The organism is Lacrimispora sp. YZC11 (assembly GCF_057543815.1).
Genome location: NZ_BAAJYQ010000014.1, coordinates 1 through 115,343, shown reverse-complemented (window position 1 = coordinate 115,343; position 115,343 = coordinate 1). Strand labels below are relative to the sequence as shown.

110 protein-coding genes and 1 riboswitch (1 of these 111 running past the window's edge) are annotated in these 115,343 nt (G+C 45.7%); of the genes, 85 read left to right on the top strand and 25 right to left on the bottom strand.

Features of this window, described 5'->3' with window-relative positions; all coding sequences use genetic code 11:
- Positions 1-514: the 3' portion of a bifunctional 5,10-methylenetetrahydrofolate dehydrogenase/5,10-methenyltetrahydrofolate cyclohydrolase gene (locus AC27IJ_RS14350; RefSeq protein WP_487149453.1), read on the top strand. Its footprint begins 323 nt before the window's first position; 514 of the gene's 837 nt are visible here — the last part of the coding sequence; its start codon lies off the left edge, out of view; the stop codon is at positions 512-514.
- Positions 515-689: 175 nt separating this feature from the next.
- On the opposite strand, the gene thiT is transcribed toward AC27IJ_RS14350, so the two are convergent.
- Positions 690-1,361: an energy-coupled thiamine transporter ThiT gene (thiT, locus tag AC27IJ_RS14345; protein WP_312445176.1), complete on the bottom strand. Its 672-nt coding sequence runs from the start codon at positions 1,359-1,361 to the stop codon at positions 690-692.
- Between the two features lie 26 nt (positions 1,362-1,387).
- Positions 1,388-1,485, bottom strand: a riboswitch (TPP riboswitch).
- A gap of 274 nt (positions 1,486-1,759) precedes the next feature.
- On the opposite strand from thiT, the gene AC27IJ_RS14340 reads away from it, so the two are divergent.
- The 10 genes from AC27IJ_RS14340 (at position 1,760) to AC27IJ_RS14295 (ending at position 10,120) form a co-directional block, all read left to right on the top strand.
- Positions 1,760-2,185 (top strand): DMT family transporter, encoded by a 426-nt coding sequence (locus tag AC27IJ_RS14340; protein ID WP_312445178.1) that lies wholly within the window; start codon positions 1,760-1,762, stop codon positions 2,183-2,185.
- 102 nt (positions 2,186-2,287) lie between these two features.
- Entirely contained in the window at positions 2,288-3,043 is a 756-nt protein-coding gene (locus tag AC27IJ_RS14335; RefSeq protein ID WP_312502206.1) for a helix-hairpin-helix domain-containing protein, read from the top strand.
- Positions 3,044-3,064: 21 nt separating this feature from the next.
- The gene (locus AC27IJ_RS14330; RefSeq protein ID WP_312445181.1) at positions 3,065-3,766 is read left to right on the top strand and encodes a response regulator transcription factor; all 702 of its coding nucleotides are present in this window, start codon (positions 3,065-3,067) and stop codon (positions 3,764-3,766) included.
- A 182-nt stretch (positions 3,767-3,948) separates the two neighbouring features.
- Positions 3,949-4,455, top strand: coding sequence for a GNAT family N-acetyltransferase (locus AC27IJ_RS14325; RefSeq protein WP_312445182.1), 507 nt, complete (start codon positions 3,949-3,951; stop codon positions 4,453-4,455).
- Positions 4,456-4,467: 12 nt separating this feature from the next.
- Positions 4,468-6,324 carry a DUF6320 domain-containing protein gene (locus tag AC27IJ_RS14320; RefSeq protein ID WP_487149449.1) on the top strand — a complete coding sequence of 619 codons (1,857 nt, stop codon included), beginning with the start codon at positions 4,468-4,470 and terminating at the stop codon, positions 6,322-6,324.
- 29 nt (positions 6,325-6,353) lie between these two features.
- Positions 6,354-7,382, top strand: coding sequence for an alpha/beta hydrolase (locus AC27IJ_RS14315; protein ID WP_312445184.1), 1,029 nt, complete (start codon positions 6,354-6,356; stop codon positions 7,380-7,382).
- A 10-nt stretch (positions 7,383-7,392) separates the two neighbouring features.
- The gene (gene rlmH / locus AC27IJ_RS14310; protein ID WP_312445186.1) at positions 7,393-7,872 is read left to right on the top strand and encodes a 23S rRNA (pseudouridine(1915)-N(3))-methyltransferase RlmH; all 480 of its coding nucleotides are present in this window, start codon (positions 7,393-7,395) and stop codon (positions 7,870-7,872) included.
- A gap of 214 nt (positions 7,873-8,086) precedes the next feature.
- Positions 8,087-8,338: a type II toxin-antitoxin system Phd/YefM family antitoxin gene (locus AC27IJ_RS14305; protein ID WP_487149446.1), complete on the top strand. Its 252-nt coding sequence runs from the start codon at positions 8,087-8,089 to the stop codon at positions 8,336-8,338.
- On the top strand, positions 8,335-8,712 hold the full coding sequence (locus AC27IJ_RS14300) for a type II toxin-antitoxin system death-on-curing family toxin (RefSeq protein ID WP_487149444.1): 378 nt from the start codon (positions 8,335-8,337) through the stop codon (positions 8,710-8,712). Before AC27IJ_RS14305 ends, AC27IJ_RS14300 begins: the two co-directional genes overlap by 4 nt.
- Positions 8,713-9,235: 523 nt before the next feature.
- The gene (locus tag AC27IJ_RS14295) at positions 9,236-10,120 is read left to right on the top strand and encodes a LysR family transcriptional regulator (RefSeq protein ID WP_312445190.1); all 885 of its coding nucleotides are present in this window, start codon (positions 9,236-9,238) and stop codon (positions 10,118-10,120) included.
- An 84-nt stretch (positions 10,121-10,204) separates the two neighbouring features.
- Here AC27IJ_RS14295 and AC27IJ_RS14290 read toward each other — a convergent pair whose 3' ends face one another.
- The 9 genes from AC27IJ_RS14290 to AC27IJ_RS14250 form a co-directional block, all read right to left on the bottom strand.
- Entirely contained in the window at positions 10,205-11,506 is a 1,302-nt protein-coding gene (locus AC27IJ_RS14290) for a GntP family permease (protein ID WP_312445192.1), read from the bottom strand.
- 51 nt (positions 11,507-11,557) lie between these two features.
- Positions 11,558-12,112 carry a hypothetical protein gene (locus AC27IJ_RS14285; protein ID WP_312502203.1) on the bottom strand — a complete coding sequence of 185 codons (555 nt, stop codon included), beginning with the start codon at positions 12,110-12,112 and terminating at the stop codon, positions 11,558-11,560.
- Between the two features lie 6 nt (positions 12,113-12,118).
- The gene (fadK, locus tag AC27IJ_RS14280; protein ID WP_312445196.1) at positions 12,119-13,753 is read right to left on the bottom strand and encodes a medium-chain fatty-acid--CoA ligase; all 1,635 of its coding nucleotides are present in this window, start codon (positions 13,751-13,753) and stop codon (positions 12,119-12,121) included.
- A gap of 40 nt (positions 13,754-13,793) precedes the next feature.
- Positions 13,794-14,804: an electron transfer flavoprotein subunit alpha/FixB family protein gene (locus AC27IJ_RS14275; protein WP_312502201.1), complete on the bottom strand. Its 1,011-nt coding sequence runs from the start codon at positions 14,802-14,804 to the stop codon at positions 13,794-13,796.
- Between the two features lie 16 nt (positions 14,805-14,820).
- Positions 14,821-15,609: an electron transfer flavoprotein subunit beta/FixA family protein gene (locus AC27IJ_RS14270; RefSeq protein WP_312502199.1), complete on the bottom strand. Its 789-nt coding sequence runs from the start codon at positions 15,607-15,609 to the stop codon at positions 14,821-14,823.
- 12 nt (positions 15,610-15,621) lie between these two features.
- The gene (locus AC27IJ_RS14265; RefSeq protein WP_487149440.1) at positions 15,622-16,764 is read right to left on the bottom strand and encodes an acyl-CoA dehydrogenase family protein; all 1,143 of its coding nucleotides are present in this window, start codon (positions 16,762-16,764) and stop codon (positions 15,622-15,624) included.
- 26 nt (positions 16,765-16,790) lie between these two features.
- Positions 16,791-18,017: a CaiB/BaiF CoA transferase family protein gene (locus tag AC27IJ_RS14260; protein WP_312502196.1), complete on the bottom strand. Its 1,227-nt coding sequence runs from the start codon at positions 18,015-18,017 to the stop codon at positions 16,791-16,793.
- A 71-nt stretch (positions 18,018-18,088) separates the two neighbouring features.
- Complete coding sequence (locus AC27IJ_RS14255) at positions 18,089-19,273, bottom strand: acyl-CoA dehydrogenase family protein (protein ID WP_312445205.1); 1,185 nt, start codon at positions 19,271-19,273, stop codon at positions 18,089-18,091.
- A gap of 251 nt (positions 19,274-19,524) precedes the next feature.
- Entirely contained in the window at positions 19,525-19,923 is a 399-nt protein-coding gene (locus tag AC27IJ_RS14250) for a PaaI family thioesterase (RefSeq protein ID WP_312445207.1), read from the bottom strand.
- A 273-nt stretch (positions 19,924-20,196) separates the two neighbouring features.
- Here AC27IJ_RS14250 and AC27IJ_RS14245 point away from each other — a divergent pair, with 273 nt between their 5' ends.
- Entirely contained in the window at positions 20,197-21,486 is a 1,290-nt protein-coding gene (locus AC27IJ_RS14245; RefSeq protein WP_487149437.1) for a hypothetical protein, read from the top strand.
- 418 nt (positions 21,487-21,904) lie between these two features.
- Here AC27IJ_RS14245 and AC27IJ_RS14240 read toward each other — a convergent pair whose 3' ends face one another.
- The 3 genes from AC27IJ_RS14240 to AC27IJ_RS14230 all read right to left on the bottom strand — a co-directional run bounded on the left by AC27IJ_RS14240 (position 21,905) and on the right by AC27IJ_RS14230 (position 25,891).
- On the bottom strand, positions 21,905-23,413 hold the full coding sequence (locus AC27IJ_RS14240) for a xylulokinase (protein ID WP_312502192.1): 1,509 nt from the start codon (positions 23,411-23,413) through the stop codon (positions 21,905-21,907).
- 206 nt (positions 23,414-23,619) lie between these two features.
- Positions 23,620-25,071 (bottom strand): ATP-binding cassette domain-containing protein, encoded by a 1,452-nt coding sequence (locus AC27IJ_RS14235; RefSeq protein WP_312445212.1) that lies wholly within the window; start codon positions 25,069-25,071, stop codon positions 23,620-23,622.
- Between the two features lie 22 nt (positions 25,072-25,093).
- Entirely contained in the window at positions 25,094-25,891 is a 798-nt protein-coding gene (locus AC27IJ_RS14230) for a DeoR/GlpR family DNA-binding transcription regulator (protein WP_312445213.1), read from the bottom strand.
- A 325-nt stretch (positions 25,892-26,216) separates the two neighbouring features.
- Between AC27IJ_RS14230 and AC27IJ_RS14225 the strand changes: the two genes are divergently transcribed.
- The 13 genes from AC27IJ_RS14225 to AC27IJ_RS14165 all read left to right on the top strand — a co-directional run bounded on the left by AC27IJ_RS14225 (position 26,217) and on the right by AC27IJ_RS14165 (position 39,443).
- A complete protein-coding gene (locus AC27IJ_RS14225) occupies positions 26,217-27,278 on the top strand; it encodes a substrate-binding domain-containing protein (protein WP_312445215.1) in 1,062 nt (353 codons plus the stop codon).
- Positions 27,279-27,347: 69 nt separating this feature from the next.
- Positions 27,348-28,328, top strand: a complete 981-nt coding sequence (locus AC27IJ_RS14220; RefSeq protein WP_312445217.1) for a sugar phosphate isomerase/epimerase family protein — start codon at positions 27,348-27,350, stop codon at positions 28,326-28,328.
- Between the two features lie 33 nt (positions 28,329-28,361).
- Positions 28,362-29,429, top strand: coding sequence for a zinc-dependent alcohol dehydrogenase (locus AC27IJ_RS14215; RefSeq protein WP_312445219.1), 1,068 nt, complete (start codon positions 28,362-28,364; stop codon positions 29,427-29,429).
- A 24-nt stretch (positions 29,430-29,453) separates the two neighbouring features.
- The gene (locus tag AC27IJ_RS14210; RefSeq protein ID WP_312445221.1) at positions 29,454-30,425 is read left to right on the top strand and encodes an ABC transporter permease; all 972 of its coding nucleotides are present in this window, start codon (positions 29,454-29,456) and stop codon (positions 30,423-30,425) included.
- A 34-nt stretch (positions 30,426-30,459) separates the two neighbouring features.
- On the top strand, positions 30,460-31,968 hold the full coding sequence (locus tag AC27IJ_RS14205; RefSeq protein WP_312502191.1) for a sugar ABC transporter ATP-binding protein: 1,509 nt from the start codon (positions 30,460-30,462) through the stop codon (positions 31,966-31,968).
- Between the two features lie 3 nt (positions 31,969-31,971).
- A complete protein-coding gene (locus AC27IJ_RS14200) occupies positions 31,972-33,216 on the top strand; it encodes an oxidoreductase (protein WP_312445223.1) in 1,245 nt (414 codons plus the stop codon).
- Positions 33,217-33,315: 99 nt separating this feature from the next.
- On the top strand, positions 33,316-34,038 hold the full coding sequence (gene deoC / locus AC27IJ_RS14195) for a deoxyribose-phosphate aldolase (protein ID WP_312445225.1): 723 nt from the start codon (positions 33,316-33,318) through the stop codon (positions 34,036-34,038).
- A gap of 177 nt (positions 34,039-34,215) precedes the next feature.
- Complete coding sequence (gene ucpA, locus AC27IJ_RS14190) at positions 34,216-35,007, top strand: SDR family oxidoreductase UcpA (RefSeq protein WP_312445227.1); 792 nt, start codon at positions 34,216-34,218, stop codon at positions 35,005-35,007.
- Positions 35,008-35,010: 3 nt separating this feature from the next.
- On the top strand, positions 35,011-36,114 hold the full coding sequence (locus tag AC27IJ_RS14185; RefSeq protein WP_312445229.1) for an ethanolamine utilization protein EutH: 1,104 nt from the start codon (positions 35,011-35,013) through the stop codon (positions 36,112-36,114).
- A 147-nt stretch (positions 36,115-36,261) separates the two neighbouring features.
- Complete coding sequence (locus tag AC27IJ_RS14180) at positions 36,262-37,185, top strand: DMT family transporter (protein ID WP_312445231.1); 924 nt, start codon at positions 36,262-36,264, stop codon at positions 37,183-37,185.
- A gap of 318 nt (positions 37,186-37,503) precedes the next feature.
- Positions 37,504-38,163: a pentapeptide repeat-containing protein gene (locus tag AC27IJ_RS14175; RefSeq protein WP_312502190.1), complete on the top strand. Its 660-nt coding sequence runs from the start codon at positions 37,504-37,506 to the stop codon at positions 38,161-38,163.
- A 229-nt stretch (positions 38,164-38,392) separates the two neighbouring features.
- Positions 38,393-38,677 (top strand): CD3324 family protein, encoded by a 285-nt coding sequence (locus AC27IJ_RS14170; protein WP_312445234.1) that lies wholly within the window; start codon positions 38,393-38,395, stop codon positions 38,675-38,677.
- A 127-nt stretch (positions 38,678-38,804) separates the two neighbouring features.
- Positions 38,805-39,443, top strand: a complete 639-nt coding sequence (locus AC27IJ_RS14165; RefSeq protein ID WP_313260443.1) for a DUF1062 domain-containing protein — start codon at positions 38,805-38,807, stop codon at positions 39,441-39,443.
- Here the strand turns inward: AC27IJ_RS14165 and AC27IJ_RS14160 are convergent.
- Positions 39,415-40,662, bottom strand: coding sequence for an MFS transporter (locus tag AC27IJ_RS14160; protein WP_312445238.1), 1,248 nt, complete (start codon positions 40,660-40,662; stop codon positions 39,415-39,417). The genes AC27IJ_RS14165 and AC27IJ_RS14160 overlap by 29 nt on opposite strands.
- A complete protein-coding gene (locus AC27IJ_RS14155) occupies positions 40,655-41,230 on the bottom strand; it encodes an ArsR/SmtB family transcription factor (protein WP_313153262.1) in 576 nt (191 codons plus the stop codon). Before AC27IJ_RS14155 ends, AC27IJ_RS14160 begins: the two co-directional genes overlap by 8 nt.
- A gap of 419 nt (positions 41,231-41,649) precedes the next feature.
- Here AC27IJ_RS14155 and ahpC point away from each other — a divergent pair, with 419 nt between their 5' ends.
- From ahpC to AC27IJ_RS14020, 27 genes are all read left to right on the top strand, one after another.
- Entirely contained in the window at positions 41,650-42,213 is a 564-nt protein-coding gene (gene ahpC, locus AC27IJ_RS14150) for an alkyl hydroperoxide reductase subunit C (RefSeq protein ID WP_312445241.1), read from the top strand.
- A 12-nt stretch (positions 42,214-42,225) separates the two neighbouring features.
- Positions 42,226-43,755: an alkyl hydroperoxide reductase subunit F gene (gene ahpF / locus AC27IJ_RS14145; protein ID WP_487149429.1), complete on the top strand. Its 1,530-nt coding sequence runs from the start codon at positions 42,226-42,228 to the stop codon at positions 43,753-43,755.
- A gap of 132 nt (positions 43,756-43,887) precedes the next feature.
- Entirely contained in the window at positions 43,888-44,427 is a 540-nt protein-coding gene (locus AC27IJ_RS14140; protein ID WP_312502185.1) for a DUF3877 family protein, read from the top strand.
- A gap of 26 nt (positions 44,428-44,453) precedes the next feature.
- Positions 44,454-44,999 (top strand): C40 family peptidase, encoded by a 546-nt coding sequence (locus AC27IJ_RS14135; protein ID WP_312445245.1) that lies wholly within the window; start codon positions 44,454-44,456, stop codon positions 44,997-44,999.
- Positions 45,000-45,166: 167 nt separating this feature from the next.
- Complete coding sequence (gene spoIIIAA / locus AC27IJ_RS14130; protein WP_312445246.1) at positions 45,167-46,174, top strand: stage III sporulation protein AA; 1,008 nt, start codon at positions 45,167-45,169, stop codon at positions 46,172-46,174.
- Complete coding sequence (locus AC27IJ_RS14125) at positions 46,167-46,697, top strand: stage III sporulation protein AB (RefSeq protein ID WP_312445247.1); 531 nt, start codon at positions 46,167-46,169, stop codon at positions 46,695-46,697. Before spoIIIAA ends, AC27IJ_RS14125 begins: the two co-directional genes overlap by 8 nt.
- A gap of 10 nt (positions 46,698-46,707) precedes the next feature.
- Complete coding sequence (gene spoIIIAC, locus AC27IJ_RS14120; protein ID WP_013273849.1) at positions 46,708-46,902, top strand: stage III sporulation protein AC; 195 nt, start codon at positions 46,708-46,710, stop codon at positions 46,900-46,902.
- Positions 46,903-46,910: 8 nt separating this feature from the next.
- Positions 46,911-47,297 carry a stage III sporulation protein AD gene (spoIIIAD, locus tag AC27IJ_RS14115; RefSeq protein ID WP_312445248.1) on the top strand — a complete coding sequence of 129 codons (387 nt, stop codon included), beginning with the start codon at positions 46,911-46,913 and terminating at the stop codon, positions 47,295-47,297.
- A gap of 17 nt (positions 47,298-47,314) precedes the next feature.
- The gene (locus AC27IJ_RS14110) at positions 47,315-48,490 is read left to right on the top strand and encodes a stage III sporulation protein AE (RefSeq protein ID WP_312445249.1); all 1,176 of its coding nucleotides are present in this window, start codon (positions 47,315-47,317) and stop codon (positions 48,488-48,490) included.
- A gap of 5 nt (positions 48,491-48,495) precedes the next feature.
- A complete protein-coding gene (locus AC27IJ_RS14105) occupies positions 48,496-49,179 on the top strand; it encodes a stage III sporulation protein AF (RefSeq protein ID WP_312445251.1) in 684 nt (227 codons plus the stop codon).
- Entirely contained in the window at positions 49,127-49,753 is a 627-nt protein-coding gene (locus tag AC27IJ_RS14100) for a stage III sporulation protein AG (protein ID WP_312445252.1), read from the top strand. The genes AC27IJ_RS14105 and AC27IJ_RS14100 overlap by 53 nt, the downstream gene beginning before the upstream one ends.
- Positions 49,754-49,768: 15 nt before the next feature.
- Complete coding sequence (locus AC27IJ_RS14095) at positions 49,769-50,557, top strand: SpoIIIAH-like family protein (protein ID WP_312445253.1); 789 nt, start codon at positions 49,769-49,771, stop codon at positions 50,555-50,557.
- Positions 50,558-50,717: 160 nt separating this feature from the next.
- Positions 50,718-51,104, top strand: coding sequence for an Asp23/Gls24 family envelope stress response protein (locus tag AC27IJ_RS14090; RefSeq protein WP_312445255.1), 387 nt, complete (start codon positions 50,718-50,720; stop codon positions 51,102-51,104).
- A gap of 136 nt (positions 51,105-51,240) precedes the next feature.
- Positions 51,241-52,668 carry a sensor domain-containing diguanylate cyclase gene (locus AC27IJ_RS14085; RefSeq protein ID WP_487149425.1) on the top strand — a complete coding sequence of 476 codons (1,428 nt, stop codon included), beginning with the start codon at positions 51,241-51,243 and terminating at the stop codon, positions 52,666-52,668.
- A 100-nt stretch (positions 52,669-52,768) separates the two neighbouring features.
- Entirely contained in the window at positions 52,769-53,554 is a 786-nt protein-coding gene (locus AC27IJ_RS14080) for an aspartate dehydrogenase domain-containing protein (protein ID WP_312502183.1), read from the top strand.
- A 55-nt stretch (positions 53,555-53,609) separates the two neighbouring features.
- Positions 53,610-54,518, top strand: a complete 909-nt coding sequence (locus AC27IJ_RS14075; protein WP_312445259.1) for a D-isomer specific 2-hydroxyacid dehydrogenase family protein — start codon at positions 53,610-53,612, stop codon at positions 54,516-54,518.
- Between the two features lie 65 nt (positions 54,519-54,583).
- The gene (nusB, locus tag AC27IJ_RS14070; protein WP_312445260.1) at positions 54,584-55,027 is read left to right on the top strand and encodes a transcription antitermination factor NusB; all 444 of its coding nucleotides are present in this window, start codon (positions 54,584-54,586) and stop codon (positions 55,025-55,027) included.
- A 3-nt stretch (positions 55,028-55,030) separates the two neighbouring features.
- A complete protein-coding gene (gene xseA / locus AC27IJ_RS14065) occupies positions 55,031-56,305 on the top strand; it encodes an exodeoxyribonuclease VII large subunit (protein ID WP_312445261.1) in 1,275 nt (424 codons plus the stop codon).
- 56 nt (positions 56,306-56,361) lie between these two features.
- Positions 56,362-56,574 (top strand): exodeoxyribonuclease VII small subunit, encoded by a 213-nt coding sequence (gene xseB, locus AC27IJ_RS14060; RefSeq protein WP_312445262.1) that lies wholly within the window; start codon positions 56,362-56,364, stop codon positions 56,572-56,574.
- Positions 56,564-57,451: a polyprenyl synthetase family protein gene (locus AC27IJ_RS14055; protein WP_312445263.1), complete on the top strand. Its 888-nt coding sequence runs from the start codon at positions 56,564-56,566 to the stop codon at positions 57,449-57,451. Before xseB ends, AC27IJ_RS14055 begins: the two co-directional genes overlap by 11 nt.
- 53 nt (positions 57,452-57,504) lie before the next feature.
- Positions 57,505-59,421, top strand: a complete 1,917-nt coding sequence (gene dxs, locus AC27IJ_RS14050; protein WP_312445264.1) for a 1-deoxy-D-xylulose-5-phosphate synthase — start codon at positions 57,505-57,507, stop codon at positions 59,419-59,421.
- Between the two features lie 87 nt (positions 59,422-59,508).
- Positions 59,509-60,321, top strand: a complete 813-nt coding sequence (locus AC27IJ_RS14045; RefSeq protein ID WP_312445266.1) for a TlyA family RNA methyltransferase — start codon at positions 59,509-59,511, stop codon at positions 60,319-60,321.
- 65 nt (positions 60,322-60,386) lie between these two features.
- Positions 60,387-61,244 (top strand): NAD(+)/NADH kinase, encoded by an 858-nt coding sequence (locus AC27IJ_RS14040; protein WP_312445268.1) that lies wholly within the window; start codon positions 60,387-60,389, stop codon positions 61,242-61,244.
- A gap of 11 nt (positions 61,245-61,255) precedes the next feature.
- Positions 61,256-61,705 carry an arginine repressor gene (argR, locus tag AC27IJ_RS14035; protein WP_312445270.1) on the top strand — a complete coding sequence of 150 codons (450 nt, stop codon included), beginning with the start codon at positions 61,256-61,258 and terminating at the stop codon, positions 61,703-61,705.
- Positions 61,706-61,716: 11 nt separating this feature from the next.
- Positions 61,717-63,375 carry a DNA repair protein RecN gene (gene recN / locus AC27IJ_RS14030; protein ID WP_487149423.1) on the top strand — a complete coding sequence of 553 codons (1,659 nt, stop codon included), beginning with the start codon at positions 61,717-61,719 and terminating at the stop codon, positions 63,373-63,375.
- Between the two features lie 47 nt (positions 63,376-63,422).
- Positions 63,423-64,139, top strand: coding sequence for a DUF554 domain-containing protein (locus AC27IJ_RS14025; protein WP_313155120.1), 717 nt, complete (start codon positions 63,423-63,425; stop codon positions 64,137-64,139).
- A 118-nt stretch (positions 64,140-64,257) separates the two neighbouring features.
- Positions 64,258-64,983 (top strand): YdcF family protein, encoded by a 726-nt coding sequence (locus AC27IJ_RS14020; RefSeq protein WP_487149421.1) that lies wholly within the window; start codon positions 64,258-64,260, stop codon positions 64,981-64,983.
- Positions 64,984-65,175: 192 nt separating this feature from the next.
- Here AC27IJ_RS14020 and AC27IJ_RS14015 read toward each other — a convergent pair whose 3' ends face one another.
- Complete coding sequence (locus AC27IJ_RS14015) at positions 65,176-66,012, bottom strand: prenyltransferase (RefSeq protein ID WP_312445275.1); 837 nt, start codon at positions 66,010-66,012, stop codon at positions 65,176-65,178.
- Between the two features lie 55 nt (positions 66,013-66,067).
- A complete protein-coding gene (locus AC27IJ_RS14010; RefSeq protein ID WP_312445277.1) occupies positions 66,068-66,508 on the bottom strand; it encodes an ASCH domain-containing protein in 441 nt (146 codons plus the stop codon).
- Between the two features lie 524 nt (positions 66,509-67,032).
- On the opposite strand from AC27IJ_RS14010, the gene spoIVB reads away from it, so the two are divergent.
- The 11 genes from spoIVB (at position 67,033) to AC27IJ_RS13955 (ending at position 76,437) form a co-directional block, all read left to right on the top strand.
- Complete coding sequence (spoIVB, locus tag AC27IJ_RS14005; RefSeq protein WP_312445279.1) at positions 67,033-68,307, top strand: SpoIVB peptidase; 1,275 nt, start codon at positions 67,033-67,035, stop codon at positions 68,305-68,307.
- Between the two features lie 532 nt (positions 68,308-68,839).
- The gene (gene spo0A, locus AC27IJ_RS14000; RefSeq protein ID WP_312445281.1) at positions 68,840-69,646 is read left to right on the top strand and encodes a sporulation transcription factor Spo0A; all 807 of its coding nucleotides are present in this window, start codon (positions 68,840-68,842) and stop codon (positions 69,644-69,646) included.
- Between the two features lie 96 nt (positions 69,647-69,742).
- Complete coding sequence (gene glgA, locus AC27IJ_RS13995) at positions 69,743-71,188, top strand: glycogen synthase GlgA (protein ID WP_312445282.1); 1,446 nt, start codon at positions 69,743-69,745, stop codon at positions 71,186-71,188.
- A gap of 37 nt (positions 71,189-71,225) precedes the next feature.
- Complete coding sequence (locus AC27IJ_RS13990; RefSeq protein WP_312502364.1) at positions 71,226-71,795, top strand: HD domain-containing protein; 570 nt, start codon at positions 71,226-71,228, stop codon at positions 71,793-71,795.
- Positions 71,796-71,808: 13 nt separating this feature from the next.
- Positions 71,809-72,267: a divergent PAP2 family protein gene (locus AC27IJ_RS13985; protein ID WP_312502176.1), complete on the top strand. Its 459-nt coding sequence runs from the start codon at positions 71,809-71,811 to the stop codon at positions 72,265-72,267.
- Positions 72,268-72,471: 204 nt separating this feature from the next.
- A complete protein-coding gene (locus AC27IJ_RS13980; RefSeq protein WP_312445346.1) occupies positions 72,472-73,029 on the top strand; it encodes a putative ABC transporter permease in 558 nt (185 codons plus the stop codon).
- 160 nt (positions 73,030-73,189) lie between these two features.
- A complete protein-coding gene (locus tag AC27IJ_RS13975) occupies positions 73,190-73,786 on the top strand; it encodes a Maf family protein (RefSeq protein WP_312445284.1) in 597 nt (198 codons plus the stop codon).
- The gene (locus tag AC27IJ_RS13970) at positions 73,783-74,565 is read left to right on the top strand and encodes an HAD family hydrolase (protein ID WP_312445286.1); all 783 of its coding nucleotides are present in this window, start codon (positions 73,783-73,785) and stop codon (positions 74,563-74,565) included. Before AC27IJ_RS13975 ends, AC27IJ_RS13970 begins: the two co-directional genes overlap by 4 nt.
- Positions 74,566-74,588: 23 nt before the next feature.
- Positions 74,589-75,560 carry a peptidylprolyl isomerase gene (locus AC27IJ_RS13965; protein ID WP_312445288.1) on the top strand — a complete coding sequence of 324 codons (972 nt, stop codon included), beginning with the start codon at positions 74,589-74,591 and terminating at the stop codon, positions 75,558-75,560.
- A 29-nt stretch (positions 75,561-75,589) separates the two neighbouring features.
- Positions 75,590-75,823 (top strand): hypothetical protein, encoded by a 234-nt coding sequence (locus AC27IJ_RS13960; protein WP_312445290.1) that lies wholly within the window; start codon positions 75,590-75,592, stop codon positions 75,821-75,823.
- Positions 75,824-75,867: 44 nt separating this feature from the next.
- The gene (locus tag AC27IJ_RS13955; protein ID WP_312445292.1) at positions 75,868-76,437 is read left to right on the top strand and encodes an AlkZ-related protein; all 570 of its coding nucleotides are present in this window, start codon (positions 75,868-75,870) and stop codon (positions 76,435-76,437) included.
- Between the two features lie 91 nt (positions 76,438-76,528).
- Here AC27IJ_RS13955 and AC27IJ_RS13950 read toward each other — a convergent pair whose 3' ends face one another.
- Positions 76,529-77,119, bottom strand: coding sequence for a hypothetical protein (locus AC27IJ_RS13950; protein ID WP_487149415.1), 591 nt, complete (start codon positions 77,117-77,119; stop codon positions 76,529-76,531).
- 511 nt (positions 77,120-77,630) lie between these two features.
- On the opposite strand from AC27IJ_RS13950, the gene AC27IJ_RS13945 reads away from it, so the two are divergent.
- From AC27IJ_RS13945 to AC27IJ_RS13920, 6 genes are all read left to right on the top strand, one after another.
- Positions 77,631-78,284 carry a molybdenum cofactor guanylyltransferase gene (locus tag AC27IJ_RS13945; RefSeq protein WP_487149413.1) on the top strand — a complete coding sequence of 218 codons (654 nt, stop codon included), beginning with the start codon at positions 77,631-77,633 and terminating at the stop codon, positions 78,282-78,284.
- Positions 78,285-78,303: 19 nt separating this feature from the next.
- On the top strand, positions 78,304-79,092 hold the full coding sequence (locus AC27IJ_RS13940; RefSeq protein ID WP_312445296.1) for a formate/nitrite transporter family protein: 789 nt from the start codon (positions 78,304-78,306) through the stop codon (positions 79,090-79,092).
- Positions 79,089-79,613, top strand: a complete 525-nt coding sequence (locus AC27IJ_RS13935; protein WP_312502172.1) for an NADH-quinone oxidoreductase subunit NuoE family protein — start codon at positions 79,089-79,091, stop codon at positions 79,611-79,613. Before AC27IJ_RS13940 ends, AC27IJ_RS13935 begins: the two co-directional genes overlap by 4 nt.
- A gap of 19 nt (positions 79,614-79,632) precedes the next feature.
- A complete protein-coding gene (locus AC27IJ_RS13930) occupies positions 79,633-80,895 on the top strand; it encodes a complex I 51 kDa subunit family protein (protein WP_487149410.1) in 1,263 nt (420 codons plus the stop codon).
- 20 nt (positions 80,896-80,915) lie between these two features.
- Positions 80,916-83,639 carry a formate dehydrogenase subunit alpha gene (gene fdhF, locus AC27IJ_RS13925; protein ID WP_487149408.1) on the top strand — a complete coding sequence of 908 codons (2,724 nt, stop codon included), beginning with the start codon at positions 80,916-80,918 and terminating at the stop codon, positions 83,637-83,639.
- A 91-nt stretch (positions 83,640-83,730) separates the two neighbouring features.
- Entirely contained in the window at positions 83,731-84,939 is a 1,209-nt protein-coding gene (locus AC27IJ_RS13920; RefSeq protein ID WP_487149406.1) for a molybdopterin molybdotransferase MoeA, read from the top strand.
- Positions 84,940-84,941: 2 nt separating this feature from the next.
- Here AC27IJ_RS13920 and AC27IJ_RS13915 read toward each other — a convergent pair whose 3' ends face one another.
- Positions 84,942-86,228 (bottom strand): M18 family aminopeptidase, encoded by a 1,287-nt coding sequence (locus AC27IJ_RS13915; protein WP_312445303.1) that lies wholly within the window; start codon positions 86,226-86,228, stop codon positions 84,942-84,944.
- 306 nt (positions 86,229-86,534) lie between these two features.
- Here AC27IJ_RS13915 and AC27IJ_RS13910 point away from each other — a divergent pair, with 306 nt between their 5' ends.
- From AC27IJ_RS13910 to AC27IJ_RS13855, 12 genes are all read left to right on the top strand, one after another.
- Complete coding sequence (locus tag AC27IJ_RS13910; RefSeq protein ID WP_312445304.1) at positions 86,535-87,032, top strand: DUF5721 family protein; 498 nt, start codon at positions 86,535-86,537, stop codon at positions 87,030-87,032.
- Positions 87,033-87,263: 231 nt separating this feature from the next.
- On the top strand, positions 87,264-89,267 hold the full coding sequence (htpG, locus tag AC27IJ_RS13905; RefSeq protein WP_312445305.1) for a molecular chaperone HtpG: 2,004 nt from the start codon (positions 87,264-87,266) through the stop codon (positions 89,265-89,267).
- 107 nt (positions 89,268-89,374) lie between these two features.
- Complete coding sequence (locus AC27IJ_RS13900; RefSeq protein ID WP_312445306.1) at positions 89,375-89,665, top strand: sulfate transporter; 291 nt, start codon at positions 89,375-89,377, stop codon at positions 89,663-89,665.
- 214 nt (positions 89,666-89,879) lie between these two features.
- Positions 89,880-90,722, top strand: a complete 843-nt coding sequence (locus AC27IJ_RS13895) for a DegV family protein (RefSeq protein ID WP_312502165.1) — start codon at positions 89,880-89,882, stop codon at positions 90,720-90,722.
- A gap of 245 nt (positions 90,723-90,967) precedes the next feature.
- Entirely contained in the window at positions 90,968-92,401 is a 1,434-nt protein-coding gene (locus AC27IJ_RS13890) for a 6-phospho-beta-glucosidase (RefSeq protein WP_312445310.1), read from the top strand.
- A 215-nt stretch (positions 92,402-92,616) separates the two neighbouring features.
- Positions 92,617-93,717, top strand: coding sequence for a GntR family transcriptional regulator (locus tag AC27IJ_RS13885; protein ID WP_487149402.1), 1,101 nt, complete (start codon positions 92,617-92,619; stop codon positions 93,715-93,717).
- 297 nt (positions 93,718-94,014) lie between these two features.
- On the top strand, positions 94,015-95,472 hold the full coding sequence (locus AC27IJ_RS13880; RefSeq protein WP_312445314.1) for an ABC transporter substrate-binding protein: 1,458 nt from the start codon (positions 94,015-94,017) through the stop codon (positions 95,470-95,472).
- A gap of 33 nt (positions 95,473-95,505) precedes the next feature.
- Complete coding sequence (locus AC27IJ_RS13875) at positions 95,506-96,405, top strand: ABC transporter permease subunit (RefSeq protein WP_312445316.1); 900 nt, start codon at positions 95,506-95,508, stop codon at positions 96,403-96,405.
- Between the two features lie 16 nt (positions 96,406-96,421).
- The gene (locus tag AC27IJ_RS13870; RefSeq protein ID WP_487149399.1) at positions 96,422-97,288 is read left to right on the top strand and encodes a carbohydrate ABC transporter permease; all 867 of its coding nucleotides are present in this window, start codon (positions 96,422-96,424) and stop codon (positions 97,286-97,288) included.
- 11 nt (positions 97,289-97,299) lie between these two features.
- Positions 97,300-98,571, top strand: a complete 1,272-nt coding sequence (locus AC27IJ_RS13865; protein WP_487149397.1) for a CehA/McbA family metallohydrolase — start codon at positions 97,300-97,302, stop codon at positions 98,569-98,571.
- The gene (locus tag AC27IJ_RS13860; RefSeq protein WP_487149395.1) at positions 98,558-100,633 is read left to right on the top strand and encodes a DUF5054 domain-containing protein; all 2,076 of its coding nucleotides are present in this window, start codon (positions 98,558-98,560) and stop codon (positions 100,631-100,633) included. Before AC27IJ_RS13865 ends, AC27IJ_RS13860 begins: the two co-directional genes overlap by 14 nt.
- Positions 100,634-100,796: 163 nt before the next feature.
- Complete coding sequence (locus AC27IJ_RS13855) at positions 100,797-101,999, top strand: CapA family protein (RefSeq protein ID WP_312445320.1); 1,203 nt, start codon at positions 100,797-100,799, stop codon at positions 101,997-101,999.
- Between the two features lie 2 nt (positions 102,000-102,001).
- Here AC27IJ_RS13855 and mnmL read toward each other — a convergent pair whose 3' ends face one another.
- A complete protein-coding gene (gene mnmL / locus AC27IJ_RS13850) occupies positions 102,002-102,946 on the bottom strand; it encodes a tRNA modification radical SAM protein MnmL/YtqA (RefSeq protein ID WP_312445322.1) in 945 nt (314 codons plus the stop codon).
- Positions 102,947-103,204: 258 nt separating this feature from the next.
- Between mnmL and AC27IJ_RS13845 the strand changes: the two genes are divergently transcribed.
- Both AC27IJ_RS13845 and AC27IJ_RS13840 read left to right on the top strand, forming a co-directional pair.
- Complete coding sequence (locus AC27IJ_RS13845; protein ID WP_312445324.1) at positions 103,205-104,500, top strand: galactokinase; 1,296 nt, start codon at positions 103,205-103,207, stop codon at positions 104,498-104,500.
- A 78-nt stretch (positions 104,501-104,578) separates the two neighbouring features.
- Positions 104,579-105,226: a cytidylate kinase-like family protein gene (locus AC27IJ_RS13840; RefSeq protein WP_312445326.1), complete on the top strand. Its 648-nt coding sequence runs from the start codon at positions 104,579-104,581 to the stop codon at positions 105,224-105,226.
- 82 nt (positions 105,227-105,308) lie between these two features.
- On the opposite strand, the gene AC27IJ_RS13835 is transcribed toward AC27IJ_RS13840, so the two are convergent.
- The 3 genes from AC27IJ_RS13835 to AC27IJ_RS13825 all read right to left on the bottom strand — a co-directional run bounded on the left by AC27IJ_RS13835 (position 105,309) and on the right by AC27IJ_RS13825 (position 109,232).
- Positions 105,309-105,680 carry a DUF4180 domain-containing protein gene (locus tag AC27IJ_RS13835; protein ID WP_312445328.1) on the bottom strand — a complete coding sequence of 124 codons (372 nt, stop codon included), beginning with the start codon at positions 105,678-105,680 and terminating at the stop codon, positions 105,309-105,311.
- Between the two features lie 193 nt (positions 105,681-105,873).
- The gene (locus AC27IJ_RS13830; protein ID WP_312445330.1) at positions 105,874-106,335 is read right to left on the bottom strand and encodes a helix-turn-helix domain-containing protein; all 462 of its coding nucleotides are present in this window, start codon (positions 106,333-106,335) and stop codon (positions 105,874-105,876) included.
- Between the two features lie 446 nt (positions 106,336-106,781).
- Positions 106,782-109,232 carry an FAD-dependent oxidoreductase gene (locus tag AC27IJ_RS13825; RefSeq protein WP_487149391.1) on the bottom strand — a complete coding sequence of 817 codons (2,451 nt, stop codon included), beginning with the start codon at positions 109,230-109,232 and terminating at the stop codon, positions 106,782-106,784.
- A 264-nt stretch (positions 109,233-109,496) separates the two neighbouring features.
- Between AC27IJ_RS13825 and AC27IJ_RS13820 the strand changes: the two genes are divergently transcribed.
- Together AC27IJ_RS13820 and AC27IJ_RS13815 are read left to right on the top strand one after the other, a co-directional pair.
- The gene (locus AC27IJ_RS13820; protein WP_312445334.1) at positions 109,497-110,042 is read left to right on the top strand and encodes a glutathione peroxidase; all 546 of its coding nucleotides are present in this window, start codon (positions 109,497-109,499) and stop codon (positions 110,040-110,042) included.
- 41 nt (positions 110,043-110,083) lie between these two features.
- Complete coding sequence (locus AC27IJ_RS13815) at positions 110,084-110,527, top strand: MarR family winged helix-turn-helix transcriptional regulator (RefSeq protein WP_312445335.1); 444 nt, start codon at positions 110,084-110,086, stop codon at positions 110,525-110,527.
- 86 nt (positions 110,528-110,613) lie between these two features.
- On the opposite strand, the gene AC27IJ_RS13810 is transcribed toward AC27IJ_RS13815, so the two are convergent.
- Together AC27IJ_RS13810 and AC27IJ_RS13805 are read right to left on the bottom strand one after the other, a co-directional pair.
- Positions 110,614-112,005 (bottom strand): FAD-binding oxidoreductase, encoded by a 1,392-nt coding sequence (locus AC27IJ_RS13810; protein ID WP_487149389.1) that lies wholly within the window; start codon positions 112,003-112,005, stop codon positions 110,614-110,616.
- Between the two features lie 92 nt (positions 112,006-112,097).
- Positions 112,098-114,644: an HD domain-containing phosphohydrolase gene (locus AC27IJ_RS13805; protein ID WP_487149387.1), complete on the bottom strand. Its 2,547-nt coding sequence runs from the start codon at positions 114,642-114,644 to the stop codon at positions 112,098-112,100.
- Positions 114,645-115,343 lie beyond the last annotated feature (699 nt).

Here is a 115,343-nt window from a genome sequence, read left to right as displayed (position 1 = left end):
GATTCATCCGGAAAAGGATTTAGATGGCATATCTCCTGAAAATATCGCAAAAGTATTTGCCGGAGATGATACGGGATTTGCACCATGTACGGCAGAGGCAGTTGTGGAGGTCTTAAAGGCCAATGATATCCCTCTGACCGGAAAGCGGGTGGCCATCGTGGGCAGAAGCATGGTAGTAGGGCGTCCCTTATCCATGCTGATGCTAAAAGAAAATGCAACGGTCACCATCTGCCACACCCGCACGGAAAACCTAAAGGAAACCTGTAAAAATGCACAGATCCTTGTGGCTGCTGCAGGGCGGGCCAGGATGGTGGATGCCTCATTTGTAGGAGCGGATGCCGTAGTGGTGGATGTGGGGATCAATGTGGATGAAAATGGGAAGCTTTGCGGTGATGTGGATTTTGATTCCTTGGAAGGGACCGCCTCCATGGCAACTCCTGTACCAGGAGGTGTAGGAGCGGTGACAACGGCTGTGCTTGCCAGGCATCTGGTGTTGGCGGCCCTTAAAAAATAAAATATGAAATAATGGGAGCCATTGCAAAATAGATCGACCATCTATGGAGCAATGGCTCCTTTAAAGGAAAATTAAAGAGACACCTGAAAGATAGTAAGACTGTATGGTAAAAATGAAACAAGCGGCATGGGAGTTTCCGACACCTTTCATGCCGCTTGTTTTTATGGAAGCATACTTACCCATTTACGGCCTGGCGCTTCACCTGTCCAATGGCTCCCAACACGGGAGGGAAATACAGAATTACAACGGTCAGGATCAGTTCCGGCAGGATATAGGTAGCATTATAGCCCAGAGTATAAACCATAGGGTTCATGCCTTCCGGTGCATAGGAAGCAAAAAAGATATAGCCTGAAACCACATGGCATAAGTAACGGCCCACGACACCCGCCACATACCCGGTCACAAGACCGTGTTTTTTGTTTCTGAACAGCCCGGAAAGCCCCAAAGCTCCAAAAGCTAAGGGATAGTCAAGAAGAACCTGGAGGGGAGCAAATATATAGGGCTCTGTTATAAACTGTAAAATCCCGTAGGCCACACCGGTCATGATCCCGGCCCTTACGCCGTAAACATAGCCGATCAGGCAGATGAACAGCATGGAAAACAAGGTGACGGAACCGCCGAAAGGAAGGGAGGCAATTTTAATAAAGGAAGTTACCATTGCCAGCGCCATGGCGCCTGCGCAGTAAACCAGCTGGCGGGTCTGCAGCTTTTGAGATTTGGAAGACGATCTGCCCAGAAGATGCAGGATGAAAATCATTGCAGCAAGCAGAATGATCACCAGCAAGTATCCGGCCGGCTTTAATAGGTACTCTTCGTTTTCCGCAGAGTAAGTTAGAAAAAATGACATAAAAAATCCTCCTTTGTGTGCGCAGGAGGGGACTACTGTTGCTTCCTTACGCCGGCATTATCCGGTTCAAGTAGTGAGGGTTCGGTTTCTCCGATCTCAGCCAAAGGCTCCCCTAGCGTGTGTAATTTATATAATTTTGTTGTGAGTATAGCGCAAAACAGAAGGCTTGTCAAGCCATATCAAGTGATGCTGCAGTTCGGATATGGCATTCAGCATTTGCATAATTTGTGCTTAGTGACCAGGCTAAAAGGCGCAAATCATACAACTGTTTCTGCATCGCTGATTGGTAACCAAATTGTAAATTCAGTATAAAAATGCAAATAAAGCACATTCTAGTGAAAGACGGACATATCCGTTTGATTCATTCTATACAAATTGGAGATACGGAGGTTGTTTTAATGACAGGCTTTATTATAGCTCTTATATCCGGGGCGCTTATGAGCATACAGGGAGTTTTTAATACGGGAGTGACAAAGCAGACCAGTATGTGGGTATCTACAGGCTGGGTACAGCTTACCGCATTTTTGACCTGCATTATTCTGTGGTATTTCTCCGGCAAGGAAAACATTTCCGGCCTATTTGATGTACAGCCCAAGTACCTGTTGATTGGCGGCGTTATGGGTGCATTTATTACCTATACGGTAGTAAGGAGTATGGGGACCCTGGGTCCGGCCAAGGCAGCTTTGATAATTGTAATTTCCCAGATCATTGTGGCTTACGCCATAGAGCTGTTTGGCTTATTCGGCGTTGAAAAGGTAGGATTTGAATGGAAAAAGCTGATCGGTGCAGTTGTTGCCATCATCGGAATCATGATATTTAATTAATTTGGAAATAGTGCTTGTATTTACCTATTTCTTTAGGTAGAATAATAACATAGGCTGAAGATGGTATCCTTTTTTGAGAAATTTTGTAAAAGGAGGGATATCATGAAGTACCAGAAAGTTAAAATCATCCTTATAGCCCTGTGTGTTTTAGGGGCGGGTGTATGTTACGGCTTGAGCAAAAGCCAGGAGGCCCGCAGGCCAGGAATTTCCTTGTCAGAGGAATCGGCTTTTCATTCCGGAGAAAATATTACCGGAATTGGGGCAGCAGGTGATGGCAGGTCAGGGGATGGCGGGTCGACAGGAACCGGCGCTTTGGAAGCAGACGGTGTTAAGTCAGTTACCGGCGGGACCGGTCCGGCTGCTTTAGAGGCGGCAGAGGGCAGCTTAGGAAGTGCAGGAGAGGAAACGGTCCTGCCTTTCTATGTACATATCTGTGGAGAAGTTGTTTCTCCCGGTGTTTATGAGCTTAAAGAAGGAAGCCGGGTTTTTCAGGCAATCGAGAAAGCAGGCGGAGTCACAGACCAGGCTGCGGCAGAATATTTAAATATGGCGGAGCAGGTCAAGGACGGCATGAAGATCGTGGTCCCTGGCAAGGAAGAGGTGGAAGCGGCGAAAGCCCGGGGAGAATTTTCCTTACAGGCAGAAGCTTCATCCAACGTACAAAAAACCAAGGTGAATTTAAATACAGCCACAAAAGAGGAGCTGATGACCCTTCGGGGAGTCGGAGAAGCCAAGGCAAACGATATCCTTAAGTATCGGGAGAGCCACGGCGGATTTCAGAAGATCGAGGATATCATGAAGATATCCGGCATCAAAGATGCGGCGTTCCAAAAAATAAAAGAAGATATCACAGTTTGAAATAGAGGACAGAGGTGTAGTATGGCAAGCGTTTTAGTAGTTGATGATGAAAAACTCATCGTAAAAGGAATGAGATTCAGTCTGGAACAGGACGGTATGGAAGTGGACTGTGCCTATGATGGAGAGGAAGCCATTAATTTCGCAAAGCAGAAAGAGTATGATGTGGTCCTTTTGGATGTCATGCTTCCCAAATATGACGGATATGAGGTGTGTCAGGCCATTCGGGAATTTTCCGAGATGCCCATTATTATGCTGACGGCAAAGGGCAATGATATGGATAAAATCCTGGGTCTGGAATACGGCGCCGACGATTATATTACAAAGCCCTTTAACATTCTTGAGGTAAAGGCCAGGATCAAAGCAATCTTGCGCCGGAATTCAAAGAAGAACAAGCGGGATAACCAGGAAGACAGCCAGGTGATAAAAGAAGGCGATTTAAAGCTGGACCGGGACAGCAGGAGAGTGTTTATTGCTGAGAAAGAGATCAATTTAACGGCAAAGGAGTTTGACCTTTTAGAACTTCTTACCTGCAATCCGGGCAAGGTTTACAGCAGGGAACAGCTGCTTACTTACGTATGGGGAAATAAGGCTATGGATACGGGGGATGTCCGCACGGTAGACGTTCATGTAAGGCGTCTTCGGGAGAAGATCGAACCAAGTCCAAGTGATCCTAAATATGTGCATACCAAGTGGGGCGTAGGATATTATTTCTGCAAGCAATGAGCAAGGCGCGGGAATGCAAGCATTCCTGCATCAGTAATGCTGCGGGGTATTTGATCTCTGCGTTCAGAAAAAGAAAGAGGAGGATTTCCAACGGGAGACCGGGGAAGTCCGCCTTTTCTTTAAATTTTGGGAAAGAAAAAACCATGGATCAGGATTAAATTTGGAAGTGGGGATACAACAGGATGGATTACAGCATCAGAAAAGTGAGAAATGAAGATTTGGACCGGGTGGTGGAAGTGGAGGCTCTCTGTTTTCCTCCGGAAGAGGCGGCAGGACGGGAAGCCCTTGAGCAGAGGATCAATCTTTTTCCTGAAAGTTTCCTAGTGGCAGAGCGTTCCGACGGGAAGATCATCGGTTTTATTAATGGCTGCGCTACAGATGGGAATACTATCTGTGATGAAATGTTTGAGAAAGTGGATTTTCATGATCCGGATGGCGCTTACCAAAGCGTGTTTGGACTTGATGTTATAAAAGAGTGGAGGGGACAAGGAGTTGCCGCCGCTCTTATGAACCGTTTTATAGAAGAAGCAGCCAAAAGAGGCAGGAAAGGAATGATCCTGACCTGCAAGGACAGGCTGATTCATTATTACGAAAAATTCGGATACCGGAACATGGGAGTATCCGGGTCTGTGCACGGAGGAGCTATCTGGTATGATATGCGGCTCGATTTTATGGATACAGGGAAGTGAGGCACCTTCAGTATGAAAAAAAGCCCCCAGGGAGAGCGGTGGAGACGGCTTGACAATACGGCAAAGATATTTCCGGTCATAGCCAGTGAGAATTTAAGCAATGTATTCCGGATTTCAGCAATTTTAAAGGAAGAGGTGGATCCGGGAACCCTGCAGCGGGCACTGGAAGAAATTCTTCCTCAGTTTGAGGGATTTTCAGTGAGGCTGCGGAGGGGATTTTTCTGGTATTATTTTGAAAACAACAAGAGGATGCCAGTCATTGAACGGGAAACGACGTATCCTTGCAAATATATTGATCCTCACAGCAACCAGCTTTTTTTGTTCAGGGTCACTTATTTTAACAGGCGGATCAATCTGGAGGTATTCCATGCAGTCACAGACGGTCTGGGAGCGGTGAATTTTTTAAAGGCCCTGGTTTACCGGTATCTGGATATTAACCAAGATTCCAGGACCGGCCACCATTCACCTCAGAAAATATCGTCGGATGTTTCCATGAATGTAGAGGACAGCTACGTCCGCCATTATAAAAAGACCGAAAAGCGCAAATACAGCTCCAGAAAGGCCTATCATCTGACAGGGGAAGCCCTTACTCTTGATGAGGAAAATGTTCTCCATGGTTACGTAGACTTAAAGATGCTGAAAACGGCTGCCAAAAGCTATGGGGTCAGCATCACCAGATTTTTAACGGCCGCCCTGATCTGGGCTATTTATCAGGAATATCTTGGGGGAAAACCCTGTGAGAAATCCATCGGTATCAGCATACCCATTAATTTGAGGACTTTTTTCGGTTCCGAGACAACCGCTAATTTTTTTGCTGTGACGCTCATTGACTTTTTATCCACCAGTGAGGAACACACCTTTTCAGAGGTACTGGAAGCGGTGAGCAGGCAGATGGATATAAAGATCACAAAGGAAAAGATGGAGCAGATCATTTCCTACAATGTTTCCAATGAAAAGAAATGGTATTTGCGGGCTGCCCCCCTTTTTGTAAAATGGTGTGTTTTAAATCTGATCTTCCGGAAAAATGATAAAGCCTACACCATGACTCTTTCCAATATCGGTCCCATAGAAATAGAAGAGGATTATAGAAAAGAGATTGAGAGATTTTCTTTAATGATCGGCGTTTCAAGGAGACAGCCTATGAAGTGTGCGGTCTGTTCCTATGGGGAAGAGGTGATTGTGACTTTTACTTCTGTGTTTCAGGACACCAGACTTCAGGACCGTTTTTTTAGTTTTCTAAAAGAAATGGAAATCCCGGTGAGCCTTGAGAGCAACGGCGTTCCGGATAGCCGGGACAATCTAGGCACGTATCCCCAGATCCGGTATGACCGGGAACGGCTTAAGAAGCTGTCAGTCGTTTTCTATGGATTGATAATTTTTGTGGGGGCGGTTCTTGGGCTTATTAATTATGCTACCTATTCCGGCTCCTTGTGGTCCATCATTGCCATCGGTCTTATGGCTTATACGGCTCTAACGGTTGAATACTCCATTTTACGCCATGCGAATCTGGCATCAAAGATCCTTTTGCAGACGGTGGCGGCGCAGGTGCTTTTAGTGGCCCTGGACCATTCCAGGGGCTATAATGGCTGGTCCGTGAATTACGGGATTCCAAGCACCATTCTGTTCGCGGATCTGTCGGTGGTCTTTCTGATACTGGTGAACCGTATGAACTGGCAGAGCTATTTTATGTATCAGATTGCTGTTACGGTGTTCAGCTTTATTCCTTTGATTTTATGGGCGACCGGTCTTCTAACCAGACCGCTTCTGGCCCTGATTACTGTGACGGTAACAGTGATCATTCTGGCCGTTACCATAGTGCTTGGAGATAGAAGTGTGAAAACAGAACTGAAAAGACGGTTTCATGTGTAGAAAGGTGCTGGAAAAGGAGGGGGTCGTTGATGAGTCGAAGAAAAGTAAGCGTACGAGGAAATCTGGTGAGGGATATGATGCAGAATGTAATGGAAACTTCGCTGAAACAGCCTATCCGGACCGGAGAGCTGAGGAAAAATCCGGTGGAGCCAGCCTGGGTCCGACCGGCGGGATATGAATACGAAATCATAGAGCTTGGGCATTTGAAAATGGAGTATCTGCGCCCCGTGGGAGTGGTGACGGAGCGGGTGATCCTACAGCTTCACGGCGGCGGTTACATCGGGCCGATGAAGAACATCTACCGGAGATTTGCCGTCCGTTATTCCAAGCTAAGCTACGGCGGGGACGTTTTGACCCTTGATTACCGGGTGGCTCCGGAACATCCCTTTCCGGCTGCTTTGGAGGATGCAGTGGCGGCTTATCAATGGCTTCTTGAGGAAAAGGGGTACCGGCCGGAGCATATTGTGGTGGCCGGGGATTCTGCCGGAGGCGGATTAAGTCTGGCGTTAGGGCTGTATTTGAAAGATCATGGAATTGCCCTTCCCGGAGGGTTTATCACCATGTCTGCCTGGACGGATTTAACCAACAGCGGGGAGAGCCATAAGTCTAATTATGAGATTGATCCTCTGTTTGGAAATTCTACGGATAACATGCTTTACAACTCGGATTATATCGGTGAAGAGGACCCGGGCCTTCCTTATATTTCTCCGGTGTTCGGGGAATATGAAGGATTTCCTCCTGTTCTCATGCAGGTGGGAAGCTATGAGGTGCTTTTGAGTGATACATTGACTGTGGCGGATAAGTTAAAAAATGCGGGAGTGAAGAGACGGGTTTCCGTTTATGAGGGGATGTTTCATGTATTTCAGATGGGACTGGACCTAATCCCCGAGAGCCGGGATGCCTGGGACGAGGTGGAATCGTTTATACGTATTATTTTTAATATCAATGTCAAGCCCGATGGGAAAGTGGTGCGGAAGGTGAAAACAGAGCACACAAAGCCGGCAAGAGATATCGTTAAGCTTCTCATTGCCATGATGAAGAAAGAACTGGATGCATAAGGAGATACCAATGAAAATTACTCTGGTAACTGTGGGTAAAATAAAGGAGAAGTTTTATACAGATGCCATCGGGGAATACAGTAAAAGATTGAGCCGCTACTGCAAGCTGGATATCGTGCAGGTGGCCGATGAAAAGACGCCGGACTCTGCCAGTGAGGCAGCCATGAGACAGATAAAGGAGAAGGAAGGGGACAGAATCCTTTCATCCATTAAGGACGGTGCCTATGTGATTGCGCTGGCTATTGACGGGGTAATGCTGGATTCGGCCCAGCTGTCAGAGAAAATCAACGGGCTTGGAATCGGAGGAGTGAGTCAGATTGTTTTTGTGATTGGAGGATCTTTGGGGCTTTCTGATGCTGTTTTAAAGAGGGCGGATTACAGGCTTAGCTTTTCTAAGATGACGTTTCCCCATCAGCTTATGAGAGTTGTTTTGCTGGAGCAGATTTATCGGAGTTATCGGATTATTAGTGGGGAACCGTATCATAAGTAAGGGTAAAAAATGTGGGGAGGACAGGAAGGGTAAACAGTGTAAATGTTGGATTGAAGAATCCCATGGAGGGCTATTTAGCCGTGTGTTGGCAAGGGGATGAGGCAGCGTGATCTGTATTATCCATTAATACTCTGCACAGCTTTTTCATTATTATTTATTAAATAGGTTGTATTTGTCCTAGAATTAGCATATAATTAAAGTAGAGGTGATAATTATGATGATAAATACAGATACACTAGTAGCTATGACAGATGCGAATCAAAATTTTTCCAAAGTGACCCATGTTGTTGACGAGAATGGTATGGCAGTGATACTGAAAAACAATAAGCCGAGATATGTGGTGGTGGATTTTGATGAATACGAAATAATTAATAAAATCAGAGCTGCCAGAACGCTTAAAGTAGAGCAAGTAGCAGACCAGTTAATCGAAGAAAATATGGAAGCATTTATGGAGCTGGCAAAATGATAATACTTACGATTGATGAAATCATCCAGATACATTCAAAGCTGATATTAAAAACTGGTGGTTTGGATGGAATCCGTGATAAAGGATTACTGGAATCAGCAGTTTTTAGTATTTCTAATGGGTTTGACGATATAGAAATTTATCCGACAATTGAAGAAAAAGCTGCTAGGATGGCTTTTGGAATTGTCAACAACCATGCTTTTTTGGATGGGAATAAGCGTATAGGTATATTAGTCATGCTAATGACATTAAAGTTAAATAAGGTAGTTATTAATTATTCGCAATATGAGTTGATTCAGTTGGGGCTGGGAGTTGCCAGCGGAAAGCTTGGCTACAATGAAATACTGAACTGGATTAACGGTCATAAATCATAGCACTTGACACTTTGCCCTTCCCCTTTAATGGAGAACCGTATCATAAATAAGGACGAATCATCTGGGCAGTGCAGGTAAGGTATATAATATAAGAGTTGGATTAAAATATCCCATCGGGGCTTGTAATGGCTTCGATGGGATTATTTTTTACTCCTATTTGTGTCAGGATTGATATTCTTGTCTTGTTTCTGTTATTGATCGCACGATATTAGTGAAATCAAATGTGCTGGAACCTCGCAACTGTTATATTATTACAAAAACAGGTGTAGGATTATGGCTGTCTTATAATCAAGAAGAGAGGCATTTTTTAAACCAGATACTAAATGAAGTGAATTGCAGTTCACCTATGAACCCTGAAATGCGTAAGTTTTATGTCGCATATGAGGACATATGGTAACTGACCCAGTATTTAATGGCATTTTAGTGCAGAAATCATAAATATGGTTGTCAAACCGTGGCCTTTTTTATATAATTAACAGTAGAACTATGTTAATTTTTAAACAAGATATTCAGGGGGTTTTACATGAATTTACCACAGTTATATTATTTCCTGAAACTGGCGGAACTTCAGCATTACACCAAGGCCGCAAAGGAACTGTATATATCCCAGCCCTCCTTAAGTGATTCCATTGCTTCTATGGAACAGGAGTTGGGGATTTCCTTGTTCCAGAAGAAAGGGCGTAATGTGAAGCTAACAAAATACGGACAGGAATTTTACGTTCATGTGTCTCAGGCTTTGAACGAATTGGAGCGTGGGATTGCCTCTATGAAGCGTCACTCCGGACAGATCGGCGGTGTCATTGATGTGGGCTGTATTCCCACACTTGTAGGGGATTTTCTGCCTACTGCAATCCAGAATTATATGAGGAAAGGCGTCCAGACAAAATTTAATGTATTCCATGGGATGTCGATTGAAGTGGCACAAGGGGTGGCAACCGGTAAATATGATCTGGGATTCTGCTCCATGGTGGCTGATGAACCTGATCTGGTGTTTGTACCGATTATGGCGCAGGAGCTGGTTTTGATCGTCAATGATACCCATCCTCTTGCAGACAGGCAGGAGATATGCCTCAGCGATTTGAAGGACTATAAACTTACTACATACCGGGACTCCATCCCCATAGGAAAATTAGTTCGGGGGCTCCTGAGTAAACATGGAGTGGAAGCCACCTTTTCCTACGATGATGAAATCTCCATCGGCGGTGTCATCTCCGAGAATCAGCTGGCTGCCATCGTTGCCCGGACTCCGTTTTTAAAACAGTTTGACAACTTGGTACTCATTAAACTGACCGATGTTCCTCCAGATACGCGCCTGATTTATATGACCTACAGTAAAAAGAATTTTATATCCTCTGCCGTTGAGGCATTTGCAGATTTTATTGTGGCCCATGAAATGAATCTGCCATAAGCTTCCGTCAGGATGCAAAAGATGGCGCCGTCTTTTAGATGGCGCCATCTTTTGCATGGAAACACGTTCTATTTGGCAATACATTTAGAATACAACCCCTGCAGTAGCCAAAAGGGCAATGATGAATCCTGCTGCAAACGCCGGAATGATGGTACCCAGGATGATATGCTTATAGCTTTCTTTCAGGCTGCAGCCGCAGATAGACATGGTCAGGATCGCAACGGAAGAGTTGGGCAGCTTATTTAAGATTAAAGCTGACTCTGTAACGATACGGTGCAAAGCCTGGATATTGACACCCATGTCTACAAATGCCTGGCCAAAACTTTCCATGAAGATCGTCTCACCGGAGATAGCGGAGCCGGTCAGACCGGTCAGGACCGTTGTGCCAAAGAAAGCTTTTAAATATGCCGGCATATTCATAGCGAGTACTGCCTGCTGGAGATTCTGAAAGGCAGGAGAAGCACTCAGGACCTTGGAAAGTCCCATGACTGCCGCTACCGTAAGCATGGAATTCAAGCCTGAGCTGCTTCCGGTCTTAATCGATGACTTCATATTTTTGATATGCTTAGATTGTGTGCAGATAATCAAAAGGATACCAAGTACCAGAGAAAACATAATACTGGGTGATGTGCCCCAGCCGGAGGTGATAACCACTGATCCTAAAACCAGGACAAAAGGCAGAACAGAGATAAAAATCCCCGGCAGTTCTTCATTATTTATGGTGCTGCTGTTATCCTTATACATGGCCAGAAGTTCCTCCTGGGTATGGTTCTTATGGCTCTGTTTTTGGGCATAATTAAAATATATGAAATAGCATACCGCCAGAATTCCGGTAAAAATAAATGATAATAAGGGCGCAGAACCAAGGGAAGTGCCTAAGTAATTGCTTGGTAATACATTACAGATATCCAGGGAATATGCAAAACCGTTGGCAGAGGCGCCGCCGCCCAGAAGAAGGAAGGGCAGCACGCGGCGGTCCATATTATTCTGACGCAGCAGGTTATCTGCAATGGGATACAGGACAAACACCATGATATATCCGTTAATGCCAAGCAGGGTAATAAAAAAGGTACAGATCAGGATTACCAATCCCACCATTTTCGTTCCAAGTTTTTCTGTCAGGGTTTTGGCAATTTTTGTAGCAAGCCCAGTCTCCAATACCAGCTGCCCAAAGACTCCCCCAAGTCCAAGAATCAAAAACCATGACGCGACGAAGGCACCTGCCCCGCCGGAGAAGGTAGTGAGAAGCCCTTCTTTAAAGTTCAATCCGCTGGTCACCAGAATAATAGACGCTGTGATCACCGTTGCAGTAATCATATCTATGCCTTTGATAATCATAATGACCAGAAGCGTGATGGCAATTATCAAACCGATCGTAGCTAACATAAGCTTACCTCCAATTTTATATAGTTTTTTAGTGGTTAGAAAGGCGCTGTTTTATGCTTTATCTTTTGCTCCTGACTGCCAATGCGCCGTCATTTTATCAAGCGGAAGATAAACCAGCCCGGTTCCCTTGGTATAGATATAGATCACAAATCCCCGCTTGCATCGGAAAACACATTCCAGGCATGGGTCCTCATCGCAGTATGCGAATGCATCGGTGTCAGCCAGCGCAAATACCACAGGCGGACGTTTTGTTTCAGCTACATATTTTAAATATCCGCCGGTGAATGTCTTTAAATAGATCCACTCCGGCGCGGATTCAGGCTTTTCTGCCTTCCAGAAAACCTGTACGGCATTGTCATTGTAACCGCCGGTGATCTGGTAACTGACCTTTATTTTATTTTCTGCCTGTTCCGGGGGGTATGGGACCAGGTGTTCTGCTTTATGCTGGCAGCAAAGAATCTCTTTTTCCTCCAAAGCCTTCTCTCCGGTGACCGGGAACAGGGTCTTGCATTCCGCACAACGATAAAATACAACCTCCGGGCATTGGCCTGCCAGTGGTTTTCTTGTATCACGGCATCTTCTTGGTCCGAATTTCTGTTCTGTCATAGCCAGTCACCCCCTCATTCTCTTAATAAGTTCTTCCCTAAGCAGGTATTTCTTCACCTTACCGCTGCCTGTATGGGGGATTCTGTCAATTAGCTCTAGCCTTTCCGGCCAGAATCGTTTTGGCACGTTTTTTTTCTTTAAAAAAGCGATCACGTCATGAAGCTTTAAATCTTTATGGTCTGAAAGGGGAACCACGAATGCACAGATCCGTTCTCCCAGTCGTTCATCCGGCATACCGATTACCGTATGCTCCGCTACCCCGGGACAACCCTCTAAATTGTCATTGATCTCATTGGAATTTAAATTTTCTCCGCCCCGGACAATGATATCTTTTTTCCGGCCGATGATTCGGATATTACCGGCGTCATCAATCAAGCAGATATCACCGCTGTGGAACCAACCATCATCATCAAGAGCTTCATTTGTGATTTTCCGGTTTTTTAAATATCCAACAAAGACATTGGGGCCTCTGGAAAGCTCCTCACCAGGAGTGCCGGGAGGAACATCTTTTCCATCGTCATCAATTACCCTGATTTCTATGCCTTCCATGGCTCTTCCCGAAGACGTCCCGTTTAAGGCGAGGACCTCGTCAGGCCTTACATATACATGGGGAACACTTTCCGTGGAACCATACACCTCACAGAGAAGAATTCCGAAATTCCATGCTTTTTGCACCATATAGCCAGGGACCGGAGCGCCGCCGCAGAGATAGAACCGAAGATAGGGCAGTGCACCTCCGTTGATCTCTAAGTCCCGCAGAATATCGTAGATAAAGGGGGTGGCTCCCATGGAGTATGTACATTTTTCCTGATTCATCAGATTGATGGCTTCCCGGCAGCAGTATTTCTGCTGCAGCACCAGCTTTGCACCAATGAGCATGGTTGCAATGATACCATGATGGAAGCCGGTGGCATGGTTTAACGGTGCCGGCATAAACATGATGTCCTCCTTTGTCAGCCCCAGTTCTTTATTAAACGTTTCCTCACTGTATCTGACATTGTCATGGGTCAGCAGTACCCCCTTTGTTCCGCAGGTAGTTCCGGAGGTACCAAGAATTACGGCAATATCCTGACCTGTTAATGGAAGGCTTTGATCCGGTTTAAGCGGCTCATACTGCTTAAGGATTTCATTCATGGTGATATTGTCATTTGCCTTTTCCTTTGCATAGTCCAGCAAAATAATGGTTTCCAAACCGGGAATCTGATCCTTTACAGACAAAATTTGTTTCTCATAATCAGTTTTATAGAAGAACGTAGGCCCAAAGTATACTTTGGATTCCGTCAGATTTATGCTGTGCACCAGTTCTTTCTCTTCATAGGACATTGCAATGGGGTGTGCTGCTGCGCCGACTTTGAAACAGGCAATGGTAATCATAACAAATTCGCTCCAGATAGGGATCTGATAAGAGACTGTCTCCCGTGGCTTTATCCCTTTGCTAAGGAGAAAAGCTGCCACTTTTGAAGCCCCTTCGTCCATTTGCCTGTATGTATATCGAAAACCTCTGTCATCCACCACATATTCACGGTCCGGATGACATTTAACCGACTCCTCCCAGCAGTCCAATAAAGTTCTGTCTGTCCAGAAGCCTTTTTCCAGATACTGACGTTTCAGTTGGGGATTGATTTTAATTTCTTCAGACATAACCCGTCTCCTTTGGATAAAAGAGAAGCTGCATTCAGCATTACCCCTGTTTTTTCGCTTTTAATTCTTTTACCAGAGCGGGAATGATTTCGAATACATCTCCAACGATACAATAATCTGCAACTTCAAAAATCGGAGCTGTTTCATCTTTGTTAATTGCAATAATTGTCCCTGATTCGCTCATACCGGCCACATGCTGTACTGCTCCGGAGATTCCGCAGGCGAAGTAAATTTTTGGTGCCACGGTGGAACCGGTCTGGCCCACCTGCCTGGACTGGGGCATCCAGCCTGCGTCTACGGCTGCCCGGGAACAACCAACGGTTCCGCACAATGCATCAGCCAGTTCTCTTAAGATCGTAAAGTTTTCCGCTGATTTCATGCCTCGTCCGCCGGATACGATGACCTCTGCATCATCAAGCCGTAAATCATTGTCTTCACAGGCGCTTAGAAAATCAATGACTTTTGTACGGATTTCATGCTCCGGTATTTTTATTTCTTCCTGAATGATGGCCGGCCGGTTATCCGGTGTCTTTTCCGGTTTCTTAAATGCGCCGGGCCTGCAGGTTCCCATCTGCGGCCTGGTTTCACTGCATAGGATCTGGGCGTATAGGTTGCCGCCAAAGGCAGGACGCTCCCATACTACGTTTCCGGTTGCCTCGTCTACGCTTAATGCGGTACAGTCGGCGGTTAGTCCGGTCCGAAGGCTTACTGCGATTTTGGAACCTAAATCCCTTCCGTTTACGGTTGCGCCTACCAGAATAGTGTTTGGATCATATTTTTTACACAATTGCAGGAACACATGGCCGTAGGCATCCGCAGAATAATGCTCATACTCATCACCCTGCACCACATAGATCTTATCAGCCCCATACTCACCGGCAGCTTTCACCGCATCCTCTGTCTCATTTCCAATGACAACGGCACATAATTCCTGTTTTAGGCCAAGGGCAAGCTTTCTGCCCTGTCCCAGGAGTTCAAGTCCAACACTTTTTGGCTGACCGTTAAAGCACTCAATAAATACCCATACGTCTTTACATGTTTCAAAACTCATCACTTGAAACCTCCTTCTACAGTATTTTTGCATCGGCCAGTCTGCTGATCAATGCACATGCGATTTCTCCGGGATTGTTCCCTGTTATGGTCACGCCGCCGGCAGATCGTTTAGGAGTAAAGGTTGCTTTTACTTTGGTTGGAGAGCCCTTTAATCCCATCTTGGTGGTATCGGAGCCAGGAAGGTCCGCCAGTGTGATTTCCGGAATCTCAGCTTTTAAAGAGGCAATCTTTTTCCTGATGGTTGCGTATCTGGGCTTGTTGCTTTCTTTGGTTGCCGTGCAGAGAACCGGGAGCCTGGCCTCAATTACTTCGATTCCTTCCTCCACCTGACGGCGTGCTATGACTTTACCGCCTTCCACTTTTAAATCCAGGATATAGGTAAGCCTGGCAGCTCCAAGGTGTTCTGCAATGCTGGGAGCCGTCTGGCCGGTATCTCCGTCAATGGCCTGTTTGCCTCCCAGGATCACATCAAAGGTTCCCAGCTTCTGAATTGCCTGGGAAAGAATATAGCTGGTGGCATAAGTATCGGAGCCGCCGAAGGCGCGGTCAGTGATGAGATACGCCTCATCGGCGCCCATGGAAAGAGCTTCCCTTAACACCGCCTTTGCCTGGGGAGGGCCCATGGAAATCACCGTTACCTTACCGCCGTACTGATCCTTTAACTGAAGTCCTGTCTCTAATGCATTTTTATCAAAAGGATTCATGATACTGGGGACTCCGGTACGGATCAAAGTATTTTTTACCGGGTCGATCTTGATTTCTGTGGTATCAGGAACCTGTTTTATACAAACAACGATATTCATTTTCATTCCCCCTTATTTATATTCTTTATCCAGTACGCCTGCGATGGTCATTCTCTGAATCTGGTTTGCGCCTTCAAAGATCTGGAATACTTTGCAGTCCCTCATCAGTTTTTCAACCGGGTATTCCTTGCTGAATCCATATCCCCCGAAAATCTGTACAGCGTTGGAGGTCACTTCCTGCGCGCAATCGGATACAAAGGTTTTACAAATGGAGCCTTCCTTTTGTACCATGATTCCCTGATCCATCATCCTCATGGTGTTATTGACCAGACATCTGGAGGCTTCCACCTTGATTGCCATATCCGCCAGCATGGCCTGAACCATTTGGAATTTAATAAGCGGAGAGCCGAACTGTTTCCGTTCCTTTGCGTATTTTACAGATTCATCAAGAGCTCTCTGCATGATGCCTACGGCCAGGGTGGCAACAAAGGCACGGGATAAATTCAGCGCATTTAATGCAAGCTTAAAGCCGGAGCCTTCCGGTCCTACCATAGCAGAGGCTTTTACACGGACATTTTCAAAGATTAAGTCCGTTGTGTTGGAAAGTCTGAGACCCATCTTATTTTCGTGAGCACCTACCGTTACGCCGGGGGTAGCCGCATCAATGATAAATGCGGAGATTCCTTTGTGTCCTGCCGCAGGTGTTGTCTTAAAGAAGCCGACAAATACATCAGACAGGGCGCCATTGGTAATAAAAGTCTTTGTACCATTTAAAATGTATTCATCCCCCTCCAGCACAGCGGTCGCCCGCATAGCAGCCGGATCGGAGCCTGCGTTTGGCTCTGTTAAGGCAAAGCCTGCAAATCCGCCGGGGGCAATTTTGTCGGCAAAATACTGTCCCTGTTCTCTGGTTCCTGCCAGGATTACATTTCTTAAGGCAACAAAGGTAGTTACAAAGGTAATGGCATAACCGGCATCCACTTTTGCCAGCTCTTCAAAAATCATGGCTGTGGTTTCATAGCTTAAACCGGTGCCGCCGTATTCTTCCGGAATCTCCAGCATATGTAGTCCCATGTCAAATCCCCATTTGAATAATTCTTTGGGACATTCACCCTTTTCGTCTGCTTCCTGGACATGGGGTTTGATTTCGTTTTCCGCCATATCCCTTACAAGAGCCAGCAGTTCCTTTTGTTCTTCGGTATATAATAAACTCATGTCATCTCACCTTTCCATTCAATTTATCAAAGCTTTTTCAGTTTTGTTTCACCGGTGGCCGCACCGGAAGCCAGAATTTCTTCGATCTCCCCGTGGGCATAATCCAGGTGCTTCAGGATTTCAACCGTATGTGCGCCCTGAGAGCCGCCAATGTGATATTCCGGTGCGCCCAGGGAACTGAAATTCACAGGGTTTGTTGGCATGTAACGTTCTCCGGAAGGATAGGGTATCTTTGCAATGATGTTATTGGCCCAAACCTGTTCGTCGTCATACATATCAAGGGGCTCGTATGCTGCTTCACAAGCCAGATCGTTTTCTTTGAACATGGAAAGGAGTTCTTTTCTTGTGAATGTGCTGGTGGCTTCATCCAGGATGTCGATGACTTCATGGTTTAAGTTGTTGGCATTTACCTGGGCACATTTCATATAACGTTCATTTCCCACCATGTCCGGTCTGCCAAGGAGGGTCATGATTTTTTCATAATCCCGGTCATACTCCGGACAGCAGATTACCACCCACTTCTGGTCGCTAGTGCGGTATACGTTATTGAATGGATTGGGGACTTCCTTCCGGCTCTTGGGATACTGGTTTCCGTATTGGGCGGAGATGACTCCCGTGCTCAGTGCATATACCGCAGCATGGTGAAGGCCTACCGTGACCTTGTCGCCTTCACCTGATTTTTCCCGGGCGTAGAGAGCTGCACAGATTCCGGATGCAAGTCCTAAGGCTACCTGAAAATCACCAAAACCGTTGGTGGGGATCATGGGCGCATCGCCCCTGTTTACGGTAGTACCGAATACACCCCCTCTTGCCATGTAGCAAGTGACATCAAAGCCTGCGGTGTCTTTTTCCGGCCCGTTTTCTCCATAGCCCAGAACCTGTGCAAAGATCAGTCTTGGAAACTTCTCTTTTAAGGTGTCGTAGTCAAGCCCCAGCTTTTTTAAGGACTTTGTTCTGGTATTGGTAACAAAAACGTCCGCTTCTCCAAAAAGTTTATATGCAATTTCAATTCCCTTTTCTGACCTTAAGTCCAGGGTAATGAACCGTTTGTTCATATTCGCTACATCAAATGCCAGATTTTCATCGTCTTCATAGGGCATGTTGAACACAGCCCCCTGTGTTCTGGCCGGATCTCCTTTGGCAGACTCGATCTTGATGCAGTCGGCTCCCCATTCTCCAAGTACACGTGCTGTGGTGGGGGCTGCTAAATAGGTGGTTAAGTCAACTACTTTTACTCCTTCTAATGGTTTCATCATTCTCCTCCTTTACATAAACAGGGTCATTAGGTCCAGACCGAACCTGATGACCCCAAGTCAAACCAATATTAAATGATATATTCCATCTTAGCCCCATGCTTGATGGTGTTTTTTGAGATGGTAATACGCTGTACGGTAGGAGCCCCTTCTTCTAACCACATAGCGCGGCAGTCACGGTAAAGACGTTCCACCGGACCATATTTGCAATCCTCAAAGTAGCCAACACCGCCGAAGATCTCAAGCATTTCATCACTGACTTTTCTGGTGGTGTCAATGCTGAAAAGCTTACACATGGCTGCTTTTTCTTCGATGTACTCGCCGGTCGGGTTTTCTTCGTAAGATTTTGCAAAGTCATAAACCATACAGCGAAGTGCGTGTACCATCATGGACATATCAGCAATCTTGCAGCGGATGGCCTGACGGGTTCCGATTGGTTTGCCAAAGGTTACACGGTCAGCTGCATACTGGAGAGACAGTTCCAGCATTCTCTGTGCCATGCCCAGATTACTTGCTGCAATGTGTGCACGGGAAACGGATAAGGAATGCATTGCAATTTCAAGACCCTGGCCCTCTTTGCCTAATAAGTATTTCTTGTCAATTCTGCAATCAGTGAATTTAAGCTCTCCATGTCCGGCTCCCCGGCAGCCCATCATATGAGGCATGTTGATAACTTCAAATCCCGGTGCATCCATTGGTACGAAGAATGCGGACAGCCTGTCATCTTTCTTAGAATCCGGGTTGGTGACTGCGATGACATAAGCAAATTCACAGCAGTCCGTGTGGGAGATGAGTGTTTTTTCTCCGTTTAATACATAGGAGTCACCGTCTTTTACGGCCATGGTATGTAAATCAGCGCCTGTTCCTCCGGTTGCTTCTGTCAGCGCGAAGCAGGTAAATACGGATTTATCCTGAAATTTGTCCATATATTCTGCTTTCAGTTCCTCATTGCCGTAGTCATCTAAGATTCTCCAGTTTAAATCCATTGCATAGTGGAGATGCATTCTCATGCCCCCTGGCCCTCTGGAAAATTCCTCCTGTACTTTAAGGATATCCAGTTCGGATAAACCGTAGCCGCCGAATTCTACCGGCAGCGAACAGCGGTATAAATCATTCTTAATAGCCAGATCATAAAATTCCTGGGGGAATTTGTTGGTGACTTCCACTTCCTTCTGGATCTCCTCCAGCGGACCTTCTGCCAGCTCGCGGATCTGCATTAAGTACGCCTGAAATTCTTCTTTGGATAATTTACTCATGTTCATTCCTCCTAAAGGTTTTGATTAGTATTTTTTTAACAATCTTGATGCTTTTATTATAAACACCGGGTCTTTAAAAATCCAATCGGCTGTATTCGGCTTTTTGGGCATAATTGATAGTTGCTGTCTATGTATTTATTTTTTATAAGCAGGCATGATCCGCGATACGGGAGAAGCCGGAGATGAGCAAAAAGAGAGAGCATCGGCTTTTGCTTTGACAAAAGCCGATGCTCTTTTACTTTTTATATATTTTACAGCGCTTCCAGCAGATACATGGTAAAGTCTCCTGCCGCAATGATTTTCCCATCCTCTGATTTTACCTCCACCCGGTTCACGACCGACCGGCTTCCTTTGTGTATGGAATTGGCCTCTACATAGATCAGACCTGCTTTTATACCCCGCATAAAGTCAAGGGACCCGTGCTGGGTCACATTGGAATATTCATATGCATAGGTGGCCATGCCTGCGGTAATGTCGCATAGGGAAAATAAAAAACCTCCGTGGAGATTACCATACAGGTTTAAGGCACTCTCCGGAATCTCAATGGATATCTTTGAGTGGCCTGGCCATACTTCCAAAAGCTTCGCCTTTTCCAAACCGCTTAAAGGAAGAATATGGCGCCGGATCCCTTCCATAATTTCTTCTCTCATTTCCATTACCTCCCGTATGACAATATTCTTATTCTGCACTATAACATAGTTGAAATGGATGATACAAGCTATAAATAAATATATAGGAAAAAAACTATGGATCAGGTGGGAAAGCATAGAATTGGCCGATTGGATATTCTATCAGCCATAAACTATAATTAATCCATATCTTAAAGAAACGGTAAAAGCAGCTGGCGGAGAAGAGTAGAGAAATTTTATTTTTCATCTATTTGTTAAAAAAATAACAAATAAGTATACGAGGAGGATCTTACCATGGAAAACGGGAGAAATGGAAATAAAGCTGGAGATAAGGAGATTGAGTGGAAGACGGTTGTCGTATTTGTATCCATAGCGTTTAGCTCTCAATGCGGTGGCGGTTTTGCGGCCGGGTCAACACCCTGGTCATATTTCTTTGCAAACACAGGGTTTTACGGGATATTGCCCAAAGTAACGCAGCCTTATTTCTGCCTGTTCATGCCGCTGGTAGTTGCGGCCATCAACTGTTTTATGATCTATTTTTTTATGAAATTTGCCATGGATTTCAGAACCTTTGATTATGGAAGCTTCCTTGGAGCGTATGGGGCACGTTTTTTAGGAGGAAAGCTGGCAAAGCCAATGCAGATCGTATATGAATTCAATTTTAACTGGCTGCTCATTGTATGTATGGCTCTGGCCTATTCCTCCTCAGGTTCAGCCCTTGCGGAGATTTCCGGCATGCCTTATCTTGTAACCACGTTTGTTGTGGGCATTATCATGTTTATGCTCTGTATGAAAGGAAGCGACCTGGTACGCAAAAATGCAGTGTTCATGAGCGCAGTCATTTTTATCACTCTGGTTGTGATTCATGTACCAAACATGATCTACAATCTGGCAAACGGAAATTTAAGAAATGAGATGCAGGTGATGAGCGATTCACTGAACCAGGGAATTTCCTCCGGAGCCGGCAGCTTTCTAAAATACCTTTTGACCGCATTCTGCTGGGCCTATATTTTTTCCGGTCAGAATTTAGGAGGATTTGGGGCTTATGTAAACCATGCCCAGCTCTTTACCAATAAGAGGACCCTCCGTTTGGCGGTGGTTCTTTCTGTAATATTAAATTGGGTGTTCCTGGAAATGACGGTGGTGAATCTGGCGGCAAATTATTCCGGAGTATTTGAAGGCTGGAAGGCCGGCAAAGCTGTTTATACCATCCTGGTAGTAGAAAATGGGGTAGGAGCTTCCGCATTTAAGGCCGTACTTCTGACTCTGATAACTGTTTCCATCTTTTTTGCAACGATTTCAACAGCCATCAATTATGCTCAGGGTTTCAATGACCGGGTTTTAAACTGGTATCAGGAGAAAAAAAGTGAAAATCCTGAAGTTTCCGCTGTAAAACGGAACAAAAGAGGAGCAATGCTTACATTGTTTTATATCATACTTACCTGGGGAGTCTCCCAGGTGGGACTTACAAGCCTGGTGTCCAAGGGGCTGACTCTTGTGTCTTATATTAACCTGTTCACATTGATCCTGCCGACCATAGTAAATGTAATCATTGGCTGGCAGGATAGGGCAGATTCTATTTAAATCGCTGAAAAGTAAATAGCCTAAATGTCTATACATATATTGAAGGTCTTCTGCTTTCTTTCTTCGCCAGGAGCTAAGTCCATATTGGAGTGTCTGCACCGGTTTGAAGTACAGGAGGGGGATATCCCCCCTTTCCCATATTGAGTACCAGAGTGTTCGCTTTTCTACTAGTCGTAGAGGCGGACGCTTTTTTTTGCCTTTTTGTAAACCTCCCAACATAAATACGCACTTGCTGAAAATTATCTGAATGTACCCGTTGCGGAAGTTAATTAAAGAATGTTTTAACACCCGCAATGGAAGGATTCATAACCAACTGCTAGGCTGCATTTTAACAACAATCCCTTTTGCCGAAATAGAAAACCATAACAGCCTGGGTACCAGCGCTGAAAAAGCACATAGAAGATGCTGAATATAAAAATTACGGCATCATATTGCTTAAATCCGCCAAGTCTTCCGTCCATTTCCGATAAACAACCAAAAGCCTTTCATACAATTCATTGGCTTCCTTATCCGGCAGCAGGATATCTTCCGTCTGATGGATTTCCGTAATGAGGTCATATCCTTCCCACAGTCCGCACCCATTAGCCGCCAGTGCAGCAGCACCCAGAGAAGCGGCATTCTGGTCAATGTTGGTCTTTAAAACAGGCAGATTATAAACATCAGCAAAAATCTGCCGCCATACCGCGCTTTTGCTTCCGCCCCCGCAGATCAGCATTTCTCCGTTTATGGAGGTCTGTGTCAGCAGGATATCAAGAGTACAGCGAAGGGCCATGGCAATGCCTTCCATAGATGCCCGCACCAGATCTTCCCGGGTGTTGTGCAGGGCCAATCCCATAAATCCGCCGCGAAGACCGGAGGACGGCTCCTGTGCACTTCCGCCTGCTAAAGAAGGATTAAACAGCACCCCGTTGCTTCCGGCAGGGACACGTTCCGCCATCCGGTTCATGGCATCGTATGTATCCGTATCATCCGTAAAATCACGGCAAAGGTTATCCCGGATCCAGCGGAATGAGTTCCCGGCGGAGAAAATGGATACCGCGGAAGTATAATATCCTTTCTTAGCATGGGCAAATACAAAAGGTCTTGTTGCCGGATCCACAACAGGTTTGGAAGAAGTGACGGCAATCCAGCTGGAAGACCCCAGGGACGTATACGCCACCCCTTCCGCCAGTCCTCTGGCGCCAAGGGCCATGCAGGTGTTGTCCACCGCCCCGCAGGCAACGGGGGTTCCCTCTGCCAGACCGGTCATTTGTGCAGCAGCCTGTGTAACCCTCCCGATGATAGAATCGCTTGGTCGGATTTCCGGGAATATCTCCGGATTGATACCTGCGGCATTCATAAATCCAGGTTCATAATCCCATGCAGTAAGATTGAATACGCCGAATCCCGACGCATAAGACGGGTCCGTACACATGGTTCCGGTCAGCATATAGTTGATAAAGTCCTTAGAGCCCAGAATTTTATAAATCCTTGAGTACAGCTTTGGCTGGTGCTTTTTCATCCACATCAATTTGGTAACAGTGTAGCATTCCGCCGGATCTCCATTTCCGGTGGTGAGATACCACTGGTTATAGTCCAGATCCTTAAATAATTCTTCTGCTTCTTCCACTGCCCGCATGTCGCACCAGATGGGCACCTGGTCCGCCAGCAGGGTTCCCTCCCTGTCAAGGGGCACTGCCACCAGACTGTGGCCGGACAGGGCGACACAGGCGATATCCGCTGCATCAGATTTTGATTTGTCCAGAAGCTGCCTTGTTGCCTGACAGACATGGTTCCACCAATCCATAGGGCGCTGTTCTACAAAGCGCTCTTTGGGAAATAAGGTGTCATACTGAATAAATACATCTGCCAGAGATGTCCCGTTTTCAGAGAACAGCGAGGCTTTGATGCCTCCGGTACCCAAATCATAAGCAATTAATTTTTTCATATAATTATACCTTCTCCTGTTATGTAGAAAGTGAAGCGGATATTCGCAATCCGCTTCACTACTTGCTCATAACCGAGTAGCAGTTATCGCTGCTTGTCAGGAGGAGCTTGTACTCCACCTGACACAAGCAAGTCCCCACCCCCCACTTAATGCTTTTCGCATTTGAAGTGGGGGACTTACTTGATTCGGTTAAAATGACAATTCCATTACAAAATGGAATATAGAAAATCGCTGGTTATGGTATCGGCAGGGTATAACCCCACCTGTTCCCCCGCTTTTAACAGCAAAATCCGGTCGCACATGCCGATGAGCTCCGAGAAATCGGAGGAAATCAGTATGATGGAAGCGTTCCGGGACAGCAGGGCATTGTAAATATTATAAAGCTCGCTTCTGGACATTAAGTCTAAGTTACTGGACGGCTCATCAAAAATATAAAGTCTGGCTTCCTGGTGGAGGGAGCGGGCGATGAGCACCTTCTGCAGTTCTCCCCGGCTTAGCTGTTCCACAGGAACGTGGCAGGAGGTTTTCCGTATATTCAGGCGGTCCATGAAATCCCGGGCGTATAAATCCAGCTTCTGGCCGGAGACCATATGAAAGCGTGCGGCTTTCCGGACATTGGAGGCTGTGATGTTGAAACTTAAATCCTTTCCCGAAAACAAGGTCTGGCTCCCGCAATCCTCCGGCAGGAAGCTGACCGCACCGGAGCGTTCCAGCACAGGTGCATAATACATATGGCCGGAGGTGATTTCCCGTTCTTTGGAAATGGCCTGAATCAAGGTAGTGCGGCCGGAGCCTACGACTCCTGCGATTCCCAGAATCTCCCCTTCCTGCAGGGAAAAGGAAATGTCATGGAGATTTCCGCTGGAAATATGGTTCGCAGCCAGCAGCAGCTTTCCGGGTGTATGGGGCAGCTTTGGATAGGAAAAGTCCTTTTTAAATGACAGTACCCGTTTCACAAATGCCTCATCTCCAAGTTCCTCTCTGGAATAGGATTCCGTGATCTTTCCCTGCTCCATAACGGAGACGCAGTCACAGTGCCGGATCACGGCAGGGTATTCATGGGAAACAAGTATGATACAGATATTTTTCTTTTTTAACTCTGTCAGAAGATTCATGACCCTTTTGGTCTCGTGGTTGGTCAGGGAAGCGGAGAACTCGTCCATAATCAGGATTTTCGGGCGGCATAAAAGAATCCTGCCGATCTGAAGCAGGCATTTCTCTCCCTGGGATAAGCGGTCCACAGGCTGATTCAATTCCAGGTCCAGCCCCAGCTCTTTAAGGATGGAGCGGCAGACGGCTTCCTTTTTTTCTTTTGCCGGGTAAAACAAACGCTTATGGAAAATAAGCTCTTCGATACCCAGCAGCAGGTTGTCCATAATGCTTTTGCCTGAAAAAAGCTGAAGGGATTCTAAAAGCATGTAGATCCCGTTTCTTTGGGCGCTTGTGATGCTGTGGATATCCAGCTGCCTGCCGTCCAACCGGATTTCACCGCCCATTCTGGGAACGATGCCCGCAAGAATCCTGGCAAGAGTGGTTTTTCCCTCGCCGTTGCTTCCCACAATCGCAGTGATATCTCCGGAAGCGGCCTGAAAGTTGATACGGCTTTCCGGAAATGGCTTTGCACAGACATTTTCCATACGAATTACAAACTTATCCATAAACGTACCTCATGAAATTTTATTAGCTTAAAGGTTTTAAATTATAGGAGGTATATGCCCGTATTCCGTGCTCAATATAGTATTGATGATAATCCTGGGGAATCTTGTTGTTGGTAACTACGGTGGAAATGCAGGTTAAATCCCCAAGACGGATGAAAGAACGCTGTTCAAACTTCTTGCTGTCCAGGCAGATGATCGCCTCATGGCAGCGGTCGGACACAGCCCTTATGATATCTACCACATTCACGTCCGTAAGAGTATAGCCTCCTTCCATGCTGGCTCCATCCACGGAAAAGAAAAACTTGCTTAAATAAATATGCTCCAGCTCCCGGTTTAAATCCTCTGGTACTGTATACATTCCGGAATTCTGCATCCGTCCGCCCAGAAACAGAAGCTGCACAGAAGCATTGCTTCCGAAAACATTGGCAACATAAAAATTGTTGGTCATTATATTTAAATTCTGCCGTTTGGATAAGGCCTTTGCAATATAGTAGCTGGTGGTGCCGGGCCCCAGGAAGATCCATTCCCGTTCCCGGACCAGTTGGGAAGCCACAAGTCCCAGCTCTTCCTTTTCTTTATCGTAAGGAATATCGGGGCCGTCCATCCGATCCGTATGAAGCTGTTCTTCCGGAAATGCGGAGGCATTCAACGTGGCTCCTCCGTGGTTGCGGGTCAGGAAGCCACTTTTTTCCAACTGCTCCAAATCATTTCGGATTGTTACCTCTGTTACATTTAAAAGAGAGCTGAGAGTGGCAACATCTATCTGTTTGCGTTCAAATATAATCTCTTTGATCCGCTGTATTCTTTCTGCTTTAAACAATTTATGCCTCCTCTCGATAATAATTGTTTTCATTATTAAGATAACATAAAAAACGAAAAATATCAACAAAAAAAGAAAAAGAAAAACGAAAATAATAAAAAAATAAAAAAAGAAAACAAAAGAAAATAGTTGAAAAACGAAAAATCATATGTTATAATGACGAAAACGGGGGAGAAAAAGCGCATTTCTTTCCACTGTTTGGCCAAATCAGTATCGTTTTTGTTAAAAAATTGTCATGTCTGATCAGAATTTATGCAGAGCAGTACAAAAGCACCGGGGCGTTATTACAAGATTATTGGAGGTATTTAAGAAAGAGAGGGTTATTATGAGGAAAGCATTAGCAGTATTCATGGCGTTGACAATGGCAGTTTCCATGAGCGGCTGCCAGGCGGCGAATAAGGCGCCGGCAGAAAGTTCAGAAGGAACGGGTGTGACCACTGCGGAAGCAGCGAAAGAAGCAGGAGCAAAAGCAGAGACGGAAGCCGGAAAGAAATACAGGATCGGATTTGCCAACGCATCCATATCCAATAGCTGGCGTGTAAAGATGAGGGACATGCTGGTGGAAGAATGCAACAGGCTGGGAGTGGAGCTGGTGGAAACAGATGCCCACGATGACGCCAACACCCAGAACAGCAACATTGAAGCCATGCTCCAGCAAAACCTGGATGCAATCCTGATCACACCATGCGTGGAGGACGCAGCAAATCCCGGGATTGAGGCGGCATTTGAGACGGGAATCCCGGTCATCATATTCGACCGTACCTGCACCACAGAGGATTACACCCATTTCGTAGGATATTCTGATAAGCAAAACGGTGCGGAATGCGCCAGGATGCTGGTGGAAGCACTGACAGAGCGCTACGGCGAGCCAAAGGGGAACATCATAGCTTTAGATACCATGGCAGGCTCCAGTACGGATAACTTCCAGAAAGAAGGACAGGATTCCGTATTTTCCAAATATCCTAACATCAAAATCATCGCGAGACAGTATACGGATTTTGAGGTCAGCAAAGGAAAGAGCTTTATGGAAGACTGTCTGGCGAAGTTCGGTCCGGGAGAAATTGACGGATTCATTTCACAGGATGGCGGCGTGACTCTGGGGGCAATGGATGCCATCCGGGAGGCAGGAAGGGACAAAGAAGGCATTGTCTTTACAAATGCGGATGGAATCAACGGCGTGGTGAAGATGATCAAGGATGGCAGCTGCGTGGGGCTGACCCAGTTCCCCTGTGCGGCAAGCGTGGATGCTCTTCATGTTGCCATTGACTGCATCGATGGCCAGGGGCCAAAGGAGAAGGATGTCATGATGGACTCCATTGTTGTTACAAAAGACAATATGGGCCAGTTCCTGATTCCGGATGGGGATGATTATGACTGGACCTATTAATAAAGCAGGGGCAGTCACAGGAAGACCAGTATAGCAAAAACAGGCAGTATAACCAGGAGGGAAACACAGATGAAAATCGGATTTTGCGTAGTAAACTACTCGGAAAAGCCACTGGAAGAGGTGGTAAAGCTTGCGGCAGACAATGGATACGACTGCGTGGAACTGCCCACCTATGTGGGCAACGGCCAGGTTGATGTGGAGGAAATCCTAAAAAACAAGAAGGCAGGGGAAATCAAAAAGATGGTGGAAAGCCATGGCCTGACCATCGCCTCCTTAAGCAACCATGCGGATTCCCCTTTGATCATGGGGCCTTACAGTGATGGGACCGTATCCTCCTGCAAGGGGACAAGGGAGGAGAAGATACTCTTTGGAACGGAAAGCATGATCCGCAGCGCACAGCTTGCGGCAGAGCTTTCTGTACCTGCTGTAGTGGCCTTCTCTGGCATGGAAAATTACGGACACATCAACGATTGGCCGGAGCCAAACGGCTGGAAATACGAAGAAGAGCAGTTTGCATTAAAATGGGGCAGGGTGCTTGATAAATACAAGGAATACGGCGTGAAGGTGGCATTTGAACCTCATCCCAATAATGTGGTGTATGATACCCAGTCCGCATTAAGGCTTTTGGAGGTGGTGGATCACCATCCGGCTTTTGCCATTAATTTAGATCCGGCAAATATCTTATTCTCCGGTGTGAACATCCAGACCTTTGTGGATGAACTGAGGGGAAGGATCGCGCTGGTTCATGCCAAGGACTGTGAAATTGTCCATCACAACATGGCAAAGGGCGGGTTAAATATGTATATGCAGGATGGATGGGGCCGTCTGGACCGCTCCTTCCGTTTCCGGATTCCCGGCTGGGGCGACGTGGATTGGAAGCGCCTGATCAGCGAGCTGTTCCTCACCGGATATGACGGCGTATTCAATTACGAACATGAGGATGTAATCATGAGCAGGGCAGACGGAGTGAAAAAGACCATAGAATTCCTGCGCCCCCTGATGATCGACGCTCCCTATGAAGGACGCAGTGATGCGCTGTTTACAAAATAGAATCAGACAATTACATAGCGAAGGAGAAAAAACATGAGAAAAATGAGAGCACAAGTGCTGACCCAGCCGTATCACTATGAACTTTCAGAAGTTCCGGTACCGGAGATTTCCGAAGATGAAGTTCTGATCAAGATCAAATATTGTGGAATCTGCGGTTCTGACTGGGGTTCCTATACGGGGAAATATGCGGATGAGGTGGCTTGCCTGCCGTTAATTACTGGCCACGAGTTCTATGGAATCATTGAAGAGCTGGGAGCCAATGCGCAGGGATTAAAGATAGGAGACCGTGTTACCTGCGATATCTGCAAGCCCTGCGGAACCTGCTATCATTGCCGCATCGGAGAGCCGCTTCTGTGTACGGAATTCAAACAGATAGGGATCCATGTAAACGGCGGGTTTGCAGAGTATGTAAAGGTACCGTGGAAAAATGTATATGTGGTGCCGGATGAAGTATCCGATGAGAAAGCGGCCTTTGTGGAGCCTTTGACCGCCTGTATCAATGCCTCCAGGAAAATGGACTGTGTCATGGGAAGAAGCGTGGTAGTCATCGGTGCCGGGCTTGGTATCCTCCATGCCTGTCTTGCAAAGCTTAGAGGCGCAGCGCCGGTGATCATCATAGACGGCAATGAGGACAGACTTGCCATGGCTAAGGACATGGTGGCAGACTATGTTATCAACTTCAAGGAGACCCCTGACGTAATAGCTGAGGTCATGAAGCTGACAAACGGCATAGGTGCCGATTTTGTTCTGGAAGCCGTAGGCAGTTCAAAAACCTATGAACAGGCATTCCAGATGGTGAGAAAAGGCGGAAAGGTAGAGGCTTTCGGAATCTGCGCAGATGACGATTATGCCAGTCTTCCTCCGGTGAAGTTCGTACTGGAGGAGAAAAAAGTCAGCGGAAGCTGCGCCGGCATCGGTTACGACTGGGGCGACGTACTGACTCTTCTCAAATATGACCGGGTAGATCCTACCCCTCTGATCTCCATGATTGTTCCTCTTGAGGAACTGGAAGACGCTGTCAATGAAATTCGCAGAAATCCGAAGTTGGTCAAGGTTTTAGTAAGCCCAGAGGCCAAAGAGCGGGTTGTACTGTATCAGTAAACCGATAAGGGGGACATTTCAGTCATGAAACAAAAAAGTGCTTCGGGAATGGTGAAAAAAATATTAAACAATCCCATCAGCGGCCCCTATATTGCGCTGATCATCCTGCTGCTGATTGCCAGCATGATTTCACCGATTTTTCCCACATTTAAAAATATTACTAACATCCTACGGCAGGCATCCATTGTGGGCGTGGTCAGCATCGGCATGACAATGGTTCTGCTCATAGGAGGAATTGACCTTTCCGTCACCAGCATTATGGCAATTGCAGCCTGTGTGATGGCAAGAATGTCTGAGCCCTATGTGCAGGCCGGCGGTACCGGCATCTATTTAGGACCGGTGCTTCTGGTGATGTTAGTCGGCTTTATCATCGGCCTGATTAACGGCAGTATCATTGTGTGCAGGGGGGTAGAGGCTTTCATCATTACCCTTGGCACGGGGCAGGTGCTGCGGGGACTCAATTACATATATACCAACGGAGCTCCGGGAGGCTCGGTTTCCAAGTTCTGGTCCAATTTTGGTTCCAAGTCCCTGGGAGGGATCATCCCCTATGCTGTGGTGCTGTATGCGGTCCTTATGATTATTTTCATGGTGCTGCTTCACAAGACAGTATTCGGGCGCCATATCTATGCCATAGGCAGCAATTCGGAGGCAGCCAGGCTCTCCGGCGTAAAGGTGAAATTCCATAAAATTATGGCATACGGTCTTTGCGGCCTGACCGCATCCATTGCCGGCGTCATGCTGGCAGCCAGAGTCCGGGTAGGAGAGCCAAACGGCAGTACCGGCTATGATATGGATGCCATTGCGGCGGTGGTCATCGGCGGGACATCCATGGCAGGAGGACGGGGCTCCTTAATCTGTACCCTTGCAGGCGTGCTGATCATGGCTGTAATGAACAACATACTGAATCTTTTGGGAGTGAATCCTTACCTTCAAATCGTGATTAAAGGTCTGATTATACTGGTGGCGGTACTGATTCAGAAGAAAAATAAATAATGCAGGACTGCTATGAGAAAACAGAGGTGAGCATATGAGCGAATACGCATTGGAAATGCTTGACGTGACCAAGACATTTTCCAAAGTGACCGCTTTAAATCATGTGGACTTAAAGGTAAAGGAAGGAGAGATACACGCTCTCATTGGAGAAAATGGTGCAGGAAAATCTACCCTTATGAAGGTTCTGTCCGGGGTTTACCAGGCAGATTGTGGGACTGTGCGCATTTTTGGGGAAGAAACGCATTTTCATAACCCACAGGATGCCATTGATAAGGGAATTGCCATCATCTATCAGGAGTTAAGCCTTGTCCCTGATTTAAATGCGGTTGAGAATCTGATGCTGGGGCATGAGATTCATAAGAACCATTTTATAAAGAAAAAAGAGGAAGAAGAATTTGCGGAAAAATGGCTGGACTATGTGAGTGCCGGGACCATCCCGGATTATCACACTCCGGTCCGCTGCCTAAGCGTTGCACAGCAGCAGATGATCGATATCGCAAAAGCAGTATCCTATCATGCAAAAATCATTATTATGGATGAGCCTACGGACAGTCTGACCCAGAAAGAAATCAATGTGCTGTTTCAGATTGTGAGAAAGCTTAAGCAGGATGGAATCACGGTGATTTACATATCCCACAGGCTGGAAGAGTTGTTTGAAATCTGCGACCGGATCACGGTGCTTCGTGATGGAGCCTATGTGGACTGCGCTAATATTGCGGATGTGAATAAGGACTGGCTCATCGGTAAGATGATCGGCCGGGATCTAAAAGACACCTTTCCGCCCAGACGCCGGGTGCATTCAGAGGAAGTGGTACTTGAGACCATCAATTTATGCGGGGAGCGGTTTCAAAATGTATCCTTCCAGCTCCACAAAGGAGAGATCCTGGGATTTTCCGGTCTGGTGGGTGCAGGAAGAACGGAGGTTATGCGGGCCATATTCGGAGCGGACAAAATCTGCTCCGGAGAAATGAAGCTTTTTGGACAGCCGGTGCATATGACCCACCCCTGTCAGGCGGTGGAACTTGGCGTGGGATTTGCCACGGAGGACAGGAAAGCCCAGGGGCTTTTCTTGAACCAGACAATTAAGGACAATATCGCCATTGCTTCCCCCAAGCGGGTTTCCACCAAAGGCTTTGTAAGCGGGAAAGAAGAAGTAAAGCTTGCAAACCAGTATATGAAGGAATTAAAAATTGCAGCGCCAGATATCAATAAGGTCTGTAAATTCCTTTCCGGAGGAAACCAGCAGAAGGTGGTGCTGTCCAAATGGCTGGCATCGGAATGCAGGATATTGATCCTTGACGAACCCACCAGAGGAATTGATGTAGGGGCAAAGTATGAAATTTACTTACTGATGGACCAGCTGGCAAATGCGGGAGTCAGTATCATCATGATTTCTTCCGAAATGCCGGAGATCATGGCAGTATCAGACCGCATGATCGTAATGCACGAGGGGACTGTGACCGGGGAAATTACTCATGAAGATTATACGGAAGAAAATATTATGAAGCTTGCCAGCGGCGAAAAACGGAAAAAGGAGAGTTGACTTATGGGATACAAAGAGACATTATTTCAGCCGGTCATGATCGGCAGCAGAGAGTGTAAAAACCGGTTCTTCGCACAGCCCATGGAATGCGTGGATTCTGATGCAGAGGGAAATCCAACGGACTTAACCTATGAGCGGTATGAAAACCTGTATAAGGGCCAGTTCGGTCTGGTGGATCTAGAGGCGATCACGGTTACCAATGAAAGCCGCGCCAGAAAGACCCAGCTGGAGATCATGCCCCGCAATGAAAAAGCCTTGGAAAAATTCATCCGCAGACTGAAAGAAGTAAATCCCGACGCCCTGATCGTATTCCAGCTGACCCACTCAGGAGAGATCAGCGTGCCGGAGTTTTCCAGAAGGGTCTGTGTGAAACCGATGTACGGGCTGGGCGGCGATATCCTGACAGAGGAAGAAGTGGAAAATATCATGGACCAGTTTGCCCTGGCATCAAAGATCTGTCAGAATGTGGGCGCAGACGGCGTTGATATGAAGCTTTGTCATGGATACTTAGGTTCCCAGATCATCCGCCCTTATAATGACAGGGACTGGAAATACGGCGGCTCCTGGGAAAGGCGTTCTGCCTTTGCATACGATCTCATGGAGCGGATCCAGAAAGCGGTAAACTTTGATAAGAACTTCCTGATTGGTTCCAAAATGTCCATGTGGGAAGGCTTCCCCGGCGGCTTCGGCTCTGCCGGCCCGGACTCTCCGCTGATGGATATGACTGAGCCTATCGATTTAATTCAGGGTCTGGAGAAAATGGGAGCCTCTTATTTTGTGGAATCTCTGGGTAATGTACACTCCAGTATGAGCTTTATGGAAGCGGCTACCAATGATCCGTACTTTTCTTATCTGCACATTTATTTTGCAGATTTAATGAAGAAAGCCCTGAAGCCGGAAACAGTTGTAATCGGTTCCCATTTCTCATCCTTCCGGGGAGGAAAGAACAAGCTGCTGTCCATTGAGCCGGAGAAATCCTCCCTGTTTGCAATGGGAGCAAGATGCATTGAGGACGGCATGATGGATATGGTAGGCTTAGGCCGACAGTCCTTTGCAGACCCGTTAACTCCTTTAAAACTTAAGGAGGGCCGGGAACATGAGATCAAGTACTGTACCCAGTGCATGAACTGTGAGGAGCTGATGATACGTCAGCAGCCAGTCGGCTGTGTGGCATTTAATAAACCTTACACCCAGCGGTTTGTGGAAATTCGAAAGACCATGGGGAAACTGACGGAGCTGCATACCTGATGTCTGACAGTTATATAGGATCCCGGCATTCCCAAAGAATCCGGCTGATCCATGATTACGTTTATCAAATAAAATTTACATACAAAGAAAGGCAAAAAAATGAAAGAATTAAGAAAAGACGTATTGACAGTAAAGGATATTGCTTACATGATGGACCCAAGTGTACTGAAATTGGATACGTCGATCAAAGATGTAGAGGCTATGGTAGAAGCTTGTAAAAAGTATGATTTTGGCTCTTGCTTTTGCTGGCCATGCTATTATCCTGAGCTGGTGGAACTGTTAAAGGGAACAAACACCGCTTTCGGTACCTCCCTGGCATTCCCTTCCGGTCAGGAAACCACAGAAACAAAAGTATACCTGGCTCATGAGTTCATGAAGCTGAACCCTGTGGAAAATGATATGGTAATGAATGTGGGCTGGCTGAAGGCAGGGCTTTATGATCTGGTACTTGAAGATATCAAGGCAGTCCGTGAGGCTACCAAGGGAACCTCTTTAAAGGTTATCATTGAAGCGATGCTCTTAACTGATGAAGAAATCATAAAAGCCAGTGAGCTTTGTATCGAAGGTGGCGCAGATTATGTCAAGACAGGAACCGGATTCTCCCAGAATCCTACAACCCTTCATCACGTAGAACTGATTAAGGCAACCGTAGGCGACCGTGCGAAAATCAAGGTAGCAGGCGGAGTCAGGGATTTAGACACACTTCTTAGAATGTATAAGAGGGGAGCATGCAGATTCGGTATCGGCTTAAGCAATGCAATAAAGATCATCGAGGAAGTGATTGCAATGGGACACGATATTGATATGTCAACGATTGATTAAAAGCTGATGAGAGGCTGTTGCAAAATAAACTGAATATGCCTGATATTGTATATAGGAAGTAATACGATTGCAATACAGAGCATATATCATAGTTTTGCAGCAGCCTAAAGCTTTTTTAATCTCATCAAGTAGCGCAGCGGATAGCGAATATCCGATTGACAAGGAGGAACGAAAATAATGGGAAAACTTACAGGTAAGACCGCATTGATTACAGGTGCTTCAAGGGGCATTGGGGAAGGAATTGCAAAGGCGTTTGCAAAACATGGTGCAAAGCTGATCCTTCTGGATATTTCAAGTGATGTAGACAGGCTGACAGAGGAGCTAAAGGCGGAGGGAGCTTCCTGTGTGGCGGTACGGGCGGATGTCCGGGATCTAAAGGCAGTTGAGGCTGCGGTTGCAGAAGGTAAGCGTCAAATGGGAGATATTGACATCCTGGTGAATAATGCAGGAGTATGCAGACTGGGAAATTTTCTGGATATGAGCGAGGAAGACCGGGATTTCCATATTGATATCAATATTAAGGGTGTGTGGAACGTGACCCGGACCGTGCTCCCGGAAATGGTGGATCGAAAGGATGGCCGGATCGTCATCATGTCCTCGGTAACAGGGGATATGGTAGCTGACCCTGGCGAAACAGCGTATGCACTGTCAAAGGCAGCCCTGGTAGGGTTCACAAAATCCCTTGCAGTAGAATTTGCCGGATCGGGCATCCGTGTCAATGCCATATGCCCTGGATATGTGCGTACACCTATGGCAGAGAGCATCGCACGGCAGTCGGATCCCGCTGATCCTGAGTCTGTGCTGACGGAGATGGCAAAAGCTATCCCCATGAGACGGCTGGCGGCTCCCATAGAGGTGGGAGAGCTGGCGGCATTCTTAGCTTCGGATGAATCCAGCTATCTGACTGGTACCCAAACGGTTATTGATGGGGGAAGTACATTGCCGGAAAGCGTCAGTGTCGGGGTGTAGTTCATGATCATTTCAAAGGGAATTGTGCTTCTCATGGCCCTTTTTCTGCTTGCAGGCGGTCTGGATAAAATCGCAGGCAACCGTTTGGGCCTTGGGGAAGAGTTTGAAAACGGCTTCCATGCCCTGGGTCCTCTGGCCCTTACAATGGCTGGGCTTACCAGCCTGTCACCCTTACTGGCCCGGTGGCTGTCTGGGGGAGTGGGGGCACTGGCTGCAAAGGCAGGAATAAATCCTGCCATGGCCCCGGCTCTGCTGATACCGGTAGATACAGGCTGTTATCCCCTGGCCCATGCCATGACTTCTGATGGAGCGGCAGCCGATTTCGCTTCCCTTATCGTTGCCTCCATGCTGGGGGCTACCGTTACGTTCAGCGTGCCGGTGGCCTTATCTATTATAAGGAAAGAGGACTACGGCTGTATGGCTATGGGGACAATGGCAGGGCTCATTGCCATCCCGGCCGGCTGCCTTGTCGGTGGATTGATGATGGGGCTTTCTCCTGGGACCGTTTTATGGAATCTGCTTCCGGTATTTGCGTTTGCTTTGGTTCTGGCAGCAGGCTTATTTCTCTTCCCCCAGAAGACCATTCGGTTTTTTGTGTGGTTTGGCAGAGGGGTGGTGGCAGTCATTACCATGGCACTTATTACGGCATGTGTCCAGGAAGTGACCGGGTTCGTAGTGGTGGAAGGCATGGCCCCTTTAAAGGATTCCTTTATCATCCTTGGAAATATCGCGGTGATGCTGGCAGGAGCTTATCCCATGATGGCATGGATCCGCAAAAGACTGCAAAAGCCCCTAAGGAGAGCCGGCAGGTATCTGGGGGTGAATGAAACTGCTATGGCAGGCTTTCTGTCAACCCTGGCCAACAATGTCCCCATGATGGCAATGGTAAAGGATATGGATGACAGAGGAAAGGTATTAAATTTTGCCTTCGCCACCTGCGCAGCCTTTACCCTGGGGGATCATCTGGGTTTTTGCTCTGCCGTTGCACCGGAGCGGATCCTGGCCATGGTTTGCGGGAAGATGGCAGGCGGTATTCTGGCCGTGGCCATTGCTTCTATTCTGCCTGGGATGGGCCGGAAGAAGAGCTCTGTCAGACCTTCAACTTAAACTCATGGATTTTTTGGTATTTACTTTGTTTTAAGTGTATGCTATGATGAAAAAACTCGTCATAATTGATGGAGAGCATAATCCGCCAAACACATGAATGGCGTAGAGGAATGAGAACCCGATGATGACATCATGGAGTACAAAAATATGAAAAAAGCACTTATATTTGGTATTATCGGATCTTTCTTTTTTGCATTTTCATTTGTGCTGAATCGCAGCATGCATCTGGCCGGAGGAAGCTGGATTTGGAGTGCAAGCCTCCGCTACCTGTTTACCTTTCCGATCTTGGCTCTGATTGTGGGAAAACATCACGGGTTTTGGCAAGTCCATAAAGTCATAAGAAAGAATCTTTTAAATTGGCTTATTTGGAGTACCGTCGGATTTGGTCTTTTTTATGCACCCATATCTTATGCAGCCGATTATGGGGAATCCTGGTTGATTGCGGCATCCTGGCAGGTAACAATCGTAATGGGTATATTATTGTCTCCTGTATTCCACAAGCGTGTACCGATAAAAAATCTATGTATATCAGGATTTATTTTAATCGGAGTTTTTCTTTTGCAGGTACATAATATTGCAGATTTGGATATTAAGATAACCCTTATGACGCTGCTTCCCATCCTTATTGGGGCTGTCTCCTATCCTTTGGGAAATAGAAAAATCATGGAGGCAAGCGGAGATCAGCTATCTACAATCCAACGAACTTACGGTATGACGTTATGCAGCCTTCCTTTCTGGTTCGTTTTATCTGTATTCGGTCTGGTAAATGCCGGGGTTCCTTCTATAAATCAGACCGTACAATCCTTATGCGTCGCGGTTTTTTCCGGAGTGATCGCAACATTGCTGTTTTTTAAAGCCACCGATTTGGTTAAGTCAAACCATAAGCAGCTTGCTGTTATAGAATCTACACAGTCAGGCGAGGTCATATTTACCTTGCTGGGAGGCATTTGGCTCCTTGGGGATTCACCGCCTGATGATTTGGGAATTATCGGCATATCGTTTATTGTGTTCGGTATGATCTTCAACAGCATGATTGTGTCCTTTTTTAATAAGTCAGAGATTAACCCGTAACGAAATGGTCTTTACCTGCCAGCCTGTGGTAATTTTGCCGGCAGTTTTTGAATTCACAGCGGCGGCTTTGAAATGATAGAATTTCAGGGCCGCCGCTTTTGTGTTTTTATATTATTGCAAAAACAATAAGTCACCATTTGTTTTGATCCGTATGAACTTGAAAGTCCCTTGATAGTCTGGTAAAATTAGGAACAGATCATTTTGTTTGCAGCCGTCAAGTAATATAGGAGGCTGAAGTAAAAAAGGCAGCCGGCATGTGAAAGAAATAACAGAAGGGTATGCCGTCAGGATAAATAAAGATGAGAAAGGAAAGGGTATATGAGCCAGAAACTTCTTACCCCAATCCTTCCGGATACAATGGATTTTGTTCTGGAAGATATAGATGAATTATACCGCAGAAAAAACCAGGAGGAGGCGGTAACAGATGTTCTTCTAAGGAATCTTCATGTAACGGAAGAAGACCTTTCCCACATGCGCTTTTCCGCTGTTATATTTGAAAACTGCATATTCCAGGACTGCAGCTTTGAAAAGGGGGAATTTACTGACGTGGTGTTCCGGGCCTGCGACATATCCAACTGCAGTTTTGAGGACAGCTATTTTAACCGGGCGGAATTTTCCTCCTCTAAGGGTATGGGAACAAAATTCTGCGGGAATACCATGCTCCATACCGTAATTAAGGACTGCAATTTCAACTATGCTAATTTCGATTCATCCAGACTGGAACACATCCGCTTTTCCGATACCCAGGTCCGAGGAGGGTCCCTGACCCAGTGCCGCTGCAAGACGGTGGAATGGAACAGGGCAAATTTGGAAAATGCCAGTTTTTTTAAAACCGTGATGAAAGGAATGGATTTTACCAACAGCACCATACAGGGGTTGGTGATGTCTGACAGCTGTTCGGAGGTCAGGGGCGCTGTGGTAGACTTATACCAGGCGGCGGAACTGGCAAAGTATCTTGGCGTTGTCATAAAAAACTGACCGTATGAAGCTCTGACACGTTTCTGGATCAAATATGAGGTTTACAATGATCACTCATGTGATAGAATGGTTATAATTATGTTGCAAGATAAGCGTTTATTTAAGGAGGCGGGCTTTTTTATGATGGAACCCTCAAAAGCTGCATAGCACGGGTTATGCAGTGAAAATAGATAAGTAATTGTATAGCCTTTGCTATTCCTGACAGTAAAATTATGTTTGGGAGGCAGCGATGCGCTATCAGAAAGCGAATGAGATTTTACCGGAAGAGCTGGTGGAATTAATTCAGAATTATATAGACGGGGAATATGTTTATATCCCCAGAAAACAGGAAAATAAACGAACCTGGGGCCAGAGGACAGGTGCCAGAGAGGAAAGGAAGCTCCGGGACTTATCCATCTATGAGGAATACCTTTCCGGCGTATGCGTGAAGCTTTTGGCGGAGCGCTATTATCTGTCCGAGAAAAGCATCCAGAGGATCGTACTTCAGGAAAAGAAAAATATGAAATTGGAATAGGGCGGCGCATCAGTAAGAAAATGGTGCGCCGCCTTTTCTTTGTTCCATAAGAGAGTATGAGGTGGGATGAAGAAAGAGGGCGTGTTACAGTTGTCGAAAGAAACAATTGTAAAAATGGAGAAAGAACATGAAACGAAATTTACGAAAACTATGGATCGTCACGCCGGACCAGCTTCCAGCCATCATAAGAAGATGCCCGAAATGCGGGAAAAAGACGGAATTTATAAACAGCGGAAAATTCAGGGTCAATGCCAATGGCCGCCTCATAGATGTCTGGATGATTTACCAGTGCGGACAATGTAAGACCTCCTGGAATATGGCCATATGGGAGAGAAGGTCGGCCGGCCGCCTGGAGAAAGAAGAATATGAGGGATTTTTTAAAAATGATCCTGATCTGGCGGCAAAATACGGAAATGACAGAGATTTATTTGCGAGAAACAAAGCGGAAGCGGCGGCCTCAAAGGCGGAATATCACGTGACAACCGTTGATACTGCATTTCCCTGTGGGGAAGATCATGCCATGGAGATCGAGGTAAGGATTCCGCCTGGATTTGATTTGAGGGCAGATATTTTTTTAATGCAGCAGTTGTCCGTATCCAGAAGCAGGATAAAGAAATGGTGTGAGGACGGGTTGATTCTAAGCGGCGGACAGGTATTGTCTCCGAAAGGGAAAATCAAAGACGGGATGCTTTTACAGGTAAAAAAGGAAGCCTTCCGGCCGGAACGGGAAGAAGAGTTTAAAATGATTCAGTATCATATGGTTTAAATTCCTGCTTTTCCAGCTCTTTCCCGCCGGATCCGGTCCTTTTTTCCAGAAGAAACACAGTCATAAAAATGGTATATCCGATCAATACTGCCCCTGCAGTCAGCCATAACCCAGGTATGGCAATCCGGTCTACAAACAGACTGCAAAAAAGGGACGCACTCATGGAGCCTGCCTGTAGAAGAAAGGAACCCAAGGAAAGAACACTTGCTCTTAAATACCCCGGAGTATATTGGTTGATCAGAGTATTTTCAGCTACACTTCCGGTTCCAAGGAGCAGATAAATACTGCCATACCCCAGGATAAAGAGCCAAACATTTTTCTGTAGTGCCAGAACGAGCAGAGCGCAGCCAAGAAAAAAACGGCTGATGCTGTAAATTTGCCATTGACAGCCGGGAAATTTCTTCAGCAGCCTTTGGCAGAAGGAATTTCCCATCGCTGCCATTAAAAATCCGGCAAAGGACAGTATACCCAGAACCCAGGTTCCTTCTGTGAGTTTTGAAATCTTTAGATAAGCCGGCTGCCAGTAGGTCTCAATGGAGATGAGGAAAAAACCGGTAAACAGCATGCCTGCCAGAATAAATGGAAAGTCCTGTTTCGACAGGACTGCTTTTACGCCTCTCTTTACATGCTTGGTGAGGGGAATCCGCTCTCCCCGGCGGCCGCATATTTTATCCTCACGGATTCCAAACAGACAGAGCCCAAAGGTAACTGCTGTAAATACGCCGCGGGCCAATATATTTCCGGTGAAAGAATCTCCTATACAGGAAAGAAAGCCACCGAGGATACATCCGGCCGCAAGCCCGGTCTCTTCCAGAATGCCAAGGCGGGCAGACACTGCAGGGAGACATGTCTCTCCCTTTTCCTGCAGAGCCTGATCCACGATGAGGGCATCTAAGCTTCCGGAAGAAAAGGCTCTGCTGATCCCATTAAGAAGAATGCAAAACAACAGCCAAATCCAGTTGTCCGCAAACAGAAGCAGGCTTAAAGACAGCATCTGGCATGCGCCGGAAATAAGGAAAACTGTTTTGCGTCCGTACAAATCTGCACAGATTCCGCTGGGCAGCTCAAAGCAAAGAACCGCAGCGGAATAGGAAGCGATCAAAAGTGGCAGTGTCTTTAGATCGGCTCCCCGGTTCAAAAGAATTAAATTCAGCACCGGCAGAAGAATTCCCAGGGATACATAATTGAGAAAAACAGTCAGCTGCTTTTTGTTACTCATGAGAATTCTCCTCTGCATTGTAAAGAATGAATGCGTACTCCCAGGGGGATTTTTCTGCAGAAGGAATGGCATGCCGGTCCAAATAATCCGTGATCATCATCAAAAGCTCTTTGCCTTCTCCCTCGGAAAGATGTATGACACCGGTCAAGATATCCCCTAAATTCCACGTACTTTCCGGCTCGGCAGAATTGTACCGCTCCAGATACTTCTTTTTCTGAGACAGAAATCCCTCATAGGTACTGGCAATCTGCTCCTGGACGAGAACTTCCTTCTGCATATTATTCTCATCGGGATGATCCAGTCCAATCTGGACATTGACATAGGTGGGTTTGTAATATCTAGCGGTAATTCCATTGATCATTTCTGTATGATCCAATTCCACGACTCCCAGTGAGCCTAGTTTTTTTATATGATGCTGGACGCTGGAAGGGGATATCTCCAGTTTTTCCGACAGCTGCTTGGGTGTCATAGGGATTCTGGATCGCCCCAATAGTCTAAGCAGCTTCTGTCTTACAGGATTCATGTAGATTTCCAATTCCTTTTTTGTAGATAACGTAATCTTTTCCATATTCCTTTTTCTCCTTATTCCTGTGATATCATTACATAAATTGTAACATTACATAATATGTAACGTCAAGCGAAAAACGAAAAAGGTCTTATAAGTTTCGCAGATACATATCTTATGTATTGGTTAAATAGTTAAAAAGAATTGATATTTATGGAAAAGCCTCTTGACAATCAGGAAATAGTATTATATTATAAATGTAGTTGATAATAGTAATTGTTACTGATATTATATTATCAATAAGGTAAAGCGAATATTCTTATTTCGCTTTGCCGCAGTCAAAACCTACACACAGCGATACAGCTGTTTCCGAGGGGGCCTGGCCTCCACGGAAAAAGTACAGCTTCCGCCCATAGAAACAGCGGAAATTCCTGATAAGTTAACATTAAATAAAAATATAAAAATCATAGGAGGTATTTATTATGTCATTAATCGGAACCGAAGTAAAACCATTCAAAGCGCAGGCTTATCATAACGGAAAATTTGTAGAGGTCACAGAGTCAGATTTTAAGGGCAAGTGGAGCATCATCTGCTTTTATCCTGCGGATTTCACTTTTGTTTGCCCGACGGAACTGGAAGACTTACAGAACAATTATGAGACATTTAAGAATCTGGGTGCGGAAGTTTATTCCGTATCTACCGATACTCATTATACTCACAAGGCATGGCATGACAATTCAGAGGCTATACGCAAATTGACCTATGTCATGATTGGAGATCCCTCTCATACACTTTCCCGCAATTTTGACGTACTGATCGAAGCAGATGGACTTGCGGACCGCGGTACTTTTATCATTGACCCGGACGGCATCATTCAGTCGGTAGAGATCAATGCCGGAAACATTGGCCGTGATGCAAACATTCTTATTGATAAGATCAAGGCCGCCCAGTACGTAAGAACTAATCCTGGCGAAGTTTGCCCGGCGAAATGGAAAGAGGGCGGAGCCACACTGAAACCAAGCCTTGACCTGGTAGGAAAAATTTAAGGAGTAAAGATTATGATGCTGGATGCAGATATTAAGAAACAACTGGCTGAGTATCTCCAGCTTCTGGAAAATGATGTGCTGATTAAAATCAGCGCAGGATCTGACAGTGTATCAAAAGATATGGTTGCTTTAATGGATGAGCTGACCGCAATGTCACCGAGAATAAAGACAGAACAGGTAAAGCTGCCCAGAACGCCCAGCTTTCAAATTAACCGTATGGAAGAAGACTTTGGGGTCACTTTTGCAGGAATCCCTTTGGGCCATGAATTTACTTCCCTGGTACTGGCTCTTTTACAGGTAAGCGGAAGAGCCCCCAAGGTTGACGGTAAACTAATTGACCAGGTAAAGAGTATCAAGGGCGAATACCATTTTGAAACCTACATCAGCTTAAGCTGCCATAATTGCCCGGAGGTGGTGCAGGCCTTAAACCTAATGAGCATTTTAAACCCCGGTATTACTCATACGATGATTGACGGTGCAGCTTTTAAAGATGAGGCTGAGAGTAAAAACATTATGGCTGTGCCTACGGTTTTCTTGAATGGTGAGGTTTTTGGCAGCGGGCGCATGACACTGGAAGAGATTCTTGGAAAATTGGGCAGCGGGCCTGATATGTCAGAGTTTGAGAAGAAAGAACCATTTGATATACTTGTAATCGGAGGCGGTCCCGCGGGAGCCAGCGCAGCCATCTATGCGGCGCGCAAAGGCATACGCACAGGTATTGTTGCGGAACGCTTCGGCGGTCAGGTTAGAGAGACGCTGGGAATTGAGAATCTGATCAGCGTCGGATATACCGAAGGTCCAAGATTTGCAGAAATTCTGGAGCAGCATGTTAATAATTATGATGTGGATATTATGAGTGCACAGCGTGCCAGACGCCTGGAAAGAAAAGAATTCATCGAGGTGGAACTGGAAAACGGCGCTGTCTTAAAAAGCAAGGCGGTAATCCTTTCCACAGGAGCCCGATGGAGAAATGTCGGGATACCGGGAGAGATAGAATTTAAGAACAAGGGGGTTGCTTATTGTCCTCATTGTGACGGACCCCTATATAAAGGAAAGCAGGTGGCAGTAATTGGAGGCGGTAATTCCGGCATTGAAGCTGCAATTGACCTTGCAGGAATAGCCAGCCACGTAACGGTGTTTGAATTTATGCCTGAGCTGAAGGCGGATGCCATACTTCAAAAACGTCTCTACAGTCTGCCTAATGTGACAGTCTTAAAGAACGTTCAAACAAAAGAAATTACCGGCACTGAGAAGGTAAACGGCATTACCTATATGGAACGTGAATCCGGAGCAGTCCATCATATGGATCTGCAAGGGGTATTTGTTCAGATCGGTCTTATAGCCAATACGGACTGGCTGGGTGAGACCATTGAACGCAACCGCATTGGTGAGATTATTGTTGATAACCGCAATGCAACCAGTTTGCCTGGAGTTTTTGCAGCAGGAGACTGTACGGACAGTGCTTATAAACAGATTGTCATTGCAATGGGATCCGGGGCCGGTGCTGCATTAAGTGCTTTTGATTATTTAATAAGAAATTGATGTTAAGATGCTGTTTGCTGCCGGTTGACCGGCGGGAACAGCATCTTTGTTGTTTCACGAAACCTTGACATGTCCCATCTGTAACAGTATAATTTAAATGGACACTACTGGAAAATGACTGGAGTGATAAATATGCAATATAGTGCATTGGAGCAGATGCTCATTAATTCAATAAAAGAAGTGCAGATAAAATTAGGATATGAAAAAGAACCTATTCGCTTCTACTACCCTGAACGCGCATTGGTGAAGATACTGAAAATCCGCGAAGGCTCTCCCCAGGAAACAAGAGCCGCTATGGAAGGCTTTAAGGGATATGTTAAAGAGCGGCTGGGAGATGTCAGAATCACAAAAAGCCAGGAACGCTTTTGCTTTGAGATTCCGCCGGAAGGAATAGAATACGTATATTACCATAAAAAAGACAATGGTTTTTTAAAAGAATTCATTGAAACCGTAGAAAAACCCAATACGACCTTAGAAGATATCTTGAAAGTCTTTCATAAATTTGCTGAAAGTAAAGTTATCTGCGTAAAGTCTCAGGAAGAAGATTTCGATTACATCATATATTTTGAGGATTCCTCTATGGATAATTACCGGTATTATATTAAATTTCATGGAAATCACGCCACATACCACAGATTCTTATCCGAAGATGCAGCGGATATGGGCATATAACAATATCATATCAGGAGAAAAGAACAATGCAGAGAAAAAAGTGGATCGCGACCCTGTTTACAGGCCTGGTATTTATGGCCGCTAATAATTTTACTGCCAAAGCAGATATGGCCGCCAATGCGGTGATTCCCATTGTGGCTCCGCCGCCCTTTGAGCAGCAGATTGGCCCTGGAGCCGGCATGGGAAAAGAATTTTCCCAGACAGGACCGGATTTTTCTGCAGGAACCGGGGATCAGGTTGTGGCTTTTGCAAAGCAGTTTCTTGGAAACCCTTATGTATATGGCGGGACAAGCCTTACATCAGGCGCCGACTGTTCCGGCTTTGTGCTAAGCGTTTATAAGCAATTTGGTATCAACCTTCCAAGGACATCTGAGGACCAGGGAGAAGCAGGAGTTGACGTGGGCGGAATCGAAAACGCCCGGCCGGGCGATGTGGTATCTTACATAGGACATATCGGTATTTACATAGGGCAGAATCAGTTGATCCATGCAAGCGGCCCAAAGGATGGGATTAAAATATCCTCTGTGGATTTTATGCCAATTGTTTCAGTCAGAAGAGTATTAGGAAATTAAATAATAATAAGATTATCTTTGAGCTTATTCCAGTGTTCCGTCAGGATCATCGGGAATCAGCTCTTTTTTTATGCAGCAGCATACCCAAATGCCTCTCACGAAGCCAGAAGTTTTTCAGTCATAATTTGTCCCTCCCCACATATATTGAGGTAAGAGGAGGGATGAAGGTGGATAGGAAAGACGAGCTTATCAATATATTTTCCAGGAGCATAAGAGAAATTTTAAACCGGGTGACCGTTAACTTCGACGAGGTTCAGGAAATCAGACTCCGGGTAGCAGCTCCTCTTTTAATGGTATACCGGAATGAGGAATATTATGTGACTCCCAGGGGTTCCCTGAGTAAGGAAGGAAAGGACGCCTATATAGTCTCGAAAAATGAGCTTAAGGAGACCATGGAGTACATGAGCAACTATTCTCTGTATGCCTTTGAAGAAGAGATGAAACAGGGGTTCATTACCATTCAGGGAGGACACCGGATCGGAATTGCAGGCAAGACCATTTTAGACGAATCCGGGATTAAAGCCATGAAATACATATCCTTTATAAACGTCCGGCTGTCCCATCAGGTGAGGGGCTGCGCCTCTGGAGTTTTGCCCTATCTTTATGAGGAAGGGAGAGAAATCTATCACACTCTGATCATTTCCCCTCCCAGATGCGGAAAGACCACTTTGCTAAGAGATTTGATCCGCCAGGTTTCCAACGGTTCTGAGGAGCATGCAGGCCTTACCGTGGGCGTGGTTGATGAACGTTCTGAGATTGGGGCCTGTTATCAGGGGATCCCTCAGAATGAATTGGGAATCCGTACCGATATCTTGGATTGCTGCCCTAAGGCAAGAGGGATGATGATGCTGATACGGACCATGTCCCCAAGAGTGATCGCCGTGGATGAGATAGGAAGCCGGGAGGATCTGGAAGCAATGGAATACGTGATGAACTGCGGCTGCAAGCTGATTGCCACGGTTCACGGAACCTCTATAGATGATTTAAAGCAGAAGCCGATTTTAAGAAAGCTGGTGGAAGAGCGGATCTTTGAGAGATATGTGGTTTTAAACAACTTAGGAAGGATCGGAAACATCGACCAGATCTATGACTCCAGGGGAACACAGCTCTACAAAGCTCAGGTACATCAGATGGGAATACGGTGGGACAGGCAGGAGTGCATTGCTTATGGATAATACGTGGCTGCGGATATTAGGAGCTCTTCTGGTCATTATATCAAGCTCTGGCCTTGGATTTTTTATGGCGGCCCAATGGAACGAGCATTTAAGGACTGTGGAAAAGCTTCGAAAAATGATTTTTTTGTTAAAAGGTGAGATTGTTTATGCCAATTCCCCACTGACGGAGGCCTTTGAACGGACCGGCAGAAAAGCCGGGGGCGAGATCGGTGTTTTATTTGAGAGTGTATCGGAAAAACTTTCCGGACAACAGGGAGAAACCTTTTATACCGTTTGGCAGGAGGAAATTGACAAGCTTCCCAGGGAAGTCTGCTTATCCAAAGAGGACAAACAGAATTTAAAAGGCCTGGGAGAGCATTTGGGATACCTGGATATGGACATGCAGGAACGGAATATTCTTTTATACTTAGAACAGTTGGACTTAACAATCGATTATTTGAGAAAGCATAAGCAGGAAAAAAGCCGCCTTTATACCAGCTTAGGTATCATGGGCGGTTTATTCCTAACAATCGTTATGTATTAAGGAGGATAGCATGGGGGTCAATTTGATTTTTAAAATTGCAGCAGTTGGAATCCTGGTTTCCGTCATCTGCCAGGTATTAAAACACAGTGGGCGGGAAGAACAGGCATTCTTAACAAGCCTTGCGGGGCTGATCCTGGTGCTGTTCTGGCTGGTGCCTTATATTTATCAGTTGTTTGAATCCATTAAAAATCTGTTTGCATTGTAGGTGAGAGCATGACCGTAGTGACCATAGCCATAACAGGAATCGTTGCGGTGCTGTTAGCGGTTTCTTTAAAGGGTATGAAGGGAGAATATGGGACCTATCTGGTCATGGCGGCGGGCTTTTTTATCTTTTTTTACGGCATGGGAAAGCTCACCACCATTCTGGACACCATGAAGGAGATCCAGTCCTATATTAAGATTAACAGCATCTATTTATCCACTCTGGTGAAGATGATAGGGATCACCTATATCGCGGAATTTGCTGCCGGGATATGTAAGGATGCCGGATATGGAGCCGTTGGGACTCAGATCGAAATATTCGGAAAGCTGTCCGTTCTGGCGGTCAGCATGCCCATTCTTCTTGCGCTGATCGAGACGCTGCAGGTATTTTTATCATGACGGAAGGGAGAAAGACCATGAAAAAAACTGCCTTTTTCCTGATATGTTTTTTGACGGTGCTGCTTTTTTGTAAGGACAGCCTGGGAGCGGAAGTATCTCAAGGAGAGGAAGCAGCCGCCCCGGCGGGAAATTTAGACCTGGATCAGTATGATTTAACGGATATCCAGAAATTTCTGGACCAGACAAAGGGGAACCAGGGCATGAACCTTTCCTTTAAAAAACTTATGAAGGATCTGATGGATGGCAAATTAGACGAGGTCATGGGACAGGCCGGAAAAGCACTGAAAGATTTGCTGGTAGGGGAGATAAGAAACAGCGGGCATATGATGGGACAGATCATGGTGCTTGGAATCATTGGAGCGGTGTTTTCCAATTTTTCCAGCGTATTTACCGGAAGCCAGATTTCGGAGACCGGGTTTTTTGTCACCTATTTGCTTTTGTTTACCTATCTGGCGGCCAGCTTTTTCACCAGCGTTACCATTACAGGAAATGTGGTGGGACAGATCATGGATTTTACAAAGGTATTAATGCCTGCCTATTTCCTGGCGGCGGCGTTTGCGGGAAGCAGTGCATCGGCAGCGGCTTCCTATGAGTTCACATTATTTGTCATCGCCGTCGCCCAGTGGCTCTTGGGACAAGTGCTTTTGTCGCTCATAAGGGTTTATGCCCTTTTAGTCATGGCAGGCCACATTGCAAAGGAAGAAATGCTTTCAAAGCTTACGGAGCTGTTGGAACAGGTGGTTTCCTGGAGCTTAAAGACCCTGGTAGGGGTTGTGCTTGGGTTTCATCTCATACAGTCCATGGTTCTTCCTTATGTGGATTCCATGAAGACGGGAGCCATCCAGAAGCTGATAGGAGCCATTCCGGGAATCGGCCAGGGTGTCAACTCCGTTGCCCAGATGGTACTGGGGTCCGGGGTGCTTATAAAGAATACCATTGGCGCGGCCGGTATTATCATACTCCTTATCCTTTCTGTGATTCCTCTGCTTAAATTGGCTGTGCTGATGGTTTTATACCAGTGCGTAGCCGCCCTTTTGCAGCCTGTCTGCGATAAAAGGATTGTTTCCTGTATTTCCGAAATGGCAAAAGGCCACAAAATGCTTTTATCTGTAGCGGCCTCCGCAGTGATCCTCTTTGTTGTTACCATAGCGCTTGTATGCGCTTCTACCAATGTAACCTATTTTACCGGGTGAGTGGCATGGAAGAATTGTTTAACTGGATACGCAATATAACCTATTACCTGATTTTTATAACCGTGGTGGGAAACCTCCTGCCAAATAAAAAATATGAAAAGTACATAAAATTATTTGCCGGCATGGTGCTGATCCTTCTGGTGTTAAAACCCGTTACAGGGGGCTTAAGGCTTGATGATACGCTTGCTTACTATTTTGAGTCAATAACTCTTAAAAAGGAAGCCGGGGAGCTGACAGGGAAGCTCTCAGATATGGAAGGGAAAAGGCTGGAAAGCATGATTGCCAGATATGAAGAGGCGGTCGGAACGGATTTAAAATCCATGGCTGAGACCGATGGCTTTATCTGCAGGGAATCCAGGGCAGAGATTAACCAGGATCAGGGAAGCAGTACCTTTGGCCACGTAGTGCGGGTGACCATGGTTCTGGCACCGGGCGGAACCGGAGAAGGAAGGTCAGATATTGCTGTTTCCGGAAATGGGGAGACGCCGGTAAAAAAGGTACAGGAAGTGGAAGAAGTGAAAGTGGCCGGTAAAGAACCGGAAAAAGATGGCGACAGGGCACAGGAGGACGTGAGAAAACAGAAGCAGGAAGAAAATTCACGGCTTTCAGGTCTTAGAAGACGGATTGCGGAATATTATGATTTGGAGGAACAGGATATTGAAATTCAAATGGAAGATGGGAAAGGATAAATGGCTGATCCTGCTGGCGGTTGGAATGATTATCCTGATCCTTACATTTCCCTCCGGTTCGGGTATGGCTGCCAGGGTAGAAAAGACAGCAGAAGGCAAAAACCAGACGGCATTGCAAAAAGGGATTGTGACAGAACCTGCGGATGGAGAAGCGGCTGTTGCGGCAGGAGCAGACCGGACCTATGAGGAGCAGCTGGAGGCGAGGGTGAAGAGAATCTTAAAAACCGTGGATGGGGTCGGTCAGGTAGAAGTAATGATCGTGCTGAAATCCTCAGAGGAGAAGGTACTCCGTGTCGATAAGGACAGTTCGGATTCCTCTACTGAGGAAAAGGACAGCTCCGGGGGAACGAGAAAGATCACCAGCGCAGAGAGTAAAGAAAACACGATTTTAACCGGTTCAGGAGAAAATACATCTCCCATCGTGGAGAAGGAGATACGTCCGGAAATAGAAGGAATCATCATCAGTGCCCAGGGCGGAGGCAGTCCTACGGTAAAAGCTGAAATTTCCGGTGCCATGGAAGCATTATTTAACCTGCCCCCACATAAAATAAAAGTATTAAAGAGGGTGGAATAAAAAGGAGTGTCATGTATGAGAAGTTGGAAAACAAGCAATGAACCCAAAGTCCCTAAAACCCCAAAGAAAATGGATATGAAGAAACTGTTCCGAAGAAACCAGATTATTATCACCACCTTAGCCGTTATGATAGCTGCTGCTGGATATTTAAACTATGCAGGAAAGCAGGAGGCCGCTTCCGGGACAGACGTCTTTGAGGCTGGAATGACTGATATTTCTGAAGAAGATATTTTGGCAGAAAACCAGTCCCTTACCGGCAGTGACACAAGCCAGGAGATTGCAAGCCTTGACCAGGATGCGGAGGATATTGATAAACTGGCGGCAGGAAGTACCGATGCGGCTTTGGAAAGCGACGGATCTGTAGATCTGGCAGCAAATGAAACACAGGCAGCCCAAACCGGCCTTGACAATCCTGGAGAAGCGGTGCTCACCAGCGGAATGAACGTTTCAGAATACATATCCAGCGTACAGTTAAACCGGGAGCAGGTAAGGGCAAAGAACAAGGAAACTCTAATGAACCTGATCAACAATCCGAACATTGAGGAAGCAGCAAAACAGCAGGCAATTCAGGAAATGATTGATATGACGGCTGTTGCTGAAAAGGAAAATGCGGCGGAAACCCTGCTGCTTGCAAAAGGATTTGCAGATCCGGTGGTCAGCATTTCCAGCGGGAAAGTGGATGTTGTTGTCAACGCTTCCAGCATTACAGATCCTCAGCGGGCTCAGATTGAGGACATCGTTAAGAGGAAAACGGAAGTAGGGGCGGAAAATATCGTTATCACCCTTATGAAACTGGAAGAGTAAAAAGCCTTTGCAAACTGCGGACAGTTTTGTTATAATGATTCCAGAACCTAATTGGTTGAAAGAAAGTCATCTTTCAGCCTCTGCTTGTGAATCAGGCGGATATGCCTGCATATCCAGTTGATTCATTAGCATATAAAAATGAGTACAGGAGGGAATTGCTGTGGCAGAATTGGAAAGCAGAAATACTCACAAGGTATATGAAAAAGATAAAATTGGCGAAGTACAGATTGCAGACGATGTGGTGGCCATCATCGCAGGTCTTGCGGCAACCGAGGTAGAAGGTGTGGATTCCATGGCTGGCAACATCACCAATGAACTGGTGGCAAAGCTGGGCATGAAAAATTTATCCAAGGGCGTTAAGGTGGAGCTTACAGAAGAACATGTATCCGTGGATTTATCCTTGAACATTAAATACGGTTACAGCATACCTACCGTCAGTGAGAAAGTCCAGGAGAAGGTGCAAAACGCCATTGAGAACATGACAGGCTTAACAGTTCTGGATGTAAACATCCGGATTGCAGGTGTAGCATTGGAAGAGAATAAATAGATTTCAAAAAGTCTATCGCGGGGGCGGACCGGGAAAAGGTTCAGGCCCCCGCTTTTCTTTGTGTAAATTAGTAAAAAAATATTGTAATGAACTCCAAATAGATCAAAGGATACTTAAGGGACAGGTGTTTTCATATATGATGGCTGATAGGGAGAAAGACCGCTACTCGCTGAGGGTAATGATTTTGTTTGGTCTGGTGGTATCGGTAATTATGGGGATATTCACTTTAAACATTTATTATTTCAGAGAGGTGGAAAAAAGTCTGGTGGAACAGACTTACCAGGATTTAAAGAGGGAGAATGACGAAGCATCCGCCTATCTCCAGGGAATGATCCGGGAAAGGTTTGAAATGCTGGAGATGTTTTCTGCATACTGTGATCTGCCGGAGGGAACGGAAAAGGAGAAATGGACGGAAAAACCAGAGACCTTCGAAAGGAAGGGCCTGCGGTTTGGAGTTTCCGATGGCCAGGGGATTATGTATTACATAGACCGTGAATCCCAGGATATTTCTGCCCGCAGTGATTATCAGAGAGCCTTAAAGGGAGAAAACAGTGTTTCCAGACTGCCTTCGGAAGACTTTAACGGGCAGGGCGGGATTGTGCTCACTGTTCCGGTGATAAGGAGCGGCCAGGTTGTAGGAGCGGCCTGTTTGGAGTATACCTCTGAAGAACTGGGGAAATATTTAAACAGTACGGAGTTAAGCCCATATGGTTCCAGCCTGGTTTTCACAAAATCAGGAGAACAGGTGGTCTCGTTCCCTGGGTACGAAAATCATGCCAATGTTTATGATATACTGAAAACCATGGAATTTAGGGATGGACAATCTTTGGAGCAGATGGAAAAAGCGGTGGAAAGCGGGCTTTCGGGATATGCCTCCTATTATCAGGAGGGCAGCAGGAAGCTTCTTTATTATCAGCCTGCGGAAATTGAAGACTGGATGGTGGCTTCCCTGGTGGAAACGGAAGGCTATGAGAGCGCTTTTAACAGGATCAGAAGACTGTCGGATATCTTTCTTGCAAGCACAGCTGCCATGGTGGCCAGTACGGTCCTGCTTATTTTTTGTATTATTTATTTACGGAAAAAGGAATCGAAACGGGCGCAAAAGGATTATTTAACAGGTGTTTATACCAGGGAAACGGCGAGAAAACTGGTGGAACAGAGATTAAAAGGCGGCGGGAAGAAGCGGTTTTATGCCTGCATGTTTCTTGATATTGACGATTTCAAAAAAATTAATGACACCTTTGGCCATCATAAGGGGGATCTGGTTTTGACCCAGGCAGGGCGGATTTTGAGCGACTGTACAAGAGAAGAGGATGTGATTGTCCGCTTTGGAGGGGATGAGTTCTGCATCTGGCTGTACGGTTTAAGCGGAAGGAAACAGCCTGAGGCCATTGCGAGACGGATATTAAATGCGTTCCACGCCTCCGGAACCATACATGCAAGCATCGGGATCACCCTGGTAGGAGAAGATGAGACGGAATACGACGCCATATTAAGACGGGCTGATCAGGCATTGTACCAGGCAAAGAGAAAAGGAAAGAATCAGTTTGCATTCCAGCTTTAAGTCTCGCGGAAAAACCATGAGTCCGGCACTCCTTGAAAGTCCTTTTGATTTCAGGTATAATGAAGTTTAATGTTTTTAAAATTACAAAAAGGAGAAAAGCATGAAAAAGCTTAGACTTGGAATTATTGGAAACGGTTATCTTGGAGGAATCATTGCACAAGCATGGAGAGATGGCTTATTGCCGGAGTATGAGCTGGTTGGGATCGTTGGAAGGACAAAGGAAAAGACAGATGCCCTTGCAGAGAAAATTGGATGCAGCTCCTGTGCAGGGATCGACGAACTGCTGGAATTAAAACCGGATTACATCGCCGAGGCGGCCTCCGGGAATTCGGTTAAGGACATGGCGGAGAAGATCCTGGCAAATGGCTGCAATCTCATCGTGCTGTCCATTGGGGCTTTTGCGGACAAGGAATTCTATGAGAAAGTAAAGGCCACGGCCGTAAAACATAATACCAGGGTTTACATCGCGTCAGGAGCGGTGGGCGGTTTTGATGTACTCCGTACGGTTTCTCTTATGGGAGAAGCCGCAGCCGGGATTGAAACAAGAAAAGGACCGGAATCCTTATGGAATACCCCTCTTTTTGAGGAACATTTAATGACTGATGAAGAAAGCACTATGGTGTTTGACGGCAATGCAAAAGAGGCGATCGGGCTTCTTCCTACTAAGGTGAATGTTGCGGTAGCGTCTTCCCTTGCGACTGTCGGGCCGGATAAAACCAGGGTGAACATTCACAGCATTCCGGGAATGATTGGAGATGACCATAAGATCACTGCGGAAATTGAAGGCGTGAAGGCTGTTGTGGATATTTATTCAAGCACCAGCGCCATTGCCGGCTGGAGTGTAGTGGCTGTCCTGCAGAATATTGTGTCACCGATCGTTTTTTAACCGAATCAAGTAGGGTCGCGGATTTTGATTATCCGTTTGATGGGAGGATAAGAAGATGTTTGAGAAGTTGGTTGCCATAGAGCCGGTGAGTTTGGTGGAAGAAGCAGAGAAAGAGCTTTTCCGTTATGCGAAACAGGTAGTAATGTATGAGGATATTCCCCGTGATGACGAGGAGATTATAAGGAGAATCGGAGATGCGGATGGGGTGCTTTTAAGCTACACCTCAAGGATCAGCCAGTTTGTCTTTGAAAGATGTCCTGGTATAAAGTATGTTGGGATGTGCTGCAGCCTTTATTCAAAGGAAAGTGCAAACGTGGATATTGCTTATGCGGAACAGCATGGGATTACGGTCCTGGGAATCCGCGATTACGGCGATGTCGGAGTGGTGGAATACGCAATCTGTGAACTGGTGCGCTTTCTTCATGGATATGACAGGCCCATGTGGAAAGATATGCCGGTAGAGATCACCGGATTAAAGGTAGGAATTGTTGGAATGGGTGTCTCCGGAGGTATGGTAGCGAATGCTTTAAAGCTTCTGGGAGCAGATGTTTCCTATTACAGCAGAAGCAGAAAACCCCAGTACGAGGAAAAGGGAATCGGGTACCGGCCTTTTGAAGAACTTTTGGAGAGCAGCGAAGTGGTATTTACCTGTTTAAATAAGAATGTAATTCTGCTGCACGAAGAAGAATTCCGGAGACTGGGAAATGGAAAGATCCTGTTTAATACGTCCATTGGGCCTGCCTTTGAACCTGAGGACTTAAAAAACTGGCTGGATGCCGGGGACAACCGGTTTGCCTGCGATACAGCGGGAGCTGCCGGGGCTGGGGAGCTTTTAGAGCATCCCAAGGTATTTTGTGTCAATGCTTCGGCCGGGAGAACCAAGCAGGCCTTTGGACTTTTAAGCGAAAAAGTGCTTGATAATATCCGGAGGTTTTTGGAGAATGGCAAAGTTTCTATTGTATAAAAAACCCTGGTAAGGTATAATAATTCCAAATGTCCAGAAAATCACCAATAGGAGGACCATGGGAAATGACCAGAAGTAAATTGCGCGAACACTGCTTTAAAATGCTCTTTTGTACGGATTTTTATCCGGCAGAGGAGAAGACAGGGCAGCTTATTCAATATTTTGAGGAACCGAAAGAGGATGATCTAAACGCAGAGGGTGTGGAAGAGATCATCCATGATGTCGACATGAGTGAAGAAAATGCTGCTTATTTAAGAGAAAGGGCAGAGTCCGTTATGGTCAGAATCCCGGAACTGGATTCAAAGATCAACGAAGTAGCCGAAGGATGGAAGACAAAACGTATGGGTAAGGCTGAACTTACCATTCTCCGTTTGGCCCTTTATGAGATTTTATTTGATCAGGATGTGCCGGAAAAGGTAGCCATCAATGAGGCTGTGGAACTGGCTAAAAAGTACGGCGGGAATGAAGCTCCGGCATTTATTAACGGAGTCCTGGCAAAGCTGGTGTAATATATGGCAAGTGTGTATTCCGTTACCCAGGTCAATGCCTATATTAAGAATATGTTTGCCCAGGATTTTGCCCTGAACCGGATCTCCGTTAAGGGTGAAGTGTCCAACTGTAAGTACCATACCTCCGGCCATATTTACTTTACCTTAAAGGACGGGAAATCGTCTATGGCGGCAGTGATGTTTGCCGGGCACAGGAAAGGTCTTGCTTTTAATCTGGAGGAAGGGCAGCAGGTGGTGGTAAAGGGCAGCGTGGAGGTCTATGAGCGGGACGGAAGATACCAGCTCTATGCCCAGGAGATTACAAAAGAAGGAATCGGTGATCTGTTCGAAAGGTTCCAGAAACTGCGTGATGAACTGGAAGAGATGGGGATGTTTTCCCCTGAATATAAGAAACCCATTCCAAAGTATGGGACAACCGTAGGAATCGTAACGGCTCCTACCGGTGCGGCTATCCGGGATATTATGAATATATCGGCCAGACGAAACCCTTATGTGCAGCTTTATCTCTACCCGGCCCTTGTCCAGGGGGAGAGCGCAAAGGAAAGCATTGTAAAGGGGATCGAGACCCTGGACCGGATGGGACTTGATGTCTTAATCGTAGGCAGGGGCGGCGGTTCCATTGAGGATTTGTGGGCATTTAATGAGGAAATTGTGGCAAGGGCTGTTTTTAACTGCAGCACTCCTGTGATCTCTGCTGTAGGCCATGAAACCGATGTGACCATCGCTGATTATGTGGCGGACATGCGCGCCCCCACACCTTCTGCAGCCGCTGAGCTGGCTGTATTTGATCACAGCCTGTTTGAGGAGCAGGTGGAGATGTACGGCCACACGCTTTTAAGGACCATGGAAAGGAAGCTGGAACGCTGTCGGTTCCATGGAAACCAGTATGCCTTAAAGCTGAAACTGCATGACCCCAAGCGCAGTATCCATGAAAGCAGGCAAAGGCTTGTGGACATGGAGGACAAGTTAAAAAGCCTTATTCTGTCCAAGGCGGCCTCAGACCGGTCAAGGGTGGAAGAAGGAAAACTTCGCATAAAACAGCTCATAGAAAAGCAGGCAGTCCGGGACAGACACAGGCTGGAGCTTTTCATCAGCCGCCTGGAAGCAGAATCCCCTTTAAAGAGGATGGGAGGCGGGTACGGTTTTGTAACCGATGAAAAAGACAAGCGGATCGATTCCGTGAAGCAGGTAAAAGCCGGTGACAGGATAGGACTTAGGCTTAGGGATGGAAGCATGGAGGCGGTGGTTTCCCGCGTTGCTCCGGCGGAATCCGGTTAATTTGGCAGCCGGCGTGACGAAGTTCATGGAGACAGGAAATAAGGAGAACCTGATTTATGGCGGCAAAAAAAGAAAAAACCATTGAAGAGACATTTGGAGATCTGGAAGAGCTCATTAAAAAACTGGAAAGCGGAGAATGCTCCCTGGAGGAATCCTTTCAGTATTATGAGACCGGCATGAAGCTGGTAAAGTTCTGCAATGAAAAAATAGATAAAGTTGAAAAAAAGATTATCGTGTTAGAGGAAAATGGTGAGGAACATGAACTTTAAAGAAATGTTTTCTGCCCGCACAGAGGAAGTTAAACAAGTTGTGGAGTCATATCTTCCTCCTGTGGAGGGTTATCAGAGTACGGTGCTTGCGGCAATGGACTACAGTGTCCGGGCTGGAGGAAAGAGGCTTCGTCCGATGCTGATGGAAGAAACCTACCGCTTATTTGGCGGCCGGGGAAAAGAGATCGAGCCTTTTATGGCGGCGATTGAGATGATTCACACTTCCTCCCTGATCCACGATGACCTTCCCTGCATGGATAATGATACCCTGCGCCGGGGACTTCCTACGGCATGGGTCAAGTACGGCTATGACATGGCGGTGCTGGCGGGAGACGGCCTGCTGATTTACTCCATGGAGACAGCTGCAAAAGCCCTTTCCATGACGGACAGACCGGATTTGGTCGCCAGATGCATGGGGATTTTAGCAGAAAAAACAGGAATCTTTGGAATGATAGGCGGGCAGACCGTTGATGTGGAGCTGGCAGGAAAGCCTGTTCCAAGGGAAAAGCTTGATTTCATTTACCGGTTGAAAACCGGGGCGCTTTTAGAGGCCGCCATGATGATCGGAGCTGTTCTTAGCGGAGGGAATGAAAAAGAGCTGAAGGTGGTAGAGAAAATGGCCTCCTGTCTGGGACTGGCATTTCAGATACAGGATGATATCCTGGATCTAACCAGCAGTGAAGAGGTTCTCGGAAAGCCTGTACTCAGCGATGAAAAGAACCATAAGACCACCTATGTAACCCTTGAAGGAATGAAAAAGGCGAAGCAGGATGTAGAGATGATTTCGGAAGAGGCAATTTCCTGTCTCCATGAGCTTCCCGGGAAGAATGAATTTCTGGAAGCACTGATCCGGATGCTGGTGAACCGGGAAAAGTAAGTTGCAGTTCAGCCCTGCAGAACCATAACGCAAATAAAGGATCTGATAAGAATATGATACTGGAATTAATTAACGGGCCAGAGGATATTAAAAATCTGACAAAGCAGGAGCTTGATATATTAAGCCAGGAAATCCGCGACTTTTTGGTAGGAAAAATAAGCATAACAGGGGGCCATCTGGCTTCCAACTTAGGTGTGGTGGAACTGACCATGGCCATTTACCTGGCTTTTGACCTTCCAAAGGATAAGGTTATCTGGGATGTAGGACATCAGTCCTACACCCATAAGATATTAAGCGGCAGGAGAGAAGAATTTGACGACCTGCGGCAATACGGCGGCATAAGCGGCTTCCCCAAGAGAAAGGAAAGCCCCTGTGATGCCTTTGACACCGGACACAGTTCCACCTCCATTTCGGCAGGGCTGGGACTGGCCCAGGCAAGGGATGTGCTGGGAGAGGATCATTTTGTGGTATCCGTCATCGGTGACGGCGCCTTAACAGGCGGCATGGCCTATGAGGCTTTAAACAATGCGGCCAGAATGAACAAGAATTTCATTATTATTCTCAACGATAACAATATGTCCATCTCAGAAAATGTAGGAGGTATGTCTACCTATTTAAACAGCATCCGTACCGGAGAAGGGTATCTGGATTTAAAGAGGCACGTGACCAACGTGCTGTCCCGGATTCCGGTTGTAGGAGAACAGATCATCGATAAGATCAGCAGGACAAAGAACGGCATCAAGCAGCTGCTCATACCTGGGATGCTGTTTGAGAATATGGGAATCACCTATCTTGGCCCGGTGGACGGTCATAATATAAAGGCTCTTTCCAGAGCCCTTCGGGAGGCAAAGAAGCTTCCACATACTGTGCTGGTCCATGTGATCACCCAGAAAGGTAAGGGGTATGCCCCGGCGGAGAAGAATCCTTCCAAGTTCCATGGGGTTGATCCTTTTGATATCATCACCGGAGATCCGATAAAGAAGAAGAAAAATCCCAGCTATACGGATGTGTTTTCCAAAACCATCTGCCGTCTGGCTGAGAAGGATAAAAGAATTGTGGCGGTAACGGCAGCCATGCCGGATGGCACAGGCTTAAAGCGGTTTTCCCGTCTGTACCCTGACCGCTTTTTTGACGTTGGAATTGCAGAAGAGCATGCGGTGACTTCGGCAGCCGGAATGGCGGCAGGCGGCTTAAAGCCGGTTGTGGCCGTTTATTCGTCTTTTTTGCAGCGCAGCTTTGACCAGATTCTCCATGATGTGTGCATCCAGAATCTGCCTGTGGTCTTTGCCATAGATAGGGCGGGACTTGTTGGCAGCGACGGGGAGACCCATCAGGGGATTTTTGACTTATCCTATTTAACTACGATTCCGAATATGAGTGTATTTGCGCCGAAAAATTTATGGGAGCTTATGGATGGGATGGAGTTCGCTCTGTCCTACAATGGTCCGTTTGCGGTGCGCTATCCGAGAGGAGAGGCTTACCAGGGCTTAAAGAACTTTCGTGCTCCCATTGAATACGGTAAGGGAGAGATGCTCTATGAGGAAGAGGACATTGCTCTTTTAGCAGTAGGCAGCATGGTGAGCACAGGGGAGCATGTAAGGCAAAAGCTGAAAGCAGAAGGCTGGAACTGCACTCTGGCCAACGGACGTTTTGTAAAACCCTTTGACCGGGAGCTGGTGGACCGTCTGGCAAAGAAGCACTGGCTCATAGCGGTTCTGGAAGAAAATGTCTTCCAGGGAGGATTTGGTCCCGGTGTCACCGCCTATATCCACGAGCATTATCCACATGTGAAGGTCATGAATATCGCCCTGCCGGATTCCTATGTGGAGCATGGCAACGTATCCCTGCTTCGGAAGGGGTTGGGAATTGACAGCGATTCTATCATATGGAGACTTAAAAAGGAATATCTTGATATGGAGCGCCAAAACGCGGAATGGAAAAGGCTGAAAGAAAATACCTTGCAGCCTTAAAGTTGTGAATTAACTGGATATGCAAGCATATCCGTTTGATGCATCTAGAACAAATTACAAAGATAAAACAAGGGAAATGAAAAAGGAATGAAAGAACGGTTGGATGTGCTTTTAGTAAAGCGGGGACTGGCTGAATCCAGGGAAAAGGCAAAAGCTGTCATTATGTCCGGGATCGTCTATGTAGGCGGCGAGAAGGAGGACAAAGCGGGTACCACATTTGATGAAAATGCAAACATCGAGGTAAGAGGAAGTACTCTGCGGTACGTGAGCCGTGGCGGCTTAAAGCTTGAAAAGGCCATGACTCATTTTGACGTGACCCTGGAAGGCAAGGTATGCATGGATGTAGGGGCCTCCACAGGCGGTTTCACGGACTGCATGCTTCAGAACGGGGCCATTAAGGTTTATGCGGTGGATGTTGGTCATGGCCAGCTTGCATGGAAGCTGAGGAACGATGAGCGGGTGGTGTGTATGGAAAAAACCAACATCCGTTATGTTACTCTTAAGGATATGGCTGACCCAATAGAATTTTCCTCCATTGATGTTTCCTTTATTTCTCTGACAAAGGTGTTGGGACCTGTGAAAGCCCTTCTAACGGATGATGGGGAGGTCGTGTGCCTTATAAAACCCCAGTTTGAAGCCGGCCGGGAGAAGGTAGGGAAAAAAGGTGTGGTAAGGGAGAAGTCCGTCCATCTGGAGGTGATCCGGATGGTTATTTCCCATGCGTTGAGCATTGGTTTTAAGGTGCTTCATCTGGAATATTCCCCCATTAAGGGGCCGGAAGGGAACATAGAGTATCTCCTTCACTTAAAAAATCATCAGTCAGGAGAAGTATGCCTGGAAGGTGACTTTGATCCGGAACGGATTGTGGAAGAGGCTCACGGCGATTTAATAAGCCGCTAAGGCGGCCTGTTACAAGCAAGCAACGAAGCGGATTGCTCGTATCTTTGCAGGTAAGGAGTTTTATTATGAAGTATTATTATGTAATCATGAACCCTGATAAAGAGGGGGCCAGAGAGACTGCAAAAGCCATTCGTGACTATCTTACCGGTCATGGGGCGGTTTGTCTGATCGGGGGAGAAGACCGGGAGAAGAGGCAGGGGAAAAGCCATTATACCGATGCTGCCATGGTTCCTGAAGAGACGGAGTGCATCATCACTTTAGGCGGCGACGGAACCCTTATACAGGCGGCCAGAGATTTAGCGGGCCGGAATATTCCCATGATTGGGATCAACCGGGGAACCCTTGGGTACTTAACACAGGTATCCCGTACAGAGGATATCAATGACGCTCTTTCCGCCCTTCTTGCCAGTGATTATAAGCTGGAAGAGCGGATGATGTTAGACGGCAGTATTTACCGGAAGGGAACGACTGTCTGCCAGGATATTGCCTTAAATGAAATCGTCATAACCAGAAGTGAGCAATTAAAGATGCTTCAATTTAAGGTTTATGTAAATCAGGAATTCTTAAATGAATACCGGGCGGATGGGCTCATTGCGGCAACGCCCACCGGCTCCACCGCCTACAATCTTTCCGCAGGAGGGCCGATCATTGTACCGGATTCTAAAATGGTGGTCCTGACTCCTATCTGTTCCCATGCCCTGGGGACAAGGAGTATCGTCCTTTCCGCCGATGATTGGATCCAGATTGAGATGACAGGGAAAAAGGGCGTAAGCCAGGCTGCGGTATTTGACGGAGATACGACCACGGAGCTCTATCCAGGCGATTGCATAGAGATACGCCGGTCGGATATTAAAACCATACTGATAAAGCTGAAAAACATATCATTTTTAGATAACCTGCGCAATAAGATGGCTGGTATATAGGGAGGGGCACTATGAAACTGGAACGACACAGCAAAATTGTGGAACTTATTGGAAAACACGAGATTGAGACCCAGGAGGAGCTGGCTGATTATTTGAATCAGGCTGGCTTTACAGTCACTCAGGCGACGGTTTCCAGAGACATCAGGGAGCTGAAGCTTACAAAGGTTCAGTCTGAGTCAGGAAAGCAGAGATATGTGGTGCTTCAAAACCAGGGTACCTTCAGCGACAAATACATCCGGATCCTGCGGGATGGCTTTTTAACTATGGACATGGCACAGAATATTCTGGTCATTAAGACCGTATCCGGCATGGCCATGGCAGTGGCGGCAGCCCTTGATGCCCTTCATTTCAGTGAAATGGTAGGTTGCATTGCAGGCGACGACACCATTATGTGCGCCATACGAAGCGCCGATGATACCATACTTATGATGGACAAACTAAAAAAACTCATTACGGGATAAAGGAGGCCGCCATGCTTTCAGAATTACACGTAAAGAACTTAGCCCTGATCGAAAAAGCCGATGTGGAATTTGGACAGGGCTTTAATGTCCTGACCGGCGAAACCGGAGCCGGCAAATCCATTATTATCGGTTCGGTTACCATTGCCCTGGGAGGCAAGACACCGAAGGATATCATTAGAAAGGGCTCGGAATACGCCTATATTGAACTGATCTTTACGGTCAGGGACCGGGAGAAAGTCCGCCTGTTAAAGGCGTTTGACGTTTATCCCGATGGGGATGGCACTGTGATCATTTCAAAGAAGATCATGCCATCCAGAAGTTTAAGCAAAATCAATGACGAAACCGTAACCGCAGGAAAACTGCGGGATATCACGGGCCTTCTCATCGATATTCATGGACAGCATGAACATCAGTCTTTACTCTACAAATCAAAACATCTTGAGATTCTGGACCGCTACCAGGAGAAAAAGTCCCATGAGCTAAAAGAGAATATTGCAGATACTTATCGGGAATATGTCCGGCTAAAAGACCGCCTTTCCTCCTTCCTGCTTGATGAGGAAGCCAGGCTCAGGGAAATGGACTTTATCCGCTACGAGATAGAAGAGATCGAGAATGCCGGATTAAAGGAAGGGGAAAAAGAAGAGCTGGCCTCCAGATACCGTCTTTTTTCGAATGCAAAAAAAATAACCGAAAGCCTTTCCAGCGCTTATTCTGCTGTGGATTCGGATGTTATCAGCCGTGCGTTAAAAGAGGTGGAAGGAGTCGCTTCCTATGATGACAGGCTCTCTGCCATAAGGGACCAGCTATTTGATGCCGATTCCATTTTAAGTGATATCAGCCGGGAAATAACCTCTTACATGGATGATATGTCCTTTGACGAAGATGAATACAGGCAAATGGAAGAGCGGCTTGACGTCCTGCAAAATCTGGAAGCAAAATATGGAGGAAGCTTAATACAGATTTTTAAGAATCTGGAAGAAAAGCAGAAACGCCTGGAAGAGTTGGAGGATTATGACGGGGCCAGAAAGAAGACGGCAGAAGAACTCCAAAAGGTTTCGGACCGTCTGGAGCTTCTTTCCGGACAATTATCCGAAATGAGAAAACATACGGCGAAGGAGCTGACAGAAAAGATAAGGGAAGGTCTTAAAGACTTAAATTTCATTGATGTGGAATTTTCCATGGAGTTTTCACGTATTGGGCACTATACGGCTAATGGCTTTGATGAGGCGGAATTTTTAATCTCCACCAACCCGGGAGAAGCTTTAAAGCCTTTGGGCATGGTAGCTTCCGGCGGCGAGCTGTCCAGGATCATGCTGGCGATTAAGACTGTGCTTGCGGATACCGATGACATACCTACTTTGATATTTGATGAGATCGACACCGGAATCAGCGGGCGCACGGCCCAGAAGGTATCGGAAAAGCTGGCTTACATTGCCGGGAACCATCAGGTGATCTGCATCACTCATCTGCCTCAGATCGCTGCCATGGCTGACTGCCATTACGAGATCGCAAAAGCGGTGGAAGAGGGCAGGACGGCCACTTCCATACACCCTTTGAGCGGGGAAGAGGTGGTAGAGGAGCTTGCAAGGCTTTTGGGAGGCGCGGAGATAACCGAGGCAGTGAGAGCCAATGCAAGGGAAATGAAGCGGCTGGCAAAAGAAGGCAGATAACTTTTTGACTTTTTGCAAATGATAATGACAACCGGGAGTATGAGAGCATGATTGGACTTGGAACACTGATTAATGTGGCGGGGATTGCGGCAGGAGGCTTGGGCGGCCTTCTCTTTGGGAAGAAGATGGAGGAGCGCTATCAGCGTACGCTGATGAGCGGGGCCGGGATATGTGTGCTGTTTCTTGGTATTGAGGGCGTTATGGAAGAAATGCTGGTCATCCGGCAGGGAGAGCTTGCCGGCAGGGGAACGATGATGCTCATCCTCTCTTTTTTCATAGGATCGCTCCTTGGAGAGTGGATGAACATTGAATCAGCCATGGAACGGTTTGGAGAATGGCTTAAAATAAAAACAAACAGCGGCGGCGATGCAAAATTTGTAGACGGATTTGTAACGGCCTCTCTTACGGTCTGCATCGGAGCCATGGCAGTGGTTGGCGCCATCAAGGATGGGATTTCCGGGGATTATACGGTTCTTGCTGCCAAAGCGCTCCTGGATTTGATCATCATTCTGGTCATGACGGTTTCTCTTGGAAAAGGGTGTATCTTTTCGGCCATTCCGGTTGCCCTGTTTCAGGGAACCATAACCCTTCTGGCAAGATTGATTGAACCCGTTATGACGCCCCAGGCCCTGTCAAATTTGTCCTTAACCGGTTCGGTCTTGATTTTTTGTGTGGGCATGAATCTTATCTGGGGAAAGATGATCAAGGTGGCTAATATGCTTCCGGCCATCTTTTTGGCTGTGGCTTTTGCTTTTTTTCCTTAAGCCACCTTTGGAAGATAAACCGATATCGTTGAATTGAAAGGAAATAATATTGAAGGGTTATATTGCTGAATGTGTAAACATTTTAGGTGGTTTTTGCGGGAAGAGGGATGTTCCTGCATTGACATCAGATGATCTGAGAAATAAATATGGAATAGAACAAGCAGATGTAATGGTCCTTTTCGGCGGCAGCATTAAGTGCGGCGGGGATATCCTGGCTCATGGGATGCAAAAGGGAATCGCAAAAAAATACATAATAGTAGGCGGGGCAGGTCATACAACAGAAACCCTGCGCCTAAGAATGCATGAAGAATTCCCGGATATAGAAACAGCCGGTTTGCCGGAAGCAAAAATATTTGATGCATATATAAAACACAGGTATGGGTTAAAGGCAGATTTTCTGGAATGCAATTCTACAAATTGCGGGAACAATATTACATATCTTCTGGAACTGCTGAAGGAAAATAACATTTCTTTTAAAAGTATCATTCTTGCACAGGATGCATCGATGCAGCACCGAATGGAAGCAGGACTTAGGAAGTATGCTGCTGACGATGTGATTATCATAAATTATGCCGTATACTGCGCTCATGTGATAGTAAAGAACTCGGAGCTGTTTTTTGAAGAAGAAATATGGGGAATGTGGGACATAGACAGTTATATAACGCTGTTAATGGGTGAGATTCCCCGATTGTCAGACAATGCAGACGGATATGGGCCGAGAGGCAAAGGGTTTATTGCCCATGTGAATATACCGGAAGAAGTTGAGAATGCTTTTGAGGGATTGAAAAAAGAGTACGCTGATATGGTTAGGGCAGCAAATCCCCTGTATGCGTCAGCAGAATAATTTTCTATTTGCCTGCTCATTTTCGCTTTCTCTTCCTCGTCCGACATGATTTTGAGCTGTACCCTGGGGGATAAAATGCCGCAAACCGCATAAACACTATGTTTTTGCAGGATTGCGGCATCTTTTTGTATTCTTTTATTTTTCAGAACGGCTGCATCTTTTACTATCTGGGTCTTTCCTAATTTATAATGATTACTTTTTATTGAGATTTTCTAAGATTTCATTATAACGTTTTGTTGCTAATGCGCTTGGTTCCCCCTTTTTACAGAAAGAGAGTTTTGCCAATTTAGGGACTACGCGCTCAACTATGATTTGACCGTGAACGGTTTTTGACTTTAAAATTTCAAATGCTTCCAGGAAACGGCTATCGTTTTTTGCACGGTCATAAAAAGATAAAATATAGACATATTCAAACAAATTGTAATTGCGAAATGGGTATTCAACCTGCATAAAGAGCGTTCCAATACCATAATGACAAGGACCGATGGGTTTACGTATGATCCAATGCTCAAGCAAAAAATCTACGGCTTTATCAAGTGCCTGTTCTTTATTTAGAAAATCGCTAAATCGAAAGGCATCAAGCACATTCAGTGTAGGTTTTGGATTGGAATACTCCGTTTCTTCTCCATGCCCATATGAAAACTTATTGCAGCGCCAGCCTCCGTCTTTATATTGTGTATCCAAAAAGTGCCGGAAGGTTTTTTGAATTCTGTTATCAGAGTCATATCCCAAATGACACAATACATTAGCAGCTATTGCCGTTTGACATGGATAAATACTACCTTTGGGATATATTTTAAAACGCCCGTCATCCTGCCATACACTGAAAATTAAATCAGCAGCAGCTTTTAAAACAGGATCTTCTGGCGGCATTCCAAGCTCCGATAAATAAAGCACGCTGTCAAATGTTGAAAACGGGGATCCTTTCAAAAGCCGTTTGTCTGGAGTTGCCCATAGGTCAGCCCCATTGTCATGTCTATGAGATAATATTGTTTCTACATCTGATAAGTATTGATTTTCCACCGCCATTATATCATCCTCCCCACCGGTTATGCCGCTTATTTGATTATCAATAACCCAAACTTTATGGTCTATATACTAATTCAAATTCCTCACATACTACCGGCATATCTTCATCAAATAGTCTTCCGGCTTCAGACATATTTTGACTAAAAAATTCAATGTGTACTTTTCTCCAATATTCCAATGAACCATCGCCTTCGCCTTCTTTCCCAGCGTGTTCCTCACGAACCTCCCTAAATGGAACGATATAAACTTTCGTTGTTTTAATAATACATACCGCTTCATCTTTTGAGTCGAGAATAATACTATAATCTCCTGCTTTTGGCAGTGCTTCGTTTTCCACTTCATATAAGGGATATGCAGAGGCTGTTCCGGTTTTAATGCCTCTTAGTACTAAATCTGCTAGCTCATCGGCATCAACACCAAACGCCCATGACTGATATTCTGTTTCCTTAATTTGATTTCCAGTCACAAATTCATTCCACATTTGTTCTGCATTCATTATATTATAATCCCCCTTTCTTTCCGGATTTTTAAAACAGCAAACGATAAATTCACTTCGTATCAGCTCCCCTTTTATTAGAGAATTATACAATATTTCCTGCTTTAATTCTACACTATTTTGTAATGTGCTCTAATTACAAAAAGGTAAAAGGGGTTAGGGATACCGGGACAGAAGGGAAAGAAAACGTATGAAATCAGTGGAAAAGCCTTTATTTAAGCCAATTTCAACAATTTGCTTTGTACACTTATTAATCATTTTTTATTGTTTAATCAATAAAAAAAAGGAGATCATAATAGTAAATAAAAAGAATGTGCATAACATCCTTTTTTGAAATTATTGAATTTGAAAAGTTCAGCCAGAAGGAACAAAAGGCTAAAATAGATTTTCATTCTATTGAAAAGCTGCCACCGAAAGAAAATAGTTACAACTAAAATATGACAGTGTGATTTAAATAATTTCTCACATACTAAGAGAGGAGCAAAAAAATTGTCTCCTTTCATTCACCTAAGGAGGTATGCGAGATGGGAAAAAATAAATTTCATAAATTTATAGTAAGAGCGTTCTGGATCAGCCTGATCTTTTGCATCGGATTTTCCTGGTTCTATATGAAGCGGGTAATTCCCGACAAGTTGAATATCGTTGCACAGGAAGAAGAGCAGTTTCATTTCTCCATGCCTTTTGATGTAACGCTGTCTTCCGACAGCGAGGAAGTGGTATTAAATAACGGAACAAATATTCCTTCCGATAAGATCCATCTTCAAATAAACCAGCCATTTTCCCTATATTCGGAAAACCAGGGAAGTTATAAGCTGGGGCTAAAGCTGTTTGGATGGATCCAATTAAAGGACATACAGGTGAATGTAGTAGATACCAAATATGCCATTCCTTGCGGCACTCCCATTGGGATCTACTTAAAATCTGACGGTATCATGGTGATTGGTACCGGTGATGTGACAAAAAAGGACGGAATGGTTGTGGAACCGGCTTTCGGGGTCCTGCAATCAGGGGATTACATTGAAGCCATCAATGGAACGCCTCTAAAAGATAAGGAAACTCTGATGAACGAGCTGAGTAAAATAGGCGCTGCTGAGGCAGTGCTAAAAGTCAGACGGAGCGGGGAAACCATTGATGTAAAGATGAATCCCACGGAAGCGGAAGACGGAACCTACAAGCTGGGAGTCTGGGTCAGGGATGACACTCAGGGAATTGGTACCATGACTTATGTGGACATGAACGGACAGTTTGGCGCACTGGGCCATGGAATCAGCGACAGTGACACCGGTAATGTAGTCCAGATTACCGATGGAGCCCTTTATGAAACAGCGATCCTGGGAATTGAAAAGGGAACCTTTGGAAAGCCGGGTGTGATGAGCGGTATCATCTATTATGGACCAGGCTCCACCCTGGGAACCATTACCGCCAATACAGAAGAAGGAATATTTGGAAATGTAAATGAGAGATTTAAGCAGAGCATGGGACAGGATGCCATTCCCATTGGCTATCGGCAGGATGTGAAGAAGGGAACGGCCTACATCCGAAGTGATGTATCCGGAAAAGTAAGAGATTATGAGATTGAAATACAGCGAGTGGATTATTCCACCACTCATAAAAGCAAAGGAATGGTGATTAAGGTCACGGATCCGGACCTCTTGGCTCTGACCGGCGGCATCGTACAGGGCATGTCAGGAAGCCCGATTATGCAGGATGGAAAGCTGATAGGGGCCGTAACCCACGTGTTTATCCAGGACTCAACAAGAGGGTATGGTATATTCATCGAAAACATGATCAATCACTGAGTTTAAAAGCCAGGAAAGAAAAGAACAGAATCGTAAGTACTTGCGGCGCCGTTCTTTTCTTTTTTCCTATTTTTGTTTAAATAATAATAATTACAACGGATTTTAGAGAAAGAATATTGTTTTAGGGAGTTTTTAACAATAAATATACAGATATATTTTACTTAATAGTCGAAATGTAGTAATTTAAGTTACAAAAAATGTGTAATTTTATAAATTATGCTTTTCAAGGTAATTATAATGTGATAATATAAGAACCGTGGGATGGAAAATTTCGGAATTTTTTTGACGACAAGGAGTTTCAATTTTCAACACTGTTGAAGTATAAGAAGCCCGGCAGTGCTTTAGACCGGGGGAGGGCTTTTCGACCTCTGACGCATCAAAGGTAAAAAAGTATTCCGGAATATCACTTAAAAAACAGTTCCTTTTGTCGAATAATGCGATAGAATCCCATTGCGGCATGAGCCAGGGCAAGACTATAATGGCTTTACACTAGTTTTAATCTATTTAAAAGAATCAGAAGGAGAGTACCAATATGTCAGAAATTAGTATTGCGATTGCGGATGATAACCTGCAGACATTGAATCTGCTGAATGATATACTGGAGGGAGAGGAGGATTTTCACGTAGTAGGAAGAGCGGATAATGGCGAAGACGCTTATAACATGATCCTCAAAACAAATCCTGATGTTGTCTTATTGGATGTAATTATGCCGAGAATGGACGGAATAACGGTAATGGAGCGGGTACGCGGAAATGGTGCAGTTACAAAGATTCCGTCGTTTATCATGGTAACAGCAGCAGGAAGCGAGAATATCACTGAAGATGCTTTCCGAATGGGAGCAAATTACTACATAATGAAGCCGTTTAATAAGGATATTATCGTCGATAAGGTACGAAGAGTAGGACAGAGGAAGTCGAAAGCTCCCAGCCTTCAGGGGATGAAAAAAGTAAAACCCTATGTCAATAAAACGGAATACATGGAACAGAACCTGGAAAATGATGTAACTCAAATGCTTCATGAAATTGGCATTCCTGCGCATATTAAGGGATACCAGTATTTGAGGGATGCCATTGTCATCTCCGTACAGGATCAGGAAATGCTAACCTCTGTGACAAAGATACTCTACCCATCTATTGCAAAGAAACATCAGACAACTCCCAGCAGAGTGGAGCGTGCCATTCGTCATGCTATAGAGGTGGCATGGAGCAGGGGAAAGATGGATACCATCAATGATTTGTTTGGATATACGGTAAGCACCGGCAAAGGAAAGCCTACGAATTCTGAATTTATTGCTTTAATTGCCGATAAGATAAGACTGGACTATAAAAAACTTTCCTAATTTGTAAATTTTGATACTTCCTTATTTCCTTAAAATGCAGTATACTAAATAAAAATCGGCAATACCCCAGAGGGAAAGGATAAGGGAGGTTTTTGGATGAAGAAGATATTATTCGTAGCATCAGAGGCAGTACCTTTTATTAAAACAGGAGGTCTCGCAGATGTTGTGGGATCCCTTCCCAAGTGCTTCGATAAAGAGTATTTCGATGTAAGAGTCATGATTCCCAAATACCTGTGTATCAAGGAAGAACTGAGAAACCAGATGACCTATATTGACCATTTTTATATGGATTATCTTGGACAGAACAGGTATGTGGGAATTCTACAGTATGTTTATGATGGCATTACCTTTTACTTTATTGATAACGAAGAATATTATAACGGTTCCAAACCCTATGGGGACTGGTACAATGATCTGGAAAAATTTTGTTTTTTCTCCAGAGCAGCCTTGTCAGCCCTCCCAGTCATCGGCTTCCAGCCTGATGTAGTTCACTGCCATGACTGGCAGACAGCCCTTATTCCTGTTTTATTAAAGGACCGTTTTCATGATGGAGAGTTTTTCCGGAAAATGAAATCCATAATCACGATTCACAATTTAAAGTTCCAGGGCGTATGGGATGTTAAGACCATACAAAAGCTTACCTGCCTTCCGGATTATTATTTTACGCCGGATAAGCTGGAGGCTTATAAGGATGGCAATCTGTTAAAGGGCGGCATTGTTTACGCCGATGCCATCACTACGGTCAGCGATACCTATGCGGAAGAAATCAAGATGCCGTTTTACGGAGAAGGGCTGGATGGCCTGATGCGTGCACGGGCAGGCAGCCTCCGGGGGATTGTCAACGGCATTGATTATGAGGAGTTTGATCCGGAAACCGATCAGTATATTGAAAAGAATTATAATTTGAAAAATTTCCGAAAGGAAAAGGTGAAGAATAAGCGGGAGTTGCAGCAGGAACTGGGACTGAATCAGGATGAGAAGAAGTTTATGATCGGTATCGTTTCCAGGCTGACAGACCAGAAGGGACTGGATCTGATCCAGTGCGTGATCGATGAGCTGTGCAGCGATGATATCCAGCTGGTAGTCCTTGGTACAGGGGAAGAACGGTATGAGAATATGTTCCGCCATTATGCGTGGAAATACCAGGATAAGGTTTCCGCCAATATTTATTATTCGGAGGCAATGTCCCATAAGATTTACGCCGCATGTGATGCGTTTCTTATGCCATCCCTGTTTGAACCATGCGGGCTGAGCCAGCTTATGGCTCTCCGGTATGGCACCGTGCCCATTGTACGGGAAACCGGCGGTTTAAAGGATACGGTAGAGTCGTTTAATGAGTTTGAGAACCGGGGAACCGGCTTTTCTTTCTCCAATTATAACGCTCACGAGATGTTAGGAATTATCCGGTACGCGGAGGGGGTTTACTACGATAAGAAGCGTGAGTGGAACAAAATCATTGACCGCGCCATGGCAAAGGATTACTCATGGAAAACTTCAGCCATGAAATATCAGGAACTTTATGATTGGCTGATTGGTTATTAAGCAGGCCATGGATCAGGAAAGAAGCGTTAGAATAAGGATGGAAAACATGTATTTAACCCGGGAAGAAAAAGAAGAAGCGATCCGATGGGCAGAAGATTCTACCTGGGTAGAACGGGAAGACTATTGTGAAGATACGGATTATATGGACTGTGTCAGGGACATCATAGATAGTCCGGTATTTCAGTCCATGGATAATTATATGCAGCATGGCGATACAACCTGCAAGGCCCACTGCATTAAGGTGTCCTATATGGGCTACCGCATCTGCAGGAAGATGGGCTGGGATTATGAAGCAGTCGCAAGAGCTGGTCTTCTACATGATTTGTTTTTGTATGACTGGCACACCCATGCAAAGGAAACCGGGGAGCACTTCCATGGTTTTACTCATCCCCGGGCTGCATTAAATAATGCGGTAAAATATTTTGAACTGACAGAAAAAGAGAAAGATATGATCTTACGCCATATGTGGCCGCTGACGCCAATCCCCCCAAAGAGCTGGGATGGGATGGTGATCATTTATTCAGACAAATTTTGCGGTCTCATTGAAACAATGGCCAGGATCAAGCGTTGGATCTTATTCGGTTTTGGAAAGAAGAGCGCTGCATAAGACGGAGGAAACCATGACATTTTGGGAAGATTTACTTGGGAATCAGGTTTTGATCACTGGAGTTGCCGGTTGGATGGTAGCACAGGTTTTAAAAACAATCATTGATCTGGCCCTAAACAAAAATTTTAATCCGGAGAGGCTTGTGGGATCTGGGGGTATGCCCAGTTCCCATTCCTCAACGGTATGTGCATTGACGACCGCCGCCATTTACCGCTATGGCGTCGGTTCTTTTGAGTTTGCGGTCAGTTTTGTCCTTTCCATGATTGTCATGTATGATGCCATGGGAGTACGCAGGGAAACTGGAAAGCAGGCCAAGCTGTTAAACAGCATTCTGCTGGAAAATCCATTTGAGCTTAGCGGAGAGATACTACAGGAAAGGCTTAAAGAATATGTGGGACATACTCCTCTCCAGGTAGCGGCAGGGGCAATTTTAGGAATCTTGCTTGCGCTTTTTATCGCGCAGTATTATTAGTCAAAAACTCGCAGAAAGTATCCTGGTATTTGGCCTCGTGGGCAGTCGCCAGGGTCAAGTGAGCTTGACTATGGCTCGTTGCATCCACGGGAATAAAGAAGAAAGTTTTCTGGGAATCGTAAGAAAATAGTCCTTGATTTCTTAAGATATCCATATTATACTTTAACAAGTTCAAAAATTGTTAAAATTGGAGGTAAAATGGATATGTCAATTTATCACGGGATAAACTGTTTTTTCCTGTTCAGTTTTCTTGGATACCTTCTTGAATGTACCGTACTCAGCTATGAGAATAAAAGGCCTGTGCTGAATCGTGGATTTGGGCATGGACCATTTTGTATCATCTATGGATTTGGCGCCGCTGGAGCAATGATCCTGCTTAAGCCTCTGGCAGGCAATCCGATTCATCTTTACTTTGCCTCTATGGTTATGGCAACCTTTATGGAGCTTGTGACAGCTCATATGATGATAAGGCTGTTTGGTTCTTTCTGGTGGGATTACAGCCGGAAGCTGTTTAATTACAAAGGGATCATCTGTATGGAAAGCAGCATTGCATGGGGATTTTTAGGAATTTTTTATTTCCGGTTCCTAAACGGATTTGTCAGTGCGATGGCAGGAATGATTCCGGAAAATTTTGAACGGTTGGTGGCATTGAGCCTTTTGATTTTTTACATGGCTGATTTCACATATACCATGAGAATGCGGCTTCGAAGTGACTGTGACGATGATGATGCGTCTATGATCGGGCGTTTGAAAGTATATTAATGAAGGCGGGATTCGATATGGGTCCCGCTTATTTGCTATTTTATACCATAAAAGCAATGAGCCAAGTGCCGCTTTCGCGGCATTTGGCGAATGCAGTACGATAATAGACGCTTGCGTCTATTATACCATAAAGTATGGAAGAGTAACATGGAGGTTAGAGATGAATAAGATAGACAAGCTTGTGCTGGCTTCAGCTTCGCCAAGAAGGAGAGAACTTCTGGCTCAAATCGGGATAGCGCCGGAGGTCGTGCCAAGCACCATAGAAGAGAAGATCACCACGGACGTTCCGGAGGAGGCGGTGATGGAGCTGTCCCGCCAAAAGGCGGAAGACGTTGCCAGCCGCCAGCAGGCAGGGACTTATGTCATCGGCGCGGATACCATAGTTGCAGCCGGCGGTGAGATTCTGGGAAAGCCGGTCAGTCATGAAGACGCTTACCGGATGATCTCCCTGATAGAAGGGAAGACCCATCAGGTATACACAGGGGTTACCCTGGTGTATTGTGGAGTTGGTGGGAATAAAGTTAAGTCATTTGTGGAAAAGACCGATGTCCATCTCTATCCCATGTCAGACGGGGAGATAAGAACTTATGCAGACAGTGGGGAGCCTATGGACAAAGCCGGGGCGTATGGGATACAGGGAAAATTCGCGGCTTTTATTAAAGGGATTGACGGCGATTATAATAATGTAGTAGGATTGCCTGTAGGACGTGTGTACCAGGAGATAAAGCAGATGTTTGAACAGGAGGGCAAGGAATGATTAAACTGATTGCATCGGATATTGACGGGACTCTTGTGACGGATGGAAGCCACGAGCTGAATCCTGAGCTGTATGATGTAATTTTAAAGCTGCGTGCAAAAGGGATTCAGTTCGCCGCGGCCAGCGGACGCCAGTGGCTCAGCATTGAATCAATATTTGAACCCATTAAGGAAAAAGTATTCTATCTTTCGGATAACGGTGCCTATGTAGGCTGCCATGGGAGGAGTCTGTACATCAACACCATTGAGCGAAAAACGGTCATGGATATGGTGTATGAGGTTAGGAATATGGAAGGGCTTGATATCCTGCTCAGCGGACCTGATGTGATATATGCGGAGACGGAAAACCGTGAATTCCTGGACTGGATCGTAAACGGCTACCGGTTCCATGTGAAGCAAGTGGAGGATTTGACCAGGGTGGAATCTGAATTCATCAAGGTCTCCGTGTACCGCAAGACAGATGTGGAGGCTCATACCAGAACCTTGAGGGAAAAGTATGCGGACCGCCTTAAGATGACCATAGCAGGTGACATGTGGCTGGACTGTATGAGACCGGGAATTAACAAAGGGCAGGCGGTGAAGCTTCTTCAGGAAAGCCTGGGAATCAAACCGGAAGAGACCATGACCTTTGGCGATCAGTTAAATGATATTGAAATGTTAAAGCAGGCTTATTACAGCTTTGCCGTAGGAAACGCCAGGGAAGAAGTAAAGGCCGCTGCCAGATTCCGGACGGACACTAACGTAAATGACGGGGTCCTGAAAATACTGAAGCTGCTTTAAGCAGCGTGAAAAGAGGTATGCTCATGAAAGGTCAACGTAAGAGTGTGGGAAAAGTCCTTCTGACTGCTGCGGCGGCAATCGCCCTGCTGTCCGGGTGCAGAGCTAATATCCCCCTTGTTTCTGAATCTTTTGAGACAAAGGCATATACGCTGCCCCAATCTATGGTAATTGTAGCTACAGAGAGGAACCGGTATCAGCAGATTTATACCAACCAGATCTGGGGAGTGGACTTACCAGGCGGACAGACCTTTGAAACCTATCTGGTGGATCAGGTGAAGGAATTTCTTCAGGAAATGAAGATGATGAATCTTCTGGCAAAGAATAAGGGAATCACCTTAACCAGTGCTGAAAAAGAAGAGGTCCGTAAGGCTTCAGAAGAATATTTTTCTTCTCTGACAAAGGAAGATATCTCCTACATGGGAGCCACAGAAACGGATGTGCGGACGATGTATGAAGAATATTATTTATCCAATAAGGTTGTGGATGAACTGACAAAGGACATGAATCTGGAGATCAGCGACAGCGAAGCCAAGGTGATCCAGGTGGATCAGATTGTTGTGTCCGATGGGGCCGTAGCTTCGGATGTGCTTTTAAAGGCAGAAGCCGAAGGGGCTGATTTTTCCTCGCTTGCCAGGGAATATTCGGAGAATCCGGCCACCACATGCAAGATCGGCAGAGGGGAGAACCCAGGCCCCTATGAGGATGCTGCCTTTTCTCTTACTGCAGGACAGATCAGTCAGGTGGTGGAGGATAAGGGCAAATATTATATCATCCATTGCGTAAACGATTATGATGAAGACGCCACCCAGGAAAGGAAAGCCGGGCTTTACCGGAAACGGAAGAGGGAAGCCTTTGATCAAATCTATTCCCAGTTTAAGAAAGAAAATCCGGTCACCTTCAGCACTGAGATTTGGAAGGATGTAAAATTCTCCAAAGATGACAGGACAACTGCCACGAATTTTTTTGAAATATATAAGAAGTATTTTTCTGACTAACCATAGGGGAAGGATGGGGAAAACTACAGATGAAACCGGAAGATTATGATAGGATGAGAGGGCGCAGCCGCAGACGCAGAAGAAACCGGGGACGGGAGATCCTTATAGGGTTTCTTCGTTTTCTGCTTGCCTTGTTTCTGCTGGTTTGCCTGACGGTTGGGGGCGTGTTTGGATACCGGTACTGGGAGGGAAGTAAGACCTCTGATTCTCCTTTGGAAACCAGCCGGGAAGTGGCGCCGGAAACTATGGGGGAATCGCATTAGAGGGAAGGGAAAATCCTACATTGTAAGAAAGAAATGGTGGAATTATGAAGCCATCAAGTAAAATTTTGTTAGATTATATAAATGAATTCGGCTTAATAGGTTGTAATAAAGACCCGTATATAAAATCATTAGAGGATATTGGCTGTACATGGCAGGATGCCATTCATTTAATCGACATCCATGAGATCTTTTATTGCAAGATTTATCGTCATAAAACGGTTTATTTATCTAAGGAGTTATATTTTTTATTAAAGACAATTCAAGAAAATACTTCTTTGAGTACTAATGCAGAAAGAATTTATAGGATCCTGGAAAATAACCCTCCGCAAAGCACCGAAATGCTTAAAGTGGTAAGCGGCTTGGGCAAAAAGGAAATGAATGCAGCCCAATCAGAGTTACTGGAAAAACTCCTCATTACTGCAATTTCCAGTTATAAAAGTATAAACGTAAATTGGTCCTCATTTCTATATGGAACTTCCTTTCAATGGGAAGAGAGCGGAGATTTTTTTCAAGTGGAAGATTCGAAAGATGACGCTAAAAATAAAGCCATTCATATTTTAGAAAAAACCTTAAGAAAATCGGACGTCACCAAAATATTAAAAATAATATCTTAAAAATAAGGGGCTGCCGCACGAAGTAATTCGTGCACAGCCTCTTTGATTTGAAAAAATCAGGAGCCGGGCTTTTCAAAGCCTGACTCCTTTTTCATTGGTTTAGTCCTGAAAAACAAGGTTTTATCTTCTGATATAACTGCCCCTGAACAAAATTCTCAAAGGAAACTTCATCTTGTGGAAGAATTATATCTGCATACTCCATTACTGCCTCTGCCGTAGGTTTTATACTGGAAGAAGCGTTGCTTTGAATCATGACAAAAAAGGCGGGTTCAGCTACCAGGCGCACACTGTTGGATTCACATAGAACAAGGGCGTTACTTGGGACCAGCTTCAGCGCTTCCTCTAACGCCTCTCTCAAATTTTCCTTATAGGCCCGGATGAGATAAACCTGATTTGCTCCGGCCTTTTTTAATAGCATGGTATCTTTTGTCCCGGTACCGGTCTCCAGCGTAATGTCAAAGGAGCCTTTCAGCCCGTGGCAGATCCCGCAGCCCTGGCCTCCTCTGGGGCATATATCCCCATGGTTCCTTATGGTTATCAGTTTGAATGCAATAACCGGTATTTCCTCCTTAAAGGCATGGATAATCTGAAGCGCCAGGGTTGTTTTTCCGCTGTTCCGTCCCGTTGCTCCGATTAATACCATATGTCTGGCTTGCAGAAGAGTTGTGTTTTCTGTACTCATATATACTCCGTTTTCGAAAATTTGCTGCACTTTTTTGGTAAACCCAATATAATTCTGTGCGAAATTATTTTAATTATAACACGTTCCTAACATGGGTTCAACATGGAAAACTTGCGGAAAACCGTCGAAAATGCGTGATATATTTAACAAAAAATCTTCTCTCTTTTAAGGACTGCATTGCTTCGGCTGTCGCGTGTGTACAATACTTTGTCTTAATTTTTATTACAGAAACAGTGAAAAGCCTGGCATCTGGTGTTTCAGTGACACAATTGTTTGTATTGCCTGAAAAAAGTCGGAAAAACAAGGAGAAGAAATTGAGAAAAACATAACGAGAAAAAAATAAAATAATTCAGAATTGTGTATTATGAACAAAATTGGATGGAACCGTTATACTCTTTTGTATATATTGACATATGCCAGTTGGAGTGTTAATATAAAAAAACATCCTAAAAATATTTTATTGCTAAAAAAAGTTTTTTAGTTAAAAAAGTTTTTTAGGGATTATTGTCCGGTGCGTTTCATAGAAAAACAAATACAGGAGGTGATTTCTTTCAAAAATGCAAATAAAAAAATAGAAAATGTAACAGCAGCCATATTATGCGGAGGAAAAAGCCGGAGAATGGGTTTTGACAAAGCATTTTTGATGGATGACGAGGAGTATTTGCTGCTGCAGACAGTGGGGAAGCTGCAAAGCCTGTTTGAACAGGTGGTTCTGGTCAGCAATACAAAAGCCAAGTTTGACGGCCGGACGGATTTTACAGAGCTTCGCGTTTTAGAGGATCACTATATGGAAAAGGGTCCCATGGGCGGGATAAGTACTGCTTTAGAGCAGGCTCAGACGGAATACATTTTTATTATGGCCTGCGATATGCCTTTACCGGATATTGGGCTGATCGGCCGGATGTACCGGAAACTGGAACAAGAACAGGTTTTGGTATGCAGTCATCAGGGGAAATTAGAGCCTTTGCTCGCTTTTTACCATAAGTCCTGCCTTCCTGTTTTGAAAAAACAAATGGATCAAGGAGAGCTGAAACCTCGCAGCGCTTTTCCTGCTCTGCATGTGGGACTGTATTGTTTGAGCAATACGGAAATGAACGCTATAGTAAATTTAAACACACCGGAAGATGTACAAAATTGGAACCAGAAAACAGTAAAAAATGAATGATGTTACATAGGAGGGGGAAATGGGATTCTTTAGTCCGGCAGAAGTTTTGGATATTTTGGGAGATAAGGCCCAAATAAAAAAAAGGTTGTCTTTTTTAAGATTATTTTTACTTTCTATTCTAGGCGGTTCATTTATCGCAGAAGGTTTTTTAGCCTGCATACGTGTTCAGGGAACAGTGCCTGCCCAGTGGGGGAGCTTTGCAACATTTCTTGGAGGCTGCCTTTTCCCCATGGGACTCATGGCGATTGTGCTGGTTGGAGGAGAATTAGCCACCGGAAATATGATGACCATGGCCATCGGCTTGTTCCAGAAAAAGATCTCCTTTTGGGATTTGACTTATAACTGGGTGGTGGTCATGGCAGGAAATATGGTTGGAAGCATTATCGTTGCCTACTCGTTCGGGCATTTTGTGGGGCTGACGGAAGGAGCTTTTTTGGCCAAAACCATGGCTGTTGCCAACGCTAAGATCAGTGATCCGCCTATGGTGGCCCTGGTTTCTGCTATCGGCTGCAACATCTTTGTCTGCATGGCTGTATGGTTTGCCACCAGCGCCAAGGATTTTACCGCAAAGATGGCAGGAATGTGGTTTCCTATCATGATTTTTGTGGTCTTGGGATTTCAGCATGTGGTGGCAAACGCTTTTGTCATTCCTGCAGCAATCTTTTCAGGCGAGTCTTCGATCACCTGGCTGAATTACCTGCAGAATACGGTGTTTGTCTTTATCGGAAACGCCATCGGCGGAGCACTGGCTTTTGCCCTGCCCTGCTTTTGTATGTATGGGCAGAAAGAGGACGCCAAAAAGGAATGAGAAGTAAAAATAAAATGAAAGAAAGGGTCATTGCAATGGATACAAGGGTAAGGGAAGAGAAGCTGAGGATCATCCGTCAGGATGGAGCAAAGCAGGAAAACATTTTGGAAATTTTAATTGATCTTCAATTTGCTTCGGAAGAAGGCTATATTGACAAAGAAACTGCGGCCATGGTGGCAGAAGAGCTGCATATGACCGAAACCAGGGTGTATGAGATTGTCAGCTATTACGCCATGTTAAAGGAGAAATCTCAGGCAAAATATGTCCTTAAGATCTGCAACAGCTCGCCCTGCCATTTCTCCCGCGCGGAAGAGGTGTGTTTATCCTTGGAGAAAAAGCTTGGCATACCCATGGGAAAGACGACTGATGACGGTCTTTTTGCCTACCACTATATTCCGTGTGTGGGCGCCTGCGACATTGGTCCTGTCATTAAAATCAAGGATACGGTATTTGGCAATCTCAGCGACGAAAAAATATCTGCTTTGATCGATGACCTGCGCAGAGGCAAAATAGCCGTATAGGCTGAAAGGGGGAAACAAAATGGCAATGAAAGAACCGGTCCTTTTAAAACGAGTGGGAAAAATGACGGATTCCACTTCCGTTGAGGAATATATAAAATACGGCGGTTTTGCAGCGCTGCAAAAAGCTGTAACAATGGACAGGGAGGATATTTTAGGTGAATTGGACACCGCTTCGCTTCGCGGAAGAGGCGGAGCAGCCTATCCCTTAGGCCGCAAATGGCGCCATTTATACGGCAGCACCGATACTCCCAAATATGTCATCTGCAACGCAGACGAAGGGGAACCCGGCACCTTTAAGGATAAGCTGCTGCTGGAAAAGGATCCTCTCAGCATTATTGAAGGCATGCTGATCGCAGGATATGTTTTCGGTTCCAACGACGGTTACATTTATATCAGGGGGGAATACCGCCACATCCAGGCAGTGTTCCATCAGGCGGTAAGCAACGCACTGGCTGCCGGTTATCTGGGAAATAAGATCATGGGGATTGACGGTTTTGACTTTCATCTCCACATTGTTTCCGGCGGCGGCGCTTATGTCTGCGGAGAGAACTCGGCGCTCCTTAATTCGGTGGAGGGCAAAACCGGGCGGCCAAGGGTGAAACCTCCCCACCTGGCTGATGTGGGACTTTACCGGAAGCCAACGCTGGTAAACAATGTGGAATCCTTTGCCTGCGTTCCGGCTGTCATCAATATGGGCGGAGAAGCGTTTTTACAGCTTGGCACAAAGGATGGGGGCGGCACCAAGCTCATCTGTTTATCCGGGCATATAAAAAACAGGGGTATTTATGAGATTCAGCTTGGCACGCCCCTTGATGAGATTCTATACAGCGAGGAATACGGAGGCGGCACCTCCACAGGGAGGCCCATTAAATTCTGCCATTTTGGAGGGCAATCCGGTCCCATCGGAACCAGCGGGCAGATCAAGGGCCGGCTGTATGATTACGGAGATTTCTGGTCCAATAAGCTGGCCGTGGGATCCGGTTCCATCGTGGTAATGGATGACAGCGTAAGCGTTGTGGACTATATCACAAGTGTCATGGAATTTTTTGTCCATGAGTCCTGCGGCAAATGCACTCCCTGCCGGCTGGGCACCACGCGGCTTTTAGAGCTGCTTCATAATTTTCAGCGTCATAAGGGCAGGCCGGGGGATATTGAAAGGCTTGAAAAAATGCTGGAACATATTACTTATTTGTCCGCGTGCGGACTTGGCCAATCGGTATCAGTTTCTGTGAATTCTGCCTTAGCCGGCTACAGAGATGAATTCGAAGCCTGTATCAGTTAATGGAGAAGGAGGAGAATACTGTGTTAGAAACAGAGAAAAACAACTCTATGATTGAACTGGAAATCGACGGACGCGCCATTGCCGTTCAAAAGGGAACCACCATTTTGGAGGCCTGTAAAACACTGGATATTGAGATTCCCACCCTTTGTCATATGAAAGAACTGGCACCGGACGGCTCTTGCCGGCTGTGCGTGGTGGAAATCGAGGGCGGACGAAAGGGAGGACTGGTTCCTTCCTGCTCCGAGCACTGTGCTCCTGGAATGATAGTATCCACCAGATCGGAACGGGTGGTGGAGTCCCGGCGGTTTATCCTGGACCTCCTTTTGAGCAATCATGTGCTCAGCTGCTTTGACTGCGCGTCCAACGGGGAATGCAGGCTTCAGGATTACTGTCTGGAATACGGCGTGGAAAAAACCAGCTTCACCTACGGAAAGAGAGTAGGGACGAATGAAACGGACAGCAGCAATCCTTTCTTTTCCTTCCATCCTGAAAAATGTATTATGTGCAGGCGTTGTACCAGAGTATGCCAACAGCTTCAGGGGCGTGATGTCATCAGCGTTTCCAACCGCGGTTTTGATACCCGCATGAGCCCCAGCTATCAGCTTCCGTGGAGAGAGTCCATTTGTGAATCCTGCGGAAATTGTGTGTCAAACTGTCCCACAGGGGCTCTTTCCTCTAAGGATCAGCAGAGGCATTACAGGGCCTTTGAGGTTAAAAAGGTACGGACCACCTGTCCCCATTGTGCCACAGGCTGCCAGATGGATCTTCTGGTGAAGAATAACCGGATCGTGGGGGTTGATCCGGCTGACGGACCGTCAAACAGAGGGCTTTTGTGCGTAAAGGGCAAATTCGGTTCCTATAAGTTCATTCATTCAGGAGACCGTCTCACCCATCCGCTTATCAAACGCGACGGGAAATTTGAGAAGGCAAGCTGGGATGAAGCTCTGGACTTAATCGCCAACCGGTTTACAGAGATTAGAAAGAAGTATGGAGCGGATGCCAATGCCGGCTTTTCCTGCTCCCGGGCTCCCAATGAGGACAATTACGTTTTCCAGAAAATGATGCGGGCTGCTTTTGGAACCAACAATGTGGATAACTGCGCAAGAGTCTGTCACTCCGCCTCTGTCCATGGCTTAGCCACGACCCTGGGTTCCGGAGCCATGACAAATCCCATCCGGGACATTACGGAAGACGTTGACCTTATTCTGCTCATAGGCTCCAATCCTACCGAAGCCCACCCTGTGGTCGGCACACAGATCCGGCAGGCAATTAAGAGGGGCACGCAGATTATTGTGGTGGATCCGCGTAAGATTGATCTGGTTAAGGATGCGGTCATCCATATGCCCATCAAAGCCGGAACCAATATCGCTTTTGTCAACGCAATGGTCCATGTCATCATTAAGGAAGGCCTTGCGGACATGGACTATATACGGGAGCGGACCGAAGGTTTTGAAGAGCTGGCTGAAATCGTGAAAGATTATACGCCGGAAAAGGTTGCGGAGATCTGCCACATTGATGCAGAGGATATCCGCAAAGCCGCAAGGATGTATGCCAAGGCGGAAAAGGCTCCTATCATTTACTGCCTGGGCGTCACAGAGCATTCCACAGGAACAGAGGGTGTTATGAGCCTTTCCAATCTGGCCATGGTGGTCGGGAAAATAGGAAAATCAGGCTGTGGCATCAACCCTCTCAGGGGGCAAAATAATGTACAGGGTGCCTGTGACATGGGATGTATGCCCTATGATTTTCCGGGATACCAAAAGGTGGCTAACAAAGAGGTTCGGGAAAAATTCGAAAGGGCATGGGATGTTCCTTTAAGTGAAACCACAGGACTCATGTCCACCCAGGTGCTGCCGGAAGCCATAGAAGGAAAGATCAAAGGGCTCTACATTTTCGGAGAAGACCCCATGGTCACGGACCCGGATACGGGCCACGTTGCCAAGTCCCTGGAAAGTCTGGATTTTCTCGTGGTGCAGGAGCTGTTTATGACAGAAACGGCCCAGTTCGCTGATGTGATTCTGCCCGGAACCAGCTATGGGGAAAAGGAGGGAACCTTCAGCAATACGGAACGCCGGGTGCAGAGGGTACGCAAAGCGGTGACTTTAGAAGGTGAAATGTGCCTGGATACGGACATCTTTTATGATGTGATGAACCGCATGGGCTATCCCTGTGAGAGAAAAACAGCGGCTGAGATCATGGATGAAATCGCCAGCGTAACTCCGGCCTTTGCAGGCATCAGCTTTGAGAGGCTGGACCGCGGGGAAACACTTCAGTGGCCCTGCCTGGACAAGGAGAGCAAAGGCACTTATATTATGCACGTTGGAAAATTTTCACGGGGCCTCGGATATTTTTATCCGGCAAAGTACCGGCCGTCCAAGGAGCTTCCTGACAACGATTATCCGTTTATGATGGTCACGGGCCGTATGCTCTACCATTACAATACCAGAGCCATGACAGGCAGAACCGAAGGTTTAAATGAAATCTGCAAAGACTCCTATATTGAGATCAACCAGGGAGATGCAGCCATGCTGGGAATTAAGGATGGAGACAAAGTCAAAGTATCCTCCCGCCGGGGTGAAATTGAATCCAGGGCGGTGGTAGGAGATAAGATGATGCCTTCCGAAGTATTCATGACCTTCCATTTCGCAGACGGAAATGTAAATAAAATCACGAATTTTGTGATCGATGATATCGCCCGTATTCCGGAATACAAGGTGTGTGCGGTGTCTGTAAAACGAGCTTAATCCTGTCATTTAAGAAAAGGGGCTGCAAAATCTGTGATTTTGCAGCAGCCCTTTAACCTTTATATCGTTATATTAGGAAGGAGGCGCCTGATTGATTGAATTAGAAGAAGCCGTTAACCTGCTGGTGAACAGCGTTAAAATAGAAACAAAGACAGAAAATCTGGACATTTTATCTGCCTATGGAAGAATTTGCGCAGAGGATGTGACAGCACCTTTCCCCGTCCCCCATTTCCCCAAATCAGGAATGGATGGGTATGCGGTCAGAAGTCAGGATACAAAAGGCGCTTCAAGGGAAACACCAATCCTTTTTCAAGTGGCTGGTGAAATATGTGCAGGGGATTATCTTTCCATCCAGGCAAAACCCTGTACAGCGGTTCGGGTGATGACCGGCGCCGTGGTGCCGGAGGGCTATGACTGTGTGATACGCCAGGAAGATACGGACTATGGCCAGAAGCAGGCAGAGATATATGTGGAGGGAAGACCCTGGCAGAACTATTGCAGGATCGGAGAGGACATCCAGGAAGGAACGTGCATGATCCCCCGGCAGGCCCGTTTGGGCGCGGGGCATATCGGCGTTTTAGCCAGTATGGGAATCTGGGAAATTACGGTGTTTAAAGAGCCGAAGGTAGGCATAATCTCAACGGGAAATGAGCTTGTACCGCTCACAAGTCCCTTGGGAAAGGTGGGGGTGTATCCAAGCAGTGCCTATGCCATCGCCTCCCAGTTGAAAGCCCAGGGAGTCCAGGTTTCTTTTATGGAAATCTGCCCTGACGATGCCAAAGGGTTTTCCCGTATGTTGGATGAGAGAATCGGCCAGGCGGATGTGATCATCACCACCGGCGCACTTTCCGTGGGAAAGAAGGATTTTCTTCCGGAGGCATTGGAAGAAATGGGGGCCGAACGGCTTTTTCATGGAGTGAATATGCGTCCGGGTACGCCTGTCATGGCCAACCGGTACAAGGAGAAGCTCATCCTCAGCTTATCCGGCTATCCCTTTGCAGCCATGATCAATTTCCGGCTGTTCTTCTGGCCTGTTATGGCCAGGATGACTGGTGATGATTCTCTTTCCTGGAAAAAAACAAGGCGTATGGTGGTAGAGGGAAACGCCAATGCAGCAAAAAGGAGGAGGTTCGTCCAGGCATTCAGCGATGAGATGGGCGTGCATATCTATGACAGAAACCACCATTCCTCCGTTTTATCCGAAATGCTCCGTTCAAACTGCATCATTGACCAGAAACAGGGATCGGTTATTTCACCGGGGGATATGGTGGAAATTCTCTATTGGAATCAGGATAGATAAAATTATGCCCGGAAAAACGCCTCTGCCAGATGAACAAGGGCTTCCTGGTCTTTCGTTCCCATGATCTCCCTTGCGGAGTGCATGGCCAGTATGGGCACGCCTGCATCTACCGTCCGCATGGTAAGAAGGGCGGAAGAAATGCTTCCCAAAGTGGAACCGCCTCTCACATCGGAGCGGTTGGAGAACTTTTTATAAGGAATATTATTTTTTCGGCAGATTCCTTCAATGACTCCGGTGCTGGAGGCGTCGGTGGCGTAGGCCTGGCTGGATGCCAGTTTAATGGCGACCCCGTCTCCCATGAGGATCTGGTTCTTAATATCGCATTTTTCCCCGTGGTTGGGGTGAATGGCATGAGCCACGTCCAGGGACAGTAAAAAGCCGCTTAACAGAACATTTAAGAACGTTTCCCTGGTATAGCCCAGAGATAAGCAAATCTTTTCAAGAATGCGTTCCATCAGGGCGGAGGCAGCTCCCTGCTTGGTATGGCTTCCGATTTCCTCGTTGTCGTACAGAGCGATGGCATGAATGCCGTTTTTGCATGGTCCGGCCATGATCCCGCTTAAACAGGCCTGTACGGATGTTAAGTTATCCAGACGGGGAGATGAGTAGAACTCATTCTGTAAGCCTAAGAGAGTCCCCTGTTCCCAGTTATAGATGCAGATTTCATAATCCAGAATATCTTCCTTTTTTACACCTGCCTCTTTTGCCAGAGCTTCTAAGAAAAAGTTTTCCTTACTTAACTCATCCGTGATCCGGGCTATGAGGGGAAGCATGTCTATCTGTGCATTGATGGCAACTCCATCGTTGGCATCCCGGTTCATGTGGATCGCCAGGTTGGGGACCGTAAGGAGGGGACGTGAAAAGTCCACAAAAATGGTTTCAGGCTTCATGGGAGATGCTCCGGCTACGCAGACCTTGCCCGCCATGGATAAGGGACGGTCAAACCAGGTTCCCAATAGAGGACCTCCGTATACCTCCACGTTAAGTTTTCCATATTCCAGAGAAGTGACCTCAGGGGAGGGTTTTACCTTCAGGCATGGCCAGTCTGTATGGGAGGCTGCCAGCTTAAGGGCCGGTATCTCACCCAGCTCTTCCCCCACGGTAAATGCGACCAGGGTGGAATCAAAGGCATTTATGTAGTATGACCCGCCCTGTTTTAACTTCCAGGGCTCAGCCAGGGACAGTTCCTTAAATCCTGCGGATAATAGCTGGTCCGCTGCCGCCATGATGCAGTGGTATGGAGAGACGGATGCGGCGATCAGTGCCTCTAACTGCTTGATATGATTCATATGATTTCCTCTTTTCTGCCTGTGTTCTTTGGCTTAGTCCGCAGTGCAGCCAGGGAATCCTGCGGATCCCCTGGCTCACGGGCATTCGCCCTATAAAACAGGGTACAAACAAATTTTCTTACGTGCGGGCACGACGAAAATTTGTTTGCACCCTGTTTTGCACTGCTCATTGCTTACGTGAAAATAGTATACCACAGAAAAAAACTGTTTGGAATAGCGAAGATCGTGGGAATTCCTGCGTTGACAGTCTGGGATGATCCGGTGTATAGTTAACGGATAGAGATTATAAAATGGGGAGAAATTGCCATGATCGCACTGAAAATCGAGGACCTCAAGCTTTTTACCTCCAAGCTGTTCGTAGGGGAAGTGTTTGACCAGTTCCTTGCAAAGGAAGCTGTTATTGTTACCTTTAATACATTTACTATCGATGGAAATATACGTTCCGCCTATTACTCCAAAGAGGAACTGGAGGAAATGAACGCCGGACAGCTTTCTACCTGGGCCATGATGAAGCCTTTTTGTTTTTCATTAATTAAAGGAAAAAGACTTCCCGTCAGTTTCCGGATCATCCTGCAGATGTCAAAGGAAGGGATAGAGCGCTTTCTTGCCTCCCGCCAGATTGCCTTTACGTCCGACCAGGTGAAGGGGCTGTACCTCAATATCCGTTATGAGGAAGATAAGCTTTCCTGTGTGACAGGAACCTCGGTTTCTGTCTTTACTTTGGATAAGACGTTAGATGAGGAATGGGATAAGGCATTTAAAGTGTTTTTAAAGCAAAATGAGATTCCGTTCATGGAAGAATAGAATTATTAGCACTCAGTTTAATTGAGTGCTGATTTTCTATTGACATTTCCATAACAGCGTATTAAAATATTCTTTGCAGGTAAAGGATGAGAGTAAAGTGTCTTTCAACCTTGAATGTGTGGATCAGCTGGATGTGTAAGTATATCTGCTTGATTCATAAGAATACAAATTTGTTAAAATTCCATGGAAACATGGGACTGAAATAGAATAAAGAGTAAGGAGTGTTCTGATATGGCAAAAACAGGTAGTTTAACAATTAACAGCGAAAATATTTTCCCGATTATTAAAAAATGGTTGTATTCCGACCATGACATTTTCTACCGCGAGCTTGTTTCCAATGGCTGCGATGCCATTACAAAGCTTAAGAAGCTGGATATCATGGGAGAATGGCAAAAGCCGGAGGATCTGGATTTTAAGATCGAGATCATTACAGATTCCAATGAAAAGTCCATTACCTTTAAGGACAACGGCCTTGGAATGACCATGGAGGAAGTAGATGAGTACATCAACCAGATTGCTTTCTCAGGCGCACAGGATTTCCTTGAAAAGTATAAGGACAAGGCCAATGAAGATCAGATCATCGGCCACTTTGGACTTGGTTTTTATTCCGCATTCATGGTAGCCGACAGGGTCACCATTGATACCTTATCCTATAAGGAGGGAGCTTCTGCGGTTCACTGGGAGTCTGACGGCGGTACGGAATATGAGATGGAAGAAGGGGACAAGGCAGAGTTTGGTACCACCATTAAGCTGTATCTCAATGAAGAAAGCCTGGAATTCTGCAACGAGTACCGCGCAAAAGAGGTTCTTGACAAATACTGTTCCTTTATGCCGGTGGCAATCTATTTGACCAGTGTATCTTCAGAGCCACAGTATGAGACCATTGAAAAGGATGAACTGACCGATAAGGACACTGTTATCGAAACCATTATCGAGGAAGCTAAGACCGAGGAAAATGAGAACGAAAACGGTGAAAAGGAAGTCGTAGAGGTATCTCCTGCCAGAGAAAAATATAAGATTAAAAAGCGTCCGGTGCCTGTCAATGATATCAATCCCCTGTGGAACAAGCATCCCAACGACTGCACAGAGGAGGAGTACAAGTCCTTCTACCGCAAGGTATTCAATGACTACAAGGAACCCTTATTCTGGATTCACTTAAATATGGATTATCCCTTTAACTTAAAGGGAATCCTTTACTTCCCCAAGCTGAATTTAAATTATGACAGCCTGGATGGAACCATTAAGCTGTATAACAGCCAGGTATTTATTGCAGACAATATTAAAGAAGTTATCCCGGAATTCCTGATGCTGTTAAAGGGCGTGATCGATTGTCCGGATCTTCCTCTTAACGTATCAAGAAGTGCCCTTCAGAATGATGGTTTTGTGAAGAAGATTTCAGACTACATCACAAAGAAGGTTGCAGATAAATTAACGGGCATGTTTAAAACAGACCGTGAAAATTATGAAAAGTACTGGGATGACATTAATCCGTTTATTAAATTTGGCTGCTTAAAAGACGAGAAATTCGCAGAAAAGATCAATGATTCCCTTATCTTTAAGAATCTGGAAGGCAAGTATTTAACCCTTTCCGACTGCCTGGAGGAGAATAAGGAAAAGCATGAGAACAGCGTATTCTATATCTCTGATGAAAAAGAGCAGAGCCAGTACATCAACATGTTTAAAGAAGCGGGTATGGATGCGGTTTATCTGACCCATAATATTGACAGTCCGTTTGTAGGCTATCTGGAACAGAAGAATGAGAATGTTAAATTCTTATGCATTAATTCTGATTTATCCGATATTTTTAAGGAAGAGGTAAAGGAAGAGGATAAGGAGGCCATGAAGGCAGACGCAGAGGCCCTGACCGAGCTGTTTCGCAAGGTATTAAACAAAGAGCATCTGGACGTAAAGGTGGAGAAGTTAAAGAACGAAAATGTATCCTCCATGATCACCGTATCCGAGGAATCCCGCCGTATGCAGGAAATGATGAAGATGTATACGATGCCGGGAATGGATCCTTCCATGTTTGGAGCTGGCGGCGAGACCCTGGTCCTTAACTACAACAATAAGCTGGTGCAGTATATATTGGGACACAAAGACGGAGCCCAGACAAACTCCATCTGCGAGCAGCTTTATGATCTGGCGGCTCTCAGCCATGGTTCCTTAACACCGGAGCGCATGACGAAATTTATTGCCAGAAGCAATGAACTGATGCTGGTAATGGCAGAGGTATAAAACACTGAATCCTTGGATTTTGGGATATCTTTTTTCAGCCGGTTGTGCTATATTAGATATAGTGATTTTGAATTGGCAGGAAAAAATACCTTAGGGGGGAAACTTTGATGAAGGAAAAGACAATGAAGATAAGGAAGGCAGTGCTGCGCCTTATGATAGCTCTCATGTTGGGCGTGTTTGCAGGAGCTGCGCCTGGAGCCGCACTGGTGTCTCACGCAGATACAGTTGCTGTTTCTGAGGCCGCTGTACCGGCAGAGGGATCTTCTGAAGGGATTGATATGACCTTTTTGATGAGCTTTTTCGGAGGAATTATGCTTCTGATCCTGTTTGTTGTCGTAGTGGTAGTATGTTCCAGCATAAGCGCAGTAGGAGTATTTGATGCGCAGGGAGAGGAATAATATCTGATGGTAAGATAAGGACTTGTACCTTGGAGGTCTCCTGGTATAAGTCCTTTTTTTGCAATCCGATGAACCATGAAAAAGGAATTGAGACTCATTCTCATGGCTGGCAGATAGTACCAAATTATTCTATTGACATCCGAGTCTGGTTTCTCTATAATATATGGTAATGAATACTACATGATAAGTTTCGTGCCAGGAGGAAGATAGAGATATGAGCTATAAAATCATTGGGGACAGCTGCCTGGATATTACGGCAGACCTAAAAAAGGATCCTCACTTTCAGATAATTCCCCTTATTTTGCAAGTGGGAAATACTCAGGTAATCGATGACGAGACCTTTGACCAGAAGAGCTTTTTGGAGCTGGTGAAGAGCAGCAGCGAGTGTCCCAAAACAGCTTGTCCGTCACCGGAGCTGTATAAAGAAGCCTTTGAATGCGACGCGGATCAGGTTTTTGTGATCACTCTGTCTGAGCATTTAAGCGGAAGTTATAACAGCGCGGTTCTGGGAAAAAAGCTTTATGAAGAAGAACATGGGAATGACGGGAAAAAGATCGCGGTTCTGGGTTCAGACTCAGCCTCTGCCGGACAGCTGAATATTGCTCTTTATGTCCAATCCCTTTGCCAGGCCTCCCTGGCCTTTGAAGAGATTGAAGAGAAGGCAAGGATCTTCATCAGGAATATGAAGACCTACTTTGTACTGGAAAGCCTGGATACATTGAGAAAGAATGGACGCCTTACCGGTCTTCAGGCCTTTTTTGCCACTGCCCTGAATATCAAGCCGGTTATGGGAGCAGATTCCGGCGTGATCATTAAGCTGGACCAGGCCAGAGGGATCAATAAGGCACTGGCGCGCATGGTAGAGCTTGCCCTTAAAGCGGGAGGAGATACCAGGGATAAGGTTCTGGTCATTTCTCATTGCAATAATGCGGAACGGGCGGAACACGTAAAACAGGAGATGCTTAAGAAGGCCGTATTCAAGGATGTGATCATTGCAGAAACAGCCGGAGTTGCTACGGTATATGCCAGTGACGGCGGAATCGTCATGACTCTTTAAAAAGTGTATGATAAATGCTTTACAAGATTGGAAAGATATGTTAAGATGCACACAAACAGAGAATTACTGGGTGCAACTGTAGCTAATCATGCAGGCATAACTGGTTATATTTATACTTTTGCTCAGGCAAGGTTTAAATATGACCAGTTTTTTATTTGACGGGCATTTGGCGTTAATAAAAGACAGTACGTTTTATGAGAGATTGGAAACACGGCCTCTCATAAGCTGTATTATAAAAAGAAAGGATGGGAACTATGAGAGAAAACTTTTTGTGGGGAGGAGCCACTGCTGCAAACCAGTGTGAAGGCGGCTGGAAGGAAGGAAACCGTGGACAGGGAACCGTGGATGTGATCCCATGGGGAGAAAAACGTTTTCCAATTATGCAGGGAGAGATGGATTACAGGCAGCTGCCTGAAGATTCCTATTATCCCTCCAGGGAAGCCATTGACATGTTCAACCATTATAAGGAAGACATCGCCTTATTTGCAGAAATGGGGTTTAAATGCTACCGCTTTTCCTTTTCCTGGTCCCGTATTTTCCCCACCGGGGAGGAAAAGGAACCGAATGAAGAAGGGCTGAAGTTTTATGAAGATTTCATTGATGAGCTTTTAAAGTATGGGATCGAACCGGTAGTGACTATCTGCCATTTTGATGTGCCCCTGGCTCTTGTTGAGAAATATGGTTCCTGGAAGAACCGGAAGGTCATTGATTGTTTTATAAAATACTGTGATGCCATTTTCCGCCGCTTCCGGGATAAGGTGACTTACTGGATTACATTTAATGAGATCAATATGCTTCTTCACCTGCCGTTTATGGGTGCCGGAATCCGGTTTACTGAGGGTGAGGATGAAACGCAGGTGAAATACCAGGCTGCCCATAACGAATTAGTGGCCTCTGCCATGGCAACTAGACTGGCTCACCAGATAAATCCGGATTTTAAAGTAGGTTGTATGCTTGCTGCAGGAAACTTCTATCCCTATAGCTGCAATCCGGAGGATGTCTGGGAAAGCATTAAAAAGGACCGGGATAATTATTTCTTTATTGATGTACAGGCCAGAGGAGAATACCCTGCCTATGCAAAGAAGATGTTTGAGAGGGAAGGAATAAAGCTTGAAAGAAGTCCGGAGGACGATGAAATTCTGAAAGAACATACGGTGGACTTTATTTCCTTCAGTTATTACGCATCCCGGTGTGCCAGCACATCGGAGGAAATCACTACAAAATCCACATCGGGCAATGTTATGAAAAGCATCAAGAATCCTTATTTAAAGGAATCGGAATGGGGCTGGCAGATCGATCCTCTTGGGCTTAGGATCACCTTGAATACCCTGTATGACCGGTACCAGAAACCTTTATTTATAGTGGAAAACGGTCTTGGTGCGGTGGACAGCTTAGAAGAGGATGGCAGCATCATTGACGACTACAGGATAAGTTATTTAGAAGAGCATATTAAGGCAATGATGGAGGCTGTGGATGAGGATGGAGTAGATTTATTAGGATATACCCCCTGGGGATGCATTGATCTGGTCAGTGCATCTACGGGAGAGATGAAAAAGCGGTATGGCTTTATCTACGTTGATAAGGATAACGAAGGAAATGGAACCTTAAAACGCAGCAGGAAAAAATCCTTTGAATGGTATAAAAATGTAATCGCGAGCAATGGAGCCGTTTTAAAGTAAATGCAAAGCCAATGGGAAAGCCGGCGGATCAAATAGTAATGTAACATAAGGGGAGAAAAGTAAGCACCTTTTTGGGAAGCAGCAGGGATTATCGCCGAATCCGCTGAACCCGAAAAGGTGTTTTTTTATCTTTTTAAAAAGAAAAACATATTTTTGTTGAAAAAAATGATAGTAAAAGATATAATATATGAAAACACTGAATTTTGAGGGACCAGATGGAAAAAGAACAGTTTTTATATAAAAAGATTTATCTGGATTTAAAAAATAAAATACTTTCAGGAGAGCTGGAAGAGGGTACATGCCTGCCCCAGACAGGAGAACTGGCGTCTGCATATGGAGTCAGTACCATAACCATTACAAACGCCTTAAATGCCCTGAAAGAGGAAGGCTATTTAAACCGGATCAAGGGTAAGGGAAGCTTTATAAAGCTTCCGGCCAAGGGTTCGGGGACTGTCACAGCCAGTTTTGATTTGCCTTCCGAACAAATGGAGGACCGGGACAGAGATAAAATGCTTGGACTGGTGCTGGAGCATGTATCCTCCTGCTTTGGACTTGATATGATGTATGCAATGGATGCCATGGCGGCTGAGGCCGGCTATAAGCTTTGCGTCCGCTTTTCCTACGGAGAGAGGGAGAAGGAAACGGAGGAAATTGAGTTTTTAAAGGAGCTTGGTGTCAGTGGGATCATCGTCATGCCCTGTCATGGACTTTATTATAATACGGAAATTTTAAAGCTTGTGGTTGAAGAGTTTCCCATGGTATTGATCGATAAGAAAATGGAGGGGATCCCCGTCCCATCTGTAAGGACAGACAATCATCTTGCCATGAAGGAGCTGGTGGATTATCTAATTCATAAGGGAAAGAAAAAGATCGGTTTTATTACATTTTCAGAAAACGGCACTTCTTCTATTAAGGACAGAAGAAAGGGTTTCCGTGAGGCCATAAGGGCTGCCGGACTTGAGATTATGGAGGAATGCTGTCTGGAAGGGGCCGAAAAAATAAATATCTATTCGGATGATTTTGATTCAGGCCACAGCGGGGACATTGAACGGTATCTCAATGTTAACAAGGACTTAGATGCGGTGATCTGCGCGGAATATGGAATTGCAAGATTGCTTGGGAAACGGAAGGGAATAGCCATATGCTGCATTGACGAAGATTATTTATCCCCCGGAGGCCCTCATTTCACCCACATAAAGCAGAATGAGAAAAAGATTGCATTTGAAGCCATCAGTATTTTGTTGAAGCAAGTAGAAAAAGATCCGTCTTACAGCCAAATGGACTGCCTGGTACCTGGAATATTTTGCGAGTATTAAAATATATATTTATTCCTTTAATTTCATTGGAGCACAGAACAACAATCATGATTGTTCTGTGCTCTTTTTTTGAATTTGTATATATTGCATAAAAAATATTGGTTAAATATGTATTTTAATAACAAAATACCGATATGCAGTTGAAAATAAAAGTATCATATGTTATTATAAATAAATAAAACATATATTTTAATTAAAATATATGTAAAAGTTACGTAAATATGATTTACAAAATCAAAAATATAATATAATATGATTTTGTAAGTCCCAGTGAGTGTCAGATTGAAAGGAGAAAAAATGAAAAAAAGAAGAGTCATGTCCCTGCTTGCGGCAGCACTTATGGTATGCTCCATAAGCGCCTGCGGAAAACAGGAGAGTACCAGCACAAATGCCAGCCAGCCAGAAAAAGGTCAGACAGAAGAAAGCAAAACAGAAGCAGCCAGCCAGGCGGATAAAGAAGCGGAGGGCACCGTAAAAATCATGTCAGCCAATACGGGAGGCAAGGATGAAGCGGAAATGAAGCTTTTCGCAGAGGCCCTTTCCCAGGCAACAGGCCTTACAGTGGAAATAGAAAAGCCGGCATCTGATTATGACAAGGTTCTGATGCAGAAATTAAGCGGCGGCGAAACCTATGATCTGATTTATGTCACTGCAAGCCAGTATTCCAATCTTGTCGATCAGGGAGCCTTGATGGATATTACGGACCGGGTAAATGGCTCGGAGATACTTACCGGCAATGTGGATCCGGCAGAGTGGAAGGACATCACCATTGACGGAAAAATCTACGCGGGATTCAACAAAAAGGAGATCCACAGGGTGGTAGCCCTTAACAACACGCTTCTTAAGAAGGCAGGAATCGATTATAAGAAGATCGAGCCTACCATGGATGGTTATTATGATGTGATGAAGAAGTTAAAAGACAACAGCCAGGATCCTGATTTCTATCCCTTTGATGCCATTTTATCAGAAACCTATGATTTACAGCCCTGGATGGCGGCAGAGGGCTTAAAAAACGGAGTGGTTCTGGATACTTCTGGGAAACGGTTTGCGCCATACGCAGAAGAGGAAGCTGCGCCTGTCTGGGAGTGGTTTAAAAAGCTGTATGACGAAGGCTTACTGGATCCAGCCTCCTTTGTTGATAAGACAAAAGATATGAGAGCCAAAATGGGTGCGTCCTCACAGAAGACGGCCGTAACGGCTGACTGGACGGCATGGGTTGGTTTACATAATGCAAATGCCAAGGCAGGGGGGATTTCTCCCGAGGATTATGAGGTCGTCTCCCTTCCAGGTCTTAAGACCCCGGATGGAAGCTATATGCTGGTTAAAGGAAGTGCCAGCTTGTTTGCGGTTCCTGCCAATGCAAAGAATCCTGATGGAGCCATGAAGGTTTTGGAGTATTTTGCAACCCAGGAAGGCGGAAATCTTCTTTCAACCGGAATTTCAGGCCATGATTATACCGGCACAGAAGGAAAGTTTGAATTGACGGAAACAGGCGCGCAGCATGCCAATGACCATGGCGCTCCATTCCCTATCTATAAGGACTTTAAACCGATTTTTGGATTTAACCCGGGTGTGGAAGAAGCGTTAAGCTACAGCAACTATGCAACCATAGACATGATCATTCCAAACGAAAAGGATTACAAGGAAATCGTGGGCAAGTGGGGGATTAAGATCATCAAAGGCGAAGTTTCCTCCTCAGACGGGCTTAGCGGCATGAGAAAAGAGCTTGTTGACCGGAAGGTGACTGACCGGTAATCACAATCCTTAAAATAGACAGGAGGTATCGGTTTGAAAGGACAGCTTAAGAAAAATATATTGCGGTATAAGGAAATCTACCTGCTGCTCATACCCGTTCTCATTTACTTTCTTGTATTCTCCTATTATCCGCTGATACTGGGAATCTTAAAAAGCTTTCAAAAGGTAAAGCTTTTAGGGGGCTATGAGATGGTAGGGTTTAACAACTACAAGGAGATTTTCGGGGATAGACAGTACAGGCAGGCGTTTATGAACAGCCTTGCAGTGGGAGGAGGAACCTTTCTCTTGCAGTTTGTCTGGGGACTTTTAATAGCCGTATTGCTGAATGAGATCAAAAATAAGGCGCCAAAATCCCTGTTCCAGACGGTTACTTACATACCGTACCTTCTGTCCTGGTCCGTGGTGGGAGGTCTGTGGATCTCCATATTATCGCCTGCCGGAATGGTAAACGGCATCATGAGGGCAGTATTGGGAAACAGTTATTCTCCCATGGTATTTATGTCAGAGGGACGTTTCGCCAGATCTATCATGATTTTTACAGGTGCATGGAAAGGGGCCGGCTATTTTGCGGCCCTGTTCCTGGCCGCCATGATAGGAATCGATTCGGCCCTGTATGAATCCGCAAGAATGGATGGAGCCACAAGGATCAAGCAGATCCGGTACATCACCCTGCCGGTCATCGTGCCAACCATGAAAGTGGTGGCAGTGCTGTCGGTAATGGGAATCTTACGGAATTTTGACCAGATTTTTGTTATGATGAATGCCTCCATCAGCGATAAGGTGAAAAACCTGCTGGTTTTGATCTACGAACAGGGCATTATCCAGTTTAATGTAGGGACTGCGACGGCGGCTGCGACCGTCGTGTTAATCGCTACTCTGCTGATCACCTCGGCGATCAGAAAAATACTGAAATATGATGAGATTTATTCCTGATGGAAAGGGCAGAGATATGAAAAATAATCTAGATAAAAACGGTTTAACAGGCATCTGGAAAGCACTATTTTTGTTTTTGACGGCCGCCATTTTTCTTGCCATGTTTCTTCCAATGTGGAATGTATTTGTGGTGTCCACCTCAACGGCCCTTGATTCCTCACAGAGCGGGATCAAACTGTGGTGGACAAAATTCAGTGTGGAAGGCTTTTTCTATGTATTCCGGGTGACAAAAATGGCACGGCCGTTTCTCAATTCTCTTTTTATTACCACCGCAGGTACTGTGATCCAGGTTCTTTTGTCAGCCCTTGCAGGCTATGTCCTGATACAAAAGAGCCTGCCATTTAAAAATGTTATTTCCTCATTTATCATGCTCACCATGATGGTGCCGGGTGACTTAACCCTGATATCCGTTTACCAGTTGAATAAGCAGCTGTCATTGTTAAATACTTATCAGGGATTGGTTCTAAACGGACTGGTGTCCGGCTTCAGCATTATGATGATGAGGAATTACTTTGAGACGGTTCCTTATTCCCTTGCAGAATCAGCCAGAATGGACGGGGCAGGAGAGCTGAAAATTTTCGGAAGTATTTATATGCCCATATCCCTTCCGGGATTTGCGACAGTTTTTTTCATGGAGTATGTAGCCAGGTGGAATTCGATCATGCTTCCGGCGACCTTGATTACGGATGAGAAAAATTATACCCTTCCTCTGATGTTAAAGCAGATGATCATGTCTGTGGATTCCACTTCGGGGACGGCGGCGACTCCGGATAACGCGATTATGGCGGCGATTGTGATCTCCACCATACCGCTTCTGATCATTTATATGTTTGCCCAGAGGTTTCTGTTGGAGGGAATAAATATGGGAGCCGTTAAGGGCTAAGGAGGACAGATATGAAGGAGAAGACAATCACATTTCAAAGGACGGTTGGGAAAGAGGAAGAAGGGCTGTATTTAGAAGTACCGTTTTTTGTACCGGATCAGGCAGCCTCCATGGAAATATCATATGAATACGACCGGAACGGGAACATCATAGATTTCGGCCTTTTGAACGAAAAGGGAGAATTGATCGGCTGGTCCGGCTCCAACCGGAGCCGGATCGTTATTTCGGATCATAGGAGCATGGCTGGTTTTGCGTCGGTTCCTGTAAAGCAGGGACAGTGGAGCATACTTCTGGGAGCTTATAAGGTAGAAGAACAGGGAGTGGTAATTACATACAGGGTTACGTTCTATTTAAAAGGCCTTAAGCTGTACAAGGGAGATACCCACATTCATTCCAGCGGCTCCGATGGAAATATGACTCCGGAAGAACTGTCCCTTGCCGCCGGAAGAGAAGGGCTTGATTTCTTGTTTGTTACGGATCACAACAATTATGCTCATAATTACCATCTCAGTTCCACGGATCTGGTAACCATGATTCCGGGAGTGGAGTGGACCCATTACAAAGGACATATGGGAATGCTGGGAAGAAAACGCCCGTTTAAAAACTTTATTTCCAATTCTCTGGAAAAGACCGTGGAAATCGTGGAGGAAGCTAGGGAAAACGGAGCGTTTACGGTGATAAACCATCCCTTCTGTTACTGGTGCGGCTGGGAATGGGGGATGGTGAAGGTTCCCTTTGATGGGGTGGAGGTTTGGAACGGAGGTCTGATGCCGGAGAGGAATCAGGCCTGCCTGGACTGGTGGGATGACAGGCTTAAGGAAGGGAAAAGGATTCCAATAACAGGAGGCAGTGATTTCCATAAATATGAGCCGGGAAGGATGCCGGCCTCCCCTTGTACCTGCGTGTACGCGCTGTCAAATTCCGCTGAGGATCTATTGGAAGGACTAAAAAAAGGGCATTCCTTTCTGACCATATCGTCGGAAGGCCCCATGATGGAAACCTGGGCAGGAGATAATTTAATGGGAGATGAGATTCTTATAGGAAGCGAAATCATGTTTACCTTCTGGAACTTAAAAAAGGGCGATGTCCTTATCCTGATTTCCCAGGACGGCAGGGAAGAAATTCCCTGTAAATCAGACCGGCTTTCCATTCAAAGAACCACTGGAAAGGCAGGATATCTCCGGGCAGAAATCAGGCGGAGCCTTATTAAGGATTATCCTTATATTCCGGTGTTCCTTTCAAATCCTTATTACATAACAGGTGAAAAAAATGATAAAGAATGAATTAATGACAAATGAAACGATAAAAAGGGTCCACGTGGTTTTCATGACCCATTTTGATATGGGATTTACGGATCTGGCGGACCGTGTTCTTTCCAACTATATCCATGATTATATTCCTGAAGCCATCGGGCTTGCCATGGACTTAAACCGGGATGGAAGGAAACGGTTTATCTGGACCCTGGGGGCATTTTTAATTGACCAGTATTTAAAAAAAGCCTCGCAGGAGGAAGTACAGAAGTTAAAAGATGCTGTGGCAAGAGGTGATATCTGTTGGCATGGACTGGCTTTTACCACTCATACGGAACTGATGGATGCTGACCTGATGAATTTTAATTTAAGCTATGGGGACAGACTGGACAGAGAGTTTGGAAGAGAGACCATCGCTGCAAAACTTACGGATGTACCCGGGCATACGAAGGCCATGGTGCCAATCATGGCCAGCCATGGGAAACAATACCTCCACATCGGAGTAAATGCCTCCTCCATGAATCCAATGGTTCCGGGAAGCTTTGTATGGCAGTTAGGAGACAGCGAGATACTTGTCCAGTATTCTCCGGCTTATGGCTCGACCTGTTACGAAGAGGGCATGGAGGATGTTCTGGAGTTCGTTTTCTTAGGAGATAATCTGGGCATTCCTACCAGGGAAGAGGTTTTAAGGCAATTAAAAGCATTGGAAAAGAAATATCCGGGCGCAGCAGTGGAGGCCTCTACTTTGGACGCTTATGCCGGGAAGCTTTGGGAAAGAAGAGAAAAGCTGCCTGTAATAAGGGAGGAAATCGGGGATACCTGGATTCACGGCATAGCCTCGGATCCGGTAAAGGTCAGCATCTTTAGACGGCTTCTGAGCCTTAAAGATCAATGGAAGAAACAAGGGAAGTTTGATTATGAAAAACAGGAATTTCATGGCTTTATGGAAAATCTTCTGATGGTATGCGAGCATACGTGGGCGCTGGATTATAAGAAGCACTTATTTGATTTTGAGAACTGGGAAAAAGAAGATTTTAAGAAAGCCAGAAAAGAAAATCTTGTAACGGAGGCCATGTTTACGGAAAGAAATACGGCTCTTTTACATGCAATATACAGGGAAAAGAAAGTGGATCACTTAGAAAGCACCTATGACCGGTACGAAAGTTCCTATGAGGAACAGCGGGCCTACTTACGCGAAGCAGTACGGCTGCTGCCGGAACAGTTTAGAGAGGAAGCCGGGCAGGTGTTTCCATTGGATCCGTTACCAAGGGAAGAGACATGGGAAGAAGGAGAGAGGGTCCATCCCTTTGAGATCATCTCCATATTGGACTGGAAAACGGCATTTGACGGAAACGGTTCTGTGGTTTACCTGGAAAAGGCGGGAAGGGTCTGGATCCAGTCAGGCTGCTTTGGCCGTTTTTCTTATGAGACCTATGGGGCCATGGATACGATATCGGAATTTTATGAGTACAACCATGCTTTTAAGGAGAATATGGCCTGGTCGGAAGCAGACTTTTCAAAGCCCGGACTGGAAACCGTGGAGGGGCTTTCTAACAGGAATTATTCCTTTGGAGTGCGGGATATGAGAAGATTTAATACTGGGGTGAGAATCCGTCTTGCAGGGAATCCGAGAGCTGTAAGTGAATACGGCTGCCCTGAACGGGCATGGCTCACCTATACCTTTGGAGAAGAGCTGTTGTGTGATCTTTTGTGGGAAAATAAAGATGCCAATAAAATGCCGGAAGCCCTTTGGTTTGATGTTAATATTGATGTGGAGAACCCCTTCCTATGGAAAATGAAGATCATGGATCAGGAAATCTCTCCCCTGGAAGTGGTAAAGGGAGGGAACCGGAGACAGCACTGCACAGAAAAGCTGGTTTATGACGGGGCGGATGGAACCATAGAAATACGAAATCAGGATTCCCCTCTGGTAAGTGTAGGGGGAAGGCGGCTATACGGCGGCTGTCTGGAGCTTCCTGATATGAAAAAAGGATTTTCCTACTGCCTGTTTAACAATAAATGGGGAACAAACTTTCCCATGTGGTGCCAGGATGACTGCAGGTTCCAGTATGTCTTAAGCATTCATAATAAGTAAAAGGGAATATTTGACAAATCCATGGAACCAGTGTAAGATAAAAAAATGGAATTTAATCCAGAGAAATATGAAAGAAAAGTTATGGATAACCCCATGGTTTTTGTGGAAAAAGTAATGGAAAACGAAAAATCATGTGGAAATTGTCAACAATCAGGAGGAGTAGATGAAGAAAAAGAATGGGTTGATGAAGATTCTGATTATCCTTCCCATATTGCTGTTTGTTTTGCTTGTTGGGTGGATCGGGGTAACTGAATGGAATGGTGCACAGGGGGAAAAGATGCCTGTGACAGAGGCCGTTCCGGGAGAAAGCCTGGCCCAATCAGATTCTGAGGCATCAGAAGAAACGGAAGTCCTGACGGTGGAGGAATCCCAGTCTCAGGAAGAAACCGCTTTAACTGAGGCAGAAACAGAGCCAAATCCAGCCGTTCATCTTCTTTTTGCTGGTGATATATTACTATCTAGTCATGTAACAACTGCTTATGATAAGGAGGGGAGCATAAATGGGGTCCTGGATGAAGGATATCGCGCTGAAATCGGCGGTGCAGACATCTTTATGGCCAACCAGGAATTTCCCTTCAGCGGCCGGGGCTCTGCAGCGCCGGATAAGCAGTTTACCTTCCGCCTGCCGCCCTCTAAGGTTTTTATGATGAATGAAATCGGAGTGGATATCGTTACCCTGGCTAATAACCATTCCCTTGATTACGGAACGGATGCTCTTGTGGATACCTGCACTGCCCTTGATGGAGCCGGCATTAAGTACGTGGGGGCAGGCCCTGATATGAACCGGGCCAAACAGCTTGAGAAGATAGACGTGAATGGGAAGGCCATAGGCTTTCTGGCGGCGTCAAGGGTCTATCCCGAAGCTAACTGGGTGGCGAACAGCAAGAAACCAGGCATGGTAAGCGGTTATGACCCCACCATCCTTTTGGAGGAAATTAAGAAGGCAAAAGAAAGCTGTGATTATCTGGTGGTCTACGTCCACTGGGGAGTGGAGCGGGATGAGAAACCACAGGAATACCAGAGGGTATTAGGTAAGCAGATCATCGATGCAGGGGCTGACCTTGTGATCGGAAGCCATCCTCATGTTCTTCAGGGAATTGAATACTACAACGGCAAGCCCATCTGCTACAGCCTCGGCAATTTTATCTTTGGAAGCAGCATCCCAAAGACAGCCCTGATACGGGCCCAGGTGGATTTTGCCCAGGGAAGCACCACCTTGTCCCTGGTCCCGGGGACCTCGAAGGCAGGCTATACCAGAACGCTGACCCAGGAAGACGAAATTCAGGGATTTTACCAGTATTTCCAAAGAATATCCTTTGGCGTGTCAGTTGATGAAAACGGCGTCATTCACAATAATGGCAATTAAACTCAGACGAGGTATCTGTCACCCTGGCAGATGCCTCGTTCTTTTAGCCGTTTAGCCAGAGTGCCTAGGACCAGCTTTTTATTACCGCTCCATAAAGGCGAAAGAAGAAGCTTTTTCGGCCCATCCCCGCTGATCCGGTGTATGACCACCTCGGTCGGAAGGAGGGCTATGCAATCAATCACTAAGTCCACGTATTCCTCTAAGGTATAGACAGGAACCAGGCCCTTTTCATATTCTGCGGCAAGGTCAGTTCCTTTTAACACATGAAGAAGCTGAAGCTTGATTCCGTCGATTCCATGTTCCCCCAGGTGGCCCAGATAGTTTACGGTTTCCAGAATCATGTCTCTGGTTTCCCCCGGCAGCCCTAAAATAACATGAGCGATGACCGTAAGCCCTGCTTCCTTTAAATTCTGATAGGCTTCAAAGAAAGTAGAAAGGGGATACCCCCTCCGGATGTGGTTTGCCGTGGATTCGTGAATGGTCTGAAGACCCAGCTCCACCCATACAGGCTTAATCCGGTTTAATCTTTCTAACAGCTTTAAGACATCAGGCGGAAGACAGTCGGGACGGGTGGCAATGGAAAGGACCGCCACATCCGGATGGCTGATGGCCTGGGTAAACAGCTCTTCTAAATAAGGTACAGGAGCGTAGGTGTTGGTGTATGACTGGAAATATGCGATAAACCTGGCTTCCCCCGGCTTTAGTTTTCCCTGGATCCGGTTGCGGGCAGATTCCATCTGAGTGGTGACAGAAGAATGGAGTGCCAGGGATTCGGCAAATTCTCCGGATCCGCCGCCGCTGCAGAAGATGCAGCCACCGGTTCCCAGGGTCCCATCCCGGTTTGGACAGGTCATGCCGCCGTCAAGAGCCAATTTATATACTTTTTGTCCGTATTGTTTCTTCATCTCATAGTCAAGAGAATGATAAGGTTTTTCATTCCAGAACATGTATTCCTCTTTTCTGCCCATGCTTTTTGGGCAGGGACCGCCCCGTTTTACCGGGGAGAAAGGTATGCCCGCAGGGTATTCTCACCGGGTTTATTTTTGATTGTTTCATTATACGGGAACCCCGGATGAGCTGTCAAATTATTTTATAGGTTTTCGTAAAATATTGTATTGTGAAAACTTTGGCATTTATGATATACTCGTAGCAATGGCCCAGCCCGAAAAGCGTGGGCAGTAAATCGGAAAAGGAGAGCAAATGACATGAAAATAAGCGATACGATTCAGCTGCTGGAATCTAGAGAGTCAGAAAAGCTTATGACTGCTTTATACGGAGAAGAGGCGGTCAAGGAAAATATTGAACGCTATCAGAGTCTTGTGAGAAACTTCCAGAAGAAATTTCCGGAGGATGATGTGATGTTGTTTTCCTCACCGGGGCGCACGGAGATCAGCGGAAACCATACTGACCATAACCACGGAAAAGTGCTTGCTGGAAGCATTAATCTGGATTGCGTGGGAGTAGCCGCAAAAAACAACAGCAGGAAAGTGAATATTATCAGTGAAACCTATGACCAGAGCTTTGAGATTGATTTAGACGACTTAGCTCCAAGCGATAAGAAGGCAGGGACCATTGATCTGGTAAAAGGGCTTTTAAAGGGCTTTTTAGAGGCAGGGTACGAGATCGGCGGCTTTGATGCCTGCATAACCAGCAATGTCATCAGTGCGGCAGGTGTCAGCTCCTCCGCTTCGTTTGAGATGCTGCTTTGCTCTGTTTTAAATACATTCTTTAACAATAGCGCCATGGATACCGTGGCCTATGCCCATATCGGCCGGTTCTCTGAAAACGTGTACTGGGACAAGGCTTCCGGCCTTTTAGACCAGATGGCATGTGCGGTAGGGGGACTTATTACCATTGATTTTAAGGACCCGGCAGCTCCGGTTGTAGAGAAGATTGATTTTGATTTCAGTTCTAAAAACCACAGCCTAATTATTGTCAATACAGGAAAGGGTCATGCGGATTTAAGCGCGGACTATTCCTCGGTTCCGGCAGAAATGAAAAAGGTTGCTGAATTCTTTGGAAAAGAAGTCTGCGCCGAAATCACGGAACAAGAGGTCATTGACAATTTACAGGAAATCAGGGACTTTGCCGGTGACCGTTCTGTTCTTCGCGCCCTTCATTTCTTTGAAGAGAATAAGCGGGTAGATGCAGAAGTGGCGGCTTTAAAGGAAAACCGGTTCGAGGACTTTTTAAAGAATATCACCGAATCTGGAAATTCTTCATGGAAATGGCTTCAGAACTGCTTCACCAATACCAGCTTCCAGGAACAGGGAATCACCGTTGCCCTGGCTCTTACGGAACTTTTCCTGGCAGAGAAAAAGAAAGGTGCATGCAGAATACATGGAGGCGGATTTGCCGGTGTCATCATGACCATGCTGCCTAACGAGCTGGTAGAAGAATATATTTCCTATATCGAGAAATCCATGGGAGAGGGCAATGCTTACCGGATGAGCATCAGGCCTTATGGTGCCATCTGTTTCAATGAGATAATCAATCAATAATAATTGTAAATTCTGCCGCAATAGAGTAAAATAGAAGTAAGAAACGTCAGAAGAGAACGTGTGGCAGAAGGAGGCATTATGAAAGAAAAGAAAAATCTGGTCATCACCATCGGGAGGCAGTACGGAAGCGGCGGCCGAATCGTGGGAAAAGCTCTTGCAGAGGAGCTGGGAATTCATTTTTATGATGAAGAGATTTTAACCATAACATCGGAGCAAAGCGCCGTTGGAGAGGTATTTTTCCGTCTGGCAGATGAAAAAGCGGGAAGCAATCTGCTTTATAAAATCGTTAGCGGCTTAAAGCCCCAGCTTGGGAAACCCTCTACGGATGCGGATATTGTGAAACCGGAGAATTTATTCCGTTTCCAGTCCCAGGTCATTAAAGAACTGGCTTCGGAAGAGTCCTGCATCATTGCCGGACGGTGTGGGGATTACATCTTAGGCCGTGAGAAGGAAGCGTTCCCGGGCCTGGTAAAAATCTTTGTTTATGCGGATACCGAAACCCTCATCAGTCGTACCATGGAGGTCGATAAGGTTGATGAGAAAGAAGCAACAAAGCGTGTAAAGAAGATTAACCGGGAGAGGAAGGAGTACTACCGTTACTATACCGGAGGCAACTGGGAGGATTGGGACAATTATGACCTGATCATCAATACCAGCTGCATTGACCTGGAACAGACAGCGAAACTGATTAAGGATTATATTAAGCTTAGAGGGATTGAGCTATAAAGAAACACTTAAAACGGCGGCTTTGATTAAAATTTCAAAGCCGCCGTTTTTATGTCCGGGCTGGTATTTCATTGAATTAATTTTACCGTTCCGTGGATTTTTCCGGTACCAGCACCGACAAGGCGCTATCTAAGTCATTCTTAAAATAAACCAGGTTTCCTTTGTTGCATTCATAGATAAAATCCTTTAAACTTTTGCTGGTATAGTGTGAAAAATCTCCTACGATTGCAAGTTTAAACTGGTAGTTTGAAAATTTCTGCAGGATTTCCCCAGCTAAACCCGTTTTAAGATCAAAGAAGCTTTCATCAAGGCTTTCTTTATACAGGATCATACCAATGCAATTAGAGTGGTATTGGGACGTAGCCATTATATCAAGGATATCTTGAGCGTTAGTTATTTTATCGTCCTTATCAACAATGGCAATATTCTGGTTTTTTATTGTTTTAATATTCATTGAAATCCTTCTTTCTTTAGAAATGGAGCTGCTATATCCAATATATTTGTCAGTATATGTCTTCAGCCTTGAAGAATGCGGGTTTCAGCCATTGGAGCCAGGGCAGCAAGCCTGCGTGCCGTTTTATGGGCATTAATGGTAACATCATTTTCTCCGGTAATTGATTTGAATCCCTTGTTTCGTATAGGCTTCCTTAAAAATCCTCCTGTCTAAAAGTTTCAACCATTTCCATAATTAACTGAATGATCGCCTGTGCAAATTGGATGTTCCCCCATATGGTGACACGCACTCTGCATTCTGATTCCAAAAACTGTGCATGCATGGTCGGATGACCATATTCCGGTAGATTGGTATTCAGAGCGGCAGTAACAGTATTCATAATTCGAATGGCATCATCCATTCCTTCGACATCGATATCAATTACGGAAGATACTTTTATTTCATAGCCGGATTTTTTTATGGAATGGATGTTTTCCTTTCCGGTTGGCAGTTTTGTGCTTTCCATAAAAACACTTAAGTCATGTCCGGTCACTCTCCAGCTTTTTCCGATCTTTCCTGCTCTCAGCTTGCCTTCCCTGATGTAGCGCTGGATGGTCTTTGGGTGGATATTGAGCATTTCTGATATTTGCTCCACTGAATAATATTTTTCTTTCATATCAATTACTCCTTATTATTCCTATAAATGACGTATATAAGTAATAATAAGGTATAAAAGGGAATGTGTCAAGTATTTGTTTCAAGCAGCTTTTATATTATTAAAACAAAATACAGTAAGATGTACTGTAACCTCCGATATCTTCAAAATAACAAACATAACAGATACGGCCTATTTCAATCGTTGGGAATCAAAAGGAGGGGGTGATTACCCCCCTCCTACTCGATTTCCGTATTTGTTTAAATGCTGAAGTATAGAATGCGTTTACCCCTTTATTGGGTATTTTTTAGCATTCAGTTCTGCTTTGTTTTCAACAGCTTTGGAAATGTCGATGTCAAAGTGTTCGCATATTCGGCAGAGATACCAAAATACATCGGCAAGCTCTTCCTGTAAATGTCCAAATGTCTCAGGATTTTGCATAATGCCGTCGTCAATAGTTTTCTATCCTAAATAAATAAGTTCACATTGGATTCTTCCGCATCTCCCAGATAAGCACCTACGCCTCCAAGTTCCACTCCGTCGATCAATTCCTCGGGCTGGATTCCCATGACATCCATGCTCATGGTGCAGGCCACAATCTTCACTCCGGATTTCATGGCCTTTTGAATCAGGGTTTCCAGTGAATCCACATTTTTATCATTCATGATTTTTTTCATCATGGCGGTTCCCATGCCGGCCATATTCATTTTTGAAAGCTTTAATTTTTTACTGCCCCTGGGAAGCATGAATCCAAACATGGATTCCATCAGTGATTTGCGGACCGGCTGCTTTTCGGCCTTTCTTAATGCAGTCAGCCCCCAGAAGGTAAAGAACATGGTAACAGGTCTGCCCATGGCAGCAGCACCATTGGCAATGATAAAGCTTGCCAGAACTTTGTCAAGATCACCGGAAAATACGATGATGGTCTTACCTTCGGCTGCTTCCTTTTTTTCGAGGGCAGCAGGACCTCCTTTCTTTACCAGGGCAACGTAGTCCTTTCCCCTGAGTTCACAGGCCATAAGCTCATTTCCGGTACGCCTGCACCAGGCACCGATGTCCTGGGTGAAACCTGGATCAGAGGCAGATACCTCCATGACAGCCCCATCCGGCATTTCCTTCATGGTTTCAAACACTTTCATGATGGGGCCTGGGCACTGCATGCCGCTGCAATCTAAGCGCATGGCAGAGGTGGGAATATTTTTAGTCTCCATCTGGCCGCTGTCGGAATAGATGGCTTCTTCGGAAGGCTGAATCCCATAGGTTGCATAATGGGTCGACTGATAGAACTTTGCGCCGCCGGGATAAAGCCTGACATTATGAAATCCGTGGTGCATCAGGATGCGGGCCGCATTGTAAGCCCGGACCCCAATGGCGCAGAAAACGATGGTTTTCCTGGAAGGGTCCAGCTCCTTTAAACGGCTTCTTAACTGACCCAGGGGTATGTGGGTTGCATTTGGAAGGGAAAAGGCCATCAGCTCCGCATCCTCTCTTACATCAAGGATCACCGCTTCCGGGCTTTGCTCCACCGCATCCCAGGAGGTAAATGCAACCTTTCCTGTAATCAGGTTTTCAGCAACAAATCCTGCCATGTTGACCGGATCCTTTGCAGAGGAGAAGGGTGGGGCATAGGCAAGCTCCAGGCTTTGTAAGTCAGGGATCCCTGCTCCAAGGCGGATGGCCACCGCTAAAGTGTCGATCCGTTTATCAACTCCATCCCGGCCCACGATCTGCGCTCCGAAAATCTTTTTTCCGTCGGTGGAGAAAAGAAGCTTTAAGGTTATGGGTACGGCTCCGGGATAATAGCCCGCATGGGAATTCTGGGTAATGATGATGCTTTCAAAGTCCCTTCCCTTTTGAAGGCCCCTCTTGATCAGTGCCTTTTCATTTGCGCCGGTAGAAGCCACAGCTAAATCAAATACCTTTGCAACGGACGTTCCCTGGGTTTTTTTATAGGTTTCCTGAGTCCCTGCAATATTATTGGCTGCTATGCGCCCCTGTTTGTTGGCAGGACCTGCAAGTGGGATCATTGCTGGTTCCCTAAATATGAGGTCATCAACCTGAATCACATCGCCTACGGCATAAATATCCGGATCCGAGGTCCTTAAATAATCATCAACCACAATGCCGCCCCGTTCATTGACGGCAATGCCGGCTGCCTTTGCCAGTTCACTGTTAGGCCGGACGCCGATGGAGAGGATGACAAGCTCTGCGGAGAGAGTTTTACCACTTTTTAAAGTAATGGCCACAGATCCATCCTGATCTTCAAACGCAGCAACACCATCACCCAGGTGAAGGTCCACACCGTTTTGCAGAATGTGTTCGTGGAGCAGCTGGGCCATTTCGTAGTCAACGGGAGTCATAACCTGGTCCAGCATTTCAATGAGAGAAACAGAAAGTCCTGCGTGGCGGAGGTTTTCAGCCATTTCAAGGCCAATAAAGCCTCCGCCGATGACGGCGGCAGTTTTGATTTTGTTCTCCTTAATCAGAGCACGGATGCGGTCGGTGTCAGGAACTGTCCAGAGAGTCTGGATGCGGGAAGACCCGATTCCAGGAATGGGCGGGCGGACTGGTGAGGAACCGGTGGAAATGACTAAGGTATCATAGGTTTCCTCATAGGTTTCCCCGGAATCCAGCCTGCGGACCGTAATTGTCTTATTCTCCCGGTCAATGGAGGAAACTTCGTTTTTTACCCTGACATCAATGCCATACTTTTTTTTCATGGCTTCCGGCGTCTGCAGCAGCAATGCATCCCTGGATTTTATTACATCACCCACATGATAAGGGAGGCCGCAGTTGGCGTAGGAAATGTATTCCCCCCGCTCCAGCATGATGATATTTGCCTCCTCATCAAGCCTGCGCAGCCTGGCTGCACAGCTGGCTCCTCCGGCTACTCCGCCGATAATTACAATTTTTTTCATAATATGCCTCCTGCTATATTTTTAAAATAATCAATGGTCCTATGTTGTTTCGTTCAGTATAAACAAAAATTTAGGATATGTCTGTGATTGAGTCACACAACAGCCATTGCCCAGTGACAAGGATCCTTATTATAAAATAATTGATTAATTTAATTTTGTACAATTAAATTTTATAAATCCATTGACAAATACCCAATAACGTTTTATGATAAATATAGTTTTAATAAATGTAATTTTGCATAATATAAAAAGGAGGTACATGAAATGTCTGTTTATGATTTTACAGTGAAAGAAATGAATGGCACAGAGAAACCCCTATCCGATTACACAGGCAAGGTGTTACTGATCGTCAATACGGCAACGGTTTGCGGGTTTACTCCACAGTATACGGATCTTCAGACTATGTATGACGAGTATGCTGTCAATGGGTTTGAGATTCTTGATTTTCCCTGCAACCAGTTTGGAAACCAGGCGCCTGGCGACAACGCAGAAATTCATTCCTTTTGTACCGGACGCTTTGGAGTTACCTTCCCCCAGTTTGCAAAGATTGATGTAAATGGGGAGGATGCCATTCCCCTGTACCGGTATCTGGTGAATGAAAAGGGCTTTGAAGGCTTTGACCCGGGACATGAGCTGACATCCCGTCTGGAACAGAAGTTTGAAGAGCTTAATCCAAATTATAAAAATGAACCGGATATTAAATGGAATTTCACCAAATTCCTTGTGGACCGCCAGGGAAATGTAGTCAGGCGTTTTGAGCCCACCGCAGATATGAACTATGTGAAAGAATGTGTAAAGAGCTTACTGTGAAAAGCAGGTAGAGGATAGCAGTGGGAGAGAGGAGATAAGTTATGGATTATGAGAAATTAAAACTGGAGAACCAGCTTTGCTTTCCGCTATATGCCTGCTCCCGCGAGATCATTAAACGGTATAAACCATTTCTTGATGAGATCGGGCTGACTTATACCCAGTATATTGCCATGATGGTATTATGGGAGAGGAAGCGGGTCACCATTAAGAAGATGGGAGAGCTTCTGTATTTGGACAGCGGCACCTTAACTCCCTTGTTAAAAAAGATGGAAGCTGCGGGCCTGCTTAAACGGAGCCGTGACAGAGCAGACGAGAGAAGTGTGATCGTTGAACTGACAGAAAAAGGGGACCAGCTAAAGGACCAGGCTGTAACCATCCCGGACCGGATGGCTCAATGTGTTCCCGTGAATGAAGAGGATTCCAAGGTCTTATACCGGCTTCTGTATCAGATTTTAGGCCAAACCGATCAAAATTCGGAAAAATAAATAGAAAACCCAACGAAAGCACCCCCGCGTGAATCCTGATTTTCGCGAGGGTGCTTTTGTATTCATGCCTTAGCTGTATAATCGGTTTACCAGGAGAGATTACAGCATCTAGGAACCGTAAAATCCATATTAAAAAATTCGCCGATCCCTTGAGGGAAGGTAAAAATGTTGAGCGGATCATATTTCTCTTTCACCTTTTTTAATCTGCATACATGGGTACCATAGTATTCTTCAAGATAGCAGGGAAGGCATGCATAGGGGAAATTCACATAAGAGCCGTTGGTGACCGATTCTAAATAGCTGAATTTTTCAGTTACCCAGGCGGCATTTTTGCATCGATGGTCTTCAAAAACGGTATCAAGCCAAACGATAAAGTTGGCATCGCGGTAGAAAAATGCGGTTTCATCCACATCCACCTCTGCCACCTTGCCTCCCAGGGCGTAAAAGGAAATGCTGGCATATACGGAACCTTCGGCCCGTTCTTTTATAAGCCCGGCAATATTATAGCTTTCGCAGCTGCTAAAGTCCCGCACAGCAAAACGGCTTGCTGACTTGAACTTTTCAAAGGGAGGATAAAAGTCCCCGATAATTGTAACAGCTTCCAGGAAGGTCACGTATTTTAAACTGTATTTTACACCTCCAAGCTCAAGGAGGGGAGCAATGATTCCCAGGGCTACCTCAGGAGGTCCGTAAAAAATACCCCTTGCGATGATTGCAAGCCCTTCCATAAGATCGTTATAGATCCTTGAAATCAAGGTTACCCTCTGATCGGCATCTTTCAGCCAGTCCTGCCAGGTCAGCAGAAACAAAGACTGCTTCTCCTGGTCTGCATGGGGATATCTTATGTCAATGAGTGTAACTTTATTTACCTTTTGAGGAAGGCGGAAGGTCATGGAAACGACTACACCAAAGTTCCCTCCCCCTGCTCCCCGGCATGCCCAAAATAAATCGGCGTTTTCCTGTGAATTGGCTTTTATGATGCGGCCTTCATAATTGACCATACGGATTTCTAAAAGATTGTCGCAGCCAAGGCCAAAATAGCGGCAGGAGAGTCCGAAGCCTCCGCCTAATGCATATCCACCGACCCCTACCGAGGGGCAGGTCCCGCCAGGGAAGGGGTAACCTTTTGATGAGACGAATTCGTATAGCTGCTTGTTTGTTACGCCTCCCTGAACGTGAAGTAAATGGGCGTCTTCATCTATGGCAAGCTGGTTCATTTCACTTAAATCAATGTCAAGCACATCATCGCCGGTGGAGTAGCCTTCATAGTTATGGCCTCCATTTCGGATCCGCAGGCAGACGTGGTTCATTCGGGACCACAAAACCGCATTGCTGACATCTTCCTGGTTCTGGCAGTAAACAATGGCCAGGGGGAATTTTTGAACCGCCCTGTTATATACTTGTCTTAGTTCATGATAACAAGGGTCATCTGGAGTAACAACGCGACCGGTAAGCCCGTTAAAATTACAGGTGTTCATGAGGATTGCCTCCTTTCCTAATAACATGTTATTAAAAAGGAAGACATTTGGTTCGGCGTGTATATACCTCGACCCTGACCTGTCTCAGAATATCAGTAAATCTTGTTAAGTTCCAGAAACAGTTCGGCAACCGATGGGTCGAACTGTGTTCCTGCACAGCGTCTGATTTCTTCCATTGCATTCTGACTGTCCATTGCCATGCGGTAAACCAGATTGCTTGTCATGGCATCATAGGCGTCGGCAACTGCCAGAATGCGGCAGAGCAATGGGATTTCATTTTCTTTTAAGCCTCTGGGATACCCGGTTCCATCCCATCTCTCATGGTGGGAGAGGATATACTCGGATACTGTGGAGAGTTCAGGCGTGTTCTGGGCGATGCGGTAACCGATTTCCGGATGTCGTTTCACTTCCTTCCACTCCTCGTCGCTTAAGGGGCCGGGTTTCTTCAGGATTTCCATGCTGATTCCGACTTTTCCGATATCGTGGAGCATGGACAGAAGGGCTAAATCGTTTTTTTCTTCAGGAGCCAGATCCAGCTTTTCAGCCATTGCAATGCAGTAGGTTTCAATCCTTAAAGCATGCTCTTCTGTTTCCATGCTCTTTTCATGAAGAGTGGCCAAAAGTGTGTTTATGATGCGGTTACGCCAGCTTTTTCCTTCTAAAAGCTTTTTGTGATACATTTGTTCTTCCGCTTTTTGCAGGATCTGATGAAGATTTTCATATACGCTGTGTTTTACGTCAAATCCCAGTGATACGCTGATCTGCAGAGGAAGGCGGTCGTTTTTCTTAAATTCTTCCTCCAGCTGCTGTATGATGTCCTGGGCCTTAATGGTATCGGTTTTCGGCAAAAGGATCAGGAATTCATCCCCTCCCCATCTGCCTGCGATCCCGTTTTTTTGTATGGTATGCTGAAATGTTTTGGCAACTTCCTTTAATAGGAGGTCTCCCGTTTTGTGACCAAAGACATCATTGGTTACCTTTAGACCATTAACATCGCCCATAATTACCGCAATGGGCAGCATGGAGGCCCTGTCGATCCGGATCATTTCCTCCTCTATGTACCTGCGGTTGAATATTTCAGTTAAAGAATCATGATAGCTTAAATACATAATTCTTCGCTGCTGCCTTTTTTCGTGGCTTACATCATGAAAGACCATGACAACTCCGTACATATGTCCGGTTTGGTCCTTAATGGGGGCGGCGCTGTCTGTAATGGGAATAAAATCCCCCTGTCTGTTTAAAAGAACGGTATGATTGGCAAGGCCTACGATCTTTCCCGTCTTAAGTACTGCACTGATTGGATTAGAAATGGATTCTCCTGTGGCTTCATTTCTTAAATCAAAGATTTCTTCGAATGGCCTTTCGGATGCAGTCTCATTATTCCAGCCCGTAATTTCCTGGGCGGCTTGATTTAAATAGGTAACTTTTCCTTCATTATCGGTGGTAACGACACCGTCTCCAATGGAGTTAAGGGTAACGCTTAACAATTCATTGTCCCAATAAAGGTCGTATCTGAATTTTTCACGGTCTGATACGTCAAAGATGATGGAGAAGAGCTGATTTTCCCCTTCATAGGTGATTGGACTGGAATATACGTCTACCATTTTAACTTCCCCGCTCTTTAATCGGTGGGTAAACAGAGAATAGGGCTTTTCATTGTTGTGGTTCTGAACACGCATCCGTTTGATGGCATCATTGGAAGTTTCACTGATGTCCTGTATGTGCATGGCTAAAATTTCTTCCCTGGTATAGCCGTAAAACCTGCAGGCCGATGGGTTGGCATTGAGTATTTTTCCGGTTTTCATATCAATGATCAGCATGACTGCTGAGTGCTCCGTAAACATGGAATTTAAGTTTTCAAGGAGCTGTTCTTTATCTTCCCGCAGTTTTTTTAATTCTGTAATATCTAGGCGTGATCCGATGATATAGGAAACTTTACCGTTTTCTTTGACAGGGGTAAGCCGAACCAGCCAGTCCCTGGGGCTTCCCTTAAACTCTACGGTTTCCTCGTACATTATGGTTACCCCGGTAGCGACGCATTTTTTGTATCCCTCCTGCAAAATACCACCCACATCATCACCCATTGCTTCTATGGGCGTTTTTCCTTCCATGAGAGGAATGGTCATTCCGGTCAGCTTCTGATGGACCGAATTGTTCCGGATATAGCGGAATTCTCCATTTTTATATTCCAGAAAAAATAATCCATCCTGGGTGCTGTTAAAAAAAATGTCAATTTCCCGGGTAAGTCTTTCATTAATCTCCCTTTGAGATTCTAATTCTCCATTGATTTCCGTAATTTCGTCAAAAATCGCCGCCAGGCCATCTGGCGCGGGAGTGTAAACAGTAACCTTAAAGCTGCGCTTCCCAATGATCACGGTGAAATGCTTTTCTTTTTCTGCATTGCCTAAGTGTTCATGAAACGTATGCCACGCGGAGGCTTTTGCTTCATCCTTCAGAAGCAGTGATACGTTATTATGAAATGCTTTTTCTTTGTCAAGGCTCCAGAGATCAAAAAAGGCGTCATTTGCTTCTGCAAGAACATATTCCCGAGCGCGTTCCGTACTTCCAATGATAATTTCATAATAGGCATAGCCTAACGGCATCTGCATGAAAAAAATTTCTCTTCCCTCTTTTGTCATAACAGGACCCCCTTTACGCGATTTTAGAATGTAAGGTGTCAAAACTTTGTTGTTTATAATAGAATAATATCAAAAGTTTTTTCATTAGGCAATTCAATATTTATGATTCTCTGTAAGTATTTTCCATATATGGACAAAATCACTCTCGTTTTCTGAATTTTCCAAACAGGACATATCAGGCAGGGTCTGGTTTGAGAAGGAGGGAAGATACCATGGACAAGTGGGAACCTATGATCCGTCGAATGCTATTTTTCGGTGTTTTGCTTTGTCAATATTTTACAAAAATATAATTTTTTAGGGCTGACAGGTACTATTCTGATTTCTAAATCATAAAATATGGAAAATTGCTTAATTGAAAGGCAGTAATCTTATGACTCCTTGCCCTGAAGGATTGTTCTCTTACACAATTCAATCCGGTGATACACTATGGCTTCTTTCTCAGCGCTTTCGTACTACCGTAGATGAAATTATGGCTGTTAATCCGGGAATAGCTCCAAGTAATTTGTTGGTTGGGCAGGTGATCTGCGTTCCCCGTGGAACCAGGAACCGCAATATGCCATCCCAGACCCAACCCCAGACTCAGCCTCAGACTCAACCGCAGCCGCAGCCTATGACCCGGCCGCAGACGCAGCCTATGACGCAGCCCACGACCCGGCCGCAGACGCAGCCTATGACGCAGCCGCAGACGCAGCCTATGAC

What these genes read in the sequence shown, in the direction of transcription:
- ucpA (WP_312445227.1), top strand. Translation starts at nt 34,216, where the DNA reads ATGGGAAAACTTACAGGTAAGACCGCATTGATTACAGGTGCTTCAAGG.
- AC27IJ_RS14040 (WP_312445268.1), top strand. Translation starts at nt 60,387, where the DNA reads ATGAAGTATTATTATGTAATCATGAACCCTGATAAAGAGGGGGCCAGA.
- rlmH (WP_312445186.1), top strand. Translation starts at nt 7,393, where the DNA reads ATGAAAATTACTCTGGTAACTGTGGGTAAAATAAAGGAGAAGTTTTAT.
- fadK (WP_312445196.1), bottom strand. Translation starts at nt 13,753, where the DNA reads ATGTCTGAAGAAATTAAAATCAATCCCCAACTGAAACGTCAGTATCTG.
- AC27IJ_RS13940 (WP_312445296.1), top strand. Translation starts at nt 78,304, where the DNA reads ATGGGATTCTTTAGTCCGGCAGAAGTTTTGGATATTTTGGGAGATAAG.
- AC27IJ_RS14335 (WP_312502206.1), top strand. Translation starts at nt 2,288, where the DNA reads ATGAAGTACCAGAAAGTTAAAATCATCCTTATAGCCCTGTGTGTTTTA.
- AC27IJ_RS13935 (WP_312502172.1), top strand. Translation starts at nt 79,089, where the DNA reads ATGAGAAGTAAAAATAAAATGAAAGAAAGGGTCATTGCAATGGATACA.
- AC27IJ_RS13900 (WP_312445306.1), top strand. Translation starts at nt 89,375, where the DNA reads ATGAAGGAAAAGACAATGAAGATAAGGAAGGCAGTGCTGCGCCTTATG.
- AC27IJ_RS13825 (WP_487149391.1), bottom strand. Translation starts at nt 109,232, where the DNA reads ATGAAAAAAATTGTAATTATCGGCGGAGTAGCCGGAGGAGCCAGCTGT.
- AC27IJ_RS14135 (WP_312445245.1), top strand. Translation starts at nt 44,454, where the DNA reads ATGCAGAGAAAAAAGTGGATCGCGACCCTGTTTACAGGCCTGGTATTT.
- spoIIIAC (WP_013273849.1), top strand. Translation starts at nt 46,708, where the DNA reads ATGGGGGTCAATTTGATTTTTAAAATTGCAGCAGTTGGAATCCTGGTT.
- nusB (WP_312445260.1), top strand. Translation starts at nt 54,584, where the DNA reads ATGACCAGAAGTAAATTGCGCGAACACTGCTTTAAAATGCTCTTTTGT.
- xseB (WP_312445262.1), top strand. Translation starts at nt 56,362, where the DNA reads ATGGCGGCAAAAAAAGAAAAAACCATTGAAGAGACATTTGGAGATCTG.
- AC27IJ_RS14245 (WP_487149437.1), top strand. Translation starts at nt 20,197, where the DNA reads ATGGAAAACGGGAGAAATGGAAATAAAGCTGGAGATAAGGAGATTGAG.
- AC27IJ_RS13870 (WP_487149399.1), top strand. Translation starts at nt 96,422, where the DNA reads ATGAAAAATAATCTAGATAAAAACGGTTTAACAGGCATCTGGAAAGCA.
- AC27IJ_RS13860 (WP_487149395.1), top strand. Translation starts at nt 98,558, where the DNA reads ATGATAAAGAATGAATTAATGACAAATGAAACGATAAAAAGGGTCCAC.
- AC27IJ_RS14180 (WP_312445231.1), top strand. Translation starts at nt 36,262, where the DNA reads ATGAAAAAAGCACTTATATTTGGTATTATCGGATCTTTCTTTTTTGCA.
- spoIVB (WP_312445279.1), top strand. Translation starts at nt 67,033, where the DNA reads ATGGGAAAAAATAAATTTCATAAATTTATAGTAAGAGCGTTCTGGATC.
- AC27IJ_RS14200 (WP_312445223.1), top strand. Translation starts at nt 31,972, where the DNA reads ATGGGATACAAAGAGACATTATTTCAGCCGGTCATGATCGGCAGCAGA.
- AC27IJ_RS13985 (WP_312502176.1), top strand. Translation starts at nt 71,809, where the DNA reads ATGACATTTTGGGAAGATTTACTTGGGAATCAGGTTTTGATCACTGGA.
- AC27IJ_RS13840 (WP_312445326.1), top strand. Translation starts at nt 104,579, where the DNA reads ATGAAAGAAAAGAAAAATCTGGTCATCACCATCGGGAGGCAGTACGGA.
- AC27IJ_RS13885 (WP_487149402.1), top strand. Translation starts at nt 92,617, where the DNA reads ATGGAAAAAGAACAGTTTTTATATAAAAAGATTTATCTGGATTTAAAA.
- dxs (WP_312445264.1), top strand. Translation starts at nt 57,505, where the DNA reads ATGATACTGGAATTAATTAACGGGCCAGAGGATATTAAAAATCTGACA.
- AC27IJ_RS13965 (WP_312445288.1), top strand. Translation starts at nt 74,589, where the DNA reads ATGAAAGGTCAACGTAAGAGTGTGGGAAAAGTCCTTCTGACTGCTGCG.
- AC27IJ_RS14055 (WP_312445263.1), top strand. Translation starts at nt 56,564, where the DNA reads ATGAACTTTAAAGAAATGTTTTCTGCCCGCACAGAGGAAGTTAAACAA.
- AC27IJ_RS13810 (WP_487149389.1), bottom strand. Translation starts at nt 112,005, where the DNA reads ATGAACACCTGTAATTTTAACGGGCTTACCGGTCGCGTTGTTACTCCA.
- AC27IJ_RS13955 (WP_312445292.1), top strand. Translation starts at nt 75,868, where the DNA reads ATGAAGCCATCAAGTAAAATTTTGTTAGATTATATAAATGAATTCGGC.
- AC27IJ_RS13975 (WP_312445284.1), top strand. Translation starts at nt 73,190, where the DNA reads ATGAATAAGATAGACAAGCTTGTGCTGGCTTCAGCTTCGCCAAGAAGG.
- AC27IJ_RS13805 (WP_487149387.1), bottom strand. Translation starts at nt 114,644, where the DNA reads ATGACAAAAGAGGGAAGAGAAATTTTTTTCATGCAGATGCCGTTAGGC.
- AC27IJ_RS14305 (WP_487149446.1), top strand. Translation starts at nt 8,087, where the DNA reads ATGATGATAAATACAGATACACTAGTAGCTATGACAGATGCGAATCAA.
- mnmL (WP_312445322.1), bottom strand. Translation starts at nt 102,946, where the DNA reads ATGTTCTGGAATGAAAAACCTTATCATTCTCTTGACTATGAGATGAAG.
- AC27IJ_RS14105 (WP_312445251.1), top strand. Translation starts at nt 48,496, where the DNA reads ATGGAAGAATTGTTTAACTGGATACGCAATATAACCTATTACCTGATT.
- AC27IJ_RS14175 (WP_312502190.1), top strand. Translation starts at nt 37,504, where the DNA reads ATGAGCCAGAAACTTCTTACCCCAATCCTTCCGGATACAATGGATTTT.
- glgA (WP_312445282.1), top strand. Translation starts at nt 69,743, where the DNA reads ATGAAGAAGATATTATTCGTAGCATCAGAGGCAGTACCTTTTATTAAA.
- AC27IJ_RS13880 (WP_312445314.1), top strand. Translation starts at nt 94,015, where the DNA reads ATGAAAAAAAGAAGAGTCATGTCCCTGCTTGCGGCAGCACTTATGGTA.
- AC27IJ_RS13820 (WP_312445334.1), top strand. Translation starts at nt 109,497, where the DNA reads ATGTCTGTTTATGATTTTACAGTGAAAGAAATGAATGGCACAGAGAAA.
- AC27IJ_RS14165 (WP_313260443.1), top strand. Translation starts at nt 38,805, where the DNA reads ATGAAACGAAATTTACGAAAACTATGGATCGTCACGCCGGACCAGCTT.
- AC27IJ_RS14210 (WP_312445221.1), top strand. Translation starts at nt 29,454, where the DNA reads ATGAAACAAAAAAGTGCTTCGGGAATGGTGAAAAAAATATTAAACAAT.
- AC27IJ_RS14285 (WP_312502203.1), bottom strand. Translation starts at nt 12,112, where the DNA reads ATGACAGAACAGAAATTCGGACCAAGAAGATGCCGTGATACAAGAAAA.
- AC27IJ_RS14240 (WP_312502192.1), bottom strand. Translation starts at nt 23,413, where the DNA reads ATGAAAAAATTAATTGCTTATGATTTGGGTACCGGAGGCATCAAAGCC.
- AC27IJ_RS14155 (WP_313153262.1), bottom strand. Translation starts at nt 41,230, where the DNA reads ATGGAAAAGATTACGTTATCTACAAAAAAGGAATTGGAAATCTACATG.
- AC27IJ_RS14340 (WP_312445178.1), top strand. Translation starts at nt 1,760, where the DNA reads ATGACAGGCTTTATTATAGCTCTTATATCCGGGGCGCTTATGAGCATA.
- AC27IJ_RS14300 (WP_487149444.1), top strand. Translation starts at nt 8,335, where the DNA reads ATGATAATACTTACGATTGATGAAATCATCCAGATACATTCAAAGCTG.
- AC27IJ_RS13910 (WP_312445304.1), top strand. Translation starts at nt 86,535, where the DNA reads ATGATCGCACTGAAAATCGAGGACCTCAAGCTTTTTACCTCCAAGCTG.
- AC27IJ_RS14255 (WP_312445205.1), bottom strand. Translation starts at nt 19,273, where the DNA reads ATGAGTAAATTATCCAAAGAAGAATTTCAGGCGTACTTAATGCAGATC.
- AC27IJ_RS14220 (WP_312445217.1), top strand. Translation starts at nt 27,348, where the DNA reads ATGAAAATCGGATTTTGCGTAGTAAACTACTCGGAAAAGCCACTGGAA.
- thiT (WP_312445176.1), bottom strand. Translation starts at nt 1,361, where the DNA reads ATGTCATTTTTTCTAACTTACTCTGCGGAAAACGAAGAGTACCTATTA.
- AC27IJ_RS14160 (WP_312445238.1), bottom strand. Translation starts at nt 40,662, where the DNA reads ATGAGTAACAAAAAGCAGCTGACTGTTTTTCTCAATTATGTATCCCTG.
- AC27IJ_RS14080 (WP_312502183.1), top strand. Translation starts at nt 52,769, where the DNA reads ATGAAAAAGCTTAGACTTGGAATTATTGGAAACGGTTATCTTGGAGGA.
- AC27IJ_RS14205 (WP_312502191.1), top strand. Translation starts at nt 30,460, where the DNA reads ATGAGCGAATACGCATTGGAAATGCTTGACGTGACCAAGACATTTTCC.
- xseA (WP_312445261.1), top strand. Translation starts at nt 55,031, where the DNA reads ATGGCAAGTGTGTATTCCGTTACCCAGGTCAATGCCTATATTAAGAAT.
- argR (WP_312445270.1), top strand. Translation starts at nt 61,256, where the DNA reads ATGAAACTGGAACGACACAGCAAAATTGTGGAACTTATTGGAAAACAC.
- AC27IJ_RS14250 (WP_312445207.1), bottom strand. Translation starts at nt 19,923, where the DNA reads ATGAGAGAAGAAATTATGGAAGGGATCCGGCGCCATATTCTTCCTTTA.
- AC27IJ_RS14075 (WP_312445259.1), top strand. Translation starts at nt 53,610, where the DNA reads ATGTTTGAGAAGTTGGTTGCCATAGAGCCGGTGAGTTTGGTGGAAGAA.
- AC27IJ_RS13950 (WP_487149415.1), bottom strand. Translation starts at nt 77,119, where the DNA reads ATGAGTACAGAAAACACAACTCTTCTGCAAGCCAGACATATGGTATTA.
- AC27IJ_RS14025 (WP_313155120.1), top strand. Translation starts at nt 63,423, where the DNA reads ATGATTGGACTTGGAACACTGATTAATGTGGCGGGGATTGCGGCAGGA.
- AC27IJ_RS14225 (WP_312445215.1), top strand. Translation starts at nt 26,217, where the DNA reads ATGAGGAAAGCATTAGCAGTATTCATGGCGTTGACAATGGCAGTTTCC.
- AC27IJ_RS14330 (WP_312445181.1), top strand. Translation starts at nt 3,065, where the DNA reads ATGGCAAGCGTTTTAGTAGTTGATGATGAAAAACTCATCGTAAAAGGA.
- AC27IJ_RS14320 (WP_487149449.1), top strand. Translation starts at nt 4,468, where the DNA reads ATGAAAAAAAGCCCCCAGGGAGAGCGGTGGAGACGGCTTGACAATACG.
- AC27IJ_RS14260 (WP_312502196.1), bottom strand. Translation starts at nt 18,017, where the DNA reads ATGAAACCATTAGAAGGAGTAAAAGTAGTTGACTTAACCACCTATTTA.
- AC27IJ_RS14140 (WP_312502185.1), top strand. Translation starts at nt 43,888, where the DNA reads ATGCAATATAGTGCATTGGAGCAGATGCTCATTAATTCAATAAAAGAA.
- AC27IJ_RS14295 (WP_312445190.1), top strand. Translation starts at nt 9,236, where the DNA reads ATGAATTTACCACAGTTATATTATTTCCTGAAACTGGCGGAACTTCAG.
- AC27IJ_RS14325 (WP_312445182.1), top strand. Translation starts at nt 3,949, where the DNA reads ATGGATTACAGCATCAGAAAAGTGAGAAATGAAGATTTGGACCGGGTG.
- AC27IJ_RS13855 (WP_312445320.1), top strand. Translation starts at nt 100,797, where the DNA reads ATGAAGAAAAAGAATGGGTTGATGAAGATTCTGATTATCCTTCCCATA.
- AC27IJ_RS14125 (WP_312445247.1), top strand. Translation starts at nt 46,167, where the DNA reads ATGGATAATACGTGGCTGCGGATATTAGGAGCTCTTCTGGTCATTATA.
- AC27IJ_RS13830 (WP_312445330.1), bottom strand. Translation starts at nt 106,335, where the DNA reads ATGAAAGAAAAATATTATTCAGTGGAGCAAATATCAGAAATGCTCAAT.
- AC27IJ_RS14170 (WP_312445234.1), top strand. Translation starts at nt 38,393, where the DNA reads ATGCGCTATCAGAAAGCGAATGAGATTTTACCGGAAGAGCTGGTGGAA.
- AC27IJ_RS13890 (WP_312445310.1), top strand. Translation starts at nt 90,968, where the DNA reads ATGGGAACTATGAGAGAAAACTTTTTGTGGGGAGGAGCCACTGCTGCA.
- AC27IJ_RS13930 (WP_487149410.1), top strand. Translation starts at nt 79,633, where the DNA reads ATGGCAATGAAAGAACCGGTCCTTTTAAAACGAGTGGGAAAAATGACG.
- AC27IJ_RS14010 (WP_312445277.1), bottom strand. Translation starts at nt 66,508, where the DNA reads ATGAATGCAGAACAAATGTGGAATGAATTTGTGACTGGAAATCAAATT.
- AC27IJ_RS13845 (WP_312445324.1), top strand. Translation starts at nt 103,205, where the DNA reads ATGAAAATAAGCGATACGATTCAGCTGCTGGAATCTAGAGAGTCAGAA.
- AC27IJ_RS14015 (WP_312445275.1), bottom strand. Translation starts at nt 66,012, where the DNA reads ATGGCGGTGGAAAATCAATACTTATCAGATGTAGAAACAATATTATCT.
- htpG (WP_312445305.1), top strand. Translation starts at nt 87,264, where the DNA reads ATGGCAAAAACAGGTAGTTTAACAATTAACAGCGAAAATATTTTCCCG.
- AC27IJ_RS13815 (WP_312445335.1), top strand. Translation starts at nt 110,084, where the DNA reads ATGGATTATGAGAAATTAAAACTGGAGAACCAGCTTTGCTTTCCGCTA.
- AC27IJ_RS14100 (WP_312445252.1), top strand. Translation starts at nt 49,127, where the DNA reads ATGATTTGGAGGAACAGGATATTGAAATTCAAATGGAAGATGGGAAAG.
- AC27IJ_RS14290 (WP_312445192.1), bottom strand. Translation starts at nt 11,506, where the DNA reads ATGTTAGCTACGATCGGTTTGATAATTGCCATCACGCTTCTGGTCATT.
- spo0A (WP_312445281.1), top strand. Translation starts at nt 68,840, where the DNA reads ATGTCAGAAATTAGTATTGCGATTGCGGATGATAACCTGCAGACATTG.
- recN (WP_487149423.1), top strand. Translation starts at nt 61,717, where the DNA reads ATGCTTTCAGAATTACACGTAAAGAACTTAGCCCTGATCGAAAAAGCC.
- AC27IJ_RS13980 (WP_312445346.1), top strand. Translation starts at nt 72,472, where the DNA reads ATGTCAATTTATCACGGGATAAACTGTTTTTTCCTGTTCAGTTTTCTT.
- deoC (WP_312445225.1), top strand. Translation starts at nt 33,316, where the DNA reads ATGAAAGAATTAAGAAAAGACGTATTGACAGTAAAGGATATTGCTTAC.
- AC27IJ_RS14315 (WP_312445184.1), top strand. Translation starts at nt 6,354, where the DNA reads ATGAGTCGAAGAAAAGTAAGCGTACGAGGAAATCTGGTGAGGGATATG.
- AC27IJ_RS14215 (WP_312445219.1), top strand. Translation starts at nt 28,362, where the DNA reads ATGAGAAAAATGAGAGCACAAGTGCTGACCCAGCCGTATCACTATGAA.
- AC27IJ_RS13970 (WP_312445286.1), top strand. Translation starts at nt 73,783, where the DNA reads ATGATTAAACTGATTGCATCGGATATTGACGGGACTCTTGTGACGGAT.
- AC27IJ_RS14085 (WP_487149425.1), top strand. Translation starts at nt 51,241, where the DNA reads ATGATGGCTGATAGGGAGAAAGACCGCTACTCGCTGAGGGTAATGATT.
- AC27IJ_RS13835 (WP_312445328.1), bottom strand. Translation starts at nt 105,680, where the DNA reads ATGAATATTAAAACAATAAAAAACCAGAATATTGCCATTGTTGATAAG.
- spoIIIAD (WP_312445248.1), top strand. Translation starts at nt 46,911, where the DNA reads ATGACCGTAGTGACCATAGCCATAACAGGAATCGTTGCGGTGCTGTTA.
- AC27IJ_RS14235 (WP_312445212.1), bottom strand. Translation starts at nt 25,071, where the DNA reads ATGGATAAGTTTGTAATTCGTATGGAAAATGTCTGTGCAAAGCCATTT.
- AC27IJ_RS13960 (WP_312445290.1), top strand. Translation starts at nt 75,590, where the DNA reads ATGAAACCGGAAGATTATGATAGGATGAGAGGGCGCAGCCGCAGACGC.
- AC27IJ_RS13915 (WP_312445303.1), bottom strand. Translation starts at nt 86,228, where the DNA reads ATGAATCATATCAAGCAGTTAGAGGCACTGATCGCCGCATCCGTCTCT.
- AC27IJ_RS13895 (WP_312502165.1), top strand. Translation starts at nt 89,880, where the DNA reads ATGAGCTATAAAATCATTGGGGACAGCTGCCTGGATATTACGGCAGAC.
- AC27IJ_RS14110 (WP_312445249.1), top strand. Translation starts at nt 47,315, where the DNA reads ATGAAAAAAACTGCCTTTTTCCTGATATGTTTTTTGACGGTGCTGCTT.
- ahpC (WP_312445241.1), top strand. Translation starts at nt 41,650, where the DNA reads ATGTCATTAATCGGAACCGAAGTAAAACCATTCAAAGCGCAGGCTTAT.
- ahpF (WP_487149429.1), top strand. Translation starts at nt 42,226, where the DNA reads ATGATGCTGGATGCAGATATTAAGAAACAACTGGCTGAGTATCTCCAG.
- AC27IJ_RS13865 (WP_487149397.1), top strand. Translation starts at nt 97,300, where the DNA reads ATGAAGGAGAAGACAATCACATTTCAAAGGACGGTTGGGAAAGAGGAA.
- AC27IJ_RS14185 (WP_312445229.1), top strand. Translation starts at nt 35,011, where the DNA reads ATGATCATTTCAAAGGGAATTGTGCTTCTCATGGCCCTTTTTCTGCTT.
- AC27IJ_RS14275 (WP_312502201.1), bottom strand. Translation starts at nt 14,804, where the DNA reads ATGAGTTTTGAAACATGTAAAGACGTATGGGTATTTATTGAGTGCTTT.
- AC27IJ_RS14095 (WP_312445253.1), top strand. Translation starts at nt 49,769, where the DNA reads ATGAGAAGTTGGAAAACAAGCAATGAACCCAAAGTCCCTAAAACCCCA.
- AC27IJ_RS13990 (WP_312502364.1), top strand. Translation starts at nt 71,226, where the DNA reads ATGGAAAACATGTATTTAACCCGGGAAGAAAAAGAAGAAGCGATCCGA.
- AC27IJ_RS14270 (WP_312502199.1), bottom strand. Translation starts at nt 15,609, where the DNA reads ATGAATATCGTTGTTTGTATAAAACAGGTTCCTGATACCACAGAAATC.
- AC27IJ_RS14045 (WP_312445266.1), top strand. Translation starts at nt 59,509, where the DNA reads ATGAAAGAACGGTTGGATGTGCTTTTAGTAAAGCGGGGACTGGCTGAA.
- AC27IJ_RS14265 (WP_487149440.1), bottom strand. Translation starts at nt 16,764, where the DNA reads ATGAGTTTATTATATACCGAAGAACAAAAGGAACTGCTGGCTCTTGTA.